General features: G+C 60.1%; 94 protein-coding genes, 2 tRNA genes and 1 other RNA gene (1 of these 97 running past the window's edge). 36 read left to right on the plus strand and 61 right to left on the minus strand.

Annotation, left to right across the window (positions count from 1 at the left end; all coding sequences use genetic code 11):
* Positions 1 to 172 precede the first annotated feature (172 nt).
* The 9 genes from msrQ to mrcB form a co-directional block, all read right to left on the minus strand.
* Positions 173 to 787 carry a protein-methionine-sulfoxide reductase heme-binding subunit MsrQ gene (gene msrQ / locus LOY26_RS22790; RefSeq protein WP_258714124.1) on the minus strand — a complete coding sequence of 205 codons (615 nt, stop codon included), beginning with the start codon at positions 785 to 787 and terminating at the stop codon, positions 173 to 175.
* The gene (gene msrP / locus LOY26_RS22795; RefSeq protein ID WP_186652583.1) at positions 787 to 1,800 is read right to left on the minus strand and encodes a protein-methionine-sulfoxide reductase catalytic subunit MsrP; all 1,014 of its coding nucleotides are present in this window, start codon (positions 1,798 to 1,800) and stop codon (positions 787 to 789) included. The genes msrQ and msrP overlap by 1 nt, the downstream gene beginning before the upstream one ends.
* Positions 1,801 to 1,879: 79 nt before the next feature.
* Positions 1,880 to 2,731, minus strand: coding sequence for a CDP-diacylglycerol--serine O-phosphatidyltransferase (pssA, locus tag LOY26_RS22800; RefSeq protein WP_027594991.1), 852 nt, complete (start codon positions 2,729 to 2,731; stop codon positions 1,880 to 1,882).
* Between the two features lie 149 nt (positions 2,732 to 2,880).
* Complete coding sequence (gene ilvC / locus LOY26_RS22805; protein WP_033701544.1) at positions 2,881 to 3,897, minus strand: ketol-acid reductoisomerase; 1,017 nt, start codon at positions 3,895 to 3,897, stop codon at positions 2,881 to 2,883.
* Between the two features lie 55 nt (positions 3,898 to 3,952).
* The gene (ilvN, locus tag LOY26_RS22810; RefSeq protein ID WP_003250040.1) at positions 3,953 to 4,444 is read right to left on the minus strand and encodes an acetolactate synthase small subunit; all 492 of its coding nucleotides are present in this window, start codon (positions 4,442 to 4,444) and stop codon (positions 3,953 to 3,955) included.
* Between the two features lies 1 nt (position 4,445).
* Positions 4,446 to 6,170, minus strand: a complete 1,725-nt coding sequence (locus LOY26_RS22815; RefSeq protein WP_033702567.1) for an acetolactate synthase 3 large subunit — start codon at positions 6,168 to 6,170, stop codon at positions 4,446 to 4,448.
* A 414-nt stretch (positions 6,171 to 6,584) separates the two neighbouring features.
* Entirely contained in the window at positions 6,585 to 6,911 is a 327-nt protein-coding gene (locus tag LOY26_RS22820; RefSeq protein ID WP_186652584.1) for a YqcC family protein, read from the minus strand.
* On the minus strand, positions 6,911 to 7,699 hold the full coding sequence (locus tag LOY26_RS22825; RefSeq protein ID WP_186652585.1) for a tetratricopeptide repeat protein: 789 nt from the start codon (positions 7,697 to 7,699) through the stop codon (positions 6,911 to 6,913). Before LOY26_RS22825 ends, LOY26_RS22820 begins: the two co-directional genes overlap by 1 nt.
* A 15-nt stretch (positions 7,700 to 7,714) precedes the next feature.
* Positions 7,715 to 10,036, minus strand: a complete 2,322-nt coding sequence (mrcB, locus tag LOY26_RS22830; protein ID WP_033701549.1) for a penicillin-binding protein 1B — start codon at positions 10,034 to 10,036, stop codon at positions 7,715 to 7,717.
* 116 nt (positions 10,037 to 10,152) lie between these two features.
* On the opposite strand from mrcB, the gene LOY26_RS22835 reads away from it, so the two are divergent.
* Both LOY26_RS22835 and LOY26_RS22840 read left to right on the plus strand, forming a co-directional pair.
* On the plus strand, positions 10,153 to 11,715 hold the full coding sequence (locus LOY26_RS22835; protein WP_033701550.1) for a bifunctional aminoglycoside phosphotransferase/ATP-binding protein: 1,563 nt from the start codon (positions 10,153 to 10,155) through the stop codon (positions 11,713 to 11,715).
* Between the two features lie 215 nt (positions 11,716 to 11,930).
* Positions 11,931 to 12,209, plus strand: a complete 279-nt coding sequence (locus LOY26_RS22840; protein ID WP_047583985.1) for a TfoX/Sxy family protein — start codon at positions 11,931 to 11,933, stop codon at positions 12,207 to 12,209.
* A 178-nt stretch (positions 12,210 to 12,387) separates the two neighbouring features.
* Here the strand turns inward: LOY26_RS22840 and LOY26_RS22845 are convergent, their stop codons facing one another.
* The 4 genes from LOY26_RS22845 to LOY26_RS22860 are packed head-to-tail and all read right to left on the minus strand — an operon-like array spanning position 12,388 to position 15,970.
* Entirely contained in the window at positions 12,388 to 13,272 is an 885-nt protein-coding gene (locus LOY26_RS22845; protein WP_258714126.1) for a ChaN family lipoprotein, read from the minus strand.
* 12 nt (positions 13,273 to 13,284) lie between these two features.
* Positions 13,285 to 14,052 carry a heme ABC transporter ATP-binding protein gene (locus LOY26_RS22850; protein ID WP_186652588.1) on the minus strand — a complete coding sequence of 256 codons (768 nt, stop codon included), beginning with the start codon at positions 14,050 to 14,052 and terminating at the stop codon, positions 13,285 to 13,287.
* Positions 14,052 to 15,035 (minus strand): iron ABC transporter permease, encoded by a 984-nt coding sequence (locus tag LOY26_RS22855; RefSeq protein ID WP_162181160.1) that lies wholly within the window; start codon positions 15,033 to 15,035, stop codon positions 14,052 to 14,054. The genes LOY26_RS22850 and LOY26_RS22855 overlap by 1 nt, the downstream gene beginning before the upstream one ends.
* Before the next feature lie 50 nt (positions 15,036 to 15,085).
* Positions 15,086 to 15,970, minus strand: a complete 885-nt coding sequence (locus tag LOY26_RS22860; protein ID WP_258714127.1) for a hemin ABC transporter substrate-binding protein — start codon at positions 15,968 to 15,970, stop codon at positions 15,086 to 15,088.
* A gap of 149 nt (positions 15,971 to 16,119) precedes the next feature.
* Between LOY26_RS22860 and LOY26_RS22865 the strand changes: the two genes are divergently transcribed.
* Positions 16,120 to 16,437, plus strand: coding sequence for a Rieske (2Fe-2S) protein (locus LOY26_RS22865; RefSeq protein WP_258714128.1), 318 nt, complete (start codon positions 16,120 to 16,122; stop codon positions 16,435 to 16,437).
* Here the strand turns inward: LOY26_RS22865 and sfsA are convergent.
* Positions 16,427 to 17,140, minus strand: coding sequence for a DNA/RNA nuclease SfsA (gene sfsA / locus LOY26_RS22870; protein WP_258714129.1), 714 nt, complete (start codon positions 17,138 to 17,140; stop codon positions 16,427 to 16,429). The two genes, LOY26_RS22865 and sfsA, sit on opposite strands and share 11 nt — an antisense overlap.
* Complete coding sequence (locus LOY26_RS22875) at positions 17,140 to 18,312, minus strand: pyridoxal phosphate-dependent aminotransferase (protein ID WP_033701559.1); 1,173 nt, start codon at positions 18,310 to 18,312, stop codon at positions 17,140 to 17,142. The genes sfsA and LOY26_RS22875 overlap by 1 nt, the downstream gene beginning before the upstream one ends.
* Before the next feature lie 210 nt (positions 18,313 to 18,522).
* Here LOY26_RS22875 and dksA point away from each other — a divergent pair, with 210 nt between their 5' ends.
* The 13 genes from dksA to LOY26_RS22940 all read left to right on the plus strand — a co-directional run bounded on the left by dksA (position 18,523) and on the right by LOY26_RS22940 (position 37,242).
* Complete coding sequence (gene dksA, locus LOY26_RS22880; protein WP_095063786.1) at positions 18,523 to 18,969, plus strand: RNA polymerase-binding protein DksA; 447 nt, start codon at positions 18,523 to 18,525, stop codon at positions 18,967 to 18,969.
* 63 nt (positions 18,970 to 19,032) lie between these two features.
* Entirely contained in the window at positions 19,033 to 19,920 is an 888-nt protein-coding gene (gluQRS, locus tag LOY26_RS22885) for a tRNA glutamyl-Q(34) synthetase GluQRS (RefSeq protein ID WP_095063787.1), read from the plus strand.
* 301 nt (positions 19,921 to 20,221) lie between these two features.
* The gene (locus LOY26_RS22890) at positions 20,222 to 20,398 is read left to right on the plus strand and encodes a hypothetical protein (RefSeq protein WP_003250005.1); all 177 of its coding nucleotides are present in this window, start codon (positions 20,222 to 20,224) and stop codon (positions 20,396 to 20,398) included.
* A complete protein-coding gene (locus tag LOY26_RS22895; RefSeq protein WP_077068659.1) occupies positions 20,382 to 23,357 on the plus strand; it encodes a sensor histidine kinase in 2,976 nt (991 codons plus the stop codon). The genes LOY26_RS22890 and LOY26_RS22895 overlap by 17 nt, the downstream gene beginning before the upstream one ends.
* A gap of 4 nt (positions 23,358 to 23,361) precedes the next feature.
* Complete coding sequence (locus LOY26_RS22900) at positions 23,362 to 24,801, plus strand: sigma-54 dependent transcriptional regulator (RefSeq protein ID WP_047583820.1); 1,440 nt, start codon at positions 23,362 to 23,364, stop codon at positions 24,799 to 24,801.
* Between the two features lie 798 nt (positions 24,802 to 25,599).
* Complete coding sequence (locus tag LOY26_RS22905; RefSeq protein WP_033701566.1) at positions 25,600 to 26,988, plus strand: polynucleotide adenylyltransferase PcnB; 1,389 nt, start codon at positions 25,600 to 25,602, stop codon at positions 26,986 to 26,988.
* Positions 26,985 to 27,464 (plus strand): 2-amino-4-hydroxy-6-hydroxymethyldihydropteridine diphosphokinase, encoded by a 480-nt coding sequence (gene folK, locus LOY26_RS22910; RefSeq protein ID WP_186652592.1) that lies wholly within the window; start codon positions 26,985 to 26,987, stop codon positions 27,462 to 27,464. Before LOY26_RS22905 ends, folK begins: the two co-directional genes overlap by 4 nt.
* Positions 27,465 to 27,710: 246 nt before the next feature.
* Complete coding sequence (panB, locus tag LOY26_RS22915) at positions 27,711 to 28,511, plus strand: 3-methyl-2-oxobutanoate hydroxymethyltransferase (RefSeq protein WP_033701569.1); 801 nt, start codon at positions 27,711 to 27,713, stop codon at positions 28,509 to 28,511.
* The gene (panC, locus tag LOY26_RS22920; protein WP_186652593.1) at positions 28,508 to 29,371 is read left to right on the plus strand and encodes a pantoate--beta-alanine ligase; all 864 of its coding nucleotides are present in this window, start codon (positions 28,508 to 28,510) and stop codon (positions 29,369 to 29,371) included. The genes panB and panC overlap by 4 nt, the downstream gene beginning before the upstream one ends.
* Before the next feature lie 196 nt (positions 29,372 to 29,567).
* Positions 29,568 to 31,232, plus strand: coding sequence for a glucose-6-phosphate isomerase (gene pgi, locus LOY26_RS22925; RefSeq protein ID WP_186652594.1), 1,665 nt, complete (start codon positions 29,568 to 29,570; stop codon positions 31,230 to 31,232).
* Positions 31,233 to 31,386: 154 nt separating this feature from the next.
* Positions 31,387 to 33,321 (plus strand): acetate--CoA ligase, encoded by a 1,935-nt coding sequence (gene acs / locus LOY26_RS22930; protein WP_258714130.1) that lies wholly within the window; start codon positions 31,387 to 31,389, stop codon positions 33,319 to 33,321.
* A gap of 42 nt (positions 33,322 to 33,363) precedes the next feature.
* Positions 33,364 to 34,233, plus strand: coding sequence for an oxygenase MpaB family protein (locus LOY26_RS22935; RefSeq protein WP_258714131.1), 870 nt, complete (start codon positions 33,364 to 33,366; stop codon positions 34,231 to 34,233).
* A 78-nt stretch (positions 34,234 to 34,311) separates the two neighbouring features.
* The gene (locus LOY26_RS22940) at positions 34,312 to 37,242 is read left to right on the plus strand and encodes a DUF748 domain-containing protein (protein WP_258714132.1); all 2,931 of its coding nucleotides are present in this window, start codon (positions 34,312 to 34,314) and stop codon (positions 37,240 to 37,242) included.
* A gap of 64 nt (positions 37,243 to 37,306) precedes the next feature.
* Here the strand turns inward: LOY26_RS22940 and LOY26_RS22945 are convergent, their stop codons facing one another.
* A complete protein-coding gene (locus LOY26_RS22945) occupies positions 37,307 to 37,720 on the minus strand; it encodes a VOC family protein (protein WP_047583816.1) in 414 nt (137 codons plus the stop codon).
* Between the two features lie 60 nt (positions 37,721 to 37,780).
* On the opposite strand from LOY26_RS22945, the gene LOY26_RS22950 reads away from it, so the two are divergent.
* Positions 37,781 to 38,083 (plus strand): putative quinol monooxygenase, encoded by a 303-nt coding sequence (locus LOY26_RS22950; RefSeq protein ID WP_186652597.1) that lies wholly within the window; start codon positions 37,781 to 37,783, stop codon positions 38,081 to 38,083.
* 81 nt (positions 38,084 to 38,164) lie between these two features.
* Here LOY26_RS22950 and LOY26_RS22955 read toward each other — a convergent pair whose 3' ends face one another.
* The 16 genes from LOY26_RS22955 to rlmE form a co-directional block, all read right to left on the minus strand.
* Positions 38,165 to 38,515 (minus strand): BON domain-containing protein, encoded by a 351-nt coding sequence (locus LOY26_RS22955; protein ID WP_186652598.1) that lies wholly within the window; start codon positions 38,513 to 38,515, stop codon positions 38,165 to 38,167.
* A gap of 262 nt (positions 38,516 to 38,777) precedes the next feature.
* The gene (gene pnp, locus LOY26_RS22960; protein ID WP_033701582.1) at positions 38,778 to 40,883 is read right to left on the minus strand and encodes a polyribonucleotide nucleotidyltransferase; all 2,106 of its coding nucleotides are present in this window, start codon (positions 40,881 to 40,883) and stop codon (positions 38,778 to 38,780) included.
* A 247-nt stretch (positions 40,884 to 41,130) separates the two neighbouring features.
* The gene (gene rpsO / locus LOY26_RS22965; protein ID WP_016489163.1) at positions 41,131 to 41,400 is read right to left on the minus strand and encodes a 30S ribosomal protein S15; all 270 of its coding nucleotides are present in this window, start codon (positions 41,398 to 41,400) and stop codon (positions 41,131 to 41,133) included.
* Positions 41,401 to 41,547: 147 nt separating this feature from the next.
* A complete protein-coding gene (gene truB / locus LOY26_RS22970; protein ID WP_033701583.1) occupies positions 41,548 to 42,465 on the minus strand; it encodes a tRNA pseudouridine(55) synthase TruB in 918 nt (305 codons plus the stop codon).
* Positions 42,466 to 42,468: 3 nt separating this feature from the next.
* Complete coding sequence (gene rbfA / locus LOY26_RS22975; protein ID WP_033701584.1) at positions 42,469 to 42,867, minus strand: 30S ribosome-binding factor RbfA; 399 nt, start codon at positions 42,865 to 42,867, stop codon at positions 42,469 to 42,471.
* A gap of 116 nt (positions 42,868 to 42,983) precedes the next feature.
* Positions 42,984 to 45,509 carry a translation initiation factor IF-2 gene (infB, locus tag LOY26_RS22980; RefSeq protein WP_033701587.1) on the minus strand — a complete coding sequence of 842 codons (2,526 nt, stop codon included), beginning with the start codon at positions 45,507 to 45,509 and terminating at the stop codon, positions 42,984 to 42,986.
* 27 nt (positions 45,510 to 45,536) lie between these two features.
* Positions 45,537 to 47,018: a transcription termination factor NusA gene (gene nusA, locus LOY26_RS22985; RefSeq protein WP_027595024.1), complete on the minus strand. Its 1,482-nt coding sequence runs from the start codon at positions 47,016 to 47,018 to the stop codon at positions 45,537 to 45,539.
* Between the two features lie 59 nt (positions 47,019 to 47,077).
* Positions 47,078 to 47,536 carry a ribosome maturation factor RimP gene (gene rimP / locus LOY26_RS22990; RefSeq protein ID WP_033702568.1) on the minus strand — a complete coding sequence of 153 codons (459 nt, stop codon included), beginning with the start codon at positions 47,534 to 47,536 and terminating at the stop codon, positions 47,078 to 47,080.
* 130 nt (positions 47,537 to 47,666) lie between these two features.
* Positions 47,667 to 47,743: transfer RNA gene (locus tag LOY26_RS22995), tRNA-Met, on the minus strand.
* Positions 47,744 to 47,842: 99 nt separating this feature from the next.
* Positions 47,843 to 47,928, minus strand: a tRNA-Leu gene (locus LOY26_RS23000).
* 21 nt (positions 47,929 to 47,949) lie between these two features.
* Entirely contained in the window at positions 47,950 to 48,345 is a 396-nt protein-coding gene (gene secG / locus LOY26_RS23005; protein WP_047583813.1) for a preprotein translocase subunit SecG, read from the minus strand.
* A 4-nt stretch (positions 48,346 to 48,349) separates the two neighbouring features.
* Positions 48,350 to 49,105, minus strand: coding sequence for a triose-phosphate isomerase (gene tpiA / locus LOY26_RS23010; protein ID WP_033701590.1), 756 nt, complete (start codon positions 49,103 to 49,105; stop codon positions 48,350 to 48,352).
* Between the two features lie 65 nt (positions 49,106 to 49,170).
* The gene (glmM, locus tag LOY26_RS23015; protein WP_186652599.1) at positions 49,171 to 50,511 is read right to left on the minus strand and encodes a phosphoglucosamine mutase; all 1,341 of its coding nucleotides are present in this window, start codon (positions 50,509 to 50,511) and stop codon (positions 49,171 to 49,173) included.
* 16 nt (positions 50,512 to 50,527) lie between these two features.
* Complete coding sequence (gene folP / locus LOY26_RS23020) at positions 50,528 to 51,379, minus strand: dihydropteroate synthase (RefSeq protein WP_186652600.1); 852 nt, start codon at positions 51,377 to 51,379, stop codon at positions 50,528 to 50,530.
* Positions 51,380 to 51,387: 8 nt separating this feature from the next.
* Positions 51,388 to 53,292: an ATP-dependent zinc metalloprotease FtsH gene (gene ftsH, locus LOY26_RS23025; RefSeq protein WP_186652601.1), complete on the minus strand. Its 1,905-nt coding sequence runs from the start codon at positions 53,290 to 53,292 to the stop codon at positions 51,388 to 51,390.
* Between the two features lie 203 nt (positions 53,293 to 53,495).
* The gene (rlmE, locus tag LOY26_RS23030; RefSeq protein WP_033701595.1) at positions 53,496 to 54,122 is read right to left on the minus strand and encodes a 23S rRNA (uridine(2552)-2'-O)-methyltransferase RlmE; all 627 of its coding nucleotides are present in this window, start codon (positions 54,120 to 54,122) and stop codon (positions 53,496 to 53,498) included.
* Between the two features lie 102 nt (positions 54,123 to 54,224).
* Between rlmE and LOY26_RS23035 the strand changes: the two genes are divergently transcribed.
* Entirely contained in the window at positions 54,225 to 54,533 is a 309-nt protein-coding gene (locus LOY26_RS23035) for a YhbY family RNA-binding protein (protein ID WP_033701598.1), read from the plus strand.
* 12 nt (positions 54,534 to 54,545) lie between these two features.
* On the opposite strand, the gene LOY26_RS23040 is transcribed toward LOY26_RS23035, so the two are convergent.
* The 8 genes from LOY26_RS23040 to grpE all read right to left on the minus strand — a co-directional run bounded on the left by LOY26_RS23040 (position 54,546) and on the right by grpE (position 65,003).
* On the minus strand, positions 54,546 to 54,995 hold the full coding sequence (locus LOY26_RS23040; protein ID WP_081874760.1) for an MFS transporter: 450 nt from the start codon (positions 54,993 to 54,995) through the stop codon (positions 54,546 to 54,548).
* The gene (gene greA, locus LOY26_RS23045) at positions 54,973 to 55,455 is read right to left on the minus strand and encodes a transcription elongation factor GreA (RefSeq protein WP_258714133.1); all 483 of its coding nucleotides are present in this window, start codon (positions 55,453 to 55,455) and stop codon (positions 54,973 to 54,975) included. The genes LOY26_RS23040 and greA overlap by 23 nt, the downstream gene beginning before the upstream one ends.
* Complete coding sequence (gene carB / locus LOY26_RS23050) at positions 55,452 to 58,673, minus strand: carbamoyl-phosphate synthase large subunit (protein ID WP_033701599.1); 3,222 nt, start codon at positions 58,671 to 58,673, stop codon at positions 55,452 to 55,454. The genes greA and carB overlap by 4 nt, the downstream gene beginning before the upstream one ends.
* A gap of 106 nt (positions 58,674 to 58,779) precedes the next feature.
* Positions 58,780 to 59,916 carry a glutamine-hydrolyzing carbamoyl-phosphate synthase small subunit gene (carA, locus tag LOY26_RS23055; RefSeq protein WP_033701601.1) on the minus strand — a complete coding sequence of 379 codons (1,137 nt, stop codon included), beginning with the start codon at positions 59,914 to 59,916 and terminating at the stop codon, positions 58,780 to 58,782.
* Positions 59,917 to 60,263: 347 nt separating this feature from the next.
* A complete protein-coding gene (gene dapB, locus LOY26_RS23060) occupies positions 60,264 to 61,070 on the minus strand; it encodes a 4-hydroxy-tetrahydrodipicolinate reductase (protein WP_033701604.1) in 807 nt (268 codons plus the stop codon).
* Positions 61,071 to 61,083: 13 nt separating this feature from the next.
* Complete coding sequence (dnaJ, locus tag LOY26_RS23065; protein ID WP_033701606.1) at positions 61,084 to 62,208, minus strand: molecular chaperone DnaJ; 1,125 nt, start codon at positions 62,206 to 62,208, stop codon at positions 61,084 to 61,086.
* Positions 62,209 to 62,420: 212 nt separating this feature from the next.
* A complete protein-coding gene (gene dnaK / locus LOY26_RS23070; protein ID WP_033701608.1) occupies positions 62,421 to 64,346 on the minus strand; it encodes a molecular chaperone DnaK in 1,926 nt (641 codons plus the stop codon).
* A gap of 102 nt (positions 64,347 to 64,448) precedes the next feature.
* A complete protein-coding gene (gene grpE, locus LOY26_RS23075; RefSeq protein ID WP_258714134.1) occupies positions 64,449 to 65,003 on the minus strand; it encodes a nucleotide exchange factor GrpE in 555 nt (184 codons plus the stop codon).
* A gap of 193 nt (positions 65,004 to 65,196) precedes the next feature.
* Between grpE and recN the strand changes: the two genes are divergently transcribed.
* Positions 65,197 to 66,870, plus strand: coding sequence for a DNA repair protein RecN (gene recN / locus LOY26_RS23080; protein ID WP_033701611.1), 1,674 nt, complete (start codon positions 65,197 to 65,199; stop codon positions 66,868 to 66,870).
* Positions 66,871 to 66,953: 83 nt separating this feature from the next.
* Here recN and fur read toward each other — a convergent pair whose 3' ends face one another.
* Entirely contained in the window at positions 66,954 to 67,358 is a 405-nt protein-coding gene (fur, locus tag LOY26_RS23085) for a ferric iron uptake transcriptional regulator (protein ID WP_019470441.1), read from the minus strand.
* 97 nt (positions 67,359 to 67,455) lie between these two features.
* On the opposite strand from fur, the gene bamE reads away from it, so the two are divergent.
* Positions 67,456 to 67,989 carry an outer membrane protein assembly factor BamE gene (bamE, locus tag LOY26_RS23090; protein ID WP_033701613.1) on the plus strand — a complete coding sequence of 178 codons (534 nt, stop codon included), beginning with the start codon at positions 67,456 to 67,458 and terminating at the stop codon, positions 67,987 to 67,989.
* A gap of 60 nt (positions 67,990 to 68,049) precedes the next feature.
* Here the strand turns inward: bamE and LOY26_RS23095 are convergent, their stop codons facing one another.
* Positions 68,050 to 68,484 carry a type II toxin-antitoxin system RatA family toxin gene (locus tag LOY26_RS23095; RefSeq protein ID WP_033701615.1) on the minus strand — a complete coding sequence of 145 codons (435 nt, stop codon included), beginning with the start codon at positions 68,482 to 68,484 and terminating at the stop codon, positions 68,050 to 68,052.
* Between the two features lie 163 nt (positions 68,485 to 68,647).
* On the opposite strand from LOY26_RS23095, the gene smpB reads away from it, so the two are divergent.
* A complete protein-coding gene (smpB, locus tag LOY26_RS23100) occupies positions 68,648 to 69,130 on the plus strand; it encodes an SsrA-binding protein SmpB (RefSeq protein ID WP_012312633.1) in 483 nt (160 codons plus the stop codon).
* 159 nt (positions 69,131 to 69,289) lie between these two features.
* Here the strand turns inward: smpB and LOY26_RS23105 are convergent, their stop codons facing one another.
* On the minus strand, positions 69,290 to 70,057 hold the full coding sequence (locus LOY26_RS23105; RefSeq protein WP_047583811.1) for an FCD domain-containing protein: 768 nt from the start codon (positions 70,055 to 70,057) through the stop codon (positions 69,290 to 69,292).
* A 256-nt stretch (positions 70,058 to 70,313) separates the two neighbouring features.
* On the opposite strand from LOY26_RS23105, the gene LOY26_RS23110 reads away from it, so the two are divergent.
* The 3 genes from LOY26_RS23110 (at position 70,314) to LOY26_RS23120 (ending at position 76,079) form a co-directional block, all read left to right on the plus strand.
* Positions 70,314 to 71,984, plus strand: a complete 1,671-nt coding sequence (locus tag LOY26_RS23110; protein WP_033701618.1) for a lactate permease LctP family transporter — start codon at positions 70,314 to 70,316, stop codon at positions 71,982 to 71,984.
* Positions 71,985 to 72,047: 63 nt separating this feature from the next.
* Positions 72,048 to 73,193, plus strand: a complete 1,146-nt coding sequence (lldD, locus tag LOY26_RS23115; protein ID WP_033701621.1) for an FMN-dependent L-lactate dehydrogenase LldD — start codon at positions 72,048 to 72,050, stop codon at positions 73,191 to 73,193.
* Between the two features lie 75 nt (positions 73,194 to 73,268).
* Entirely contained in the window at positions 73,269 to 76,079 is a 2,811-nt protein-coding gene (locus tag LOY26_RS23120; protein ID WP_258714135.1) for an FAD-binding and (Fe-S)-binding domain-containing protein, read from the plus strand.
* Between the two features lie 327 nt (positions 76,080 to 76,406).
* Here LOY26_RS23120 and LOY26_RS23125 read toward each other — a convergent pair whose 3' ends face one another.
* On the minus strand, positions 76,407 to 76,655 hold the full coding sequence (locus LOY26_RS23125; protein WP_258714136.1) for a hypothetical protein: 249 nt from the start codon (positions 76,653 to 76,655) through the stop codon (positions 76,407 to 76,409).
* A gap of 458 nt (positions 76,656 to 77,113) precedes the next feature.
* On the opposite strand from LOY26_RS23125, the gene LOY26_RS23130 reads away from it, so the two are divergent.
* The 5 genes from LOY26_RS23130 (at position 77,114) to LOY26_RS23150 (ending at position 81,539) form a co-directional block, all read left to right on the plus strand.
* Positions 77,114 to 77,404 (plus strand): hypothetical protein, encoded by a 291-nt coding sequence (locus tag LOY26_RS23130; RefSeq protein WP_033701626.1) that lies wholly within the window; start codon positions 77,114 to 77,116, stop codon positions 77,402 to 77,404.
* A 98-nt stretch (positions 77,405 to 77,502) separates the two neighbouring features.
* Positions 77,503 to 77,894: a transfer-messenger RNA gene (gene ssrA / locus LOY26_RS23135) on the plus strand.
* A gap of 187 nt (positions 77,895 to 78,081) precedes the next feature.
* Positions 78,082 to 79,338 (plus strand): integrase domain-containing protein, encoded by a 1,257-nt coding sequence (locus tag LOY26_RS23140; RefSeq protein ID WP_258714137.1) that lies wholly within the window; start codon positions 78,082 to 78,084, stop codon positions 79,336 to 79,338.
* A 948-nt stretch (positions 79,339 to 80,286) separates the two neighbouring features.
* Positions 80,287 to 81,267, plus strand: a complete 981-nt coding sequence (locus LOY26_RS23145; protein WP_258714925.1) for an integrase domain-containing protein — start codon at positions 80,287 to 80,289, stop codon at positions 81,265 to 81,267.
* Positions 81,264 to 81,539 carry a hypothetical protein gene (locus tag LOY26_RS23150; RefSeq protein ID WP_258714138.1) on the plus strand — a complete coding sequence of 92 codons (276 nt, stop codon included), beginning with the start codon at positions 81,264 to 81,266 and terminating at the stop codon, positions 81,537 to 81,539. Before LOY26_RS23145 ends, LOY26_RS23150 begins: the two co-directional genes overlap by 4 nt.
* 61 nt (positions 81,540 to 81,600) lie before the next feature.
* Here LOY26_RS23150 and LOY26_RS23155 read toward each other — a convergent pair whose 3' ends face one another.
* The 12 genes from LOY26_RS23155 to LOY26_RS23210 all read right to left on the minus strand — a co-directional run bounded on the left by LOY26_RS23155 (position 81,601) and on the right by LOY26_RS23210 (position 100,355).
* Positions 81,601 to 82,497, minus strand: coding sequence for a hypothetical protein (locus LOY26_RS23155; protein ID WP_258714139.1), 897 nt, complete (start codon positions 82,495 to 82,497; stop codon positions 81,601 to 81,603).
* Entirely contained in the window at positions 82,497 to 84,287 is a 1,791-nt protein-coding gene (locus LOY26_RS23160; RefSeq protein WP_258714140.1) for a DUF3696 domain-containing protein, read from the minus strand. Before LOY26_RS23160 ends, LOY26_RS23155 begins: the two co-directional genes overlap by 1 nt.
* 14 nt (positions 84,288 to 84,301) lie before the next feature.
* Positions 84,302 to 85,447 carry a restriction endonuclease subunit S gene (locus LOY26_RS23165; protein ID WP_258714141.1) on the minus strand — a complete coding sequence of 382 codons (1,146 nt, stop codon included), beginning with the start codon at positions 85,445 to 85,447 and terminating at the stop codon, positions 84,302 to 84,304.
* The gene (locus LOY26_RS23170; protein ID WP_258714142.1) at positions 85,444 to 87,027 is read right to left on the minus strand and encodes a class I SAM-dependent DNA methyltransferase; all 1,584 of its coding nucleotides are present in this window, start codon (positions 87,025 to 87,027) and stop codon (positions 85,444 to 85,446) included. Before LOY26_RS23170 ends, LOY26_RS23165 begins: the two co-directional genes overlap by 4 nt.
* Positions 87,027 to 88,877: a DNA recombination protein RmuC gene (gene rmuC / locus LOY26_RS23175; protein WP_258714143.1), complete on the minus strand. Its 1,851-nt coding sequence runs from the start codon at positions 88,875 to 88,877 to the stop codon at positions 87,027 to 87,029. The genes LOY26_RS23170 and rmuC overlap by 1 nt, the downstream gene beginning before the upstream one ends.
* Before the next feature lie 8 nt (positions 88,878 to 88,885).
* Complete coding sequence (locus LOY26_RS23180) at positions 88,886 to 92,266, minus strand: DEAD/DEAH box helicase family protein (protein WP_258714144.1); 3,381 nt, start codon at positions 92,264 to 92,266, stop codon at positions 88,886 to 88,888.
* Between the two features lie 51 nt (positions 92,267 to 92,317).
* The gene (locus LOY26_RS23185) at positions 92,318 to 93,799 is read right to left on the minus strand and encodes a sigma-54-dependent Fis family transcriptional regulator (protein WP_258714926.1); all 1,482 of its coding nucleotides are present in this window, start codon (positions 93,797 to 93,799) and stop codon (positions 92,318 to 92,320) included.
* Positions 93,800 to 94,163: 364 nt separating this feature from the next.
* Positions 94,164 to 95,291, minus strand: coding sequence for a hypothetical protein (locus tag LOY26_RS23190; RefSeq protein ID WP_258714145.1), 1,128 nt, complete (start codon positions 95,289 to 95,291; stop codon positions 94,164 to 94,166).
* A 160-nt stretch (positions 95,292 to 95,451) separates the two neighbouring features.
* Complete coding sequence (locus LOY26_RS23195; protein ID WP_258714146.1) at positions 95,452 to 96,531, minus strand: patatin-like phospholipase family protein; 1,080 nt, start codon at positions 96,529 to 96,531, stop codon at positions 95,452 to 95,454.
* A complete protein-coding gene (locus LOY26_RS23200) occupies positions 96,528 to 97,436 on the minus strand; it encodes a YjcZ-like family protein (protein ID WP_258714147.1) in 909 nt (302 codons plus the stop codon). Before LOY26_RS23200 ends, LOY26_RS23195 begins: the two co-directional genes overlap by 4 nt.
* Entirely contained in the window at positions 97,433 to 99,853 is a 2,421-nt protein-coding gene (locus LOY26_RS23205; RefSeq protein ID WP_258714148.1) for a dynamin family protein, read from the minus strand. The genes LOY26_RS23200 and LOY26_RS23205 overlap by 4 nt, the downstream gene beginning before the upstream one ends.
* 244 nt (positions 99,854 to 100,097) lie before the next feature.
* A complete protein-coding gene (locus tag LOY26_RS23210) occupies positions 100,098 to 100,355 on the minus strand; it encodes a hypothetical protein (protein ID WP_258714149.1) in 258 nt (85 codons plus the stop codon).
* Between the two features lie 120 nt (positions 100,356 to 100,475).
* Here LOY26_RS23210 and LOY26_RS23215 point away from each other — a divergent pair, with 120 nt between their 5' ends.
* From LOY26_RS23215 to tnpC, 3 genes are read left to right on the plus strand one after another with little or no spacing between them, the layout of a single operon-like run.
* The gene (locus LOY26_RS23215) at positions 100,476 to 101,339 is read left to right on the plus strand and encodes a WYL domain-containing protein (RefSeq protein ID WP_258714150.1); all 864 of its coding nucleotides are present in this window, start codon (positions 100,476 to 100,478) and stop codon (positions 101,337 to 101,339) included.
* A 44-nt stretch (positions 101,340 to 101,383) separates the two neighbouring features.
* Positions 101,384 to 101,743 carry an IS66 family insertion sequence element accessory protein TnpB gene (tnpB, locus tag LOY26_RS23220; RefSeq protein WP_009687920.1) on the plus strand — a complete coding sequence of 120 codons (360 nt, stop codon included), beginning with the start codon at positions 101,384 to 101,386 and terminating at the stop codon, positions 101,741 to 101,743.
* An 18-nt stretch (positions 101,744 to 101,761) separates the two neighbouring features.
* A complete protein-coding gene (gene tnpC / locus LOY26_RS23225) occupies positions 101,762 to 103,318 on the plus strand; it encodes an IS66 family transposase (RefSeq protein ID WP_258713692.1) in 1,557 nt (518 codons plus the stop codon).
* Positions 103,319 to 103,490: 172 nt separating this feature from the next.
* Here the strand turns inward: tnpC and LOY26_RS23230 are convergent, their stop codons facing one another.
* The 4 genes from LOY26_RS23230 to LOY26_RS23245 are packed head-to-tail and all read right to left on the minus strand — an operon-like array spanning position 103,491 to position 108,457.
* Positions 103,491 to 104,051 (minus strand): hypothetical protein, encoded by a 561-nt coding sequence (locus LOY26_RS23230; RefSeq protein ID WP_258714151.1) that lies wholly within the window; start codon positions 104,049 to 104,051, stop codon positions 103,491 to 103,493.
* Positions 104,048 to 104,557, minus strand: coding sequence for a hypothetical protein (locus LOY26_RS23235; protein WP_258714152.1), 510 nt, complete (start codon positions 104,555 to 104,557; stop codon positions 104,048 to 104,050). The genes LOY26_RS23230 and LOY26_RS23235 overlap by 4 nt, the downstream gene beginning before the upstream one ends.
* 42 nt (positions 104,558 to 104,599) lie before the next feature.
* On the minus strand, positions 104,600 to 106,192 hold the full coding sequence (locus LOY26_RS23240; protein ID WP_258714153.1) for a restriction endonuclease-like protein: 1,593 nt from the start codon (positions 106,190 to 106,192) through the stop codon (positions 104,600 to 104,602).
* A 3-nt stretch (positions 106,193 to 106,195) separates the two neighbouring features.
* Positions 106,196 to 108,457 carry an McrB family protein gene (locus LOY26_RS23245; RefSeq protein WP_258714154.1) on the minus strand — a complete coding sequence of 754 codons (2,262 nt, stop codon included), beginning with the start codon at positions 108,455 to 108,457 and terminating at the stop codon, positions 106,196 to 106,198.
* Between the two features lie 948 nt (positions 108,458 to 109,405).
* Here LOY26_RS23245 and LOY26_RS23250 point away from each other — a divergent pair.
* Together LOY26_RS23250 and LOY26_RS23255 are read left to right on the plus strand one after the other, a co-directional pair.
* Positions 109,406 to 111,256: a 3'-5' exonuclease gene (locus LOY26_RS23250; protein WP_258714155.1), complete on the plus strand. Its 1,851-nt coding sequence runs from the start codon at positions 109,406 to 109,408 to the stop codon at positions 111,254 to 111,256.
* A gap of 65 nt (positions 111,257 to 111,321) precedes the next feature.
* Positions 111,322 to 112,092, plus strand: coding sequence for a nuclease-related domain-containing protein (locus tag LOY26_RS23255; protein WP_258714156.1), 771 nt, complete (start codon positions 111,322 to 111,324; stop codon positions 112,090 to 112,092).
* Positions 112,093 to 112,173: 81 nt separating this feature from the next.
* Here the strand turns inward: LOY26_RS23255 and LOY26_RS23260 are convergent, their stop codons facing one another.
* On the minus strand, positions 112,174 to 114,324 hold the full coding sequence (locus LOY26_RS23260) for a YraN family protein (RefSeq protein ID WP_258714157.1): 2,151 nt from the start codon (positions 114,322 to 114,324) through the stop codon (positions 112,174 to 112,176).
* A gap of 204 nt (positions 114,325 to 114,528) precedes the next feature.
* On the opposite strand from LOY26_RS23260, the gene LOY26_RS23265 reads away from it, so the two are divergent.
* A complete protein-coding gene (locus LOY26_RS23265; RefSeq protein WP_095063805.1) occupies positions 114,529 to 115,047 on the plus strand; it encodes a type IV secretion protein IcmW in 519 nt (172 codons plus the stop codon).
* Positions 115,040 to 115,343, plus strand: partial view of a hypothetical protein gene (locus tag LOY26_RS23270; protein WP_095063806.1) — the beginning only. The gene runs 530 nt beyond the window's last position; the window shows 304 of its 834 coding nt (coding positions 1-304); its start codon is at positions 115,040 to 115,042; its stop codon lies beyond the right edge, outside the window. Before LOY26_RS23265 ends, LOY26_RS23270 begins: the two co-directional genes overlap by 8 nt.

Genomic DNA, 115,343 nt, shown 5'->3' on the forward strand with positions numbered 1-115,343 from the left:
CATTTGTTTCGGGCCAGTTATTCCAGAGGCATTGGCGCGCGACCCCTTGGTGTTCGCCTCAATATCGCGTCGTACGAACAAGGCGGTCGCGCGCAAATGGCACAGGCCTCACTGGTCCGAAACAAATGGAGCGACGGTTCGGCGCCCCCCCCCCCCACAACGAGCATAGCCCCTACGAAGCCACTCTCCCCCGCCGCCCCACCAACCGCGGCACGCGCCGCGCCACTGCGGGAATCCGCAATACCATCAGCAAACCACCAATGCCCGCATAGATAGCCCACTCCCGCAGGTCCGAGCGCACAATCCACAGAAAATGCAGCAACCCCAACCCCAGAATCACATACACCAGCTTGTGCAGCTTTTTCCAACGGGCGCCCAACCGCCGCTGGCTGTACCGATTGGAGGTGACCGCCAGGGCCAGCAAACCAAGAAAACCCAGCGCACCCACAAAAATGTAGGGCCGCTTGCGTAGCTCGACAGCCAACTGCCCCCAGTCCAACCCCAGAATAAAGAACAGATAACAAAGGATGTGCAGCACGATATAAGCAAAACACCACAACCCCAGCTGCCGGCGCACGACGATCCAGCCCGACCACCCGGTCAGCCGCTGCAACGGCGTCATGCACAACGTCACCAGCAAGAACGTCAGCGCACCCAAACCCAGCCGGTCCATCAGGATCTTGCCCGGGTCAGGCCCCAGCAGGCTCATCGCCGCTTCATACAACCACCAAAGCGGCAACGCGCACCCCACTATAAAGATGGCCAGGCGCAACCAGGGATAACGCATCAATAGTTCTTCCGCAGGTCGAGGCCGGTATACAGCGACGCCACCTCATCGGCGTAGCCATTGAACATCTGGGTCTGCCGCACATTGGGGCTGAACAGGCCACTGGGTAAACGGCGTTCACGCGCCTGGCTCCAACGCGGGTGATCGACTTCCGGGTTGACGTTGGCATAGAAGCCATACTCGTCTGGCGCCAGCCCCTCCCAGGTGGTTTGCGGCTGCTCGGCCACCAAGCTGATACGCACGATCGACTTGATGCTCTTGAACCCATACTTCCACGGCACCACCAGCCGCAGCGGCGCGCCATTCTGGTTAGCCAGCTCGCGGCCATACATGCCCACCGCCAGAATCGCCAAGGGGTGCATCGCCTCATCCAGGCGCAACCCTTCTCTATAAGGCCAGTCGATCAAGGCAAAGCCTGAGCGCTGCCCGGGCATATGCTCCGGGTCCTTCAACGTCTCGAATCGCACGTAGCGCGCTTTCGATGTCGGCTCTACCTGTTTGAGTACCTGCGCCAGCGGGAAGCCAAGCCAGGGGATGACCATTGACCAGGCCTCGACACAGCGCAACCGGTAGATGCGCTCTTCGAGCTGATACGGCTTGACGAAGTCTTCGAGGGCATAGCGCCCTGGCTTACCAACCTCGCCATCGACCACCACCGACCACGGCTCGGTCTTCAAGCTATCGCCATTGGCCGCTGGGTCGCCCTTGTCAGGCCCGAACTCATAGAAGTTGTTGTACTGGGTCGCATCTTTGAACGGGGTGATGGCCTCGCCCTTGACCGTTACCGCCTGCCATTGCGTGGCAGCAAGCTTGTCGCTGAACCAGCCTGGTGCGGCGCCCGCCTCGACATCAGCGTAACGGCTGGCCTCGGCCGCATGCGCCAGGCCTGGCAGTGCGCCCAGGGCTAGCCCTGCCAGCGAACCACCGAGCAAGCTGCGACGAGAGAGATAGAGACCTTCGGGGGTGATCTCCGATGCATTGCACTCGGACGACCTGGGTAGCTTGATGAGCATGGACGGCTCCACAGCACTGGATAACGGATGTACCAGTAAGACTATGGAGCCGGAGGGTTATGCCATCATTAAATCATTGTCACGACTTACGACGGCGAGACCGCAGCAGGAACTGGATCGGCCCAGACGCCGCGTAGGCAAGGAAGATCAGCAGCAGAATGCGGGGCGGGTCACTGAAGACCACCGCGAATACCAGCACCACAGCCAGGATAGCCACAAACGGCACGCGCCCTTTGAGGTCGAGCTCCTTGAAGCTGTTGTACTTGATGTTACTGACCATCAGCATGCCCGCAGCCGCAACCAGCAGCGCCACCAGGAACGACAGCTTGGAGCCCTGGATGCCGTAGTCACTGAAGGCCCACACGGTACCTGCAACCACCCCGGCAGCCGCGGGGCTGGCCAGGCCGATGAAGTAACGCTTGTCGGCGGTACCCACCTGGGTGTTGAAGCGCGCCAGCCGCAGAGCGGCGCCCGCCACATAGATGAAGGCGACCATCCAGCCGACCTTGCCCATGTCGCCCAGTGCCCAGCCAAAGGCCAGCAGCGCCGGGGCCACACCGAAGGCGACCATGTCCGACAGCGAATCGTACTCGGCGCCGAAGGCGCTCTGGGTGTTGGTCATGCGTGCTACACGGCCATCAAGGCCATCGAGCACCATGGCAACGAAGATAGCGATGGCGGCGAAGGCGAAGTACTTGCTTGCCTCGCGCGGGTCACCGGCGCTCAGCGCACTCTGCGCGCTCATCGAGTTGATGATGGAATAGAAGCCGGCGAACAGGTTGGCGGTGGTGAACAGGTTAGGCAGCAAATAAATGCCGCGATGCCGGACCTTGCGCCCTTCGGCGTCATGGCCTTCTTCAATGTGCTCATCGACAGGTAGCAGGCTTTCGGCGTCGGAGGGCTTGTTCGGCTCTTCGGGACGTTCGCTCATGTAGGGTACCTTGCAACAGGGTGGAATATGTTCGACACGGGCCTGCGAAACAGGTTCTGACGGCAGGCCACTGGTCTGCTTTATACCAGATGCCGGCTGCCTAAACGAAAAAACGCGGCCGAAGCCGCGTTTTTCATGTTGCGAGAAACTTAGTTCTTGGCTTTGTCGACGATCTTGTTCGCCGAGATCCAAGGCATCATCGAGCGCAGTTGCTCGCCGATGACTTCGATGCCGTGGGCAGCGTTGTTGCGGCGCTTGGCGGTCATCGATGGGTAGTTGGTGGCACCTTCGGAGATGAACATCTTCGCGTACTCGCCGTCCTGGATGCGCTTCAGAGCGTTGCGCATGGCCTTGCGGGATTCTTCGTTGATGACTTCTGGGCCGGTGACGTACTCACCGTACTCGGCGTTGTTCGAGATCGAGTAGTTCATGTTGGCGATGCCGCCTTCGTACATGAGGTCAACGATCAGCTTCAGCTCGTGCAGGCACTCGAAGTAAGCCATTTCTGGCGCGTAGCCCGCTTCGACCAGGGTTTCGAAGCCGGCTTTGACCAGCTCGACGGTACCGCCACACAGAACAGCCTGCTCACCGAACAGGTCGGTTTCAGTCTCGTCCTTGAAGGTGGTTTCGATGATGCCGGTACGGCCGCCACCGACGCCTGCAGCGTAGGACAGCGCAACGTTTTTGGCGTTGCCGGAAGCGTCCTGGTAGATAGCGATCAGGTCAGGGATGCCGCCGCCTTTGACGAACTCGGAACGCACGGTGTGGCCCGGGGCTTTCGGCGCGATCATGATCACGTCGAGGTCGGCACGCGGAACAACCTGGTTGTAGTGGATAGAGAAGCCGTGGGAGAAGGCCAGGGTGGCGCCTTTCTTGATGTTCGGCTCGATCTCGTTCTTGTACAGAGCGCCTTGGAACTCGTCCGGGGTCAGGATCATGACCAGGTCGGCAGCAGCGACAGCGGTAGCCACGTCGGCAACTTTCAGACCGTGGGCTTCGGCCTTGGCAACGGTGGCCGAGCCTTTACGCAGACCGACGGTAACGTCTACACCGGAGTCTTTCAGGTTGCACGCCTGGGCGTGGCCTTGGGAACCGTAACCGATGATGGCGACTTTTTTACCCTGGATGATGGAAAGGTCGCAGTCTTTATCGTAGAAAACTTTCATGAAAATACCCCTGGTTATATCTCGGCCCCTGCGGAGCCATCGCTAATTTTTGAATTTAGATGCTGAGCACTTTGTCGCCACGGGCAATGCCGGTGACGCCACTGCGCACGGTTTCGAGAATCGATGCGGTGCCGATGGCCTGGATGAAGCTGTCCAGTTTGTCGCTGGTGCCGCTCAGTTGCACGGTGTACACACTGGCGGTCACATCGACGATCTGGCCACGGAAGATATCCGTGGTGCGCTTGATTTCGGCGCGCTGGGCTCCGGTGGCCTTGACCTTGACCAGCATCAGTTCGCGCTCGATATGAGCACTTTCCGACAGGTCGACAAGCTTCACCACTTCGACGAGCTTGTTCAGGTTCTTGGTGATCTGCTCGATCACTTCGTCATGGCCAACGGTGGTCAGCGTCAGACGCGACAGGGTCGGGTCTTCGGTCGGCGCCACGGTCAGGCTTTCAATGTTGTAGTTACGCTGGGAGAACAGGCCAACGACGCGAGACAAGGCACCGGGTTCGTTTTCCAGCAGCAGGGAAATGATGTGCCGCATATCAGGTACGCTCCGTCTTGCTCAGCCACATGTCACGCATCGAGCCATCCTTGATCTGCATCGGATAGACGTGCTCGGTACGGTCAACCGCGATGTCGATGAACACCAGGCGGTCCTTCATCGCAAACGCCTCTTCCAGCTTCGGCTTGAGGTCCTTCAGGCTGGTGATGCGGATACCCACATGGCCATAGGCCTCGGCCAGCTTGATGAAGTCAGGCAGCGACTCGACATAGGAGTGCGAATGACGGCCGTTGTACGCCATGTCCTGCCACTGGCGGACCATGCCCAATACACCGTTGTTCAGGTTGACGATTTTTACCGGCAGGCCGTACTGCATGCAGGTAGACAGCTCCTGGATGTTCATCTGGATACTGCCTTCGCCAGTGACGCACGCCACGTCCTGATCCGGGAAGTTGAGCTTGACGCCCATGGCCGCCGGGAAACCGAAGCCCATGGTGCCCAGGCCACCGGAGTTGATCCAGCGGTTCGGCTTGTTGAAGCGGTAGTACTGCGCCGCGAACATCTGATGCTGGCCAACGTCGGAGGTGACGAAGGCATCGCCCTTGGTCACTTCGCACAGGGTTTCGATCACGGTCTGCGGCTTGATGACGCTGCCGTCCCCTTTGTTGTAAGGGAACAGGTCGCCATCGCCACGCCACTCGTCGATCTGCTTCCACCAGGCTTCTGCGGCGGCCTTGTCAGGCTGCTCGCCGATTTCCTTGAGGATGCCGAGCATCTCGTTCAAGACGCTGTCGACCGGGCCCACGATAGGCACGTCGGCCTTGATCATCTTCGAAATCGACGCCGGGTCGATGTCGATGTGGATGATCTTGGCATTCGGGCAGAACTTGGCCGGGCCGTTGACCACGCGGTCATCGAAGCGCGCGCCGACGGCGAAGATGACGTCGGCATTGTGCATGGCCATGTTGGCCGTGAAGCTGCCGTGCATGCCGAGCATGCCGACGAACTGACGGTCGGTACCCGGGTAGCTACCCAGACCCATGAGGGTATTGGTAACCGGCAGGTTCAGCGACTTGGCGATTTCGGTCAGGGCTTCGGAGCCACCGCCGAGGATCACGCCACCACCGGCATAGACGATGGGGCGCTTGGCAGCCAGCAGCATCTCGGCGGCCTTGCGGATCTGGCCGGAGTGGCCACGTACCGCCGGGCTGTAGGAGCGCAGCTTGACCTTCTTCGGATAGACGTACTCGAACTTCTCGGCCGGGTTGGTCATATCTTTTGGAATGTCGACCACGACCGGGCCGGGACGGCCGGATTGCGCCAGATAGAAGGCTTTTTTCAGAACTTCAGGGATCTCGGTGGCGTTCTTGATCATGAAGCTGTGCTTCACGATCGGCCGCGAGATACCGATCATGTCGGTTTCCTGGAAGGCATCGGTACCCACCATGGTGCTAGGCACCTGGCCGGAGAGGATGACCATCGGAATCGAATCCATGTAGGCGGTGGCAATGCCGGTGATGGCATTGGTCGCACCCGGGCCGGAGGTTACCAGCACCACACCGGCCTTGCCGGTGGCACGGGCGTAGCCGTCCGCCATATGGGTCGCAGCCTGTTCGTGACGAACCAGGATGTGTTCGACTTCCGGTTCCTTGAACAGGGCGTCGTAAACATGAAGAAGAGCACCGCCAGGGTACCCGTAGATGTGCTTAACGCCTTCGTCACGCAAGAAGCGGACGACCATCTCAGCGCCAGATAAAAGCTCCACGTTGTTCACCTCTAAAACGCCAGAATACCGTCCCTAGTGGACGGGTCTTAATAGGTTTACTGCCAAGCAGAGCACGAGCGAACGTCAGCACTGACTGAGCAAGTATTGGGAGCGCCCCAGAGTGTTGCGGGGTTTTCCCACCCAGCGCGAGGTAACGCGTTGCGGGGTGTTACAGGTCGGCGCGGGTGTGCGCCTCATGATCTGCTTAGCGGGTCTGCTTCTGGCAGTCCCTCTACAGCGGAAGTTGGATTCTTGTGATTTGGCGGCTACAAGTCAAGAAAAATTATTGCCAATTTTTCCTCAAGATGAATTCCTGCCACCACTAAAAAGGATAGCAGCAGCAGAATTAAGAAGATTTCCATAAAAAAGGGCCACAATCTGCGGCCCTTGAAGGAAAAAGAGAAGAAATCAGGCTCAAGCAGCGATCAATTGATCGAACTCTGCTAGCAGGCGCCGTAGCTCGCGACTCTGCTCCGGGCGATCGGTGAACACCGTTTCGGCCATTACCAGAATGCCCGACGCGTTAGGCAGCGGCTGGCCGAGCTCGATGATGATCTTCATGCGCGGCAGGAAGATCCATTGCAGCCACTGCTCCAGGCTCATGGTGTCGACCGCGAAGGGCACGGTGCTGGCCAGCGCTTCATCGCTGGGCGGCTCATCGTCCCACCAGCCCTGCACCTTCAGTTCACGCTCGATCAGCAGCAGGTGGTCGGCGATGTCCAGAATGCGTTGCTCGATCATTACGAGTTCACCCGTGCCTTCTGCCGCGCCAGCGCCGCACCGGCACTGTCACCTTGCTTCTCGCGGGCCTGGGCGATGGTGTTCCACAGTTCGGCCTGCAGGTCAGGGCGGCCATTGGCATAGGTCAGGGCTCGGCGGGCCAACTGCTCGGCCTGCGCGGCATCACCCTGGGCCAGGCGCACCTGGGCCAGGCGGAACAGCACCTGCGGTTCGCGCGGCGCGATACGCTGGGCACGCTCCAGGCTCGACGAAGCACCATTGAAGTCGCCACTGCCCTGTTGTTGCTGGGCAGTGGTCAACAGCGCCAGCACTGGCCCGTCGAGCTGTTCATCGGCAGACAGCCCACCGGCTGCGGCAGTGCTACGCGGAATACCGGTCGGCGCGCTGCTGGCTTTCGCCGTGCTGTTCATCGACGCGATGTCGAACGGTTCGTCGGCAATCGGGTTGGGGTTGGTGGTCATCGGCCCGGTGGAGACCGGGCCAGGGGTAATCGGCATGGCGCTGATCGGTGCCGCCCCATTGGCGGCCGGGAACGTCTGGATGCCCGAGGCACCGGCACCCTGCGGAATCATCACGGTCACGCCGGAGTCCTCAGGCAGCGTTTGCGCGTGTGAGGTGCCGCTGTTCATGCCAGCCGCCGAGCGGTTGGCCGTTACGCGTTCACTGTTGGACACGCGCGTGCTCGAGTCGACCACCGGGATATTGCCACGCTGGACGCTGGAGCAACCCTGAAGCACAACCAACGCCGTCAAGGCAGGAAACAGCCACTTATTCACTTCACACCTCATCAATGCAGCTCGCGCTTAATTCATCCAGCCTTTGACCCAGTCCATGACCGATTCTGCCGGATTCTGCTCACCGCCACAGGTTGCCCCGGCGGGCGGTTCGCTGCCGCGAATATACGGCATCTGCACCGCTCCCGGACAGCTGCCATCAGAACCTTGCCCGCTGTACGGGTCGATCCAGGCTTGCACGATGTTGTCCGGCTGCGGCATGTCCAGCGGCAACGGGTCGGCCTTCTTCATGAAGCTGGTCCAGACCTGCAGGGCGCCAGTGGCACCGGTGAACGGCGTCTTGCCGTTATCGTCGCGGCCCATCCACACCACCGCCAGCAGGTCCTGGCTGAAGCCGGAGAACCAGCTGTCACGCGAGTCGTTGCTGGTACCGGTCTTGCCGGCCAGGGTGAGCGAACGCGGCAACACGTTGTACACCGAACGGCCGGTACCTTCGCGCATCACCCGTTGCATGGCGTTCTGTACCAAGTAGATGGAACCCGGGTCGAAGGTTTGCTGAATCTGGAACGGGTAGCGCTTGAGCGGTTCGCCCTCGGCGGTCAGCACGCTGCGGATACCGCGCATCGGCGTGTTGAAACCACCATTGGCAATCGTCTGGTACATGGTCGCGACCTGCATCGGCGACATGCCACCGGCCCCCAGCAGCATCGCCGGGAAGGCTGGCCAATCGACATTCACGCCCAGCCGACCAATGGTCTTGATCACATTGGGCACGCCCACTTCCAGGCCGAGCTTGGCCGTCGACAGGTTGTAGGAGTTGGCCAGGCCCTGGTACAGATAAATGGTGCCATGGGGCCGGCGGTCATAGTTCTGCGGGCGCCAAACCTGGCCGTTGGCCCCTTTGACCGAGAACGGCTCGTCCTGTATCCAACTGGTCAGGGTGTATTTGCTGGGCTGCTCCAGGGCGGTCAGGTACACCGCCGGCTTGACCAGTGAACCGATCGGCCGCACTGCGTCGATGGCCCGGTTGAAGCCGGCAAAGCCCGACAGACGGCTGCCGATCAGCGCTTGGACTTCCCCGGTTTCCGGGTTGGTCACGACCATCGCCGACTCGACCTCGTCAGCCCCCTTGCGCCCGGCCAGGCGCTTGAAGGTCTCGTTCATCGAGGTTTCGGCCTTCATCTGCAGGATCGGGTCGAAGCTGGTGAAGATACGCAGGCCTTCTTCGGTCAAGTCTTCGTCGCGGTAGTCCTGGCGCAACTGGCGCTTGACCAGGTCGAGGAACGCCGGGAACGAGCTGTCTGCCAGGCTGCCGCGCTTGGTCACGCCCAGCGGCATCTTCTTCGCCGCCTCGATCACGTCCTTGCTCGCCACGCCCTGCTCGGCCAGCAGGTCGAGCACCAGGTTACGACGGGCCAGGGCGCGGTCAGGATAACGCCGCGGGTTGTAGTAGGACGGCCCCTTGACCATGCCCACCAGCAAGGCGATCTGGTGCAGCTTGAGCTCTGACAGCGGTTGGCTGAAGAAGAACTGGCTGGCCAGGCCGAAGCCATGCACCGCACGCTGGCCGTCTTGGCCGACGAATACCTCGTTGAGGTAGGCCTCGAGGATCTCGCGCTTGTCGTAATGCAGCTCCAGCAGCACGGCCATCATCGCTTCAGTCAGCTTGCGGCTGAGGCTGCGCTCGCTGGTGAGGTAGAAGTTCTTCACCAACTGCTGGGTCAGGGTACTGCCGCCCTGGCGCATGGCCCCGGACGAGGTGTTGACCCACACCGCACGGGCGATGGACTTGGGCGACACGCCAAAGTGGCTGTAGAAGTCGCGGTCCTCGGTTGCCACCAGGGTTTCGAGCAGGTACGGCGGCACCTGATCGATCTTGATCAGGATGCGGTCTTCGAGGTTTTTCGGGTAAATGCCGCCGATCATCAGCGGCTCCAGGCGTACCACATCGAGCTTGCCGTTGTTGGCGCCGGAAAGCCCGGCGACATAATCGCCAGAGAAGCGCACGCGCACGAACTGCGCCGGCTCCATCCCTTCGTAGAACTGGAAGCCACGGGTATTGAGGTCGACGGTATTACCGTTGACTGCCGCTGCGCCCGGGCCGTTGGCCGCGCTTTCACGGCGATAGCCAAGGGCGTCGAGTTCTGTGAGGAAGTCGTTCTTGCTCAGTTTTTGGCCGACGAACAGCTCCAACGGCCGGGCATACACCTTGGCCGGGATGGTCCAGCGCTTGCCGGAGAACTTTTCCTGGACGACAGCATCGAGGTAAACCGCGAAGCCGGCGATGATCACCAGGCCGACCAGGCTGAGCTTCAAAGCCCAGCCCAGCCAGGCGCGAGAGCGGCCGGTCGGGCGTTTCTGAGGGGTACGAGCGTTTCGAGTTCGAGTCATGGCGGCGGATTATACGCACTTTGTAAAGGCTGGGCAGGCGCCCCCGGCGGTATGCAGGGACGGCACCATTGACCATAATGGCGCATTCGAATTCCCTGCCCTCGGAAGGATTTCCCGTGAGCCAAGCTCTTATTACTGCGTTGCAGAACCCAGCCCTCTACCCTCACCCCGTGGATGGGTTCCAACTCATCGAGACGCATATCTCCTGGGTCCTGCTGACTGGCGAGTACGCCTACAAGGTCAAGAAGCCAATGAACTTCGGCTTCCTCGACTTCACCCGCCTGGATCAGCGCGCGCATTTCTGTAACGAAGAATTGCGCCTGAACCAGCGCCTGACCGAGGACCTGTACCTTGAAGTACTGCCGATCACCGGCAGTGCCGAAGCCCCGCAAATCGGCGGCGAGGGCGAGGCCATCGAGTACGCACTGAAGATGCGCCAGTTCCCCCAAGGGCAGATGCTCAGCACCTTGCAGGCCAACGGCGAGCTCAACGCCGAGCACATCGACCAGATGGCCCGGCAGGTTGCCGAATTCCACCTGCAGACGCCCAAGGTGCCGGCAGAGCAACCTTACGGCTCACCTGAAAGCGTGATGGCCCCGGTCGAGCAGAATTTCGAACAGATCCGCCCATTCCTCACTGACAAGGCCGACCTGCAGCAACTGGACAACCTCCAGGCCTGGGCACGTAGCAGCTTCGAGCGGCTCCAAGGCCTGTTCGCGGCCCGCAAGGCCAATGGCTTCACCCGTGAATGCCACGGTGACATCCACCTGGGCAACGCCACCGTGATCAACGGCAAGGTGGTGATCTTCGACTGCATCGAGTTCAACGAACCGTTCCGCATGACCGACGTCTGGGCCGACACCGGCTTCCTGGCCATGGACCTGGAAGACCGCGGCCTCAAGTGCCTGGCCCGGCGCTTCGTCAGCCAGTACCTGGAACTGACCGGCGATTATGAAGGCCTGGAAGTGCTGAACTTCTACAAGGCCTACCGCGCCTTGGTGCGCGCCAAGGTGGCGCTGTTCAGCATGCCGGCCGATGCCGATGGCGTGCAACGCGCCACGACCCTGCGCACCTACCGCAACTACGCCAACCTGGCGGAAAGCTACAGCGCCATCCCTTCGCGGCTGTTGGCCATCACCCATGGCGTCTCGGCAGTGGGCAAGAGCCACGTGGCGATGCGCCTGGTCGAGGCCCTGGGCGCGATCCGCGTGCGCTCCGATGTCGAGCGCAAGCGCCTGTTCGGCGAACAGCAGCAAGCAAACGTCGGCCAGCTGACTGCCGGCATCTATGACCAGGATGCCAGTGCCGCCACCTACCAGCGCCTGCACGAGGTAGCGGAGACGGTATTGCGCGCGGGCTTCCCGGTCGTGCTGGATGCCACCTACCTCAAGCGTGAACAGCGCCAGGCGGCGGCAGATGTCGCCAACCAGACGGGCGTCCCCTTCTTGATCCTCGATTGCCACGCACCGGAGGCGGTCATTGCCAGCTGGCTGGCCCAGCGCCAAGCCGCAAACAGCGACCCGTCGGACGCCACCCTGGAGGTGGTCAAGGCGCAACAGGCCAGCCGTGATGCGTTGAGCGAGGAAGAACTGCTGGTCAGCAAGCGCGTCGACACCCAGGAAGGTGCCAGCATGGACCAGGTGATCGAACAGGTGCGTCAGCGCTTGCCGGGCCTGTAATCCTCGCAGGGCCCCTGTGGTAGCGGGTAAACCCGCCCCATTGGGGCCCTGCCACACCAAAAGAGGCGGCTATTGAAAGCCAGAGGCCCCGTATTCAGGGCTGCTCGTCGCCACAGATGGCAAAAAGCCGCGCATTTTCCAAGCCCCGCTACACTCCTCTCTGACCTGCTCGCGATTTATCCCCAAGACCCGTTCAGCCATCGCAAGGAGGCTCGATGAACGATGAATTGCAGCATCTGAAGAATCTTGGCAAGACCTCTGCGCAGTGGTTGCACGCAGCCGGTATCCACAGTGCGTCGGATTTGCGCCGCCTGGGCGCGGTGGGTGCGTACCAGGCGGTAAAAACGCGAGGGTTCCGGGCCTCTAAAGTGCTGTTGTACGCCATAGAAGGCGCGTTGCTGGACATGCACTGGAATGATTTGCCGATCGAACGAAAGGAAGCGCTCAATCAACAACTGGATGAAAAAAGACCTCCGCAAAAAAATTCAAAATAAACCTGTGCAGGGGATTGACTCCGAAATGAGAATCGTTATGATTATCACAACTGGTCGCGAGACTGGTTGGATAAACTGAAAGCCCCTGGTTCGGACTCTCAGATTATCTCCTCATCAGGCTAATCACGGTTATTGACCCGGCTTTTTGCCGGGTCTTTTTTTTGCCTGCCGTTTGGCCTTACTGACGCAGTTGAGCGCAATAGTCCTGCTCAGGCACCGCCGCCGTGAACCAGACATAGTCGGCCATACCCGCCTCGACCTCTTCCCCCACCTCGGCCAACAGCACGACCGCGCTGCGCCCCTGCGCCCCGAGGTCGGCCAGATGCAACGGCACCCCCAGGTCCTTGCGTACGTGGTAAGCGCCCGCCAACAGCAAGGCGGGCTGCGGTGCCGCCATCAAGCGTTCGGCCATGCGCCGGTCACGTTGCTGCTGGACCGCAAGCATGGCTGGCAACTGGCTTTGCGGTAGCAGGCCGCAGTGCCCGATACGCACCTGCTCAAGCAGCGCGGCCTTCACCCCTGGGGCATTGGAACGCGCGCCCGACAACGCCGCCGGCTGGCGATAGGCTTGGCGCATCTGCGCGGGCGAAAGGTTGGCGGCCAACAGCGCAATGTTGCCCTGCAAAGCGTGCGTCACAATAGGCCCGTACAGCTGCCAGTCCCAGCCTTCCTCCCAGGCCAGTGCCTTTGGCAGGTCCGCAGGCAGCTGCTGCGCCTCAAGTGTGTCGACCAGCGGCTGCTGCTCGGGCTGCAGCATCTCCAGCAGCAGGCTGCCCTGGGGGCGCTGAGCCTGCAGGGCGCGCAACAGCCACAACTGCAACGCATGATGATCGGGGTTGTCATGCTTCTCCCCTACCAGCACACGTGGCGCGTCGGCCAACTGCCTGACCAGTTGCTCAGGGCTGATGAGCCGGCCGCTGGCCAGGTCCGTGATTTGCCCAAGCTGGGCGTGGGCACGCCCTTCGGGGCTCTGCCAGCCCGGTAACGGCGGCAGGCTGGCCTGGCACCCCGCCAACGCCAGCACCAGGCACAGCGCAAGACCGGACAGCAACGGATGGCGCATCGGCAATGCCTCCTAACGCGTGATGATCAGCGGGTGGCCGCGCTCGGGGTGCGCCTGCACCAGCACATCGATGCCGAACACCGCCTTCAGTGCCCCCGGCGTCAACACCTCCTGGGGTGATGCAAGGGCATGGCAGCGGCCCTGTTCGAGCAGCAGGATACGATCACAGTAGCGTGCCGCCAGGTTCAGGTCATGCAGGATCACCAGCACCGCAGCGCCGCGATCAGCGAAACGCCGCACCGCTTGCAGGGTCGTGTGCTGGTGCAGCGGGTCGAGCATCGAGGTCGGTTCGTCAAGCAGCAGTGTAGTGCCCTGCTCACCTGGCCACAGCTGGGCCAGCACGCGGGCCAGGTGTACCCGTTGCCGCTCACCGCCCGACAATGCCAGGTAGCTGCGCCCCAGCAGGTGCCAGGCATCCGCCGCACGCAAGGCCGCTTCGACGATCTCGGCGTCGCGCAGCTGGCCGCTGCCATGGGGCATCCGCCCCATGGCCACCACCTCTTCGACCCTGAACGAAAAGCCCAGGCTGGACACCTGCGGCAGCACCGCCAGGCGCTGTGCCCGCGCCTGCCCGGCCCAGTCAGTCAATGGCCTGCCCTGTAGCGTCACTCGCCCCTGGCCGGGGGCCAGTTCGCCACACAACACCCCCAACAGGCTGCTCTTGCCCGCGCCATTGGGGCCGAGCACACCCACGACCTGCCCCGGGGTCAGTTGCAGGTGGACGTCATGCAGCACTTCATTGCTGCCCCGCCGCAGGTGCAGGCCCTCGACTTGCAACATCAGCTACGCCCTCGAATCAGCAGGACCAGGAAGAACGGCGCACCGATAAGGGCGGTGACGATACCGATCGGCAGCTCGGCCGGCGCCAGCACCAGTCGCGCCACCAGGTCGGCGAACAGCATCAGCACACCGCCGGCCAGCAACGAGGCGGGCAACACCACCCGATGGTCGGGCCCTGCCAGCAATCGCACCAAGTGCGGCACCACCAACCCAATGAAGCCGATCAGCCCGGCGGCGGCCACCGCCGCACCCACCCCCAACGCGGTACAGAACACCAGTTCGCGCTTGAGCCGCTCCACCTCGATACCCAGGTGCCGCGCCTCCGATTCACCCAGCAGCAAGGCATTCAGCGCCCGCGCACGACGCGGCAACCACAGCGCCACGCCCCCGGCCACCATCAGCAGCGGCCACAACCGCTCGTAGCTGGCGCCATTGAGGCTGCCCAGGTTCCAGAAGGTCAAGGTGCGCAAGGTGGCATCATCGGCCAGGTAAGAGAACAAGCCCACTGCTGCGCCGCCCAATGCGGTCATCGCCACGCCGGCCAGCAACATCGTGGCGACATTGGTCTGGCCGTCACGCCGCCCCAGGCGATAGACCAGCGCGGTCACCCCCAGGCCACCGATAAAGGCACACAGCGACAACAGATAGGGCGCGAGCACATCGGGCATGCCGCCAAACCAGCTGCCACCGACGATGGCCACCGCAGCGCCCATCGCCGCCCCGGCAGCGACCCCCACCAGCCCCGGGTCGGCCAGCGGGTTGCGGAACAGCCCCTGCATGGCCACGCCGGACAGCGCCAGCACCGCCCCGACCGCCAGCCCCAGCAAGGTGCGCGGCAGGCGGATCTGGCCGAGGATCATCTCGGCCTGCTGCAGGTCATCACCCGCCACGGGCAGCCCCAACAAACGCAGGCCCGCGCGCAAGGTATCGAACAGCGGCAGGCTGACCGGCCCCAGGGCCAGGGACAACCACACCGCCAACAGGCACAACAGGCTCAGGCAGACGATCAGTGTGCGTGGCTGAACGCGCTGCTTCATTGCGCGAAGCTGGCCTTGGCTGCTGGGTAGAAGGCCCCAGCCAGCGTGCGCAGGGTCGCCGGCAAGCGTGGCCCAAGGCCGCCCACCAGCAGCGTCGGGTCGAGTGACACCAGGCGCTGCTCACGCACCGCACGGGAGGCCGCCAGCGCCGGGTTCTCCTTGAGCAACGCCTGCAGCGCCTGCTCATCGGCCAACGCACGGTCGGAAAACACCACCACGTCCGGGTCCAGCGCTGCCAGCGCTTCGCTGGAGAAGTTCTTGTAGCCTTGGTGCTCCGCCAGGTTGCGCGCCCCGGCCTGTCGCAGCAGCCAATCGCCCGCGGTGCCTTGGCCAGCGATCAACGGCTTGGCACCGGCATGGCCAACCAGCAGCAACACGCCGGGCGCCTTCTGGCCCGCCTGGGCCTGCTTGACCTCGGCCTGCAGCGCATCCAGCTGCTGGCGATAGCCTGTTGCCAGCGCAGTGGCTTGTTGCTCTGCACCAAGCAATTGCCCCAGGTGCCTGAGGTTTTCATCGACCGCGTCGAGTTCGGCCTTGCCCGAGAACAGTTCAACCCGCACGCCCGCCTTGCGGATCTGCGCCAGCACCGGTGGCGGCCCCATCTCTTCGGTACCCACCAACACATCAGGACGCAGGCTCAGAACGCCTTCGGCGGACAACTGCCGCTGATAGCCGACACTCGGTAGCGCCTTCAGCGACTCGGGGTGTTGGCTGGTGGTATCGACGCCAACCAGGTGCGCTTCGCCGCCCAGCGCACTGACCCATTCGCTAAGCGCGCCACCAGCGCTGACCCAACGCTGCGGCAGTTCGGCAGCCAGGGCCTGGGTAGACAGCACTAAACCTGCGCACAGGGCGATCAGGGCGACGGGGCGGCGCATCATCGGATTTCCTTCTGAAGGCGGGCCGCGCGCCTTGTGGCGGGCGGCGGAACTGCGCACCATAGACGGCTGGGCGCAGCGAATGCGGGCAATTTGATAATTATTCGCATTGAAGCGTCAAGCCATCACGTGTTTCACGAGTCTTCCTTGCCATGCACTTGCTTTGTACTTCCAGCTCATTGGCCGAGGGCCACAGCCGCGCCTTCAGCGTAGACGGCGTCGACCTGCTCGGCGTCCGCCGCCAGGGCCAGGTGTACCTTTATCGCAACCGCTGCCCACACCGGGGCATCCCCCTGAACTGGGCAACCGATGCGTTTCTCGATGACAGCGCCAGCCTGATTCACTGCGCCCATCATGGCGCCTTGTTTCTTATAGAGAACGGCGAATGCGTGGCTGGGCCTTGCGAGGGCGAGGTGCTGCAGGCCCTGGGCTGCCACGAAGACAGCCAGGGCATCTGGCTCACGGGTTGAGCAACACGGGCAATGGGCGGTTGATGACAATGCGTTCGGCATCCAGATGGGTGCCGTAGGCCAGCACCTCGACCCCTTCAGCCACGGCGGCGCGCAATGCCTGGGCATAGGCCGCGTCGATTTCCTCGGCTGGGCGCACCGCTCCGACCCCGGTCAGGTTCACACAATAAAGCTGCACGGCACGAACACCATTGCGGGCCAACGTCGCCAGCTCGCGCAGGTGCTTGGCGCCGCGCTGGGTGACGGCATCGGGGAATGCCGCAACGTCAGTGTAGGGGTAGCCCAGGGTCACGCTCTTGACCTCGACATAGGCCGGGCCGCTGTCGAACTCCAGGCGAAAATCGATGCGGCTGCCCTCTTCGCCATAGGCCACTTCGCGCCTGAGCGCCGTGAACCCGGCCAGCTCGCTGATCACACCGGCCCGCAACGCCTCTTCAACCAGTGCGTTGGCGCGCCCGGTGTTCACGCAGGCCAGCCGCCCCTGTGGCGTTTCGCTGATTTCCCAGGTGCCGGGCAGCTTGCGCTTGGGGTCGTTGGAGCGGCTGAACCATACCTGCCCGCCTTCGCGCATGCAGTTGAGCATGGAACCGGTGTTGGGGCAGTGAATGGTCAACTGCTCGCCACTGGCCAGTTCGATGTCCGCCAGAAACCGTTTGTAGCGACGCAGCAGGCGCCCCTGCTCGAGTGGAGGGAAGAATGCCATCAGCCTTGCCAACTGCGCAGGCCGCGAGCGATACGCTGCACCGCCTGTTCCAGGCGCGGCAGGCTCTGGGTGTAGGCAAACCGCACGTGATGCCCTGCCAGGTGGCGGCCAAAGTCCAGCCCAGGGGTGAACGCCACGTGCTCGGTTTCGAGGAAGTGCCGGCAGAAGGCGAAGGCATCGCCGCCGAAGGCGCTGATATCGGCATACAGATAGAAGGCCCCCTGGGGCTCCACGGCAATGCCGAAGCCCAGCTCGCGCAACGCCGGCAGCAGGTAGTCGCGACGGCGGGCGAACTCGGCACGGCGCGCTTCCAGAATCGCCAGGGTTTGCGGCTGGAAGCACGCCAGCGCAGCATGCTGGGCCATGCTCGGCGCACTGATGTACAGGTTTTGCGCGAGTTTCTCCAGGTCAGCCACCGCGCCAGGCGGCGCCACCAGCCAGCCCAAGCGCCAGCCGGTCATGCCGAAATACTTGGAAAAACTATTCAGCACAAAGGCTTCATCGTCCACTTCCAGCACACTGGGGGCATCCATACCGTAGGTCAGCCCGTGGTAAATCTCGTCCACCACCAGGTGGCCATGGCGTTCGCGGGTGGCGGCGGACAGGCTGGCCAGCTCGGCACGGTCCAGCACCGTTCCGGTCGGGTTGGCCGGCGAGGCGACCAGGGCGCCGACCGTGTCCTTGTCCCAGTAGCGCTCAACCAGGTCGGCTGTCAGTTGGTAATTGACCTCTGGCCCCACCGGCACCAACTGTGCGCCGCCTTCAACCAGGCGCAGGAAGTGGCGGTTGCAGGGGTAGCCCGGGTCGGCCAGCAACCAGTGCTTGCCGGGGTCGACCAACAGGCTGCTGGCCAGCAACAGCGCGCCAGAGCCGCCTGGGGTGATCAGAATGCGCTCGGGGTCGACACTCACCCCGTAACGCTGCCCATAGAAACCGGCGATCGCCTCACGCAGCGCCGGCAGGCCACGGGCGGCGGTATAGCGGGTGTGGCCCGCAGCCAATGCCGCCTGGCCGGCCTCGACGATGGGCGCAGCCGTGGTGAAGTCCGGTTCGCCGATTTCCAGGTGGATCACGTCGTGCCCGGCCGCCTGCAGCTCGTTGGCCCGCGCCAGCAGCGCCATGACGTGGAAGGGTTCGATGGCGCGGCTGCGCGCACTGTAGGGGTGGGCCATGACCTTCTCTCAATTGGGTCTAAACTGGAGATTCTACCTCTGCGCACTACCGAACGTGTGGCTCGCACCGCTGTCAATTATCTGGATCGGGCGGGGTAGCGCACCCCTGATCTATCTGGTAAGTTCGGCGGCTAGCAGTCGCAGGGCCGGTAGTTGCCGGAGATGGAGCAGCCTGCGCATTGGATCAGATGAGTAAGAGGCGGTCTATTCATGTCCACCCTAGAAAAGCAAAAATCGAATCAATCTCTTCATGGCGTCGATCCTTACGAGGTAAAAAAGGGTGAGGAGTACATGGGTAAGCCCATGCGAGATCACTTCACCAAAGTCCTCAACGCCTGGAAACAAGACCTCATGGAGGGTGTCGATAAAACCGTCGACCACATGAAGGAAGAAGCGGCCAACTTCGCTGACCCTGCAGACCGTGCAAGCCAAGAAGAAGAGTTTGCACTGGAACTGCGTAGTCGGGATCGCGAGCGCAAGCTGATCAAGAAGATTGATAAAACCCTGCAGTTGATCCAGGACGAAGAATACGGCTGGTGTGAATCCTGCGGCATCGAGATCGGCCTGCGCCGTCTGGAAGCCCGCCCAACCGCCGACCTGTGCTTCGACTGCAAGGAAATCGCGGAGAAAAAGGAAAAAACCGTCGGCAAAGGCTGATCCTTTTCCCATCCGAACGGGGCGCATCTTGCGCCCCGTTTCATTTTCAGACGCACGACAGCCATGAACGACTCCAGCTACATCGGGCGCTTCGCCCCTACCCCCAGCGGCTTTCTGCACTTCGGCTCGCTGGTGGCCGCCCTCGCCTCCTGGCTCGATGCCCGCGCCGTCAATGGCCGCTGGCTGCTGCGCATGGAAGACACCGACCCGCCCCGGGAAATGCCCGGCGCCCGCGATGCCATCCTGCAGACTCTGGAGCGCTACGGGTTGGCGTGGGACGGCGAGGTGGTGTTCCAGAGCCAGCGCCACGATGCCTATGCAGCCGTGGTCGACCGCCTGTTCAACATGGGCCTGGCCTACGCCTGCACCTGTTCGCGCAAACAGCTCGAAGGCCACAACGGCATTTACCCGGGGTTGTGCCGTAACGCCGGGCATGCCCGCGAAGGTGCGGCGATCCGCCTGCGGGTGCCGGAGTTGATCTACCGGTTCAGCGACCGGGTGCAGGGCACGTTCGAGCAGCATCTGGGCCGCGAGGTAGGCGACTTCGTCATCCAGCGCCGTGACGGGTTGTACGCCTATCAGTTGGCCGTGGTGCTGGACGATGCCTGGCAAGGTGTTACCGATATCGTGCGCGGGGCCGACCTGCTGGACAACACACCGCGCCAGCTGTACCTGCAAGAGCTGCTGGGGTTCTCGCAGCCGCGCTACCTGCATATTCCGCTGATCGTGCAGCCGGATGGGCACAAGCTGGGCAAGTCGTACCGTTCGCCACCCCTGCAGGCGGAGCATGCTACACCGCTGCTGTTGCGGGCATTGCGGGCGTTGGGGCAGGAAGCAGACCCCGATTTGCTGTTGGCTACGCCGGCTGAAGTGTTGGCGATAGCCCGCCAGCAGTGGCGGCCGGAGGCGATTGCGCAGCGGACCACAGTGCCTGAAGCTGATTTGCGCTGAGCCTCGGATCTGACCGGCCAATGCGGTCAGTGTAGGAGCGGCCTTGTGTCGCGAAGGGCTGCAAAGCAGCCCCGGTAATAGGTGCGGCAGAGCTGAAATCCTGGGGCCGCTACGCGCCCCATCGCGACACAAGGCCGCTCCTACAGGAATCGCGTGATGCTAAACACCGCGCATCTCACCAAAAACAAAAGCCCAATACTTTCAAAACCTTGGCTAACGCAATGGATTCCCGCTAGCATCCCCCCCGCCATTTGCGCCAATAATAAGTCCAAGCCCGCAGCGCCCAACCATCGAGGCCAGCATGTACATCTATCGTTTGGTCCTGCTTCTGGTCGTGGGGATCTACCTGTTCTCCCCGGCCATCATGGACTGGTGGATCGAACCAACCGGTGCCTGGTACCGCCCCTACCTGCTCTGGCTGATCCTGATCGTCGTCACCTTCATCCTGCAGAGCCAACGAGATGCCGATGAGCTTTAGCCTGACCCAGATGATCCTGATCAGCGCCGCGTACCTGATGGTACTGTTCGGCGTGGCCTGGATCAGCGAGCGCGGGCTGATTCCCCGTTCGATCATTCGCCACCCGCTGACCTACACCCTGTCTCTGGGCGTGTATGCCAGTGCCTGGGCCTTCTATGGCTCGGTCGGCCTGGCCTACCAGTACGGTTATGGCTTCCTGGCCTGCTACCTGGGGGTTTCCGGGGCCTTCCTGCTGGCGCCGGTGCTGCTCTACCCGATCCTCAAGATCACCCGCACCTATCAGCTATCGTCCCTGGCCGACCTGCTGGCGTTTCGCTTTCGCAGCACTTGGGCCGGCGCGCTGACCACCGTCATCATGCTGATTGGCGTATTGCCGTTGCTGGCCCTGCAGATCCAGGCGGTGGCCGATTCGATCAGCATCCTTACCGGCGAGCCGGTCAAGGCCAGGGTGGCCTTCGCCTTTTGTGCACTGATCACCCTGTTCACCATCTTCTTCGGCTCGCGGCACATCGCCACGCGCGAGAAGCACGAAGGGCTGGTGTTTGCCATTGCCTTCGAGTCGGTGATCAAACTGCTGGCCCTGGGCGGTATCGGGCTGTATGCCTTGTACGGTGTGTTCGGCGGCCCGCACGAGCTTGAAGTGTGGCTGCTGCAGAACCAGACCGCCCTGGCCGCACTGCACACACCGCTGCAGGAAGGGCCATGGCGCACCCTGCTGCTGGTGTTCTTCGCCTCGGCCATCGTCATGCCGCACATGTACCACATGGCCTTTACCGAAAACCTCAACCCGCGCTCGCTGGTCAGTGCCAGCTGGGGCCTGCCGCTGTTCCTGTTGCTGATGAGCCTGGCCGTGCCGCTGGTGCTATGGGCCGGCCTGCGCCTGGGCGCCAGCACCAACCCCGAGTACTTCACGCTGGGCCTTGGCATTGCTGCCAACAACGAGGCGCTGGCGCTGCTGGCGTATATAGGCGGCCTGTCAGCGGCCAGCGGGTTGATCATCGTCACCACCCTCGCGCTGTCGGGCATGGCCCTCAACCACCTGGTGCTGCCGCTGTACCAGCCGCCGGCCGAAGGCAACATCTACCGCTGGCTGAAATGGACACGCCGCGCGCTGATCGTCGCCATCATCACCGCCGGCTTCATGTTCTACCTGACCCAGAACAACCATCAGAGCCTGGCCAACCTGGGCATCGTCGCGTTTGTCGCCACCTTGCAGTTCCTGCCGGGCGTGCTGTCGGTACTGTATTGGCCGACCGCCAACCGCCGCGGCTTCATCGCCGGCTTGCTGGCCGGCACCCTGGTGTGGATGGTGACCATGCTGCTGCCGCTGTTGGGCAACCTGCAGGGCTTCTACATCCCGTTGCTGGACATGATCTATGTGCTCGACGACACCAGCTGGCACATGGCGGCCATCGCCTCGCTGGCGGCCAACGTCTTGCTGTTTACCCTGATCTCGCTGTTCACCAACGCCAGCAGCGAAGAGGTCAGCGCCGCCGAAGCGTGCGCGGTGGACAACGTGCGGCGCCCGCAGCGCCGTGAGCTGCATGCCGCCTCGCCGCAGGAGTTTGCCACCCAACTGGCCAAGCCATTGGGCGCCAAGGCCGCGCAGAAAGAAGTGGAACAAGCACTGCGCGACCTCTACCTGCCATTCGACGAGCGCCGCCCCTACGCGTTGCGCCGCCTGCGCGACCGCATCGAGGCCAACCTCTCGGGCCTGATGGGCCCGAGCGTGGCCCAGGACATGGTCGAGACCTTCCTGCCCTACAAGTCCGGCAACGAAAACTACGTCACCGAAGACATCCACTTCATCGAAAGCCGCCTGGAAGACTATCACTCACGCCTGACCGGCCTTGCCGCCGAGCTCGACGCCTTGCGCCGCTACCACCGCCAGACGCTGCAGGAACTGCCCATGGGCGTGTGCTCCCTGGCCAAGGACCAAGAGATCCTGATGTGGAACAAGGCCATGGAAGAGCTCACCGGCATCGCTGCCAAGCACGTGGTCGGGTCGCGCCTGGTGACCATCGGCGAGCCGTGGCGCGGCCTGCTGCAAGGCTTCATCGACCTGCCCGACGAACACTTGCACAAGCAACGCCTGGCCCTCGACGGCCAGCCCCGTTGGCTGAACCTGCACAAGGCCGCCATCGACGAGCCACTGGCACCGGGTAACAGCGGCCTGGTGCTGCTGGTCGAAGACCTGACCGAAACCCAGGCCCTGGAAGACAAGCTGGTGCACTCCGAGCGCCTGGCCAGCATCGGCCGCCTGGCGGCGGGCGTGGCCCACGAAATCGGCAACCCGATCACCGGCATCGCCTGCCTGGCGCAGAACCTGCGCGAGGAACGCGAGGGCGATGGCGAGATCACCGAGCTGTCGAGCCAGATTCTGGAGCAGACCAAACGGGTATCGCGCATTGTCCAGTCGTTGATGAGCTTCGCCCATGCCGGTGGCAGCCACCAGAACAGCGAAGAGCCGGTGTGCCTGGCCGAAGTGGCGCAGGATGCCATCGGCCTGCTGGCGTTGAACCGGCGCAACTTCGAAGTCCAGTTCTTCAACCTCTGCGACCCGGAACACTGGGCCGAAGGGGACCCCCAGCGCCTGGCCCAGGTGCTGATCAACCTGCTCTCCAATGCCCGCGACGCGTCGCCGCCCGGCAGTGCCGTGCGCGTGCGCAGCGAAATCAGCGAACACACCGTCGACCTGATCGTCGAAGACGAGGGCAGTGGCATCCCGAAGAACATCATGGACCGCCTGTTCGAACCCTTCTTCACCACCAAGGACCCGGGCGAAGGAACCGGACTGGGGCTCGCTCTGGTCTATTCCATCGTGGAAGAGCATTATGGGCAAATCACCATCGACAGCCCTGCCGATATCGAACGGCAACGTGGCACCCGGATCCGCGTGACCCTGCCCCGGCATGTCGTAGCGACGTCCCCTGAAATTCGAGACCGTCGAGAGAATTGAATCAATGCCGCATATTCTGATCGTCGAAGACGAAACCATCATCCGCTCGGCCTTGCGTCGCCTGCTCGAGCGGAACCAGTACCAAGTCAGCGAAGCCGGCTCGGTGCAGGAAGCCCAGGAACGCTTCAGCATTGCCACCTTCGACCTGATCGTCAGCGACCTGCGCCTGCCGGGCGCACCTGGCACCGAGCTGATCAAGCTCGGCCAGGGCACCCCGGTACTGATCATGACCAGTTACGCCAGCCTGCGCTCGGCGGTGGATTCGATGAAAATGGGCGCGGTGGACTACATCGCCAAGCCCTTCGACCACGACGAGATGCTACAAGCTGTGGCGCGCATCCTCCGTGACCGGCCAAGCGCGCCTGCTGCCGCACCGGCTACCGAGCCGCGCAGCAACGGCAAGGCCGCCGCTGCCGACAAGGGCAGCAATGCCTCGGCCAACGGCGAAATTGGCATCATCGGCTCGTGCCCGCCGATGCAGGACATGTACAGCAAGATCCGCAAGGTGGCGCCGACCGATTCCAATGTCCTGATCCAGGGCGAATCGGGCACCGGCAAGGAGCTGGTCGCCCGCGCCCTGCACAACCTGTCGCGGCGGGCCAAGGCACCGATGATCTCGGTGAACTGCGCGGCCATCCCCGAGACCCTGATCGAGTCCGAGTTGTTCGGCCACGAAAAAGGCGCCTTCACCGGCGCCAGCGCAGGGCGCGCTGGGCTGGTTGAAGCGGCGGACGGCGGCACCTTGTTCCTCGATGAGATCGGCGAATTGCCACTGGAAGCACAGGCTCGCCTGCTGCGCGTGCTGCAGGAAGGCGAAATCCGCCGGGTCGGCTCGGTGCAGTCGCAAAAGGTCGATGTGCGCCTGATTGCCGCGACTCACCGCGACCTGAAAAACCTGGCCAAGGCCGGCCAGTTCCGTGAAGACCTTTATTACCGCCTGCACGTGATCGCCCTGAAACTGCCCGCCCTGCGTGAGCGCGGCAGCGACGTCAACGAGATTGCCAGCGCCTTCCTGGCCCGCCAGAGCGCACGCATCGGCCGTGATGACCTGCACTTCTCTGCCGACGCCGAACAGGCCATTCGTCATTACAGCTGGCCGGGTAACGTGCGTGAGCTGGAAAACGCCGTCGAGCGCGCGGTGATTCTCAGCGAGAGCGCAGAAATTTCCGCCGACCTGCTGGGCATCGACATCGAGCTGAGCGACCTGGAAGACGACGACCTGCTCGACAACGCCCTGGGCGGCGCCAGCGCTGGCAATGCCAGCCATGAGCCGACCGAGGACCTGTCACTGGAGGACTACTTCCAGCACTTCGTCCTGGAGCACCAGGACCACATGACCGAGACAGAGCTTGCCCGCAAGCTTGGCGTCAGCCGCAAATGCCTGTGGGAACGCCGTCAGCGCCTGGGCATCCCGCGGCGCAAGAGTAACGCTACCAGCGAGTAATTCAACCTGCCCAGTGTTCGCCGCAGCAAGTGCGGCGCCTGGGAGATCGAGCGCCGCCCGCGCGGCGCTCGATCGCATAGGCGCTGAACAGGTTGTGGCGAACACACTTGGCCTTGGGCACACCCCAGGTAACACATCAGTTACCGCAAAAATCTGTTACCCAACCTTTCAGACGTAACAGTTGCCGAGGTGTACGGTAACGAAACCCCGCCATTTTCCGCCCACCAGAATCCTGCAAAAACCTGCAAACCCTTGATTTCATTGGGTTTCGAAAAGTTGGCACGGCACCTGCTATATGCTTAGTACAAAAACAATAACAAGCACTGCAACTCATAATAAGAACAAGACGAAACGGCTCACGCACAATAAAAACAAGACGGCGGAGGCGCAGCTAACTGATTCTTTTGGAGAGGATGCGTGTTTGGGGCTTGCCCCACGACCAGGCAGAGAACAACAAAAACTGCACTAAAAAGCAGCGCCTGAACTGGTTGGATCGACAGATCAACGTGACATCAGCGGCCAAAGCAATCCGTTTGCTCTTTACCCCTGGATTAGGGGTCGTCCACAAGCTTTGCGATTTGTGGGCAGGGCACTCAACAAAAACAAAAAGCCCAGCAAAAAAATAATAAGAGCACGCAACGACTTCTTGGGGAGCTTAGGCTCCCCTTGTCGTTTCTCCCTTCTGGCAGTCATCCTGCTACCCGCCTACACCATTCCTTGAGTAAATGCTAGAATCCCCGCCCATCATGCGGCCATTCTCCTATTCTTGGCCGAACATTCCTTCAAACAGTGCATCCCATGCTGAAGAAGCTGTTCCAGTCGTTCCGCCCTCCCGTACCGGGCCAGCACCACCGGCGCACCACGCCCGAGGTGATCAACAAGAGCCAACACTCGCTGCAACGCCACCAGTTCAGCCGCCACGCGGTGAACATCGTCGAGCGCCTGCAGAGTGCGGGCTACCAGGCTTACCTGGTCGGTGGCTGTGTCCGCGACCTGATGCTGGGCATCACGCCCAAAGACTTCGACGTCGCCACCAGCGCCACGCCCGAACAGGTCCGTGCCGAGTTCCGTAACGCGCGCATCATTGGTCGCCGCTTCAAGCTGGTCCACGTGCATTTCGGCCGTGAAATCATCGAAGTCGCCACCTTCCGCGCCCACCACTCGGAAGACGACCAAGGTGATAACCACCGTTCGTCGCACAATGCCAGTGGCCGCATCCTGCGTGACAACGTGTACGGCACCCTGGAAGAAGACGCGCAACGCCGCGACTTCACCATCAATGCCCTCTACTACGACCCCGTCAGCGAGCGCATCCTCGATTACGCCAACGGCGTGCACGATGTGCGCAACCGCCTGTTGCGCCTGATCGGTGACCCGACCCACCGCTACCAGGAAGACCCGGTGCGCATGCTGCGTGCCGTGCGTTTCGCCGCCAAGCTCGACTTCGGCATCGAGAAGCACACGGTGCAGCCGATCCGCGAGTTGGCCCCGCTGCTGCGCGAGATACCGCCTGCGCGCCTGTTCGAGGAAAGCCTGAAGCTGTTCCTCTCGGGCCAAGGTGCGATGGCCTTCGAAATGCTGGTCGACCTGCAGCTGTTCGAGCCGTTGTTCCCGGCCAGCGCGCAAGCCCTGGACGAACGCCCGAGCTACACCCACACCTTGATCAGCCAGGCGCTGACCAACACCGATCTGCGCGTCAAACAGGGCAAACCGGTCACGCCGGCCTTCCTCTTCGCCGCGCTGCTGTGGCCCGCCCTGCCGGCCCGTGTGCTGCACCTGCAAAACCAGGGTGTGCCACCGATCCCAGCCATGAACGGTGCGGCCCACGACCTGATCGCCGAACAGTGCGCACGCATTGCTATCCCGAAGCGGTTCACCCTGCCGATCCGCGAGATCTGGGACATGCAGGAACGCCTGCCACGTCGCAGCGGCAAGCGCGCCGACCAGCTGCTGGACAACCCGCGCTTCCGTGCCGGTTACGACTTCCTGCTGCTGCGTGAAAGCGCTGGCGAGGAAACCGATGACCTCGGCCAATGGTGGACTGACTACCAAGATGCCAACGACAGCCAGCGCCGCGACATGATCCGTGAGCTGGGCAGCCGCGACGAAGGTACCGGCGCCGGCCCGCGCAAGCGCAAACGCAGCCCCAGCAAGCGTAAACGCGGTGGCGACGAGGCGTTCGAGTGACAACGCGCGCCTACATCGGCCTGGGCAGCAACCTGGACGCGCCTGCAGAACAACTGCAGAACGCCTTCCAGGCGCTGGGCCAGGCCGAAGGCACCCGCCTGGTGGCGGCCTCGGGCCTGTTCACCAGCGACTCGCTGCTGCCTGGCCAGCCGCGCTACACCAACGCCGTGGCGGCGCTCGACACCTCGCTCGAGCCATTGGCCCTGCTCGACGCCCTGCAGGCCATCGAAAATGACCAGGGCCGCGTGCGCAAGGAGCGTTGGGGCCCTCGCACGCTCGACCTGGATATCCTGCTGTTTGGCGACCAGCTGATCGACGTGCCGCGCCTGCAGGTACCGCATTACCACATGCACGCCCGCGCCTTCGTGCTGTACCCCCTGGCCGAACTGGTGCCAGACGGCTTCTGCCTGCCCGATGGCCGCGAACTCGCCGAGCTCATCAGCGCCTGCCCGTTCGTCGGTCTCGAGCGCCTGTAATTCGGGCGCTCCAGGCGACGGTAACGCCAGTAACACCCTGTTCGTAACAATGCGGTAACAGGGTGATTGACTTCCCCCACCTCGCTCACGACTATAGGCGTCCCGTGTGGCACCCCTGTGCCGCATACCCGTATTTAGGCCCGGACGGACCTGCGAACATCACGCGCGATGATGTGCCGCTCCGGAAGATGACTACACGCGTTGTATGCAGTCGTTTTAACAGCGCCTGAACGAGGATTTTCCTACATGCCTGAAGTAACCCTGACCACCCTGCATGGCCTCAAGGCCAAGGGTGAAAAAATCACCATGCTGACCTGCTACGACGCGACCTTCGCCAAGGCCGCCAGCCAGGCCGGTGTCGAAGTGTTGCTGGTGGGCGACTCGCTGGGGATGGTCCTGCAAGGCCACGACAGCACACTGCCTGTGACCACGGCGGAAATGGCCTACCACACTGCCTGCGTCAAGCGTGGCAACGATGGCGCGCTGATTCTGGCCGACCTGCCGTTCATGGCGCACGCCACCCCCGAGCAGGCCTTCGCCAACTGCGCCACGCTGATGCAGGCCGGCGCCCACATGATCAAGCTCGAAGGCGCCGCCTGGCTGGCCGAGACCGTTCGCCTGCTGGCCGAGCGCGGTGTACCGGTGTGTGCGCACATGGGCCTGACGCCACAGACCGTCAACGTGCTGGGCGGTTACAAGGTGCAGGGCCGCCAGGAAGCCCAGGCGCGGCAGATGCGTGCCGACGCCATTGCCTTGGAACAGGCCGGCGCGGCCATGCTGCTGCTCGAATGCGTGCCTAGTGAACTGGCAGCGGAAATCACCCAGGCGGTGAGCATTCCGGTGATCGGCATCGGCGCCGGCAGCGCCACCGATGGCCAGGTGCTGGTACTGCACGACATGCTCGGCCTGTCGCTGAGTGGCCGGGTACCGAAGTTCGTGAAGAACTTCATGGCCGGCCAGCCGGACATCGACAGCGCCCTCGCCGCCTACGTGAAGGCGGTCAAGGACGTCAGCTTCCCCGCCAGCGAACATGGGTTCAGCGCATGAACACTGTCAAGACCGTCCGTGAACTGCGCGCCGCCGTTGGCCGCGCCCGCGGCGAAGGCAAGCGCATCGCGTTCGTGCCGACCATGGGCAACCTGCACAGCGGCCATGCCGCCCTGGTGACCAAGGCCGCCCAGCGAGCCGATTTCGTGGTTGCCAGCATCTTCGTCAACCCGCTGCAGTTCGGCGTCAATGAAGACCTCGACGCCTACCCGCGTACCCTGGCTGCCGACCAGGAGCGCTTGCTCCAGGCCGGCTGCAACCTGCTGTTTGCCCCGACTGTCGACGAGATGTACCCCGACGGCATGAGCGTGCAAACCCGGGTAAGCGTGCCCCAGCTCTCCGAAGGCCTGTGCGGCGCCAGCCGGCCAGGGCATTTCGAGGGTGTGGCGACGGTGGTCAGCAAGCTGTTCAACATGGTCCAGCCGGACCTCGCCGTGTTCGGCGAGAAGGACTTCCAGCAGTTGGCCGTGATCCGCGCCATGGTGCGCGACCTGAACATGCCCATCCAGATCATCGGTGAGCCTACCGTGCGCGCCGAGGACGGCCTGGCGCTGTCGTCGCGCAATGGTTACCTCACGCCCGAGCAACGTGTTACCGCGCCTGCGCTGTACCGCACCCTGCAGCACATCGGGGCGGCGCTTGGCCGTGGCCAGCGTGATTTTGCGGCACTGACCGCAGAAGGGCTGGCGCAACTGACCGCTGCGGGGTTGCGCCCGGACTACCTGGAAATTCGCCATGCCGTGAGCCTGCGCCCGGCGCTGATCGATGATCGGGACCTGGTGGTGATCGCGGCGGCTTACCTGGGTAACACCCGGTTGATCGACAACCTGTACCTGCACGTGGAAGACAAGACCGCCTGATCACGCGGTTTTCCGGGGGCGTTTTGCGCCCCTTTCGCGGCGCAAGGCCGCCCCCGCAACACACCGTGCAGATGCCCCGCGATATCCCGTCACGCCCCCCATTCCCCCCGCGCCGCCAATGCCTATAATGACTGCCTGCAACTGACAGCCAAGGCCAATGTCCAAGGCCTCACAACGCACCAAGGAACCCTCCGCAATGGCGTATTACCGTACACCCCATGATGTGACGGCCCTGCCCGCATGGCAGGCGCTCCAGCAACACCGCGACGCCATGCAAGACTTCAGCATGCGTGACGCCTTCGCCGCCGACCCCAAGCGCTTTGACCAGTTCTCGCTGAGCTGCTGCGGCTTGTTTCTCGACTACTCGAAGAACCTGATCAACGAACAAAGCCGTGACCTGCTGGTGAACCTGGCCAAAGAAGTCGGCCTGCAAGATGCCATCAAGTCGATGTTCAACGGCGAGATCATCAACGCCTCCGAAGGCCGCCCGGTGTTGCACACCGCCCTGCGCCGCCCGGTCGGCGACAAGCTCAGCGTCAACGGCGTCAACGTGATGCCCGAAGTGCACAAGGTGCTCAACCAGATCACTGAACTGGTGGGGCGCATCCACGACGGCCTGTGGCGCGGTTACAGCGAAAAACCGATCACCGACGTGGTCAACATCGGCATCGGTGGCTCGTTCCTCGGCCCCGAGCTGGTCTCCGAGGCACTGCTGCCCTACGCGCAACGTGGCGTGCGCTGCCACTACCTGGCGAACATCGATGGCAGCGAGTTCCACGAACTGTCGGCCAACCTGCGCGCCGAAACCACCCTGTTCATCGTTTCGTCGAAGTCGTTCAACACCCTCGAGACGCTGAAGAACGCCATGGCCGCGCGTACCTGGTACCTGGCCCAGGGCGGTTCGGAAGCCGAGCTGTATCGCCACTTCATCGCTGTTTCCAGCAACAAGGCCGCCGCCGTGGCCTTCGGCATTCGTGAAGAGAACATCTTCCCGATGTGGGACTGGGTGGGTGGGCGCTATTCGCTGTGGTCGGCCATCGGCCTGCCGATCGCCCTGGCCATCGGCACCGCCAACTTCAAGGAGCTGCTGTCTGGCGCCTACACCATGGACCAGCACTTCCAGACCGCGCCGTTCGAACAGAACATGCCAGTGCTGCTGGCCCTGCTGGGCGTGTGGTATGGCAACTTCTGGGGCGCGCGCAGCCATGCGATCCTGCCGTATGACCACTACCTGCGTAACATCACCAAGCACCTGCAACAGCTGGACATGGAGTCCAATGGCAAGCGCGTGCTGCAGGACGGCACACCGGTGAACACCGACACCGGCCCGGTAATCTGGGGTGGCGTTGGCTGCAACGGCCAGCATGCCTACCACCAGTTGCTGCACCAAGGCACCCAGCTGATTCCGGCTGACTTCATCGTGCCGGTGGTGAGCTTCAACCCGGTTGCCGACCACCACCAGTGGCTGTACGCCAACTGCCTGTCGCAGAGCCAGGCGCTGATGCTCGGCAAGACCCGTGACGAAGCCGAGACCGAACTGCGCGGCAAAGGCCTGAACGAAGCAGACATCGAGAAGCTGGCACCACACAAGGTGATCCCGGGCAACCGCCCGAGCAACACCCTGGTGGTCGAGCGCATCAGCCCGCGCCGCCTGGGCGCACTGGTGGCGATGTATGAGCACAAGGTCTTCGTGCAGAGCGTGATCTGGGGCATCAATGCCTTCGACCAGTGGGGCGTGGAGCTGGGCAAAGAGCTGGGCAAGGGTGTCTACCAGCGCCTTGTAGGCAGCCTGGAAGACAGCGCCGAAGACGGTTCGACCCAGGGCCTGATCAACTACTTCCGCGGCCGTCACCGCGGTTGATGCCAGCGGGGCCACCCGCCAGCTGAGATGACAGAAGGGCTCACCGCCAAGGTGGGCCCTTCGTCTTTCATGCCCAGGCGAACCCAGCCTGGCTACACTTGTCCATCGAATAGCCGTTGCAGTCCATCGCCCCGACAAGAGCAGGACAACCGCCATGTTCGATATACGCGACTACCCCCAGGCCCTGGCCGTCAGCCAATCGGCCGCCCTCACTGACGAAGAGTACCGCCGCCTCTACCAGCAATCGGTCGACGACCCCGATACGTTCTGGGCCGAGCAGGCCAAGCGCCTGGACTGGGTCAAGCCCTGGTCGAGCGTGCAGCAATGCGACCTGAAAACCGGCAAGGCCCGTTGGTTCGACGGCGGCCAGCTGAACGTCAGTTACAACTGCATCGACCGCCACCTGGCCACGCGCGGCGAACAGACCGCCTTGCTCTGGGAAGGCGACGACCCTAAAGACGCCAAGGCCATCAGCTACCGCGAATTGCACCGCCAGGTCTGCCGCCTTGCCAATGCCCTGAAAGCGCGTGGGGTGAAAAAGGGCGACCGGGTCTGCATCTACATGCCAATGATCCCTGAAGCGGCCTTTGCCATGCTCGCCTGCACGCGGCTGGGCGCTGTGCACTCGGTGGTGTTTGGGGGCTTTTCGCCCGATGCCCTGCGCGACCGCATCCTCGATGCCGATTGCCGCACCGTGATCACCGCCGATGAAGGCGTGCGCGGGGGCAAGCGCATCCCGCTGAAGCTGAACGTCGACAAGGCACTGGCCAACTGCCCCGATGTCAGCAGCGTATTCGTCGTGCGCCGCACCGGTGGCGACATCGCCTGGGATGAACGCCGCGACCTCTGGTATCACCAGGCAACCGAGCAGGCGAGTGGCGACTGCCCGCCCGAACCCATGGGCGCAGAAGACCCGCTGTTCATCCTCTACACCTCCGGCAGCACCGGCAAACCCAAAGGCGTGTTGCATACCACCGCAGGCTACCTGCTGCAGGCCACACTCACTTTCAAGGTGGTGTTCGACTACCGCGAGGGTGAGGTGTTCTGGTGCACGGCGGACGTGGGCTGGGTCACCGGCCACAGCTACATCGTCTATGGCCCGCTGGCCAATGGTGCGATTTCACTGATGTTCGAAGGCGTGCCCAATTACCCGGACACATCGCGCTTCTGGCAGGTGGTGGACAAGCACCAGGTGAACATCTTCTACACCGCGCCCACGGCCTTGCGCGCCCTCATGCGCGAAGGCTCCGGCCCGCTGCAGAGCACCTCGCGCCAGAGCCTGCGCCTGCTCGGCAGTGTTGGCGAGCCGATCAACCCGGAAGCGTGGGAATGGTATTTCGAAGAAGTCGGGCGCAAGCGCTGCCCGATCGTCGATACCTGGTGGCAGACTGAAACCGGCGGCATCATGCTCACCCCGTTGCCCAGCACGCAGCGGCTCAAGCCCGGCTGCGCCAGCCAGCCCATGTTCGGTGTGCAGCCAGTGCTGCTGGACGAAAAAGGCGCACTCATCGAAGGCCCCGGCGCCGGCCTGCTGGCCATCAAGGCCAGTTGGCCCGGGCAGATTCGCAGCGTCTATGGCGACCATCAGCGCATGGTCGAAACCTACTTCAAGCCCCTGCCCGGCTACTACTTCACCGGTGACGGCGCACGCCGCGATGCCGATGGCGACTACTGGATAACCGGGCGCATCGACGACGTTATCAACGTGTCCGGCCACCGCATCGGCACGGCCGAGGTGGAAAGCGCGCTGGTCCTGCACGACAGCGTCGCCGAAGCGGCAGTGGTCGGCTACCCCCATGACCTCAAGGGCCAGGGGGTGTACGCCTTTGTCACGACCATGAACGGCGTGGACCCGGACGACGCGCTCAAGGCCGAACTGCTGGCCTTGGTCAGCAAGGAAATCGGCAGCTTCGCCAAACCGGAACTGATCCAATGGGCGCCGGCGCTGCCCAAAACCCGCTCGGGCAAGATCATGCGGCGTATACTGCGCAAGATCGCCTGCAACGAGCTGGAAAACCTCGGCGATACCTCGACCCTGGCCGACCCGAGCGTGGTCCAGGGCTTGATCGACAAACGCCTCAACCAATAGCCGGCGGCACATGTTCATGGCCGCCCTGAACGACAGGTCGCCATGGAAGCCCTTCGCCGCCGCATCGAAACCCAGGTCATGAGCCTCACCGGGCTGGCCCTCGGCCAGCTCGACCTGGAATCGCCCAAGGGCGACCCTGGCCTGTTTGGCCCGCAAAGCATCAGTTGGCAGGTACACGGTGACTTCCCGAGCATGCTGGTCGGCGGCATCAGCGCCCTCATGCTGCAACTGCTGCACCCTCTGGCCCTGGCCGGGGTATGGGACCACTCGAACTTTCGCCAGGACCTGCTCGGCCGTTTGCGCCGCACCAGCCAGTTCATTTCCGGCACCACCTTTGGCTCGACCCGCGACGCCGACTGGCTGATCGAAAAGGTCCGCACCATTCACCTGCAAGTCACCGGTACCGCGCCGGATGGCCGCCCCTATGCGGCCAGCGACCCGGGCTTGCTGACCTGGGTGCACGTCGCCGAGGTGAGCAGTTTTCTCGCCGCCCACCTGCGTTACCGCAACCCGCACCTGCCGCGTGCCGAGCAGGATGCCTACTACAACGAGATTGCCCTGATCGCCGAACGCCTTGGCGCCCGTGATGTACCGCGCTCCTGCCAGCAAGTCGAAGACTACCTGCGGCAGATGCGCCCGCAGTTGCAGAGCGATGCGCGCAGCTTCCAGGTGGTCGACATCCTGCTTGCCGCACCGGCCCCCAGCCGCCTGGCGCAACCTGTCGGCAAGCTGATGCTGAACGCGGGCATCGACCTGCTGCCCGATTGGGCCCAGGCCATGCTGGGCCTGCAACAAGGCCCCTTGCAGCGCCGCATGATCCGCCTTGGCCTGCAACGCACGGCGCCGGTACTGCGCTGGGCCATGCGCGACGGCTCGGCGCATCGGGCAAAGCGCCGCATGGGCATCGAATGAGGCGAAATGGTCGCCTCAGCGGAACTGATTTAACGTGCCATACTCCAAGCACTCCTGCTTAGACAGACGAAGCGACACATGTACAAAGGATTGACTCGCGCCCTCGGCGCCATGCTGGCCCTCGTAGCCCTCTATAGCCTGCTCGGCTTTCTCATTCTTCCCGGTGTCGCCCTGCGCATCGCCAACCAGCAGTTGGCGCACTATGCCAGCGTGCCGGCGCACCTGCAGCGCATCGAGCTGAACCCCTTCAGCCTCGAACTGACGCTATGGGGCTTGCAGATCGGCGAGCCTGGCAAGGAACAAGTCGGTTTCGAGCGGCTGTACGCCAACCTCTCGCTCGACAGCCTGTGGAGCGGTGCCCTGCACCTGACCGCGGTGGAACTCGACAAACCGCGCAACGAAGTGCTGTTTGCCAAGGACGGGACGCTCAACCTCACCCAGTTGTTCAAGTTGCCCGCCAGTGAGGCCAAGCCGGACCAGCCGCCCAGCGACCCGTTCCCGCTTCGCATCGGCAGCATCAAGCTCACCGAAGGTTACCTGCACTTCGAGGATCAACGCCCGAGCGAGCCGATCGAATTCCTCTACGACAACATGAACCTGGAGCTGAAAAACCTCAGCACCCTGCCGGACGACAATGCCGACATGACGCTGGTGGCCAACGGCCCCAACGGTGGGCGCATCGACTGGAAAGGCACCCTTGGCCTGTCGCCGATCGCCTCCGAAGGCACGCTGAAGATCACCGACGGCAAGATGAAACTGTTCTGGCCGTATGTGCGTGATGCCGTGCCGCTGGTGCTCGAAGACGGCGTGATCAGCCTCGATACCCACTACAAGCTCAACCTGTCCAAGCAGACCGAGCTGTTGCTGGACAACACCTCGGTACGCATCGCGCCTTTCGCCATCAAGGCGCCAGATGGGCGCAAACTCGCGCGTCTGGCCAGCCTTGAGGTGAGTGAAACCTCCATCGACCTGGCCAAGCAACAGGTGATCGTCGGCAAGATTCGTAGCGAAAAACTCGAAACCTGGGCTGCGCTGGAAAAAGATGGCCAACTCGATTGGCAGAAGCTGTTCGCCAGCCAACCGGCCAAGCCCACCCCCAAGGAAAAGGCCGAACCCGCCGCTGCCGAGCCTGCGCCCGATGCGCAAACCGCCAACACGCCAAGCAAGCCCTGGCAGGTGCTGCTCAAGGACGTGCAGCTGCGCAACTACAGCGTGCACCTGGCAGACCGCAGCCAGAAGGAACCCGTGGCCCTGGACGTCGGCCCGCTGAATGTCGACCTGCAAGGCTTCGACAGCCTCAACCAGACGCCTTTCACGCTCAAGCTCGATACCGGTGTGGGCAAGCAAGGCAAGCTGCAGGCCGCTGGCCAGGTCAACCTGGCGCCGATCTGGGCCAAGCTGGATGTCAGCACACGTGACATCGACCTGCGTGTGGCCCAGGCCTACATCAGCCCGTTCATCCTCCTGGAGCTTCGCAGCGGCATGCTCGCCAGCGACCTGAAGGTCGACTTGAAAAGTACCGAGCCACTGGCCTTCAACGTCGCCGGCAAGGCCCAGGTCAACCAACTGCATACGCTCGACACCATCAAGGGCCGCGACTTCGTGAAGTGGCAGCAAGTGAACGTCGACGGCCTGTCGTATGTGCACGGTGATGCCCTGTCGATCGACAAGGTGACCCTGCTGCAGCCTTATGCGCGCTTCATCATCAACGAAGACCGCACCACCAACATCAACGACCTGCTGATCCCGCAACCGGCCGACGCGCCTGCGTCCAAGGCTGCCAAACCGGCCAGCAACGACAAGCCGTTGGGCATACACATCGGCCAGATCGACATCAACGACGGCTCGGCCAACTTCGCTGACCTGTCCCTCACGCCCAACTTCGCCACGGCCGTGCAACAGCTCAACGGCCAGGTCGGCACGATCGACAACCGTAAGCCGAACCCGGCCAAGGTGGACATCAAGGGCAAGGTCGACCGCTATGCGCCGGTTACCATCAAGGGTGCGCTCAACCCGTTCAACCCGCTGGCCAGCCTGGATATCGCCACCAGCTTCAAGCGGGTCGAACTGACCACGCTGACGCCCTACTCCGGCAAGTTCGCAGGCTTCCGTATCCGCAAGGGCCGGCTCAACCTTGACCTGCACTACCTGATTACCAACGGCCAGCTCAAGGCCGAGAACAAGGTGGTGGTCGAGCAATTGCAGCTGGGTGAGAAGGTCGACAGCCCGGATGCCGTGGACCTGCCGATCCGCCTGGCGGTTGCGCTGCTCAAGGATACCGAAGGCAAGATCTCCATCGAGTTGCCGGTGACGGGTGACCTCAACAACCCGCAGTTCAGCGTCATGCCGATTGTCTGGCAAACCCTGCGCAACCTGGTGTTGCGCGCGGCCCAGGCACCGTTCAAGTTCATTGGCGGGCTGATTGCTGGCGGGGGCTCGGAAGACCTCGGCAACGTGTCATTCGCCCCGGGCTCGAGTGAACTCAGTGGCGACGCCCAGTCGTCGCTGGACAAACTGGCCTCGGCCCTCAAGGAGCGCCCGGAGCTGCGCCTGGAAATCGAAGGCACCAGCGCGCAGACCAGCGACGGCCCGTTGATCGCCCAGCAGCGCCTGGACCGCGAGTACCAGGCCACCTGGTACAAGATCCTGCAGCGTCGTGGCGACAAGGTGCCTGCCAATGCCTCGATGCTGGTGGTCGACGACAGCGACAAGCCGGCGATGCTCGAAGGCATCTACCGCAATCGCCTGAAGCAGCAACCACCGGCTGAGTGGGAACAACTGGGGCGCGACGAGCGCACCGCCAAGCTGCGTGAAGCGGTGATCAAGTCCTGGGCCGAGAGCGCCCCCTTGCTGCGTACGCTCGGCCAGGAGCGGGCCAGCAGCATCAAGGACTACCTGGTGGACAAGGGCAAGCTGGAAGACGACCGGGTGTACTTCATCGATACCACCCTGGGTCAGGCTGAGAAGGATGGCCGGGTGATCACCCCGATGCACCTGGATGCCGAGTGATCAACCCCGGCCGCTTCGCGGGCTTGCCCCGCGAAGCGGCCGGTACCGGCAATAAAAGCTGCAATCAGGCCAACCGCTGGCCCGACACCGCCGGGTGATACAGCGGCTGTACCTTGTTACCTGCCGGGTCCAGCAAGTGGAAGCTGCGCGCGCCGTCCCCATGGTTGAACGGACGGTCGAGCAAGGTCACCCCGCGCGCCTTGAAGTACTGGTACCAGGCCTCCAGCTCTTCCACGCTGTCGACGATGAAGCCGTAGTGGTCGAGAGTCTGCAAACCATTGGCCGCCCCCGCCCCGCGCCCCAATGACAAATTGTCGTTACCGCAGGTCAGGTAGACCAAGTCTTCATTGGCCCGGTTGAGCACCTCCATACCAAGCACGTCGACGTAAAAGCGCTCGCACTCCTCAAGGTTAGGGACCAGCAAGGCAATATGGCGCAGGCCATTCAGACGGCCAGGGCGGGCAGGCAACTCGGACATTGGCGAAACTCCTTTTTTGTATACAATTCAGAACTGAATTTAAAACAAAAGGAGCGCCATGTGTATAGCCTGTTTATCAAGACACGCGTGAAGCCCGGCAGCGCCGAGGCTTTTCTGACCGCCATCAAGGCCAATGCCGCTGCTTCCGTGGCAACCGAGCCCGGTTGCCTGGTGTTCGACGTGTCTCAGGACCGCCTCGATCCCGACGTGATCTACCTCTACGAGATCTACCGTGACGATGCCGCCTACGAGGCACACACCCTGACAGCGCACTTTCGCGACAGTCGCCCGCTGGTCGAACCGCTGATCGTCGAGCAGGCGTGTTTCGAGAGCGACGTTATCGCCCGTAACCCGGTTTTTTGAGGCGCACAGTAAAAAGCCCCGGCAGTGATGCCAGGGCTTTCCTGAAAAGTGGCCAATTCCGTTTGGCCTATGGGACATTCCTTATTCGGACTTCAGGCCATCAGACATTACGCTTTTGACACCCTTGATGTTCTTGGTGATCCGTACCGCTTCTTCCTTCTGCGAATCGGTGACTTTCACATCCGAAGACAGCGACACCACACCTTGGCTAGTCTCGACTTTGATGTCGCTGCCTGGGATGCCTTTTTCAGTCAGCAGATCAGCTTTGACCTTGGTGGTGATCCAAGTATCAGAGCCTTCCTGTTTCGCATCGTCCACTGTATTGGCAGCCAACATGACTGGAGCCTGGGTGGCTTGGGCTGCAAATGCCGCGTTAGCCATGGTCAGGGTCAGAGCGGTAGCAGTAGCGGCAGCAATGGCGAACTTCTTCATGTGAGTCACTCCTGTTTTTCGAAAGGTCTGCGCCGTTATTCCTGGCTGCAGGTATGAAGGTAGTTGCACGTGCTGTGCCAGTTTTCCCGCTTCCATTTAACCTTTATAAATCAATGACTTATACATATTGGCGATTTGCATGAGTCGTGCAATTTGCAACCTGCGGGGTAAACCTGCGTGCAAGATGCAACTGTGCAAAAGGTTCCCTGCGGGCATAAAAAAAGAGCCCTGAAGGGCTCTTTTTTCATTGCGCGTCAGTCGCTTAGACGCCGGAGGCCTTGGCCGCGGCAACGTCTTTGATCGACAGCTTGATACGGCCGCGGTTGTCCACGTCCAGTACCAGTACTTCCACTTCCTGACCTTCTTTCAGAATGTCGGTGACCTTCTCGACGCGAGCATCGCTCAGCATGGAGATGTGCACCAGGCCATCCTTGCCAGGCAGGATGTTGACGAAGGCACCGAAATCAACGATGCGCTCGACCTTGCCGACATAGATCTTGCCGATTTCGGCCTCTGCAGTGATGCCCAGGATGCGCTGACGAGCTGCTTCAGCCGCTTCCTTGGTTTCGCCGAAGATCTTGATCGAGCCATCGTCTTCGATGTCGATCGAAGCCTTGGTCTCTTCGCAGATGGCGCGGATGGTGGCGCCGCCTTTACCGATGACGTCACGGATCTTGTCGGTGTCGATCTTCATCGCGATCATGGTCGGGGCGTTGGCCGACAGCTCGGTACGCGATTGACCAATGATCTGGTTCATCTGGCCGAGGATGTTCAGGCGCGCTTCCAGGGCTTGGCCCAGGGCGATTTCCATGATCTCTTCGGTGATGCCGTTGATCTTGATGTCCATCTGCAGTGCGGTAACACCCTTGGCGGTACCGGCAACCTTGAAGTCCATGTCGCCCAGGTGGTCTTCGTCACCCAGGATGTCGGTCAGAATGGCGAACTTCTCGCCTTCCTTGACCAGGCCCATGGCGATACCGGCCACTGGCGCCTTCATCGGTACACCGGCGTCCATCAGGGCCAGGGAAGCACCGCAGACCGAAGCCATGGAGCTCGAACCGTTGGACTCGGTGATTTCCGATACCACACGAATGGTGTACGGGAACACGTCGGCGGCAGGCAGCATGGCCTGTACCGAACGGCGGGCCAGACGGCCGTGGCCGATTTCACGACGGCCAGCACCGCCCATGCGGCCACACTCGCCCACCGAGAACGGCGGGAAGTTGTAGTGCAGCATGAAGGGGTCTTTCTTCTCGCCTTCGAGGGTGTCCAGCAGCTGGGCGTCACGCGCAGTACCCAGGGTCGCGACGACCAGGGCCTGGGTTTCACCACGGGTGAACAGTGCCGAACCGTGAGTCTTCGGCAGCACGCCGACTTCGATGCTCAGCGGGCGAACGGTCTTGGTGTCACGACCATCGATACGCGGCTTGCCGTTTACGATGTTTTCGCGAACGGTGCGGTATTCGATTTCGCCGAAGATTTCTTTGACTTCGGAAGCCGAAGGCTGGCCTTCTTCACCGGAGAACTTGGCGATCGCCTGATCACGCAGCTCGCCCAGGCGCGCGTAGCGGTCGGCCTTGACGGTGATGGTGTAGCCCTGCGAAACAGCCTCGCCGAACTCGGCGCGGATGGCGTTGAGCAGCTCGGTGTTGGCAACGGCGGGTTTCCAGTCCCAGGTCGGCTTGCCCGCTTCGGCGGCCAGCTCTTTGACAGCCTGGATAACGGACTGGAATTCGTCGTGGGCGAACAGTACGGCGCCCAGCATCTGGTCTTCGGTCAGTTCTTGGGCTTCCGATTCAACCATCAGTACGGCGTCGGAGGTACCGGCAACGACCATGTCCAGGCTCGAGGCAGCCAGTTGCTCATAGGTCGGGTTCAGCAGGTAGCCGGTGCTTTCGTGGAAGGCTACGCGGGCGGCGCCGATCGGGCCTTCGAACGGAATGCCGGAAATAGCCAGGGCAGCCGAGGTACCGATCATCGCAGCGATGTCCGGGTCGGTCTTCTTGCTGGTGGAAACCACGGTGCAGACGACCTGGACTTCGTTCATGAAGCCTTCAGGGAACAGCGGGCGGATCGGACGGTCGATCAGGCGCGAGGTCAGGGTCTCTTTCTCGGAAGGACGGCCTTCACGCTTGAAGAAGCCACCCGGGATCTTGCCGGCGGCGTAGGTCTTTTCCTGGTAGTGGACCGACAGCGGGAAGAAACCCTTGCCTGGATCGGCCTGCTTGGCACCTACCACAGTCACCAGCACGGTGACGTCGTTGTCGACGGTAACCAGCACTGCGCCGGTTGCCTGACGGGCAATGCGGCCCGTTTCGAGAGTAACGGTCGATTGACCGAACTGGAATGTCTTGATTACCGGGTTCACGGTTTCCTACCTTTTCAGTGGCTCTGGGGGGAACTGGTTTCTTGCGAATTCTTGGGCAGAACGGGGAATCGGCCCCATTGACCGTCCAGATACAACACGAGGCTGGGAGCCTGGCCGAAGTGCGGAAAACCGCTCAACGTAACCAGGCTGCCAACCTCGGAGATACGCATGGCGTGCCCAAAGACAACGCTGCCAGGCAGCGTTGCCAATGCATGAGACGCCATGCACACCACTGACCAGGCCGCTATTAGCGACGCAGGCCCAGGCGACCGATCAGGGCGCTGTAACGAGTGGTGTCTTTACCCTTCAGGTAGTCCAGCAGCTTACGACGCTGGTTAACCATACGGATCAGGCCACGACGCGAGTGGTGGTCTTTACCGTTGGCCTTGAAGTGGCCTTGCAGCTTGTTGATGTTCGCGGTCAGCAGAGCAACCTGAACTTCCGGGCTACCAGTGTCGCCAGCAGCTTGCTGGTAGTCGGTAACGATTTGAGCTTTTTCTTCAACGCTGAGGGCCATTTGGCTTCTCCTGATAACGGATCCCGCGAGCGGGGTCCAATAGGCCAGGGACAAATCCCTGTATTAATAAGAAAGGTGTGACCGTGCCTACTGACAGCCACCCTTGATCCCGTAGGGCCCGGCAGAAGCCAGACCCTGCGGTTTCGGTCATTCCGACCGAATCAGCCGACGTGGCGCAATGCGCCCGTCTTCGCTCACTTCACCGATACCGATGAAGCGCGCATTGTGATCCTGTACGCGGACCATGCCAAACTGCGGTGCATCCGGCGCACGTACTGCCTGGCCATGCAGCCAGTAGAACGCACTGTGCTCGGACAAACTCACCATTGGCCAGTCCTGCAGCCCGCTGTCGGAAGGCATCAGGAAGCGATCGAGCGCTTCGTTGCCACCTTCGGCATGGGCCTGTTCGAGTTCCTCGAGGGTCACCGTCTGTGCCAGCTCGAAGGGCCCGGCCTGGGTCCTGCGCAGCTCGGCGACATAAGCGCCACAGCCAAGGGCTTCGCCGATATCCTCCACCAGGGTGCGGATATAGGTGCCTTTGCTGCATCCTACCGTCAACCGTGCACGGGTGCCTTCGCACTCGAGCAACTCCAAGCGGTTAATAGTAACAGAACGCGCCTCGCGCTCCACTACCTCTCCAGCACGAGCCAGTTTGTACAGTGGCTGGCCGTCACGCTTGAGCGCCGAGTACATCGGCGGTATCTGGCTGATCGGGCCACGAAAACGGGGCAGCAGCGCCTCGATGTCGGCACGACCAACGGTCACTTCACGGGTCTGCAGGACCTCGCCTTCAGCATCGGCAGTATTGGTAGTCTGCCCCATCTGCATGACGGTTTCGTAGCCCTTGTCGGAATCGAGCAGGTACTGCGAAAACTTGGTCGCTTCGCCGAAGCACAGTGGCAGCACGCCGGTTGCCAGCGGGTCGAGGCTGCCAGTGTGGCCGGCCTTCTCCGCGTTGAGCAACCAGCGCACTTTCTGCAGTGCCGCGTTGGAGGTGAAGCCCAGTGGCTTGTCCAGCAGGATGATGCCGCTGACGTTGCGGCGGATACGTTTGACCTGGGCCACCGCTTACTCCTTGGTGTCCAGCTCGTCGGTAGCCTTGTGCAGGCGGTCTTCAGCCACTGCACGCTCGATCAGCGCCGACAGGTGTACACCGCGGCTGACGCTTTCATCGAAGTGGAAATGCAGCTGGGGCACGCTGCGCAGTTGCATCGAACGCCCCAGGTGCAGGCGCAGGAAGCTGGCGGCGCTGTTCAGTGCCTTGAGCGACTGCTTCACGGCATCTGGCGTTTCCTCGCCCATGACGGTGATGAACACCTTGGCATGGCCCAGGTCGCGGCTGACATCCACGGCGGTGATGGTCACCAGGCCGACACGTGGATCCTTGACTTCGCGGCGGATCAGCTCAGCCAGCTCGCGCTGCATCTGATCACCGATACGTTGGGTACGGCTATATTCTTTGGCCATTCTTGCTACCTGTAACTTAAAGCGGCAAACGCCCGGTCAAGCTGATGCCTGACCGGGCGCTACCTGTAAAGGCGCCGCCAACCGCCCTGTAGCGGGGGCTTGCGGCAAGCTCGCCCTTAGAGGGTACGAGCCACCTGGACTTTCTCGAAGACTTCGATCTTGTCGCCGACCTTGACGTCGTTGTAGCTCTTGACGCCAATACCGCACTCCATGCCCGAACGTACTTCGGCAGCGTCGTCCTTGAAGCGACGCAGCGATTCCAGCTCGCCTTCGAAGATCACAACGTCCTCGCGCAGAACGCGGATCGGACGGTTGCGGTACACGGTACCTTCGATGACCATACAGCCAGCGATGGCGCCGAACTTCGGCGAACGGAACACGTCACGCACTTCGGCGACACCCAGGATGTTCTCGCGAACATCGCTGCCGAGCATGCCGGTCAGGGCCTTCTTGACGTCTTCGATGATGTCGTAGATCACGTTGTAGTAACGCATATCCAGACCTTCCTGCTCGACGATCTTGCGCGCACCGGCATCGGCACGCACGTTGAAGCCGAACAGCACCGCGTTGGACGCCAGCGCCAGGTTGGCGTCGCTCTCGGTGATACCACCCACACCGCCGCCAATCACGCGAACCTGTACTTCCTCGTTGCCCAGGCCGCCGAGCGAGCCGTTCAACGCTTCCAGGGAACCACGTACATCGGTCTTGAGGACGATGTTGAGGGTTTTCTTCTCTTCCTGACCCATGGTCTCGAAGATGTTTTCCAGCTTGCCAGCGTGAGCACGGGCCAGCTTGACCTCGCGGTACTTGCCTTGACGGAACAGGGCAACTTCGCGGGCTTTCTTCTCGTCAGCAACCACCGACAGCTCGTCACCGGCTTCCGGGGTACCGTCCAGGCCAAGGATCTCGACCGGGATCGACGGGCCAGCTTCCTTCACAGGCTTGCCGTTCTCGTCGAGCATGGCACGTACACGGCCATAGTTGGAGCCGCACAGGACCATGTCGCCCTGACGCAGGGTACCGTCCTGAACCAGGATGGTCGCCACTGGGCCACGGCCCTTGTCCAGGCGCGATTCGACGACGACACCACGACCAGGTGCGGTCGGGGTAGCGCTCAGTTCGAGGATCTCGGCCTGCAGCAGAACGGCTTCGAGCAGCTCGTCCACACCGGTACCCATCTTCGCCGAAACCTTGACGAAAGGCGTGTCACCACCCCATTCCTCGGAGGTCACGCCTTCGACGGACAGCTCGTTGCGGATGCGATCGAGGTCGGCACCAGGCTTGTCGATCTTGTTCACGGCAACAACCAGTGGGACGCCAGCTGCCTTGGCATGCTGAACGGCTTCACGGGTTTGCGGCATCACGCCGTCGTCCGCCGCCACCACCAGGATGACGATGTCGGTCGCCTTGGCACCACGAGCACGCATCTGAGTGAACGCAGCGTGGCCCGGGGTATCGAGGAAGGTGACCATGCCGCGGTCGGTTTCCACGTGGTAGGCGCCGATGTGCTGGGTGATACCGCCGGCTTCGCCAGCAGCAACCTTGGCACGACGGATGTAGTCGAGCAGCGAGGTCTTACCGTGGTCAACGTGGCCCATGACGGTAACGACCGGGGCGCGCGATTCGGTTTTGCCTTCGAACTTCAGCGATTCGGCCAGGGAGTCTTCCAGGGCAGTATCGCTGACCAGGGTGACCTTGTGGCCCAGCTCTTCTGCGATCAGCTGAGCGGTTTCCTGGTCGAGCACCTGGTTGATGGTAACCGGGGTGCCCATCTTGAACATGAACTTGACCACTTCAGCGCCCTTGACGGACATCTGGTTGGCCAGTTCCGAGACCGTGATGGTCTCACCGATGGTCACGTCACGGATGACGGGGCCGGTCGGGCTCTGGAAGCCGTGCTGGTTACGCTTCTTCAGCTTGCCCTTGCCGCCACGACCACGACGAGCGCCATCGCTCTCTTCTTCGGTGGTACGCGGAGCAGCGCGTGGAGTCGGTGCTTTTTCCTTCTCCTTGACCTTGACCTTGATCGACACGCGAGGCGCCTCGCCACGACGACGGTCGTCATCACGAGTGCGGCTTTCGTTGCGACGGGTCTCGTCCTTCTTGCGCTCGGCAGCACGCGCAGCGGCATCTTCCGAGGCAGGCGCGTCAGCGACTACCGGTGCCGGCGCAGGTGCGGCGGCAGCGGCAGCCGGCTTGGCAGCTGGGGCCGCAGGGGCGGCATCAGCAGCCTGACGGCGGGCCTGATCTTCGTTGCGCTGGCGAACGTCGGCGTCAACCTTGTCGCGCGCAGCGTTTTCCGCCGCACGGCGCTCATCCTGCTCGCGTTTCTGCTCAGCCTGGATTTCTTCCGGGCTGCGCTGCACGAATACTTTCTTCTTGCGTACTTCTACGCTGATACTTTTGCTACCGGCGACACGCAGGGTGCTGGTGGTTTTGCGCTGCAAGGTAATCTTGCGCGGCTCTTCCGCCTTGCTCTTGTGGCTGCTTTTCAAATGAGTCAGCAGAGTCTGCTTCTCATTGTCGGTCACTACCTGACCGGCGTCGGTGTGCGGCAGACCTGCCTCACGCATCTGCTGCAGCAGGCGCTCTACCGGTGCCTCGACCTCTTGGGCCAGTTCTTTCACCGTGACTTGCGTCATGCACTTCTCTCCTCAGGCCGCGCCTAATTACTCGAACCAGTGGGCTCGGGCGGCCATGATCAACTTGCCGGCACGCTCTTCGTCGATGCCGTCGATGTCGAGCAGATCGTCGATCGACTGCTCGGCCAGGTCTTCGCGGTTAACCACGCCGCGCACCGCCAGTTCCGCCGCCAGGTCCTTGTCCATGCCCTCAAGGGAGAGCAGGTCTTCGGCCGGATGGGCGTCTGCCAGTTTTTCTTCGGTAGCGATGGCCTTGGTCAACAAACGGTCCTTGGCTCGAGCGCGGAGCTCATTGACGATATCTTCGTCAAAGCCATCGATGTTGAGCATTTCTTCCAACGGTACGTAGGCAATTTCTTCGAGGCTGGTAAAGCCTTCGTCGACCAGCACTTGGGCCAGCTCCTCGTCGACTTCCAGTTCATCGATGAAGTTGCGCAGGATGTCACCGGTTTCTGCTTGCTGCTTGGCCTGGATGTCCTTTTCGGTCATCACGTTCAAGGTCCAGCCGGTCAACTGACTGGCCAAACGAACGTTCTGACCGCCACGGCCAATGGCCTGGGCAAGGTTGTCTTCGGCGACGGCGATGTCCATGGCATGGGCATCCTCGTCAACGATAATCGCCGCGACTTCAGCCGGCGACATGGCGTTGATGACGAACTGCGCCGGGTTATCGTCCCACAGGACGATATCCACACGCTCACCACCCAACTCTCCGGATACGGCTTGGACACGCGAACCGCGCATGCCGATACAGGCACCTTGCGGGTCGATGCGCTTGTCCTTGGAGCGGACGGCGATCTTGGCTCGCGAACCCGGATCACGGGAGGCAGCCATGACTTCAATGAGGCCCTCGGCAATTTCCGGCACTTCAATGCGGAAAAGCTCGATCAGCATCTGTGGCGCAGTGCGCGACAGGATCAGCTGGGGGCCACGGTTTTCAGTGCGGATTTCCTTGAGCAGCGCACGCAGGCGCACGCCAACCCGGAAAGTCTCGCGGGGAATGATGTCTTCGCGAGCCAGCAAGGCCTCGGCGTTGTTGCCCAGGTCAACGATGACGTTGTCGCGGGTAACCTTCTTGACGGTACCGGAGATGATCTCGCCCACGCGTTCGCGGTAGGCATCGACCACCTGGGCGCGCTCGGCCTCACGGACCTTCTGCACGATGACCTGCTTGGCGGTCTGGGCGGCGATACGACCGAACTCGATAGACTCGATCTTCTCCTCGATCACGTCACCGACCTTGGCTTCAGGGTGGGTCTCGTGGATCTTGCTCAACCAGGTCTCGATTGCCGGATCATCAAGATCGGCTTCATCGACCACAGTCCAGCGACGGAAGGTCTCGTAGCTACCGGTGTGGCGGTTGATTTCCACACGCAGGTCGACTTCGTCCTCAAAACGTTTTTTGGTTGCAGTGGCCAGGGCCACTTCCAGCGCTTCGAAAATGACGCCGGGCGGTACACCCTTTTCGTTGGATACCGATTCAACAACCAGCAGTACTTCTTTGCTCATCGTACGCCTCGCCTTGCGCAAGCCATTGGGCCCGGATAGTCCGCCGGGCCCGGCACGTCTCAGTCAAAACTGGGAATAATATTGGCCTTGTCGATCGAGTCGATCGGCAACAGGAACTCCTGGTCGTCCACCTGGACCACCACATCCTGCTCCTCCACACCGCGGAGAAGGCCCTGGAAGTTACGACGACCCTCGAAGGGTGAGCGCAGCTTGATCTTCACTTGTTCGCCGGCATGCGAGGCAAACTGTTCAAGCGTGAACAGCGGGCGTTCCATGCCAGGAGAAGAAACCTCTAGGGTATATTCAGAGCTGATCGGATCTTCCACATCGAGGACGCTGCTGACCTGACGGCTGACTTCAGCGCAGTCGTCCACCAGAATGCCGCCTTCCTTATCGATGTAGACACGTAGTACCGAATGCTTGCCCTGGGAGACGAATTCGATCCCCCAGCATTCGAAGCCCAGCCCCGTGACCACCGGGGCCAACAAGGCCTGCAACTGTTCTAGCTTGCTCGACACCTGAACCCCCTCGTGCATGCTGTGCAAATAAAAAATGGGCGAAGCGCCCATCCCTGAAAGCGCCGTTGGACAACGACGCCGAAAACTGTTCGGCTAGCAAAAAGCCCCTGAAAAGGGGCTCCGCTAAAGCTGGTTGCGGGGGCTGGATTTGAACCAACGACCTTCGGGTTATGAGCCCGACGAGCTACCAAGCTGCTCCACCCCGCGACAAAGCTGGGGCGAAAGTATAAGACCGAACCCCGTACGGGGTCAATCCGACCTCCACCTACAAGAAAGCCCGCATAAAGCGGGCTCTCTTGCTTCAATTGGTACCGAGAAGGGGACTCGAACCCCTACACCCTATGGGCACAACCACCTCAAGGTTGCGTGTCTACCAATTCCACCACCTCGGCAATACTACTTCTTGAAACCCGTTACTTCTGCTCTTCTGCCGGAGGAGGTACATCACCCGTACTCGGAGTGGCTTCGCTCTTCTGCTGTTGGAGCACCGGTACATCATCATTCACTGCCGGCTTTTGCTCTTTCACTTCCAACACTGCTGGATCTGGAAGGCCCGCCTGGGTCAGCTTGTGAGCTTGTTCCTTGGCGAAGTATCCTAACCCAAGTGCTGTCAAAAAGAAAGTGGCAGCGAGTATTGCAGTGAATTTACTTAGGAAGGTTGCAGAGCCTTGGCTTCCGAACACAGTATTTGAGGCACCTGCGCCGAAAGATGCACCTGCTTCCGCACCCTTACCCTGTTGCAACAGAACCAGCACTACTAGCGACAGCGCTGCCAACAGATGAAAAACAACGATGACTGTTTCCAGCATTTGTTCAGTTTCCTGCGGCGCGACAAATTGCACCGAATTCGTCTGCGTTCAGGGACGCTCCACCAATGAGCCCCCCATCGATATCCGGCATGCCGAACAGTTCGGCCGCATTGGCCGCCTTCACGCTGCCGCCGTAGAGCAGCTGCACCTTCGCAGCCACTTCAGCATCTTCTGCCGCCAACTGGCCGCGGATGGCAGCATGCACATCCTGAGCCTGTTGGGGCGTGGCCGTAAGGCCAGTGCCGATGGCCCATACAGGCTCATAAGCAATTACTGCATTGGCAAAAGCCTTAACACCGAACGCTTCGATGATACTGCTTAGTTGACGCCCGACAACTTCGAGCGTCTTGCCCGCCTCGCGCTCTTCAAGGGTTTCCCCAATACACAGCACGGGCTTCAAACCTTTGGCCTGTGCGGCTGCAAACTTGCGATTCAGCACTTCATCACTCTCGCCGATGACCTGGCGACGCTCCGAATGCCCAACCAACACCAACTTGCAGCCCACTTCGGCCAGCTGTTCCGGGCAAACTTCCCCGGTCAGCGCACCCTGTTCGGGTTGTACAGCAGAATTCTGTGCGCCGACAGTTATTTCTTTACCTGCCAGGCCATCGATCACTTGATTGATGAACAAGGCCGGTGGAAATACCGCGACTTCCACTCCGCTCGGCAGGGCAAGATTGCTCAAGCCCTCGGTCAGCTCAGCGACGCTGGCGCGGGTACCGTGCATCTTCCAGTTACCAGCTACCATAGGGCGACGCATGCTTTACCTCGTCGGTCAAAGTGGGCGCAGATCTTACCCAACCAGATCTGCGCTGGCAAGCGCCTTCAGACACAAACTTCGCTGACCAGTTTCGCCAGGGCTTCGGCATGGCCGCGAACCTGACTTTCGTCGTCGCCTTCGACCATGACCCGCACCAACGGCTCGGTACCGGACTTGCGCAGCAGCACGCGACCGCGACCGGCCATCGCCTCGGTGACCTTGGCACTGGCTTCCTGCACCGCAGGGTGCTCCAGAGGGTCGACCTTGCTTGCCCCATAGCGCACGTTGATCAGTACCTGAGGGCACTTGCGCAGGGCCTGACGGGCCTGGGCCAGTGTCTCCCCGCGACGCTTGAGGGCCATCAGCACCTGCAGCGCGGCGATGATCGCATCACCGGTGGTGGTGTGGTTGCAGCACACGACATGCCCGGAGTTTTCACCCCCGACCAACCACTCGCGCTCGATCAGTTCGGCCATGACGTAACGGTCGCCAACCTTGGCCCGCACGAACGGGATATCCAGCTCCTTGAGCGCAAGCTCAAGGCCGAGGTTGCTCATCAGCGTCCCCACTACCCCGCCTTGCAGCTTGCCGCGGTCATGCAGGTCACGGGCGATGATGAACAGCAACTCGTCGCCGTCGACGATGGCACCCGTGTGATCGACCATCAGCACCCGGTCACCGTCGCCATCGAAGGCGATACCGAGGTCGGCATGGCCCACCAGCACGGCGGCCTGCAGCGACTCGATATGGGTAGAGCCACAGCCTTCGTTGATGTTCAAGCCATCAGGCTGAGCATTCAGAATGGTCACGTCGGCACCCAGTTCGCGGAACACGCTTGGCGCGACCTTGTACGTGGCGCCATGGGCGCAATCGACCACCAGCTTGAGGCCGTCGAAGCTGGTGCTCGAAGGCACGCTGCTCTTGCAGAACTCGATGTAGCGGCCAGCCGCATCGTTGATGCGCGAGACCTTGCCCAGCTTGCCCGACTCGACCACCGTCATCGGCTGATCGAGCAACTCTTCGATCATCAACTCGACTTCGTCAGGCAGCTTGGTGCCCTGGCCAGAGAAGAACTTGATGCCGTTGTCGTCGTGCGGGTTGTGCGACGCGCTGATGACAATGCCGGCTTCAGCGTGGAAGGTACGCGTGAGGTAGGCGATGGCCGGGGTCGGCATCGGCCCGAGCAGCATCACATCGGCACCGGCCGCAGAAAGCCCGGCCTCGAGCGCAGATTCGAACATGTAACCGGAAATACGCGTGTCCTTGCCCACCAGCACACGGCAATGGCCCTGCTTGCGGAAAGCCATGCCAGCCGCCCAGCCGAGCTTCAGCATGAAGTCCGGCGTGATCGGGAATTCGCCGACGCGGCCACGAATGCCGTCGGTACCAAAGTATTTTCTGCTCATAGCGACTCCAATGTTCTTATTCGGCGTGTTGAACCGCAGCGATCATGCGTACCACATCGACAGTTTCGGCCACATCATGGACGCGAAGGATGCTCGCCCCCTTGGTCATGGCCAACGCTGCCAGCGCCAGGCTGCCGTACAAACGCTCGCCGACCGGACGATCCAGCGTCAGGCCGATCATGCTCTTTCGTGAAACACCCACCAGCAGTGGGCGCCCAAGGCGATAGAGCGCTTCCATGTGCTTGAACAGGCTCAGGTTGTGCGCCAGTGTCTTGGCGAAACCGAAGCCTGGGTCAAGAATGATTCTGTTTGCATCGATGCCCGCCGCAGCGCAAGCGGCCATCCGTTGTTCAAGATATCGCGTAACGTCCGCTGTCACATCATCGTAATGCGGGTCGTCCTGCATATTGCCCGGCTCACCGCGCATGTGCATCAGGCACACCGGCAGGCCGGTATCGGCCGCCGCGTCCAGGGCACCATCGCGCTCCAGCGCGCGTACGTCGTTGATCAGCCCAGCCCCCAGCCGCGCAGACTCGCGGATGACCGCAGGCGTGGAGGTATCAACCGAAATGACCACATCCAGGCGGCTATTGATTGCCTCGACCATCGGCGCCACGCGCTCGATTTCTTCGATCACGGACACGGCACGCGCCCCAGGGCGCGTCGACTCGCCACCGATGTCGATCAGCGTGGCGCCTGCGGCGACCATCGCTTCGGCATGCCGCAGCGCAGCGTCGCGCTGGCTGAAGCGCCCGCCGTCGGAGAAGGAGTCGGGGGTGATATTGAGGATACCCATGACATGGGTACGCGACAAATCAAGAACCCGGTTGCCGCAAGGCAACCGGGTCGGGTACTGCACTGAACTCATAGATGCCCTTAGTGTTGAGCCGCTGGGCCGCCAATCGGCGATTCCGGGCGATCATCCTGGGCTGCCGGGGTACCCGAAGCCGAGTCACCATCCCAATCGCGAGGCTCGCGCGGGGCACGACCATTCATGATGTCGTCGATCTGGTCGGCATCGATGGTCTCGTACTTCATCAGCGCTTCAGCCATTGCATCGAGCTTGTCACGGTTGTCGGTGAGCAACTGCTTGGCCGTGGCGTAGCACTGGTCGATGATGCTGCGCACTTCCGAGTCGATCAGCTTGGCGGTTTCACCCGACACGCTGGCGTGCTGGCTGCCGGCGCTACGACCGAGGAACACCTCGCCTTCTTCTTCGGCATACATCAACGGGCCGAGCTTCTCGGAAAGGCCCCACTTGGTGACCATGTTCCGGGCAATCTGGCTGGCACGCATGATGTCGTTGGAGGCACCGGTGGTGACGCCGTCGAAGCCCAGGGTCATTTCTTCGGCGATACGGCCGCCGTACAGCGAGCAGATCTGGCTGATCAGCGCACGCTTGGACAGGCTGTAACGGTCTTCTTCAGGCAGGAACATGGTCACACCCAGGGCACGACCACGCGGGATGATCGAAACCTTGTAGACCGGGTCATGCTCAGGCACCAGACGACCGACGATGGCGTGACCGGCTTCGTGGTAGGCGGTGTTCTGTTTTTCTTTCTCGGACATGACCATGGTCTTGCGCTCGGCGCCCATCATGATCTTGTCTTTGGCCAGCTCGAACTCTTTCATTTCGACCAGGCGCTTGTTGGAGCGAGCAGCGAACAACGATGCTTCGTTGACCAGGTTGGCCAGGTCGGCACCGGAGAAGCCTGGGGTACCACGGGCAATGACCGCCGGATTGACGTTCTCGCCGATCGGCACCTTGCGCATGTGCACCTTGAGGATCTGCTCACGGCCGCGGATGTCCGGCAGGCCAACCACCACCTGGCGGTCGAAACGACCAGGACGCAGCAGTGCCGGGTCGAGGACGTCCGGACGGTTGGTCGCGGCGATGACGATGATGCCATCGTTCATCTCGAAGCCATCCATCTCTACCAGCAGCTGGTTGAGGGTTTGTTCGCGCTCATCATGACCACCGCCCATACCGGCGCCACGGTGGCGACCCACGGCGTCGATTTCGTCGATGAAGATGATGCACGGGGCGTGCTTCTTGGCCTGCTCGAACATGTCGCGCACACGGCTGGCACCGACACCGACGAACATTTCAACGAAGTCCGAACCGGAAATGGTGAAGAACGGCACTTTCGCCTCACCGGCAATGGCCTTGGCCAGCAGGGTCTTACCGGTACCCGGTGGGCCGACCATCAACACGCCGCGAGGAATACGGCCGCCGAGGCGCTGGAACTTGCCCGGGTCACGCAGGAATTCGACCAGCTCGCCGACTTCTTCCTTGGCTTCGTCGCAACCCGCGACGTCTGCCAGGGTGGTCTTGACCTGGTCTTCGGACAGCAGGCGCGCCTTGCTCTTGCCGAAACTCATCGGCCCGCCCTTGCCGCCTGCACCACCTTGCATCTGGCGCATGAAGAACATGAATACCGCGATGATCACCAGGATCGGGAAGCTGGCTACCAGCAACTGAGTCCAGATGCTCTGCTGCTCGGGCTGCTTGCCTTCGACGACCACGTGGTTGTCGACCAGGTCGCCGATCAGGCCATTGTCGGTAATGGCCGGGCGCACGGTCTTGAAGCTGTCGCCGTCAGCGCGCTTGCCGGTAATGATGTAGCCGTCGACGGTCACACGCTCGACTTTCCCGTCCTTGACCTGCTGGATGAAGTCGGAGTAGTTGAGGGTCTGCGGCTCGTTAGGGCTTGAGAAGTTGTTCATCACTGTCACCAGGACAGCTGCGATGATCAACCACAGGATCAGATTCTTTGCCATGTCGTTCAATTCGCTACCCTCTGAGGCCGGCGCACGACGCAGCCGTGCCTCGCATGATATTCATCGCCCTAACTTACTACATTACCTACGCATCCGCAGGCACCGTCTGTAACCCTTTGTGAAACCTAGACTACACGAAGTTCGGACGATCCTGACGGGCTGGCCGATTGGAATTAACTATCAGCCACCCCGTAGCACGCCTTTCACACGCCTTTGAAACCTTTACCCAGCAGGTACTGCTCACGCGAGCGATCCCGCGAAGACGACGGCTTGCGCATCTGCACCTTGTCGAACTTGGTGCGAACGTCCTTCAAGTACATGTCGAAGCCTTCGCCCTGGAAAATCTTGATCAGGAAGTCACCACCAGGCTTCAGCACGCGGGTTGCCAGGTCAAGCGCCAACTCACAAAGGAACATGGCGCGCGGCATGTCCACTTCAGGCGTACCACTCATATTGGGGGCCATGTCGGAAATCACAAGGTCTACATGCGAATCGCCGACCGCTTCCAGAATCTGCTGCAGCACTTCATCGTGGGTGAAGTCACCCTGAATGAAGGTCACGTCCGGGATCGAGTCCATTTCCAGGATATCGGAGGCAATCAGACGGCCCTGGCCACCAATCAGACGACTGGTCACCTGCGACCAGCCTCCTGGGGCTGCGCCGAGGTCGATCACACTCATGCCCGGGCGGATCAACCGGTCCTTTTCCTGGATCTCAAGCAGTTTGTAGCTTGCACGCGAACGGTAGCCATCCTTCTGCGCTTGTTTGACGAAAGGGTCGTTAAAATGCTCACGCAGCCAGTTAGCGCTGCTTTTGGAACGTTGTACCACGGGGCACCTCGATGATATGCGTCGTGATTGACTGGGCGGAGCCGGGGGCCCTCGGGTAAAATGCCTGTCAATTTTACAGAATCAGACGGAAAGGGTCAGATTATGCCGCTCAATAACGAGCAGAAGAAGCAATACAAGTCCATTGGTCATGACCTGAAGCCGGTCCTGATCGTTGCTGGCAATGGTGTTAACGAAGGCGTTGCCGCCGAACTGGAACGCGCACTCGCCGATCATGAACTGATCAAGGTCGAGATTCGCTCCGAAGATCGCGAAGAACGCGCTGCCGCCATTGCCGAGTTGTGCAAGGTCGGCCGTGCTGAACTGGTGCAGACCATCGGCAAGAAAGCGCTGATCTACCGCAAGAACCCACAGCCGAACAAGCAGCTGTCGAACGTCCACCGCTTCAAGTAATAGCGGCTCCGATCAGTGGCGCGCCTTGCGCGCCCTGACCGGTACTGGCTGGGCCACCAGTACGATGCCGGAAAAACCCAGCACCAGGAAACAGAACATCTGCCAGCGCTCGCCCACGGATATACCGTAGCGCAAGGTGTAATACCCCACGCAGGCACCAAAGCCGAGCAACAGCATCTGGCCACGGAACTGTCGCCACCAGGCCGCCAGGCCATCCACCCTCGCCAATACCGCCAGCTGGGTCAACAAGCCAAGCAAGGCCACGCCAATCAACCAGCGGTCGATCTGCCCGGCAATATCCTGCACCAGCAGGGGCGCCAGGCCACTGACCTTGAGCGCGGGCACCAGCCCCACATGAAACACCCACAAGCCGCCGACCCAGAAAACCTGGGCCAGCTGCCAGAGGATCCCTTCAAGGGATGGCGCCCGCAGGCGCCGGTCAGATGTGCTGGACTTCGACAATCTCGTACTCGACCGTGCCACTTGGCGTCTTGATGACGACGATATCACCTTCTTCCTTGCCGATGATGGCACGGGCAATCGGCGCGCCTGCCGACAGCTTGCCCAGCTTGATGTTGGCTTCGTCTTCACCCACGATCTGGTACTTCACGCGCTCGTCGGTTTCGGTATTGGCCAGCTCGACGGTAGTGCCGAAAATGACCTTGCCGGTGTGCGGGATAGAGGTCACATCGATCACCACCGAGTTCTGCAGGCGGCCTTCGATATCGCGGATACGCGCCTCGACCATGCCCTGCTCCTCACGGGCGGCATGGTATTCGGCGTTTTCCTTGAGGTCACCCAGCTCGCGTGCTTCACCGATAGCCTGGCTCAGGCGCGGGCGCTCGGTCTTGCTCAGGAACAGGTGCTCCTCTTCCAGGGCGCGAGCGCCCTGGACGGTCATCGGGTATTTGATAATGCTCATGCTTTGAGTCCTGCATGCAGATCCTGCAAGCGACGAACGGTCTTCTCGGGACCAAACTTCAGCGCTTCGCAGATGGCTTCACCGGCCGCAATGGTGGTGGTGCAGTAAATCTTGTGCTGCAGCGCATTGCGACGAATCGAGTAGGAATCAGCGATCGACTGACGGCCTTCGGTGGTGTTGATGATCAGCGACACTTCGTCGTTCTTGATCATGTCGACCACGTGCGGGCGACCTTCGGTCACTTTGTTCACACGGCGCACTTTCAGGCCTGCCGCCTCGATAACCTTGGCGGTGCCGGCAGTGGCAACCACTTCGAAGCCCAGGGCGATCAGGTCGCGGGCAACGCCAGCCACTTGTGGCTTGTCGTCGTCACGCACGCTGATGAACGCGGTACCGCCGGTTGGCAGCACTTCGCTGGCACCCATCTGAGCCTTGGCGAACGCTTCACCGAAGCTGTCACCGACGCCCATGACTTCACCGGTCGATTTCATCTCAGGGCCGAGGATCGGGTCAACCCCTGGGAACTTGGCGAACGGGAAGACGGCTTCCTTGACGCTGTAGAAGTTCGGGATGATTTCTTTGGTGAAACCGATCTCTTTCAGGGTTTTACCCGCCATCACGCGGGCGGCAATCATGGCCAGCGAGGTGCCGATGCACTTGGAGACGAACGGCACGGTACGCGAAGCGCGCGGGTTGACTTCGATCACGTAGATCTTGTCGCCCTGCAGGGCCAGCTGAACGTTCATCAGGCCGACAACGCCCAGCTCCAGGGCCATTTTCTTGACCTGTTCGCGGACTTCGTCCTGCACGTGAGCCGGCAGCGAGTACGGTGGCAGCGAGCACGCCGAGTCACCGGAGTGAACGCCGGCCTGTTCGATGTGCTGCATGATCGCGCCGATCACCACGTCGGTGCCGTCGCAGACCGCATCCACGTCCATCTCGATGGCGCAGTTGAGGAAGTGGTCGAGCAGCACCGGGCTGTCGTTGGACACCTGCACGGCTTCACGCAGGTAGCGCTTGAGCTCGTCCAGCTCGTAGACGATCTCCATGGCGCGGCCACCCAGTACGTACGACGGGCGCACGACCAGTGGGTAACCGATACCGCCAGCGGCACGGATGGCCTCGTCTTCGCTGCGCACGGTCGCGTTTGGCGGCTGCAGCAGGTTCAGGCGCTGAACCATCTGCTGGAAGCGCTCGCGGTCTTCGGCGCGGTCGATGGCGTCCGGGCTGGTACCGATGATCGGTACGCCGGCTTCTTCCAGGGCGCGTGCCAGTTTCAGCGGGGTCTGGCCGCCGTAGTGAACGATCACGCCCTTCGGCTTCTCGACACGGCAGACTTCCAGCACGTCTTCCAGGGTCAGCGGCTCGAAGTACAGACGGTCGGAGGTGTCGTAGTCGGTGGAGACGGTTTCCGGGTTGCAGTTGACCATGATGGTCTCGTAACCGTCTTCACGCAGCGCCAGGGCCGCGTGCACGCAGCAGTAGTCGAACTCGATGCCTTGGCCGATACGGTTAGGGCCGCCACCCAGGATCATGATCTTGTCGCGGGTCGACGGGTTGGCCTCGCACTCTTCCTCGTAGGTCGAATACAGGTAGGCGGTGTCGGTGGCGAACTCGGCAGCGCAGGTGTCGACGCGCTTGTAGACCGGGAACACTTCCAGCTTGTGACGGTGACGACGCAGGTTCTTGTCGGTAATGCCGAGCAGCACAGCCAGGCGCTGGTCCGAGAAGCCTTTGCGCTTGAGGCGCAGCATCATGCCTTTATCGATGGCCGACAGGGCCAGGGTCTTGACCTTCTCTTCTTCCTTGATCAGGTCTTCCATCTGAACCAGGAACCACATGTCGATGCCGGTCAAGGCGAAGATCTCTTCGCAGGTCATGCCCGAACGCATGGCGTCGGCCACATACCAGATACGCTCGGCGCCCGGCACGGTCAGCTCGCGCTTGAGGATGCTGGCCGCTTCGGCGCTGGCCAGATCAACTTTCGGGTCCAGACCGCAAACACCGACTTCCAGGCCGCGCAGGGCTTTCTGCAGGGATTCCTGGAAGGTGCGGCCGATGGCCATGACTTCACCCACGGATTTCATCTGGGTGGTCAGGCGGGCGTCGGCTTTCGGGAATTTCTCGAAGGCGAAACGTGGCAGCTTGGTGACGACGTAGTCGATCGACGGTTCGAACGACGCCGGGGTACGGCCGCCGGTGATGTCGTTCTGCAGCTCATCGAGGGTGTAGCCGACAGCCAGCTTGGCGGCGATCTTGGCGATCGGGAAGCCGGTGGCCTTGGAAGCCAGGGCCGACGAACGCGATACACGCGGGTTCATCTCGATCACGACCATGCGGCCGGTGTCTGGGCAGATACCGAACTGCACGTTGGAACCGCCGGTTTCGACACCGATTTCACGCAGCACCGCCAGCGAGGCGTTGCGCATGATCTGGTATTCCTTGTCGGTCAGGGTCTGTGCTGGGGCAACGGTGATCGAGTCGCCGGTGTGCACGCCCATCGGGTCGAAGTTCTCGATCGAGCAGACGATGATGCAGTTGTCCTTCTTGTCGCGGACCACCTCCATCTCGTATTCCTTCCAGCCGATCAGCGATTCGTCGATCAGCAGCTCTTTGGTCGGCGACAAGTCCAGACCACGGGCGCAGATTTCTTCGAACTCTTCACGGTTGTAGGCGATACCACCACCGGTGCCGCCCATGGTGAAGGACGGACGGATGATGCATGGGAAGCCGAGCTTCTCGAGGACCGCATTGGCCTCCTCCATGCTGTGGGCGATACCGGAACGCGGGCATTCCAGGCCGATGTCTTTCATCGCCTTGTCGAAGCGCGAACGGTCTTCTGCCTTGTCGATGGTGTCGGCGTTGGCGCCGATCATCTCTACGCCGAACTTTTCCAGAACGCCGTGGCGCTCCAGGTCCAGGGCGCAGTTCAGTGCGGTTTGGCCGCCCATGGTCGGCAGGACGGCGTCAGGGCGCTCCTGCTCGATGATCTTGGCCACCGACTGCCATTTGATCGGCTCGATGTAGGTGGCGTCGGCCATGGCCGGGTCGGTCATGATGGTGGCCGGGTTGGAGTTCACCAGGATGACGCGATAGCCTTCCTCGCGCAGGGCTTTGCAAGCCTGGGCGCCGGAGTAGTCGAATTCACAGGCCTGGCCGATCACGATCGGGCCAGCGCCGAGAATCAGGATGCTTTTGATGTCTGTACGTTTTGGCATGGTTGTCACTCAAATCCGCGGGTCAGTCGGCAAGCCGTCTTGAACAATCTGGGTCAGGCGCTTCCGGGCGCGGCGCGAGCCGGCCCGGGGCCTTGATGCAGGATGCTCAGCGGCGCTTGGCCATGGCATCGATGAAACGATCGAACAGTGGCGCGACGTCAGTCGGGCCTGGGCTCGCTTCAGGGTGACCCTGGAAGCTGAACGCGCTCTTGTCGGTGCGCTCGATGCCCTGCAGGGTACCGTCGAACAGCGACTTGTGGATGGCGCGGACGTTGCCCGGCAGCGTGGCTTCGTCAACGGCGAAACCGTGGTTCTGGCTGGTGATCATGACCACGCCGGTGTCCAGGTCCTGGACCGGGTGGTTGGCACCGTGGTGGCCGTGGCCCATCTTGACGGTCTTGGCGCCGGAGGCCAGGGCCAGCAGCTGGTGGCCGAGGCAGATACCGAATACCGGGATCTCGGTTTCAAGGACTTCCTTGATGGCCTGGATGGCGTAGTCGCAAGGCTCCGGATCACCAGGGCCGTTGGACAGGAACACGCCATCAGGGTTGAGTGCGAGCACTTCGCTGGCCGGGGTCTGGGCAGGCACCACGGTCACGCGGCAGCCACGAGCAACCAGCATGCGCAGGATGTTCAGCTTGACGCCGTAGTCGAAGGCGACCACGTGGTAAGGCAGCTCGGAAGCTTCCAGGGTCGGGTGGCTGTCGGTTTTCAGTTCCCACACGCTGGAGCGCCACTCGTAACGCTCTTTGGTGGAAACGACCTTGGCCAGGTCCATGCCCTTGAGGCCCGGGAAGGCGCGGGCAGCGGCGATGGCGGCTTCTTCGCTGATGTTGTCACCGGCGAGGATGCAGCCGTTCTGCGCACCCTTTTCACGCAGGATACGGGTCAGGCGACGGGTGTCGATGCCGGCGATGGCAACGACGTTGTTGGCCTTGAGGTAGTCAGGCAGCGACTGGGTGTTACGCCAGTTGCTGGCCAGCAGCGGCAGGTCACGGATGACCAGGCCGGCAGACCAGACACGGTTCGACTCGGCGTCTTCCGGGGTGGTACCGGTGTTGCCGATGTGCGGATAGGTCAGGGTAACGATTTGCTGGGCGTAGGAAGGGTCTGTAAGGATTTCCTGGTAGCCGGTCATAGCGGTGTTGAACACCACCTCACCAACGGTCTGACCGTCGGCACCGATGGCTTCACCGCGAAAAATACTGCCGTCGGCAAGGGCGAGTATGGCTGGCTTTGTCAAGAAGACCTCCCGTAAATCAAGCATGAAAGGGCGATCGCAGGTTGCAAAAAAGCGGAGTGACGTATGGACACGTCACCCCGCTTTCATGTGCTGAATTCAATTCGCTGCGCGCTTTTAGTGGACACACTAAAGCTGTAGCTTACAGAAAAGTGCGTTTTCGGTCTACCGTATATGTGTCTCTAAAACACATGATTGCGACAGGCTGACCTCGCTGGCATTGGAAACCTGTAGGAGCGGCCTTGCGTCGCGAAAGGACTGCGCAGCAGTCCCGGGATTCCAGCCGCGCCGCTACACCCCCCGGGCCCGCTCTGCGACCCTCTTACGACACCAGGCCGCTCCCACACAGATCAGTGCAGCCCCAGCACGTCCTGCATGTCGTACAGCCCCGGCTCACGCCCATCCAGCCACAGCGCAGCACGCACCGCACCCTTGGCGAAGGTCATGCGGCTCGAGGCCTTGTGGGTGATCTCCACCCGCTCGCCTTCGGCAGCGAACAGCACGGTGTGGTCACCCACCACGTCACCGGCACGCACGGTAGCGAAGCCGATGGTCTGGCGATCACGCGCACCAGTCTGGCCTTCGCGGCCATACACGGCCACTTCCTTCAGGTCACGCCCCAACGCCTGAGCCACCACTTCACCCATGCGCAGCGCAGTACCTGATGGCGCATCGACCTTGTGCCGGTGGTGCGCCTCGAGGATCTCGATGTCGACCTCGTCGCCCAGCACGCGCGCTGCGGTGTCCAGCAGCTTCAGGCACAGGTTGACGCCAACGCTGAAGTTGGCGGCAAAGACGATCGGGATATCCTTGCCCGCTTCGACCAGCAACGCTTTCTCTTCCGGCGTAAAGCCAGTAGTGCCAATGACCATGGCCTTGCCCGCCTTGCGGCAGAACGCGAGGTTCTTCAGGGTCACTGAAGGGTGCGTGAAGTCGATCAGCACGTCGAACTCGTCCACAACCTTGACCAAGTCGTCGGAGATCGGCACGCCAATACGACCCAAGGCCGCCAACTCCCCTGCATCAGCCCCTACCAGGCTGCTGTCAGGGCGATGGATCGCCGCCGTCAAACCCGCCTGAGGCGCTTGGTGCTGCACAGCTTCGACAAGGGTCTTGCCCATCCGCCCTGCCGCGCCCATTACCGCAATACGTCGCATAACCTGTTCCTTGTCAGAGATCGCCGAAGAAGCGCTTCACGCCATCGAACCAGCCATTGGCCTTGGGCGAATGGGAGCTGTCGCCTTCCAGCGAATCACGCAGCTCTTCGAGCAGCTCGCGCTGGCGACGGCTGAGGTTGACCGGGGTTTCCACCGCCACGCGGCACAGCAGGTCACCTGCCCCACCACCGCGAACCGGTGCCACACCTTTGCCGCGCAGACGGAACTGCTTGCCGGTCTGGGTGCCTTCCGGGATCTTCAGCTTCACCCGGCCATCGAGGGTCGGCACTTCCAGCTCGCCACCCAGGGCAGCGTCGGTGTAGCTGATTGGCACTTCGCAGTACAGGTGCTTGCCATCGCGCTGGAAGATCTCGTGCTCACGCACGTTGATGACCACGTACAGGTCGCCAGTCGGGCCACCATGGGTACCGGCCTCGCCCTCGCCCGACAGGCGAATGCGGTCACCGGTATCGACACCGGCCGGCACCTTGACCGACAGCGTCTTGTATTCCTCGACACGGCCTTCGCCGTGGCACGCGCCGCAAGGGTCGGTGATGATCTTGCCCTGGCCATGGCAGCGCGGGCAGGTCTGCTGCACCGAGAAGAAGCCTTGCTGCATGCGCACCTGGCCGATACCGCCGCAGGTCGGGCAGGTCGACGGGGTCGAGCCCTTCTTCGCGCCGGAACCATCACAAGGGTTGCAGTTGACCAGGGTAGGAACGCGGATACTGACCGTGGTGCCACGCACCGCTTCTTCCAGGTTCAGCTCCAGGGTGTAACGCAGGTCGCTGCCACGCTGGGCGCCACCGCGCGAGCCGCCACGGCCGCCACCGAAGAAATCACTGAACACATCGCCGAAGATGTCGGAGAAGTTGGCACCACCGAAGCCGGCACCACCGCCACCCATGCTAGGGTCGACGCCGGCGTGACCATACTGGTCATAGGCCGCGCGCTTGCTGGCATCGGACAGCACTTCGTAGGCCTCGTTGGCCTCCTTGAACTGCTCTTCCGACTCCTTGTCGCCCGGGTTGCGGTCGGGGTGGTACTTCATCGCCAAGCGGCGATAGGCCTTTTTGAGATCACCTTCGTTGGCGCCACGCTCGACACCCAGGACCTCATAATAATCACGCTTTGCCATAGGTCATTTGCACTCTTGAGGGCGTTCGACAGAGCGCTGCGCATAGGCGCATGGGCGCTGTGCCGTAAGCACCTGCCGCGCGAATGCGTCCTGACAGATGCTGTAAAAATTCGCGTATTCCAGACACACCAACGCGGGAGCAAGCCCCCGCGCGGCGACATCCTACCAGCTCACCGCCAAACGGCGGTGAGCTGGCCGACAACATGCAAAAATTACTTCTTGTCGTCGCCTTTTACTTCTTCGAACTCGGCGTCAACCACGTCATCGTGCTTGGCTTCCGGTTCGGCCTGCTGCGCGCCGCCCTGAGGCTGTTCGGCTTGCTGCTCGGCGTACATCTTCTGAGCCACTGGCGCGGAGACCTTGGACAGCTCTTCGACCTTGGCTTCGATCGCGGCCTTGTCGTCGCCTTTGACAGCGGCTTCCAGGGCAACGACTGCCGCTTCGATGGCGGTTTTCTCTTCAGCGGTGACCTTGTCACCTGCATCAGCGACCATCTTGCGGGTCGAGTGAACCAGTGCATCACCCTGGTTACGGGCAGCGGCCAGCTCTTCGAACTTGCGGTCTTCCTCGGCGTTGGCCTCGGCGTCACGCACCATGCGCTCGATTTCGTCATCGGACAGGCCGGAGTTGGCCTTGATCACGATCGACTGGGTCTTGCCGGTGGCCTTGTCTTTCGCGCCGACGTGCAGGATGCCGTTGGCGTCGATGTCGAAGGTCACTTCGATCTGTGGAACACCGCGTGGTGCTGGCGGGATCTCGGCCAGGTCGAACTTGCCCAGCGACTTGTTGCTCGAAGCCTGCTTACGCTCACCTTGCAGCACGTGAATGGTCACGGCGCTCTGGTTGTCGTCGGCAGTCGAGAACACCTGCGACTTCTTGGTCGGGATGGTGGTGTTCTTCTCGATCAGCGCAGTCATCACGCCACCCATGGTTTCGATACCCAGGGTCAGCGGGCTGACGTCCAGCAGCAGTACGTCTTTCACGTCACCGGCCAGAACAGCACCCTGGATAGCGGCGCCCATGGCGACGGCTTCGTCCGGGTTGACGTCCTTGCGGGCTTCCTTGCCGAAGAAGTCGGCAACGGTTTTCTGTACCAGCGGCATACGGGTCTGGCCGCCGACCAGGATCACGTCGTCGATCTTGCTGGCGTCGATGCCGGCATCTTTCAGCGCGATGCGGCAAGGCTCGATGGTGCGCTGCACCAGGCCTTCAACCAGCGACTCCAGCTTGGCGCGGGAGATTTTCACGTTCAAGTGCTTAGGACCGGTGGCATCTGCAGTGATGTACGGCAGGTTGACGTCGGTCTGCTGCGCGGACGACAGCTCGATCTTGGCCTTTTCAGCGGCTTCTTTCAGGCGCTGCATGGCCAGCGGGTCGCCCTTCAGGTTCATGCCGGACTCTTTCTTGAACTCCTCGACGAGGTAGTCAATCAGCAGCATGTCGAAGTCTTCGCCACCCAGGAAGGTGTCGCCGTTGGTAGCCAGTACTTCAAACTGGTGCTCACCGTCGACTTCGGCGATTTCGATGACCGAAACGTCGAAGGTACCGCCACCCAGGTCATAAACGATGACAGTGTGGTCGCCCTTGGCTTTGTCCATGCCATAGGCCAGTGCCGCAGCGGTCGGTTCGTTGATGATGCGCTTTACGTCCAGGCCCGCGATGCGGCCGGCGTCTTTGGTGGCCTGACGCTGGCTGTCGTTGAAGTAGGCCGGCACGGTGATGACCGCTTCGGTGACAGGCTCGCCGAGGTAGTCTTCGGCGGTCTTCTTCATCTTTTTCAGGACTTCGGCGCTGATTTGCGGCGGCGCCATTTTCTGGCCGTTGACTTCGACCCAGGCGTCACCGTTGTCGGCCTTGGCGATTTTGTACGGCACCAGCTCGATGTCTTTTTGCACCACTTGCTCTTCGAAGCGACGGCCAATCAGGCGCTTCACGGCGAACAGGGTGTTGTGCGGGTTGGTGACAGCCTGACGCTTGGCAGACTGGCCTACCAGGATTTCGCCATCGTTGGCATAGGCCACGATCGAAGGGGTAGTACGCGCACCTTCGGCGTTTTCGATGACCTTGACGTTACCGTTTTCCAGGATGGAGACGCACGAGTTGGTGGTCCCCAGGTCGATACCGATGATTTTACCCATGTTAACTCTCCCGAAACTTGAATTTGGTTAGCAGCGACTACTTTGGCCAACTGCGGTAATACTTGAAGGCTTGACACCTAGATGGGGTTGCCCCGACAGATTTCAAGCCTTTTCATTGATCGAAGGCTGAGCGGCGCTCGGCGCCTTGCTGACCACCACCATGGCGGGGCGCAGCAGGCGGCCGTTGAGCAGGTAGCCTTTCTGGAACACCTTGAGCACGCTGTTAGGCTCGACCTCGGCACTTTCTTCCATGGCCATGGCCTGGTGGTGCTCGGCATTGAACGGTTCGCCGTGCGGGTCGACAACCTCGAGGTTGTAGCGCTTGAGGGTATCGTGGAACATCTTCAGGGTCAGCTCGATGCCTTCACGCATCGGCTTGATGCTTTCGTCGTCGGCATTGGACAGTTCCAGGCCGCGCTCCAGGCTGTCGATCACCGGCAGCAGGTCGCCAGCGAATTTTTCCAAGGCGAACTTGTGCGCCTTCTCGACATCCTGCTCGGCGCGACGGCGCACGTTCTGCAAGTCGGCAACGGCGCGCAGCGACTGATCCTTGGCGGCGGCCAGCTGTTCCTCGAGCTCCAGAACACGGGCGCCGACATCTGCTGCACCAGTCTCTTCGACGTTAAGGTCTTTCTCATTCAGCTGTTCGTCAGCCATTGGGTCTCTCCTGCGCAGATTTCTGGATTGCGAGCCAGGCTCGCCTTTGTTGTCGGCTATATGGGGCCGGAAAAACCAGCTTCAAGGGGCAACATGGTTTTCCCGGGCGGATGAGAATGTGCGAGCGGGCATTGTCAGGGTAGAAAAAAGTACTGTATAAATAACCAGACCTGAACCTTCGGGAGCCGCCCCCATGCTGCTGCACCTGTCCATTCACAACTACGCCATCGTCGAGCACCTTGACCTCGAACTTGCCCGCGGCATGTCCGTCATCACCGGCGAAACCGGCGCAGGCAAATCGATCATGCTCGACGCCCTCGGCCTGGCCCTCGGCGACCGTGCGGACAGCGGCGTGGTGCGCCCCGGCGCAGACAAGGCAGACATCCTCGCCACCTTCGACCTGGCAGATATCCCCGAAGCGCGCACCTGGCTTGCCGAGCGCGACCTGGACAACGACGGCCCGTGCATCCTGCGCCGGGTGATCACCGCCGAAGGCCGCAGCCGCGGCTACATCAATGGCACGCCCTGCCCGCTGGGCGACTTGAAGTCGCTCGGCGAGCTGTTGATCGACATCCACAGCCAGCACGAGCACCAGTCGCTACTCAAGACCGACACCCATCGGCGCCTGCTGGACGAGTACGCCGGCGCCATCGACTTGGCCCGCCAGGTGCAACTGGCTGCCAAACGCTGGAACCAGACCCGCCTGGAGCTCGAGCGCCTGTCCAATTCAGGTGACGAGCAGCGCGCCCGCCACCAGCTGCTCAGCTATCAGCTGGAAGAGCTGGACAACCTCGGCCTGGGCGAAAACGAGCTGGAGCAGCTGGAGCAGGAACACAAGAACCTGACCAATGCCGAGGCCCTGTTCGGCATCTGCCGCCAGGTCATCGACCAGTGCAGCGAGAGCGACTCGGGCAATGTGCTCAGCGCCCTCACCGCCAGCCTCAACCGGCTGGGCGCCGCCAGCAACTCACCGAAGGCCTTGGGCGAGGCCGCCAACCTGATCGCCAGTGCGCAGATTCAGGTCGAAGAAGCCGTGGGCGAGCTCAACCGCTTCCTCGATCACTTCGACGCCGACCCAATGCGCCTGCAGGCCCTGGAAGAACGCCTCGACACTATCTATACCCTGGCCCGTAAGCACCGCGTGCACCCCACCGAACTGCCCCACTTGCAGCAACGGTTGATGGAAGAGCTGGAAGGCCTGAACGCCAGCGACGAGTCGATCGAGCGCCTGGGCGAAGAACTGGCGGCCTATGCCCAGCATTACAAGGAACGGGCGCGCGAACTGAGCGCCTTGCGCCAGCAGGCCGCCCAGCAACTGGCGGTGGCTGTGGAACTGGAGGTCCAGCGCCTGGGCATGCCAGGCGGGCGTTTCTGTATCGAACTGATCCCTAACGAGGGCAACGACCTGTCGCCCCACGGCCTGGAGCAGATCGAACTGCTGGTAAGCGCCAACCCGGGGCAACCGCTCAAAGGCCTGGCGAAAGTGGCCTCGGGTGGTGAGCTGTCACGCATCAGCCTGGCCATCCAGGTTATTACCGCACAGACCTCACGCATCCCTACCCTGGTCTTCGACGAAGTGGACGTCGGCATCGGCGGCCCCACCGCCGAAATCGTCGGCCAACTGCTGCGCCGGCTGGGTGAGCGCGGCCAGGTACTGACCGTAACCCACTTGCCGCAGGTTGCAGCGCAAGGGCACCACCACCTGTTCGTGCACAAGGTGCGCCACAGCGACACCACCCACACGGCGGTGGCCAGCCTGGGCAAACGCGAACGGGTCGAGGAAGTGGCGCGCATGCTCGGCGGCATCGACCTCACCAAGGAATCCCTGGCGCATGCGCGCAAGATGGTGGTCAGCGGCAAGGCGTGAGCCGTGCCCCCGGCATTTTCCTGCAGCACAAAGCACAAAGGCGACCCGAAGGTCGCCTTTGCTATTTATAACGATCGAAATCGTTACTTTTTCTTACGCACATACAGGACCAGATTGTGGTCCACCAGCTCGAAGCCATGCTCGGCCACGATCTCGCGCTGACGCTTCTCGATTTCAGCGTCCATGAACTCGATGACTTCGCTGGTTTCCACGTTGACCATGTGGTCGTGGTGACCGCCATCCGCCAGCTCGAAGACTGCGTGGCCGCCGTCGAAGTTGTGGCGAACCACCAGACCCGCCGCTTCGAACTGGGTCAGCACGCGGTAGACGGTGGCCAGGCCAACGTCCTCACCAGCTTCCATCAAGGCCTTGTACACATCCTCGGCACTCATGTGACGCTGCTCGGTAGAGTCGAGCATCTGAAGGATCTTTACTCGAGGCAGGGTAACCTTGAGACCGGCTTTGCGTAATTCGCTATTTTCAACCATGGTCAGCTTTCTCGCCGATGCTGCTTCGCAGCTTCTCTTAATACGGGTATGATCGGGGTTTACGTTGTCCAGCCAAGATAGTGGAAGTCGCCCACCGATGCAAAACACCAAGCTCTTGCTAACCAGCCTCACCCTAGTGGGACTGCTCGCACTCGCCGGTTGCTCGTTTCCCGGGGTTTACAAAATCGACATCCAGCAGGGCAATGTCGTCACGCAGGACATGATAGACCAATTACGCCCGGGAATGACCCGACGGCAAGTAAGGTTTATCATGGGCAACCCCCTGATTCAGGATACGTTCAACACCAACCGTTGGGACTACCTGTACAGCCTGCAACCTGGTGGCGGAAAACGCCAGCAAGAGCGCATGAGCATTTTCTTCAACGAGGGCGACCAACTGGTCAGCCTGTCGGGCGACTTCATGCCAGGGGTGAGCCGCGACCAGGAAATCCTCGGCGGCAGCAGCGACACCACTGTCAGCCCTGCGGCTCAGCCAGAGCAGGCTACGCCTCAGCCTGAAGAGAAACCGGCCAAGCCGGGTTCGGTGGAAGAATCCATCCAGCGCGAAATCGACACCATCGAGGCCACGCCGGTCCCGACGCCAGCACCGCTGGAAACCTCCCCGCAATAAACGCGGGTGGCATTAAAAAGCCCGGGCCTAGGCCCGGGCTTTTTCGTTTGCGGCCAGCACTCAGCTATTCAGCTGCTTGGCACGCTGGCAGAAGGCATCGACCAGGGTGTTGGCAGCCTGATTGAACAGCGGCCCCAATGTGGCGCGCACCAAGGGGCCGGCATAGTCGAAGGACAGGTCCAGGCTGATTTTGCAGGCCTTCTCGCCCAACGGCTTGAACACCCACACACCATGCAGCTGGGAGAACGGCCCCTCCTCCAGGTTCATTTCGATGGATTGGCCCGGCACCAGCACATTGCGCGTGACGAAATGCTGGCTCATGCCGCCCTTGGCCACTTCTAGCTTGGCCCGCATGTGCGTGTCGCTGGCCTCGATCACGGTAGCGGCAGAGCACCACGGCAGGAACTGCGGGTAGCTGGCCACGTCATTGACCAGATCATAGAGCGCCTGGGCGGGATACGGCAGCAGGGCGGAGCGTTGAATATGGGTAGTCATCCAGGCGTCACTTCCAAGGCTGGGTGGCGGCGCTTCGCAGCGTGCCGAAAACAGGTTCTGTACCTACGACAGGGCCTGTATTGTCCGGTATTCATTGCGGTGGCTCAAGCACACCGAAATCCCATAGCCGACGACGCATCGAGTTGCCTATAATGCCGCCCCTATGGCTAAACAAAAGAAACATCCGACCGGGACCATCGCGCAAAACAAGAAAGCGCGACACGATTACTTCATCGAACACAAGTTCGAGGCCGGGCTGGTCCTGTCCGGTTGGGAAGTAAAGAGCCTGCGGGCCGGCAAGGCGCACCTGACCGACAGCTACGTGCTGCTCAAGGATGGCGAAGCCTGGCTGTTCGGCAGCCACATCACCCCGCTGACCACGGCCAGCACCCACGTCATCGCCGACCCCATCCGCTCGCGCAAGCTGCTGCTGAACAAGCGCGAGCTGGAGCGTGTGGAAGCGGCGGTGGCGCAGAAGGGCTACACCTGTGTGGCCTTGGCGCTGTACTGGAGCAAGCACCTGATCAAGTGCGAGATCGCGCTTGGCAAGGGCAAGAAGGAATTCGACAAGCGTGACACCGTGCGCGAACGCGATTCCAACCGCGAGCTGCAGCGTGCCGTGCGGAACAAGGGCAAGGAAGACTAGATTCCGCCCTTGCGCGCTTGCTGTAGGAGCGGCCTTGCGTCGCGAAAGGGCCGCAAAGCGGCCCCGGATATAAGCGGCGACGCACAAATCCGGGGCCTGCTACGCAGTCCTTTCGCGACGCAAGGCCGCGCCTACAAGAGGCACATCAGCATTGGCCGCTTAACGTCCGCTGCGTCGCTCTGCCCGCGCCACGCGCTGCGCCTCTTCGTGCGCCTCTTCCAGCACCTCCTGCACATACAGAATGTGCCGGCTGGAAACCTCCCGCGCCTCCTCCGCCCTGCCCTCGACAATCGCCAGGTACAGCTCCCGGTGCTGACTGATCAGCATGTCCCGGGTTTCGGTCCGCTGTTGGTACATGCCGCCGATATTGGTCACCACGTTGCGCTTGAGCAGGTCGAACAAGCCGCGGATGGTATGCAGCAAGACCGCGTTATGGCTGGCCTCGGCAATCGCCAGGTGAAAGCGCGCATCCGCTGCGCCTTCCTCTGCCCGCGTCACCTGGTCAACCCGGGTATAGCAGTCCTGCAGCGCGTCGAAGGCCGCCTTCAGCCGTGCACGGTCCGGCTCGGTGGCGCGCTGGGCCGCGTAATACGCGCAGGACGCCTCCAAGGTATGGCGAAACTCAAGCAGGTCGCGCTGCGCCTCGGGGCTGTGCTCCAGCAACTGCAACAGCGGGTCGCTGAACGTCGAGCCCAGTGACTCGGCGACGTAATTGCCACCGCCCTGGCGGCTGATCAGCAGCCCCTTGGCCACCAGTTTCTGGATGGCCTCACGCAGTGACGGGCGCGACACACCGAACTGCTCGGCCAGAACGCGCTCGGCCGGCAGCCGCTGGCCCGAGGTCAGCGTGCCTTCGAGAATCATCCCTTCCAACCGATCGACGATGTCGTCGGACAGGCGCCGTTGGCGGACCTGATCAAAAACCATCACATGCTCTCCACAAACCCCCGGCAAATATCAGGGGGGCGCCTATTCTCGCCGATCCGCGCTGCACACACACCCATCACCCGGTGTTTTTCCAAGCTCATCAGACGCCCGCTCATCGGCACGTGACGAAAGTTTTGTGTCGGACAAATTGACACACCCACGACAGCGCTTTTAACCTAGCGCCCAGACATTGTAAATTGGTCTTACCAATTATCCAATGCCAGTGCTGACCAACAACAATTAGGGGCCACCCCATATGCAAACCTGGCAACAACTCTATAGCCCGCTTGGTAGTCTCGGCCTGTCCGCACTGGCGGCGGTCATCCCTATCGTGTTCTTCTTCCTTGCCCTGGCCGTGTTCCGCCTCAAAGGCCACGTCGCCGGCAGCATCACCCTCGGGTTGTCGATACTGGTGGCGATCTTCGCCTTCCAGATGCCTGTCGACATGGCCTTGGCCGCCGCGGGTTACGGCTTCCTCTACGGCCTCTGGCCGATTGCCTGGATCATCGTTGCCGCGGTGTTCCTGTACAAACTCACGGTCAAGAGCGGCCAGTTCGAAGTCATCCGCAGCTCGGTGCTGTCGATCACCGACGACCAGCGCCTGCAAGTGCTGCTGATCGGCTTCTGCTTCGGTGCCTTCCTGGAAGGCGCGGCCGGCTTCGGCGCACCGGTGGCCATCACCGCCGCCTTGCTGGTGGGCCTGGGCTTCAACCCGCTGTACGCCGCCGGCCTGTGCCTGATCGCCAACACCGCACCGGTCGCCTTCGGCGCGCTGGGCATCCCGATCATCGTCGCCGGCCAGGTGACGGGCATCGACGCCTTCCACATCGGCGCCATGACCGGCCGCCAGCTGCCGCTGCTGTCGCTGTTCGTGCCGTTCTGGCTGGTGTTCATGATGGACGGCGTGCGCGGCGTGAAGGAGACCTGGCCTGCAGCCCTGGTCGCCGGCCTGAGCTTTGCCGTGACCCAGTACTTCACCTCGAACTTCATCGGCCCAGAGCTGCCCGACATCACCTCGGCCCTGGCCAGCCTGATCTGCCTGACCCTGTTCCTGAAAGTCTGGCAGCCCAAGCGCTCGTTCGCGCAAGCCAAGGGCAGCGTCGGCGCCGCGGTCGTGCAATCAAGCGGCAGCCAGCCGAGCCCGTACAGCTTCGGCGAGATCTTCAAGGCCTGGTCGCCGTTCCTGATCCTCACCGTGCTGGTCACCATCTGGACCCTGAAACCGTTCAAGGCCGCGTTCGCGCCGGGCGGTGCGATGTACAACTTCGTGTTCAACTTCGCCATCCCGCACCTTGACCAGCTGGTGATCAAGACCGCGCCGATCGTTGCCGCGCCGACCGCCATGCCAGCGGTGTTCAAGCTCGACCCGATCTCCGCCACCGGCACCGCGATCTTCCTCTCGGCGCTGATCTCCATGGCGGTGCTGAAGATCAACTTCAAAACTGGTCTGACCACTTTCAAAGAGACGTTCTGGGAGCTGCGCTGGCCGATCCTGTCGATTGGTATGGTGCTGGCCTTCGCCTTCGTCACCAACTACTCGGGCATGTCCTCGACCATGGCCTTGGTACTGGCTGGCACCGGCGCCGCGTTCCCGTTCTTCTCGCCGTTCCTCGGCTGGCTGGGCGTGTTCCTGACCGGCTCGGACACCTCGTCCAACGCCCTGTTCAGCTCGCTGCAAGCCACCACCGCGCACCAGATCGGGGTCAACGACACCCTGCTGGTGGCCGCCAACACCAGCGGCGGCGTGACCGGCAAGATGATCTCGCCACAATCCATTGCCGTGGCCTGCGCCGCCACCGGCCTGGTGGGCAAGGAGTCCGACCTGTTCCGCTTCACCGTCAAGCACAGCCTGTTCTTCGCCACCATCGTGGGCCTGATCACCTTGGTCCAGGCTTACTGGCTGACCGGCATGCTGGTTCATCACTAAAGTGAAAGGGGCCGGGCGCCAAGGCGCGCCCGGCGTTCCCCTCAAGCAACGCTGCGAGAATCCATGATCATTTCCGCCTCTACCGACTATCGCGCCGCGGCCCAACGCAAGCTGCCCCCCTTCCTCTTCCACTACGCCGACGGCGGCGCCTACGCCGAGCACACGCTGCGCCACAACGTCTCGGACCTGGCCAGCATCGCCCTGCGCCAGCGCGTGTTGAAGAACATGTCCGAGCTCAGCCTGGAAACCCAGCTGTTCGACGAAACCCTGAGCATGCCCGTGGCCCTGGCCCCGGTCGGCCTGACCGGCATGTACGCCCGCCGTGGCGAAGTGCAGGCGGCACGCGCCGCAGCAGCCCATGGCATCCCGTTCACCATGTCCACCGTGTCGGTGTGCCCGATCGAAGAAGTGGCCCCGGCCATCAACCGGCCGATGTGGTTCCAGCTGTATGTGCTCAAGGACCGCGGCTTCATGCGCAATGCCCTGGAGCGGGCCAAGGCCGCCGGGGTCAAGACCCTGGTGTTCACCGTCGACATGCCGGTACCCGGCGCCCGCTACCGCGATGCCCACTCCGGCATGAGCGGGCGCAACGGCCCCATGCGCCGCGTGCTGCAAGCCATGACCCACCCCGAGTGGGCCTGGGACGTCGGCGTGATGGGCCGCCCGCACGACCTCGGCAACATCTCCAAATACCGTGGCAACCCCACCGGCCTTGCCGACTACATCGGCTGGCTGGGCAACAACTTCGACCCGTCGATCTCCTGGAAAGACCTGGAGTGGATTCGCGACTTCTGGGAAGGCCCGATGATCATCAAGGGCATCCTCGATGCCGACGACGCCCGTGACGCGGTCAAGTTCGGCGCCGACGGCATCGTCGTGTCCAACCATGGCGGCCGCCAGCTCGACGGCGTGCTGTCCAGCGCCCGCGCCCTGCCGGCGATTGCCGATGCGGTCAAGGGCGAGCTGAAGATTCTCGCCGACTCCGGCATCCGCAGCGGCCTCGACGTGGTGCGCATGATCGCCATGGGCGCCGACACTGTGCTGATCGGCCGTGCCTTCCTCTGGGCGCTGGCCGTGCATGGCGAGGCCGGGGTGAAGAACCTGCTCGAACTGTTCGAGAAGGAAATGCGCGTGGCCATGGTGCTCACCGGCGCCAAGTCGATCAGCGAGATCACCCGCGACTCGCTGGTCCGCGAACTGGGCGCCTGAACGCCTGCACGAAACACCGCCTGATTGACCGGGGCATGCGGCGCACCAGACGCCGCGGCCCCGCGAGGAGATTGCATGAGCCTGCCCGCCGCGTTCCTGCGTGATGCCGAGCGCCTGATACCCGCCGAACGCCGTTTCGACGACCCCACCTCCACCCTGGCCTTTGGCACCGATGCCAGCTTTTATCGGCTGATCCCCAAGCTGGTGGTGCGCGTCGAGTCCGAGGACGAAGTGGTCGGCCTGCTGCAACTGGCCCAGCGCGAGCGCGTGCCGGTGACCTTCCGCGCGGCCGGCACCAGCTTGTCTGGGCAGGCCATCAGCGACTCGGTGCTGATTGTGCTCGGCGACAACTGGAACGGCCGCGAAATCCGCGGCCAGGGCGAGCAGATCCGCCTGCAGCCCGGCGTGATCGGCGCCCAGGCCAACGCCTGGCTGGCACCGTTCGGGCGCAAGATCGGCCCGGACCCCGCCTCGATCAACGCCTGCAAGATCGGCGGCATCGTCGCCAACAACGCCAGCGGCATGTGCTGCGGCACCGCGCAAAACACCTACCACACCCTGGCCGGCCTGCGCCTGGTGCTGGCCGACGGCACCCGCCTGGACAGCGAAGACCCGGCCAGCGTCAGCGCCTTCGAGCACAGCCACGCCGACCTGCTCGAAGCACTGGCGCGCCTGGGCCGCGAAACCCGCGCCAACACCGAACTGGCCGACCGCATCCGCCACAAGTACCGGCTGAAGAACACTACCGGGCTGTCCCTCAATGCCCTGGTGGACTACGACCAGCCGCTCGACATCCTGCAGCACCTGCTGGTTGGGTCTGAAGGCACGCTGGGCTTCATCAGCGCCGTCACCTACAACACCGTGCCCGACCACCCGCACAAAGCCAGCGCCTTGCTGGTCTTCCCCAGCGTCGAAAGCTGCTGCCGCGCGGTCACCCTGCTCAAGCGCCAGCCGGTGTCTGCCGTAGAGCTGCTCGACCGGCGCAGCCTGCGTTCGGTGCAGAACATGCCCGGCATGCCGCTGTGGGTAAAAGGCCTGTCAGACAATGCCTGCGCGCTGCTGATCGAGTCCCGCGCGGCCAGCCAGACGCTGCTGCATGAGCAACTGCAGCAGGTGATGGCGTCGATTGCCGAGTTCCCGCTGGAGCAGAAAGTCGAGTTCAGCGAAGACCCAGCGGTGTACAACCAGCTGTGGAAAATCCGCAAAGACACCTTCCCCGCCGTCGGCGCCGTGCGCCAGACCGGCACCACGGTGATCATCGAAGACGTGACCTTCCCCATCGAGCAACTGGCCGAGGGCGTCAACCGCCTGATCCAGCTGTTCGACAAGCACCACTACGACGAAGCGATCATTTTCGGCCATGCCCTGGAGGGCAACCTGCACTTCGTCTTCACCCAAGGCTTCAACAGCGCCGAGGAAGTGAAGCGTTACCAAGCCTTCATGGACGACGTGGCCCAGCTGGTGGCCGTGGAGTTCGGTGGCTCGCTGAAGGCCGAGCACGGCACCGGCCGCAACATGGCGCCGTTCGTGGAGCTGGAGTGGGGCCATGACGCGTACCAGTTGATGTGGGCGCTGAAGCGCCTGCTCGACTCCAACGGCATCCTCAACCCCGATGTGGTGCTGAGCGAAGACCGCGATATCCACCTGAAAAACCTCAAGCCGCTGCCGGCCGCCGATGAAATCGTCGACAAGTGCATCGAGTGTGGCTTCTGCGAACCGGTGTGCCCGTCCAAGGGGCTGACCCTGAGCCCGCGCCAGCGCATCGTCATGTGGCGTGATATCCAGGCCAAGAAACGCGCCGGCATCGATACCCGAGCGCTGCTCAAGACCTACCAATACCAAGGCCTCGACACCTGCGCCGCCACCGGCCTGTGCGCCCAGCGCTGCCCGGTCGGCATCAACACCGGCGAGCTGGTGAAGAAGCTGCGCAGCCAGGCCGCCGAGCACGACAAGGCCGCCGACTGGCTGGCCGACCACTTCCACACGGCACTGAGCGGTGCCCGCCTGACCCTGACCGCCGCCAACACCGCCCGCAAGCTGCTCGGCGCCCCGCGCCTGGGCCGTTTGAGCACAGCGTTGAGCAAAGCCAGCAAAGGCCGGCTGCCGCAGTGGACCCCAGCCATGCCACAGCCCCTGCGCAGCATCGACTTTGGCCCGGCGAGCCATGATGCCCGGCCACGGGTGGTGTACCTGGCGGCTTGCGTGTCACGCGTGATGGGGCCGGCCTATGCGGACCGGGAGCAAAGCTCATTGCTGGACAAGACCCGCGGGCTGCTGGAGAAGGCCGGTTACCAAGTGGTGTTTCCGGAGAACGCCGACAGCCTGTGCTGTGGGCAGCCGTTTGCGTCCAAGGGGTACCCGGAGCAGGCTGAGCACAAGCGCCAGGAGTTGATCAACGCCCTGCTGCATGCCAGCCGCGGAGGGCTTGACCCGATCTACTGCGACACCAGCCCGTGTACCTTGCGCCTGGTGCAGGACCTGGGGGAAACCCGCCTGGACCTGTACGACCCGGTGCGCTTCATTCGTAGCCATCTGCTGGACAGGCTGGAGTTCACCCCGCAGGAAGAGCCGGTGGCGGTGCATGTGACCTGCAGCACCCAGCACTTGGGGGAAAGCCAGGCGCTGATAGACCTGGCGCGGCGGTGCAGCAAGCAGGTGGTGATACCGGAAGGGATTCACTGTTGTGGGTTTGCCGGGGACAAGGGGTTTACCACGCCGGAGCTCAATGCACATTCGCTGCGGAGCTTGAAGGATGCGGTGCAGTATTGCAGTGAAGGGATTTCTACCAGCCGCACCTGTGAGATTGGGTTGTCCAGCCATAGTGGCATTGATTATCACGGGTTGGTTTACCTGGTGGATCGGGTGACGCGGGCGCGTAGTATCTGAAGCATGAGATGGCGTTATGGCTGACAGGTGTTCGCCAATGCATGTTCAGCGCCTATGAGATCGAGCGCCGCCCGCGCGGCGCATCGCGACGCAAGGCCGCTCCTACATTTGTTTCGGGCCAGTGAGGTCTGTGCCATTGGCGCGCGACCGCCTTGTTTGTACGACGCGATATCGAGGCGGGCACCAAGGGGTCGCGCGCCAATGCCTCTGGAATAACTGGCCCGAAACAAATGTAGGAGCGGCCTTGCGTCGCGATGCGCCGCGCGGGCGGCGCTCGATCTCATGGGCGCCAAAAATACCATGACAAGCACTAGGCCCCCAAAGCCCTCAAGCCTCGCGTGCCAGCACCAACTCAGCCAACGCCCTGCTCATCTGCACGTTATGCACCGAATTCACCAGCATACCGATACCCGGCTCACCGGCATTACCGCAGATGTATTCGTCCAAGGTGTCTTCAATACCGCGCATCAGCTGAATGGCGTACAACAGCGCCTCAGGTGAAGGCACCTTATTGTCGATGGTGTAGAACGAACGTGAAGACGTTTGGCTGGGTGGGTCAGGAACAATCTTCTTCATAAATCTTTCTCCCGTTTGTGTGCATGAAGCTCCGCCCATTCCCTCTCACAGGAATGGGTGGCAGCTGTACGCGGGGTGAGAGACCGGCCAAACAGGAGGAAACCGGCCAGGCACAAGGCCTGCCCGCGCACAGCTACCATGACGGTAAATCTCTTGAATGGAGCGGGCTCTCACACCCGATCGCCAAACCATGGCGACCCAGGGAAACTAGCCCCTGCGCTCATCATCGACAACAGAGAAACGGCTGCGGCGCCGGTAGGATAATTCCTAAACCAATTCCACCTGAAGCATTTGGTTTCAAGTTCCGAATTCCCCTACAGCCCCGCCGCCCAAAGCGACGCAATCACGCCTAGCCACCCCATCATATCGCCCCCGCCCCCAACCCGATTGAACCCTCGCCAAATCCGCACAGTCCACCTTACAGGCCCACCTTCCAGAGGCCTCAGAAGGAGTCACCCATGAAAGGTACCGCGCTTTCGGCCCTCTTCGCGGCCGCTACCCTCCTGGCCTCGCCAGTGTTCGCCGCAGAGGACCTCTGCACCGCCAACCTGCAGAAAATCGACGACAGCATGGCCACCGCCGGCGCCACCTCCGAGGGCTTGGATAAAGCCCTCACCGAGCACGTCGACAAAGCCAAAGCCGCACAGGCCTCGGGCGACACCAAGGAATGCATTGCCATTACCAGCAAAGTCTTGGAACGCCTGGAAAAAACCGAGAAAGGCAGCGGCTCGGGCGGCGGCGGTGCCTGAGCCTGAAGCGGGCGGCGGAACCTGCTGTCGACGCCGCCCGCTTTAGCGCGTATACTCAGTCCACGTGCCGAAAGGTACGGTCAGCTAGAGCTGAGTGTGGGGCCGATTAGGATTCGACGCCGGTAGCGAAACTCTAGGTGCATGCCGAGTTGGTAACAGAACTCGTAAATCCACTGTTGCAACTTTCTATAGTTGCCAATGACGAAAACTACGAGGGTTACGCTCTCGCTGCGTAAGCAGCTGAGCCCGCTCTCCTGGTAGCTTCGGCTCCAGCAATCATCAGGGGATGCCTGTAAACCCGAAATGATTGTCATACAGAACAGGATCGTCGTGTAGCACGTTGGGGGCAAAGCGACTAAAACTTACCCAACTCATCCAAAGCACCCTGCCCGTCGGGCGGCTGCGGATTAAATCAGTAGACACGGCTAAGCATGTAGTACCGACAGCGGAGTACTGGCGGACGGGGGTTCAAATCCCCCCGGCTCCACCAAATGATCAAAAAAAGACGTCCACGGACGTCTTTTTTTGTGCCTGCGATCCAGTAAATACGCGGCCTCCAGCGCTTTTGCGGTCTTTGAAGAGTTTTTGAGTTCCGGCCGTTCGGGTATTCCAGACGGTATTCCAGCTCATCCGGTGCTAATCTTTGGAATACCGAATCAGTGCCTGAGGACAATCTCATGCCTGCTCAAAACCTCCGCCTCTCCGATCGACAACTCAAGGGAGTCAAACCCGCGTCCAAGGATTACGTCCTCACGGACGGTGACGGTTTGCAGCTCCGGGTACGCAGCAACGGCTCGTTGCTGTGGAATTTCAACTACCGCGAACCCGTGACCAAGAAGCGCATCAACATCGGCTTCGGGACCTACCCCGAACTGTCACTGGCGAATGCACGAAAGATGGCAGTCGAAGCGCGCGAGCTACTCGCACAGGGCATTGATCCGAAGGTGCAGCGCAATACGCTGAATGAAGCCAAGCGCGCAGAAACGGAGCACACCTTCGAGAACGTCGCCACCGCCTGGTTCGAGCTCAAGAAGGACTCGGTCACTCCGGCCTACGCCGAGGACATTTGGCGGTCGCTCACGCTGCATGTATTCCCCGACTTGAGGACGACACCACTCGCAAAAATCACCGCGCCGATGGTGATCGCGTTGCTCCGCCCCATCGAAGCGAAAGGCAGCCTGGAGACAGTCAAGCGTCTCAGCCAGCGGCTAAACGAGATCATGACCTACGGCGTAAACTCCGGCCTGATCTTCGCCAACCCGCTCAGTGGGATCAGGGCAGTATTCAAGAAGCCCAGAAAAGAGAACATGGCTGCGCTTCCGCCCGAAGAGCTCCCCGAGCTCATGCTGGAGATCGCCAACGCCAGTATCAAACGCACGACCCGTTGCCTGATCGAATGGCAGCTGCACACGATGACTCGCCCCGCCGAGGCGGCAACTACTCGCTGGGCAGACATCGACTTTGAAAGGCGTGTCTGGACTATCCCGCCGGAGCGGATGAAAAAGCGCCGCCCTCACAGCATCCCGTTGAGTGATCACGCTGTAGCACTGTTGGAGTCAATGAAGACCCACAGCGGCCATCGCGAATACGTCTTCCCGGCAGACAGAAATCCGCGCACACACGCCAATAGCCAGACCGCCAACATGGCGTTGAAACGCATGGGCTTCCAAGATCGATTGGTCAGCCACGGCATGCGTTCGATGGCCAGCACCATCTTGAATGAACATGGCTGGGACCCGGAACTCATTGAGGTCGCACTGGCGCATGTCGACAAGGATGAGGTGCGCAGCGCCTACAACCGAGCAGACTACATCGAACGCAGGCGACCGATGATGGCCTGGTGGAGTGAGTACATCCAGAAGGCCGCCACCGGCAGCCTGCTCGCCTCAGCGTACGGCCAAGTCAGAGACCAGAACGTGGTGCCGATACGCTAGCGCTATGCAGGCGCATCAACGGCAGCAACAACAATTGAGCGTTCAAGATTCAGGGAAAGCAGCCTCGTTTATCCGCTTGTCAGCGCGGGTCCATCCAAACAGGGCTGCAAAGCCGCCCTGTTTGGATGGACCTCACTTTGAAGAGCTAACAGCCACAACGTTGTCCAGGATTTACCACGGAATTCCACCGATGGATAACCGCTTTTCACGTCCTCAAGAGCACTGAATTTCGGCCCTTGACCGGGTTTATCCACAGGCGTAGAACTGGCCGTGCAAGCGCTGTCGATGACAGCACCCCAGGTGGCCTGAACCTTAAAGGTCACGCCGCTCTCGCGGTGGTTCTCCCCAAGGGCGATTCGCATCAGGCAGCTCGCCTGGTCACCTCCCCGGTGATGGATGCTCTTACACATATGGCCCTCGTGCGCCAGATACACCTTACCTCGCTGCCCTGCAGCAACCTATCCGCTTGGCCGAATATTGCGCCAACCTGTGCCCGTCTCTTTCTTCGGGAAAGAGACGGGCACTTCTACCACTGCTGCAGCCCTGATCGCACATGGCTTCGCGGCAATCCCCCTCGTGACAATCGGCGTGACAAACGCCGATGTCACCAGCAACAGCCATGTAGATGATGGTGCCGCAGACCAAGGAATGGACTGCCCCTGACTGACAGTCAGGCATGCCCCGGTCATCGCATTGCTGCTTGCACATAGCTCAGGATCTCGCGGCACTGGTCTCGTCAGCCAATGCAGCCTCCACCCGCCCACCGGTAACGGTGTTCAGGAGGCCAGATCATGAGATGCCCTTGCTCCCGGACGTAAGGAGCCGCCAGTCCCGCGTAGAGGACATTCCCCACAGGTCGCAGGGGCCTTGATCCCTGATAACACTCAACATTCTTGGCGGGATGACGTGGGGCGAGGACCGGAGAAAGCAGAAGATGAGGTGACCAATATGGCATTGGTGGGTAGACGCGATGGCCGCAATTTCGGCTACGGCCGACAGTTGAGCTACGCGGGGCCGCAAGCGCTGAAAGACATGTTCGGCGGAGGTCACTACGGCACGGTCAAGGCGCACTGTGATCGGTGGCAGGCATTCGTGAAGTGGTGCCGCTCCGAACATGGGCCCAGTATCAATGATGCGCGGCAAATTGATCGGAAGGTATTGGCGGACTATGCGGCGTATCTGCGCGACATGGTTAAGCGCGGTGACCTCGCTGTCAGCACCGCGCAAAATCGGCTATCCAGCGTTAACAGGACCATGGCGGCGCTTCGCGGTGATCAGTATGTAAAATTGCCCAGTCCGAGCAAGGAACTGGGTATGCAGCGCACGGGAGTTCGACAGTCGGTGCCGCAGGGCCAAGACCCCGATGCGGTTAAGCAGATCGTCGATGCGCTTTGCAGCAGTCATCAGCAGCGGGCCGCCGCAATCGTTCTGTTGGCACGAGCCACCGGCATGCGTTTGCGTGAGGCCATCTTGGCTGACCTGCAACGGTTGAGCCGTGAGGCTAAAGATCTAGGCAGGATTAACATTCAGGACGGTACCAAAGGCGGTCGCGCCGGCGCCTCTGCACCTCGTTGGATTACGGTGGATGACCATATTCTTGATGCGCTTGGGTTTGCACGGAAGGTGTCACCTGCGGGTAGTCGCAACCTAATTGCGCCACACGAAAGCTACCTACATCTTATGCAAGAAATCATCAGGCCTGCTCGGGACATCCTGCATGCACACAATCTCAAAGGCTTCCATGAGCTACGAGCGGCATACGGATGTGAGCGCTATGAGCAAATCACCCAACACCGCGCGCCTATCAACGGCGGCCAATGTTGCCAGGTAGATAGGAACCTTGATCGTGAGGCTCGGAAGCAAATCAGCTATGAGTTGGGGCACGGTCGAATCGACGTGGTCGCGGCTTACATTGGAGGACGGACATGAGCAAGCCATTCGATATGGAGGTGTTCCTGGCTGGCGTGCTGACTGGCTCGCACGCAACCCGGCAACGACATGTGCGACAGGCGAGGATCATCCAAGCCGAAATAGCAAAACGCTGGAAGCGAACCACACCCTGGACTTGGCAAAGAAAGCATTTGGCCTGGTTTCTCGGTCACCACCTTACGCCGAAAAGTCAGGCAACGCGCTATTACTACGTTCTGACAGCACGATTACTCATTCGTCGCCTAGAAAAGCCATGGATATTCAATGGCTAAAAAGAGTAGCCGTGCTCAGGACACAGCCCCAATTCAGCTCCCTCTTGACATCGGAATCACTTCACGACAGAACAATAGACTCTGCGTTAGCCAGGCCATCGTCAGACTCCAGATAGTGACTTCTCAGCTCAGCCACCCGGCGCTCATCCAAGCAGACAACATCGGTCAAGTGCTCGCGCTGTGCATGATCCGGGGGCTCAACAAAACCTCGATCAAAGCGCAAACCAGCACGCGGGCTGAATATATAACGCGCATGAAAGTCTTGATCCAAAGCAGCATCAGATAATAGATGAATACTTATACAAACCCCTTGCCCCAGTAGAGCCTCAAGCATCCTTTCATAATCGGCAGCAATAAGGTCAAGGCGACGGTCGTCCGTGCTTTTTGCGGTAAAGATAATCAGCTCAACTAGTCGATGCTCCTGCTGGCGACAAATATCAAACATCGCCTTCAACACCCTGCAACACTTGGGCATGGCCTGAAAATACGGGTCGACTAGAACAATTCGATCAGAACTCAGCAACACATACCGCGCAGCCTCGGCCAAAGCTTGAGCATTACGCTTAACCTGCACATCACGACGATTTTCGAACAGCGCCTCTTCAACCTCGGCTAAACAATGAAATCGCTCTGCATCGTGCTTATCCCGCACCAAGATTGCTGACAGACGTTCGCGTACACCATCTTGTTTGGCATTGGCGATCCAGTCGTCACCATCAAACGGCAGCCCCAAGCGTACAAACCGGTCGTTCTGGGCTTGGCGCAGCTTCTCGACGATACGCGCCCGCTCCACATCCCCCACGCCGCGACGCTCACATGCCTCAATCACCAAACGGGGCCAGGGCTTAGGAAAGCGTGCAATCAACAACCCCTTGCTGTAGCCGAACTTCTCCAGTGCGTACTTCAAGTCTTGCCAGTTATCGATAGCGTCCGGCTCAATGGCGAATATGGCGTGCATCAGAACAACTCCTCGCCACGCTCAGCAAAGAAGCCCTTGGGCCAACGGCTGGTGAACTCGCCATAGCGATCAATTTCGATACGCGTGGCCTTTACCCCGCCTGCTGCCGTATCGAGATAAATAATCGACACATCCTCAGGTGCCAGCGGCTTCAGGCCATCAGGCAGCTCGCCTTCTGTGCTTTCGCGAATGCGCCTAAGTATCCGCAAAATCAGATGTTCACTATGGGTCTCGATCAGGAAGCTACATTGGCGATTGGCCTGGGTGAGCAAATCACCTATGTCCACCTGAATTCGTGGATGCACATGCAGCTCTGGCTGCTCGCAGGTCACAAGCCCCTGGCGCGCCTCCACAGCCGCCACTATCAGCGGAAACAGCTGTGAAATCCCCACACCAACCTCGGAGAAGGCTACTTCGCACTGCCGCGCGTCATCCCACAGCGCCCATTGATTGCGCACCTGCTCAATAACGGCACCCTTAGGGGCAGCGCTATCAGGCGCGAGCTCCTGCAGAAGCGCTTTCAGCTTCTCCATGTCTATAGGCGCTTTCTGATCTGACGGATTACCTTCCTCATCAGCACCGCTGAAGCTGATTTCAAGCTTATCGCCATGCGCATCGAGCATAGCGCGCAACTCGCCTAGACTGTCGTCACCACCGGAATACACCACCTTGCTCACCACCGACTTTGCACGCAGTGAATAGCCAAGGCCGAGATGCCCCATCCACTGGTTAATCTCGGCCAGCAAGGCGGGCGCTTTGTGCTGGCGGCTGAGCGCACTAACTACGTCCCAAGCAGCCGCGCCGCTGTACCAGTCTTTCTGCTCGGGATAAGGATTAGGCTGGCGCAAGGCATCGGGCACCATGCGCAGCGGGCCGATGCACAAACTCTGATTAAGCAGTGTCAGCAGGTTATCTAACGGAGCTACCAATACATCCGAGAGAATTTCATGCAAACGTGTGGTGATACGCGGGTCGTCGTGTTCGACAGTGGTTTCCAATCGCTTACCCAGCAGGGGTAAGGCGCCAGCGAAGCCTTCAAAACCCAGCTCGGCATGGGCAAAGGTCATTTCAGACAAGTGCCTGGATTCGCGGCGACTGACCTGCCGGGTGGGGCGCTGAGCATTCAATAGCTCATGCAAGACGCTTACAAAGCCTTCGGCTTCGCGCTCCGGAGCTTCGTCCAAATCAAGTTCGGTCAACAGAGCGGGATGCTGGTAATTTAGCCAGGCCAGCACCGGCTGCTTCATCCCCGCATCGCTGTTAAGTTCAGCGATCAGCGTATCGTCCAGCCACAGCTTGTAACAAGCCACATAGGCGGTTTCGGCTGATTTAGACCAAGCGATATGCAACTCCACAGCAAAGCGAACGGCATCTGCGGTTGGGCTGTCGACAGTTAGGCCAAAATCCTCGTTGATCAGCTCATACAGCTGGTTGTAACTACCACCGATGCTGTCGTCTTTCGCGACATGAAGCTTGATGACAATGCGCTTATTCAGATCACCATCATTCACCAGGCTGGCAAAGCCGCCAATGTGTTTCTCGCCCAACACATCAATGCGCTGCGGGTCGCAGTGGCCTTTAGCCAGAATTTGTTGCAGATAAAACAGCGCCTGAAGCACCGAGCTTTTGCCGACGCTATTAGGGCCAAACATCAAGGTTATCGGCGCCAACGGGATAGCTTGAGTGGCCTGAAAGGAACGAAAGTTAGTGAGGGCGATTTCTATAATGCGCATTGTTATACTCCAGCTCAGCCCATAACCGACAAATGGCTTGACGGACTTAAGGCGCATGGGAATTTCCTTATCTACAGCTGGCCAGCAAAGGCTTTTTGAGATAACGCACTGAAGTTCAACACAGCCAATTGATATGCAGACTCTTGAATGCTCATAAGCGATTTGCCTTTCCAGTAAGCAGCTGAAAACTCTATTTGCTTTTGTATATCCGGCACTGGAATCTCAATCGCATAAAGCTCTTTCGTGCGAATTCCTTTAACCGTACTACCGGAAGATCGAGCATAAATTAAGTCCTGAACAAAAGGATGCAGCAACAAGAACAGGAGATATTCATGCGTCACCCTCCCTTTAGATCGTAGAGCCACCAAACGCTGGCCAATTGCAACTTTCTCATACTCACCTAGCAAGGCAACATTTCCGAGCGGTGCTTCAGTAGTAAAAAGAACATCGTTCTTTCTAGGAAAGCCTCTCGTCATCCATGCATCATAATTTTCTTCGGGAATGTACTCTCTCGGCTCATCATCGACATACCCACCTTTGACGTTTTTCGCTGTTATCAAAGGAACTCCACACTCAGACTTTTCGGGAGTCTTACCTCTGTAATCAATGTAATCAACCAACTCCAGCAGCTTGTATTTTTGCGATCGTGCATACCCAGAAGATGTAACAAGCTCGCCGAACATATTCAGAAACACAGCGCGAAGGAAGTCGTCGGCGAGCTGGATGGCTTGCTGGCGCTTGTGGCGGATGGCGTCGGCATTGTCGAGGATGCCGGCGATACGTTTTTGTTCGGGCAGGGGTGGCAGGGGGATTTCCCACTCAGCTATATGCGTTCGATTTACCTGCTTAAACGTTGAGCCAGTTCCCTTTGACGCTAACTCATGCTTATGGGTGCAGATAAAATGCCAAAGATAGGAGGCGTCAAGCCTATCTTTAATAACTCTTAGCCCCGCCACTCCCCGCCCAAGGCAGTAATCTCTATCACTCCAATTCAAATCGCCAATTGTTGCACGAATACAAAGTATCAAATCACCGAACTGGGAAATCTTACCTGCCTCAGTTGTAAATTTTTTAGGGATAGGAGTTTTCTCACCGAAATCTCCAGCGCCAGCCAGTAGTGGAACGCCCTCACCAGTTTCGTTATATGAGGAGCCATCTGGCGCCTGCCCCATGATGACGTTACAAACATCTGTCAATTTAACTAGAGGCCAACTCACAGCATCCCCTCCAACTCATCCAGATCCGCCAGAATTTCCTGCTCCAGCCCTTTCAGCCGTTGAAGAATAACCTTCGGATCTTCGTACTGCTCCTGCTGGTACTCCACTTCCTTGTAGCGATTGATGGAGAGGTCGTACTTGTTGGCGGCGATATCCTCGGCCGGCACGACAAAGGCCTTTTTGCGCTTGTCACCGAACAGGGTATTGATAGTGCTGGCACTGATATTGCCGTCGATCATCTGCCGGTATTTGTGCCATTGGGCGATGGCGTCGGGCAGGTCGTTGCTGCCCTCGCATTTCAACTCGGTACGCTTGTCATCCAGCGAGTAGCCGTCAGCTTGCAGGTCGTAGAACCACACGCGCTCTGTGGTGCCGCCCTTGGTGAATATCAGAATGGCAGTACTGACGCCGGCATAGGGTTTGAATACCCCGCTGGGCAGACTGACTATGCCTTCGAGCTGGTTGTTGTCCAGCAGCTCCTGGCGCAATTGCTGGTGGGCCTTGCTTGAGCCGAACAGCACGCCGTCCGGCACGATCACGGCGGCGCGGCCACCGAGCTTGAGCGAGCGAAGGATATGGGCGACGAACAGCAGCTCGGTCTTTTTGGTTTTCACCAGGCCGAGCACGTCGGGGTTGGTGTTGGTTTCGTCCAGGCTGCCTTTGAAGGGCGGGTTGGCCAGCACTACGTCGAAGAAGTCCTGTTCCTGACGCGGGTAGTGCTCCTTGATGGATTTGCTCAGGGAGTCCTGGTAGCGGATGTTCGCGCCGTTCACGCCGTGGAGCATCATGTTCATGCTGGAGACGCGCAGCATGGTGGTGTCGAAGTCGAAACCCCAAAACATCTGGCTGTTGAGGTGCCGGCGGTAGGGTTCGAGCAAGTCTCCGGAATAATGAAAGTTGCCGTCTTCATCGGTGAAGGTGCCTTCCGGGCTGGAATACACGCGGTTGAGGTATTCCATGGTGCGGGCCAGGAAGCCGGCAGTGCCGCAGGCCGGGTCGCAGATCACCTCGGTCGGCTGCGGCGCGATCAGTTCGATCATCGCGTCGATGATATGGCGTGGCGTGCGGAACTGACCGTTGATACCGGCGGTGGTCAGCTTGCTGAGCAAGTATTCGTAGATGTCGCCCTTTACGTCACTCTGGGTCAGCGGCAGCTCGTTGACCATCTCCAGGGCTGAGGTGAGTACGGACTCGTTCTTGATCTCCAGATCGGCGTCCTGCATATATTCGCTGATATGGCCGAGGCCTTCGCGCTCACCGCCCTCGCCTTCGGCGCTGCCGAGTTGGGCGAAAAACGGATAGACCTTTTTCTTGAGGTGACTGTGCAGTTCCTTCCCGCTCATGTTGCGAAAGTTCTTCCAGCGCAGCAGTTGGCCTTCCGGGGTATTGGGGAAGAGACGATCGAAGGCCTTGCCGGTGCGGTTAGCTTTGCGCTCGGCCACGTCTTCCTGCATGTCGAGCATGCGGGCGAACATCAGGTAGCTGATCTGTTCGATCACGGTCAGCGGGTTGGTGATACCGCCAGTCCAGAATTTTTCCCAGAGCTTGTCGATATCGTTGCGTATCTTGCCGGTGAGCATCAGGCGTTCTCGTAGTCGGTTTCAGTGTCGGATTCAGCGAGCAGGTCTTGATCTTCGGTGGTGTCAGCGAGAGCCTCAATGTTCTGCTCGGCAGGGATAAAGTCGATTTCCAGCGCAGCTTTGTCGGCGAAATAGGCAGGTAACTGGGCTTTGATGGCAGGCGCCAGGTTCTTGAATTCGCCCACCTGTTTGACCAGGTTGCCCTTGCCGCTGACCAGCTGGCCTTCGGCCTTAACATATGCTTCGGTGGCGCTTTCCAAGCCCTTTTTGATTTTCTCAAAGCTGGCCAGGAAGGTGTTGAGCTTTTTGAACACGCCCTCTGCCCGACTGGCCAGCGCGGCGGTGTGTTTGTTCTGATCCTCATAGCGCCAGAGCTGGCGCACGATATTAAGGCTGGTGAGCAGCGTGGTAGGTGTGGCCACCAGCACGTTGTTCTCGATGGCCTGCTGGAACAGGGTTTCGTCTGCCTTGAGCGCCTCGACGAAGGCCGACTCAATGGGGATGAACATGAATACCATGTCCGGAGAATTAAGCCCCGGCAGTTTGTAATAGTCGCGGTCAGCCAGTTCCTTGATGCGGCTGGCCACGGCCTGCACATGCTCTTTCAGGGCCTGCTTACGCTCTAAATCGTCTTCGGCGTTCACATAGCGGGTATAGGCGTTAAGCGAAACCTTAGCGTCGATGATCAGGTGCCTGGCCTGAGGCAGGTACACCACGGCGTCGGGGCGCTGGCGCCCCTCCTCCGTGGTGATGCTGACTTCGCGCAGATAGTCCTTGCCCAACTGCAGGCCTGAGCGGTCGAGTACGTTCTCCAGCACCAGTTCGCCCCAGTTGCCCTGCAGCTTCTTTTGGCCACGCAGCGCGGTGGACAGCTCATGGGCTTCGGCGGTGATCTGCTGATTCAGCGTTTTCAGCTGCTCCAGCTCTTTACGCAGCTCACCCTGTTGGGTGGTTTCGCGGTGGTGGATCTCCTGCACTTCACGCTTGAAGGTGTCGATGGACTGCTGGAACGGCGTCATCACGGCGCTCAAGCTGAGCTTGCTGCTTTCCTGCAGGGCCTGGGCTTTCGCTTCGAGAATCTCATTGGACAGCAACTTGAACTGCTCGCTCAGGCTGGCTTTCTGCCGTTCGAAGTTGGCCTGCTCACGGGCATGGCTGGCCTCGCGTTCATCCAGTTCGGCCCTAAGTTTGGTTTCCTGGCGCTTGATCTCTGCCTGGTCGCCCTGCAGCGTTTCAATCTTTTCGCCTGCGGTCTTCATCTGCTCCTTCAGCTCTGCCAGCTGTGTCCGAGCATCCGTGTTGGCAGCCTCAAAGCCTTTGGCTTTTTTGCCCTCTTCGGCCAGTGCTGACTTGAGACCACTGACCGATTCACGCTCTTGCTGAAGCAAGGTATTCGCCTGCTCCAGACGACTCTGGTAGTCCTCAACTTTTGCGTTAAGGCTCCGAATTTCAGTCAACGCCGTTTCATGCTGAATGACCGCTTCATGATGTTGTTTGGCAGACTGCTCCAGCTTGGCCTCCAGGGTTGCATGACGACCCTTAGCTTCCTGCTGTTCCTGAGTCAGCCGCGTCACGCTGTCGAACGCGCCCTGCAGCTTGGTTTTCAGGGTGCTCTCGGCGACCTGGAGCTCATGCACTCGTGCTTCCGAGGCCTTGAGCTGCTCACTCAACGCGGCGCTGTCGGCCACTGCTGTCGTTTGAGCCAGTTGGGCCTGCTCAAGCTCGGCCGCTAGCTGACTGAGTTGCCGGCCCTGACGCAGTGCTGCCGCAAAATAACCCAGCAACGCGCAAGCCAGTGCGAGTACAACTGTGATGACGATGATATCGGTGGTCCATTGACTGGCTTGCATGTGCACTCCTAGTGACTGGTAGGCGAGTTGTCCCCGCGCAAGAAGGGCTTGAGCACGGCCACTAGCACGCCCACATCAGCGGGGGCAAACACACCGTCGATGCCTTCGTGGGAAATGCTGGAAAACGGTGCGTCGTAGAGCTTTTCGATGACGATGCTGCCGTGCTGGGCAATGTAGCTTTTCAGCAGGTTCATGAAGCGCACCTGCTGGGCCGTGAGGCTGGGATGGGTATGCAGGAACTGGGCAAAATGCTGCTCAATGGCCTGTACATCCAGACCTATCAGCTCGCGCACAGTCAACTGCAGCTCGCTGGCAGTACGGCCATAGAACTCGTTCAGCACTTGCAGGCTGATGCCTGGGTGAGTGGTGAGGATGGTCGAGGTGAGCGAGTTCAGCTCCTGCTCGGCAATAGGCTCGCCCTTGTGGATTTTCTGCAGGGTCGGGTTGGCAGCCAGCATGCCGTCGAGGATGTCTTTGAGGCGGTGCCGGTAGATCATGGCCTCGTTGGCCCCTGGGATCTTGATCTGACGTTCAGCCACCTGCACGCCGCCATCGGCGGTGCGAGTTCCCGGCGTGCTGTAGAGCACTCCCTCACCGGACTTGCGATATTTCATGATGCCGCGCAGCTCCCGCCGAGCTCGTTCCAGCTTGCCCACATTGGCGTTGAGCCAGAAGTCCGCGCTACGCACCTCTGCGATCAAGGCATCCTTCTGGCGCACGGCCTGAATATTGATGGCGAGCTTGTCGATCTCTTCCAACAAGGTGATCTTGCCATCCTCGAAACAACTGGCGTTTTCCACCAGGCAGCGCTCGATGGCGGCGATAAGTTTGTCGAGCGCAGTGGCATGTTTGTCGCGCAGCACACGAGCCGACATCAGCGGGGCAATGGTATTTTGCAGCAAATGCTGGGTCTTGGCGTCGAACTTTTGCAGCTGGTCGCCCTGCTGCAATTGGTGCACAGCCCGCAGCTCGCGCTTGACGGCAACACTGCTCTCCGGCAGGTCATTGATGTCGGCACGCAGCAGTTCAATGGCGGTATCAAAGGCGGCGGCATGGTTCTGTTTGAGAGCCGCCTGCGCCAGCTCCAGACGCGCTTCGAAGGTGGTTTGCAGGAGCGACTTGCCGCTCTTGTCATCTGGTTCTTCGTACTCCTGCTCGAAGAAGTCGAAGTTGCCGTAGTGATCGAAGATGAGGAACTCGCTTTTGTGCTTGCCCTGACCAAACAGATTGGGGCGCAGGCGTGTGCCGCGACCGATCATCTGCCAGAACTTCACCCAGGACTTCACCGGCTTAGCGAATACCAGGTTAACCACTTCGGGCACATCAATGCCGGTGTCGAGCATGTCTACCGAGATGGCGATGCGGAAGTCGTTCTCTGGTTTTTTGAATTCTTTGATCAACGTACCCACGTGCGGGATTTGGTTGTGGATGACCTTGCAGACCTTGCTGCCATACTGAGGGTAGAGCTTGCAGAAGAGTTTTTCCAAGTGCTCAGCATGGTCCTGACGCTGGGCAAAGACGATGGTCTTGCCGACCAGTGACCCCGTCTCATCCTTGATGCCGTTGTCGATCAAGTTTTCCAGAATCAGGCGGTCGGTGTCTTCGCTGAAGATCTTGCGACCGATGTCCTTGCCGGCGATGGTGGTGCGCTTGGCCTCCTCCTCCCCGAGGTCCTCTTCAAGCTGACGTTGCTGTTCTTCGTTCAGGTCGTTGTAGTGAATGCCGTCGCGTAGGAAATCGGTGGTAAGGTCCTTAACGCGGAACGGCACCAGGTACGGCGGATCGTTGTTAATGGCTGCATCGAGACCGAACTCGAAGGTCGGGTCGGTCGTCTCGCAGTCGAACATGTCGAAGGTATTGCGGCTGATGAACTTTACCGGGGTGGCGGTTAGGCCTACCTGCAAGGCATCAAAGTAGTCGAACAGGTCGCGGTACTTGTTGTAGATGCTACGGTGGCTTTCGTCAGCAATGATCAGGTCGAAGAAGCCCACATCAAGCTGGGCGAAGCGGCTCATCATGCCCGGGTAGGTGGCGATGTAGACACGTGCGGTCTGATCGACCTTGTTTGTTTCACCAATTACGCAGCGCGGCTCGCTGGGCAGGTTATGTCTGAAAGCATCATCAGCCTGCACACGCAGCTCCTTGCGGTCACACAGGAACAGTACGCGTTTGGCCCAACCAGTGCGCAGTAGCAGCTCGGCCAAGGCGATGGACACGCGGGTCTTACCAGTGCCGGTGGCCTGAATGATCAGCGCGCGACGACGCTGCTGCTGGAAGTTAGCGGCAACCGTCTTGATCGCTTCGATCTGATAAGGGCGGTCAGCGATATTCAGATCCGGGTTATGACGCTCCAGCTCCGCTTTGCGGTATTGGCGCTGATAGATCAGGTATTCGAGGCTGTCTTTGCTGTAGAGGCCGTACACCGGACGGTAGGTGTTGTATTGCGCGTCGTCCCAGATGAAGGTCTCGTAGCCGTTGCTGTAGAAAATCACCGGGCGCTGCATGCCCATGCGCTCGAAGCCATCGGCATACATCCGGGCCTGTTCGCGTCCGGCCTGCAGACTGACATTGCCGGATTTCTTGGCCTCGATCACAGCCAGCGGTTGGCCGTTGTCACCCCATAGCACGTAGTCAGCACGGCCCTTGCCAGAGACGTTATCGGGAAAGTCGACGTCCACTTCCTGGCCTACCTGCGAGGGATTACTGATATCCCAGCCCGCCTGAACCAGCATGGCATCGATCAGCAGAGCCCGGGTCTTGGCTTCGTTCCACTGCAGGCTGTCGGCAACTTTCTGACTCTGCTGCTGACGGCTCTGCTGATCCGGCTTAGCAGGCGGCTCCAGCTTATCAAGATTGCGGGTGCGCTCCTGCTCCAGCTTATCCATGACTCGCTGTAGCTCTTCCTGCTGCTGAGTGAGCTCCCTCTCGTAGCTGGAGACAGTCTTCTGCAGGCTGGCAAGAGTCGCAGTCGGGTCCTGCACCTCGGCAAAAGGCGAAATATCAGCCTGTGCGGTTCCGTAGTACTTGATGGCCATGTACATGGCCAGTTGATGGGCGGTCTTCAGTGCCAACTGCGCATTGCGTAGTTCACCTTCCGCACCGTGAGCGGTGTCATTGCCCTGGATACGCAGGAAGTTGATCTGGTGAACCAGGGGCTTGCTGACGCAATCCGTGAACACCGAGTTTTTAACCAGTTCGTAAAAGGTTGACTGCGGCATACGCGGCAGCAGTTCTTCCTTGTAGATGCCTTTGGTCAGCTCCTCGGCAAAACTGCGCAAGCGCGTCAGGGCGCTGCCCGGATCAATATGAATCACGGCCTCGGCCAGGCCAGCTAGGTTTGCCAGCAACTCGTTGCCGGGACGAAGGAACTCGAAGTTGACTGATTTCATATAGGCGATTCTGTCCATAACCATCCTCTAAGCGAGGATCGTGCCAAGTTTCTATTCGACGTCGTACTTGCTCATCCAGTTTGTCAGCGTTTGCTGGCTTTTCAGCCCCAGCAGGCTGGCTGCACGGGTCTTATTGTGCCCGGTCACTTTCAGGGCCTGACGCAGATACCGCCTTGCGGTATCTGCGATTATCCCTTGTAAATCAATAGGTTGATAAAACTTCTCAAGCTGTTCAGCATGCCCATCTTGAGGCATCTGGAAAAGCGCCTGCTCTATATCTCCAGCCTCAATCAAATCGCCCCGGCACCACAGCGCTGCACGTAAAAGGGCCGATTGCAACTCACGAACATTACCGCGCCAAGGATGGCGAAGAATAAGGTTCTTTGCCTCTGCGGAAATTTTCTTACCACCTAGAGTGCCATCTTGCTTGGCCGTCTCCCCCAGCAAGGCGTCAGCCAGGAGCAACAAATCACCCTCTCGCTCGCGTAATGGTGGCAAGTGCAAAACGCCAACTGCAACTCGATAGAACAGATCCTCACGGAACCGCCGTTCCGCCACCGACTGCATGAGATTGCGGTGGGTAGCCGTAATCAGACGTACATTGACCTGCACCTCCTGACTACTGCCCACTGGCGTAATCACTCCATCCTGCAACACCCTCAGCAAACGCACCTGGGCGTCCGCAGTCAGTTCGCCGAACTCATCAAGGAACAGGGTTCCGCCATCCGCCTGCTGGAACACCCCGGCACGACTCTCCACCGCGCCGGTGAAAGCCCCTTTACGATGGCCAAACAAGGTAGAGTCGATCAGCTCAGGTGGAATAGCCCCGCAGTTAAGCGCAATGAAAGGCGCTGACGAACGCGGACCAGCGTTATGGATGGCTCTGGCAAACAACTCTTTACCAGTACCTGTCTCTCCATAGAGCAACACTGGGACCTGCTTCTGAGCCAGCACCTGTGCCTGCGATTTGAGCAGCAGCATGCGCTCGCTTTGCGTGATGATGCTGGCGAAAGCGGCATCAACCGGCGCCCGACTGTCGGCGAGGCGCAACAGCTTGTCGGCACTGATGGAGTTGGCGGCTGGCACATACTCGGCCGCAATCTCAAATGGCACATCAACCTGCTGCACCCCCTGCTCCAGCGAGGACTGATAGAAAGTCACTGGGTAGCGGGTCTTGCCCAAGAGAATCCACACAGCCTGCATGGCCGGAGTACCGGGGCTGAGCAGAATGGAAAGCTGATTGACATAAAGGTGCAAGCGAGTCAGGTGAGCATTGGCAGCTTGGTAGATATCCCCGAAATGTACAGGGCTCGTCAGTGACTCATAACTGACGATGATCGGGACACTGACCTGCTCACGGAGCCAGGCGACATAAGGCTCGACCAGCTCAGCCGGATAAGACGAAAGCAGTTCTGCACGATCAAAAGATTGCGCTCTTAGCGTCGCCAGTACAGGCCCTGCTTCACGACCTGACAACGCCTTCAGATCGTTCCCTCCGACCCAGCAGAGCAACACCTTCTGCTTTGTAGACACGCCTTCCAATCCCCTAGGTCCTCTCGCGTCCAAATGCGCGTCTTGGTGGCATTGTGCCCTGTGGCAAAGATGCCGGATAGTAAATCATCTGGTTAGCTTCAATCGCGCTGACGCGCTGGCTGTGAAAGGTGTGAAGATCATGCTGAGAACTGCTCAACGTTACCGACTAGGCAATGCATAACGCGGAGTATGTGCTGCAGCGCTATCAGATCGATCCGAAGTACCTCGATCAAACCCTGAGGTGCAGCAGGTTGTGATTGGGAGGCTGAGTGGCTCGCGGTAGGGATGGTAGCTACCTGCCGTCCCCCGAACTGATCCGTATGTGCGGAACTGACGGCAAGCCTGCAGACGATGAAAGGCCGATCTACGCGTGCATAACACGCAACAAGTATTCAACAATTTTCCCGCCCGATGCGTTGCTATCATCTTTCGAATCCTGCTTTGCTCGGTTCACTTCATCTGAAAAATATACCTCTTTCAGTCCCGGTAGATTCTGTCGGCGTAAACGCGCGGGCATACATGGCGCAGTAAATGCCAGAAGCAAGCAAAGGATAACTTTCTCGCGAAGGGCTCCGCGTGGGCGATGGTCTCCAGACCTCGCCATAGCCTCAAACAATTTATACATGAAGCACGACAGATGAAAAATGTCGTCTTCCCCCACCAAGGCCTGCGGATGAACGCCTATATTCACGTAGCAGGTGTAACGTATCTGGCTGTCGACTGGCGGCAGCACGGGCCGAGGCCATATCAGTTCGCTCGCGGCTTCGAGCACATCGGGCTGTACGCCAGGCACAGTAAAGGTGAATCCTTCGCGCTCGCGTGCTTCCTCCCCTGAAGGCTGGCTGCGATGCAATACGATAGTGGGGGCTTTTTCTTTGCGCGGCGAATCATCTCGTAGCTCCACATCAACGCAAAAGCCGCGCAACTCCAAATCAACCAGGGCGTTGAGAATGATTTCAACCAGCTGCTGTCGGAAGTCCCTGTTCAGCTTGCCCTGGTGGTCGAAAATTGCGCCTTGTATTTCTTTGACATCCCAAAGGATACGGTGCAAGTCAGGGGTCACAAGGCTGTACCAATCGCGCAACCGCCCGGCATCCTCGGATACACTTTCGCAAAGCGCGACACGTTGCCGAAGCGTAGCCAATTCAGCTTGCAGCTTTGCAATTTCGGCCTGGGCAGCCTTTAGTGAGTTCTGTGCCTGCTTGTCACGTGCTTTCAAAGCTTTGGCGAGGCCATCACCGTCAGTAAGGTTCGAGAACCGGGTTTGCCCTGCAACGTCCCCATGGAAACGGGCCACCGGCACGCGCTCAATCGGCCCAAGCAACTGATCATGCCAAGCAGCAAAAGTTAGATTTTGTGCAGCGCCAGCGGGAACGCTGCCTTTAATCGCACGGTCTAGAACGCTTTCTTCGACCCCAGAAAAATCAGCCAGAACACCATATTTGATCAGCACATTCAGTTGCGCTTCTCTAACTTTTCTCTCCAGCCCCACACTCGCGCTCCTTTGCGTCAGCCTTACTTACCAGCAGATTGGGCAAAGCATGCCCGCAGCACCGGCAAAGCGCCAGCATTCGAACATCGGGAGGAAGAGTCGATAGACAGATAGCCTTGAATAGCGAGAGGCTCGGCATACCACCCTTCCCCCGCGACGCTCACCTCAATCGTGCCATAGCGTCTGCAAGCACTTGATCAGCATTAGTGGACTCACGCTCAATGTTAACCAGCGCCGCTTCCGAAGTGCGTAACTCATTGCGCGCGCTCTGTGCATTCAGCACGCGGCCAACACACTGAAGCGTGTCCTGATAACCCTGCTCTATCCACGATGGAATTTTCTCGCCATCAAATCCTAGCAAGTCGCGAGCCCCCGCCAAAGGCCCATTCGCACGGGCCAAACTCTTGCTCGGGCGAATCTCCAAAATGGTGGCGTCTGGGAATCGCTGCCTGCTCCAAACTGATCCATCACTTAGATGCGTGACGATAACCAGGTTGCAACCCGCCTCTAACAAGGGCGTAATCGGCGTATTGCCTTGCATGGTTTGCCAGCCACCCTGCCCTCCATCTGACCAGCTTCGCCCATCATGGCGACGTGATTTGAATAGCAACGGAAGCGCCGCCGAGGCCAGCAATATGCGTTTCTGTTCCTCCTCATTTTCAATCGACTGGACATGGAAAAACTGTGAATGTGGCGTGTCACCAAAGCCAAGCTCAGCATAGAGAGCACGCACTATATCCTCGAGCCCTCCCAAGCTCTCGTAGAGAGAAACGTACAGTGGCAGGCCACGCTGCAGATCCTTGCTGACCAAGAACTCATCCATCAGTTGCTGCAACGGCTTGTCATCTAGAAAACCGTCTTCCCAGCCATTCAGCCACTCGGGAAATTCGACACCAAAGCGCTGGGCCAGTCTCTTGGCGCCATGAGCTGCGGCAAGAATGGCAGGCGCGCCGTTCATGCGTAACCCTGCAGCTGCCAGCAATGACACATAGCCCGGCATTTTCAAACTCAAAGGGGAGCTTTTACTCAAACGCCCCCACAATTCTTCCAGACGCGCCATGGCAACATCCAGCGAAGGCGCTGACGCAAGAATACCGCCATTGAGTGCTCCGATACTTGCACCTGAAACCGCATCAATACGAGTACCCAGCTCGTGCAAGGCTTTCAGCACACCAACTTGGTATGCACCTTTCGCTCCTCCACCCGACAGCACCAAGCCCACTTTCAAGGATGCACTCATACTGAGGTCTCCAAGAACAATTCACTGACCAACCCTTCAGTCATACGCCGGGCAGAACCCAGCAGAGGCACTTGGAGTGGTAACTCGTCAGGCACCTGCGAAACTGCATAAGTCATTGGCGAACGATCAGGACACGACCAATCACCCAGATAAGCAAGCGTCTCTTCGCTTACATTCCATGGTACGTCAGGCGAAGGCCTCGCCAGCCAGCGATTTCGGGTAGGGATGCGCTCCCCTTGCCCCACCTGAGCGTCTCGACTCAGCTGTATGATCGCCCGGTTGGCGAGGTCCTCTAGCAGTTGCTGACGCTCAGTACCAGAAATGGTTAGACAATGATCCCCGAATGCCCCCCAGCGCAACTCTTCCAGCACCGCATAACAGCGACCAGTAAGGCTAAGACCAGCGAACCGACCCGCGCCCCACTTGCCCATAACACTCTCGAGGTGTAACTGGGCACGTTGCGTAGAATCGATTCTCGCAACATTTTGCTCTAAAGCACTGCATCGATCGCCAAGGTGCTGCGAAAGTCGCTCCAACGCATAGCGGGTATCAGCTGAATAGTTAGCGACCGTAGCTAGATCCTGCTTCATTCCACTCACCCGCCTCTGCACCTGATAGATCGCACGGTTGCTCTTGGCCAACGATTGAGTCAAGTCGACTAGCCACTCCAGTGCCCCTTCGACGCCATCGGTGAGACTTGCATTGATTTCCGCTTGGTTCTGGGATGTTTTGCCAGTAAACCCATCGTAAAGGCGGTCGAACATCCCGGTCCGAGTCGAAATATGCCTCTGGCGCTCGCGCACCACATCGATACCGTTGGCGAAGTCCACCACGAACTTTTCCGGCAGACAGGTAAACAGACGGGTCATTTCGCCAATCAACTCATCGTTTTGCGCTTCATTCATGCTGGCACCCCAGCCGGGCTCACATCTCGCAGCAGCTCTTCGCTGTCGCGCTTGATCGGCATGACCTCGCGTTTGTAACTAGAGAGCAAACCAGCCAATGCAATTTGCTCGTCCTGGCTGCGCTCCTGATCACGAATACTCTGTTGCAAGTCGCTTCGGATGCTTTCGATGCTGCCTTTTAGTTGCTCGAAGAACGCGTGAAGTCCTTCATTGAGCGGCTGAGCGATGGTGTCAGCAGCGGAGGTCTCCAGGTCTTTGAACAGATGCTCGATTGATGCGTCGATGGCTTTGCGGACCTTGTTGATATCGACTGCGTAATAACCCTGCTTAACCGTGTACTCTTCCCAGCCCCAGTCAGAGGTACCGAACCAGCTACAAATGGTGCCCCATGCCCCTTTGCTGCGGCGAGAGCGCGTGACGTTACGGTGCTTGCTATCCACCGAATCGCGCAGAATCTCGCCAGCGGTGTACTTGAGAGTCAGCGGGGTTGTGTCAGGGATCTTCACATCGATGGAAAAACCGCTGCGATTGAGCCGCTCATTCAGGCCCGCGATAAGTTTGTTGGCTTCGGCTTCGATATCAACTGCGAAAGTGATGCGGAAATCCTTGAGGATTTCACCCATACGCCTTACCAGTTCGACTTCACCATCGCTAATGATGCTATGCACCCCATCTTCGATTTTTTTCAGCAGCGCTTCAGCCTCAGACTGCTTAGCGAAATTGATCACCGGACTTTCTTCGTCGAACTCAAAATCGAAACCGTTGCGCGCGCGACGAGCCCGTTCGCCACCCAACCAAGTGCTAAACGCTCCTTTGAGGAGCCCTGCCATGGTCGGTGCTAGCTGCTCTTGCATTCGGGCGACGGCTTGTTGCTGCTCTTGCCGCTTTCCCGCTTTGAATCCTTCGCCGACCTCATGCTTGATAGCCTCCGCCAATTCGCTGAAGGTCATGCTCATCTCGCACTTGATTTCCGCCAGCGCGTTCTGCGAAGACTCTTCGCTGTCATGTTCCAGGCGATCAATCATTGCAATGTCATCGCGCAGCGACCCAATCTGCTCCTGAAGTTCTTCAGCGCTCTTGGCCAGCGCGGTATCACGCACTTCCAGGAAGCGTGCAAGGCGGGTCGCCGTGTCAACCAGTTTCGACGCAGCAGAGGACAACGCCATAACGGCTGCTTGCCGGTGGGCCTTGAAGATCACTTTCTCCAGCGGCTCGGCGAAATTTGATCTTTTCCAAAGGCTACTGGCACCGCGCTGGACAAGCTCGGCGTCTTGCAATGCATCTTCCCAATCCATGCCCAGCACCAACTGGCCGAAGTCTTCGACCCATGCATTTTGGCCTCTCTTAGCCTCAGGGAGCATGCCGTGGTTGGCAATTTCCTGTTGGGCACGGCTGGCCAAATATCCCCAGCGCGAAGAGACTGGATAGACATCTGATGCATCGAGCCTGCTATTCATCAACGACTCGGCCACGAAGGTGCGTGTTTGGTCAGCGCTGTCGCCGTTGCGGTCTCTTTGGTCGAACTTATTCACCAATGCAAACAGTCGCCCTTCGGCAATATCGGCAATCTCATCCAGCTCCTTTCGCACCTGCTCATCGGCGTCAGACTTGAGCTGTGTGAAGTCCATGACAGCCAGCACAGCCGAAGCCTTCTTCAACTGTTCCTTGAGCATTTTGCGAAGATGCTGCTGACCCGCCTCATTGGGGCCGGGTGTATCGAGCAAGGCCAATTTGCCCTGACCCGCCGCCTGGCCGAGATGAGAAAATTCGATGCGGATGACAGGGTAATCGTCGATACTGGAGTAGCTACCAAAAGGGAAATCCAGCCCCAAAAACGCCGCAAGCCGTACCAAATCGTTCAGGCTTTTGAGGAACCAGAAGATATTTTCCGACCCTTCATATAGCGCTTTGAAACTTCCCCGCTGATCAATCAGCCTCAGCAGGTCAAGCATGTCATCGGTACGCTCCAGATTCTGCAGCGCTGCGTCACCTCGGTCAGATGAGATTACTTTACCAAGCTGCACAATGAGGTCGTTGATCGGCTTGCAGTTTTTCAGCTCCAACACTGGCTCGACTTGGCCAGGGGTGTGCTCGATCAGAGTCGGCAAAGCAGTCATCGGCCGGTTGCGGTTTGGCAGCACTTCATGCCCCACGATGGCATTGATTGTGGTCGATTTGCCGGCCTTCATGGTGCCGACCACGGCCAAGACCATCTTCAATTCGCGGACTTTGGCTAGCTCGCCTTCGAGGTAATCAATCTCTTTCGTGACATTCGCTTTACTGAAGGTCTGATGCTCATCATCCTGATCATCAGACAGCACGCCCCCGCCTTCCTGCAGGTGATGCAGCAGGCCTAGCTCCAAGCTGAGAAGCCTACGAGCCTCATCACGTAGCAGATCTATCGATTGTTCCTGCATCAAAAACTCCTTGCGCGAGGCGCCATTGGCCCCTAGTCATCCGTAAAACGCATACCGCAGACAAGCGGCCTATGATCGTCACGCCGATAATATCAAAATGAAGGCAATCTACTGTTAACTCAAAATACGATTGCCAGTGGAGCAAACAAAGAACGGCATAACCCTGGCCACGCCAGTCCAGACATGGCGACAGCCCGCTATGCAAACGCCCTGAACGGTACGCTACTCAACCCATTGCCGCTGATCACTCCTCAACTGGCAGCAACGCCTCCAGCAACTCCAACTTGCGGCGCAACTGCACCACATGCTCTCGCTCCGCCCGCAACGCTGACCGTAATTCGCGATTCTCCATCTCCCAGATCTGCAACCACCGCAGATCCCTCTGGCAGTGCTCCACCGTCTTACCAAGCTCACCGAGCTTTAACCCCTGCTGAATCAGCACCAGCAGGATGATCCCCATCGCCACCAATGCGCCTGTCGCAACCACTTCCGACATAGTCATGCTCATGTCCTTTGCTGCCCCCGAAGTATTTCGAAGACCCGCGAAAGATATGTAATTAAAAACTACACGTCCATTATGTAGACTTATACAGGTAAAGTAATCGCGCACATTGGAGAGGGTATGAAACGCAAGCAATCCATCGAACAGGTTCGCTGGGATCTGGCACTTCGCTATCGCTTGATCGAGACCGTTGCCTGGTGGGAAGGCCGGTTGACCACGGGCCACCTGATACAGAGCTTTGGCATCAGTCGCCAGCAGGCCTCCAAGGACATCAATACCTACATCACCGAGCATGCGCCCAAAAACTTGACATATGACAAGCAGCTAAAGGGCTACGTGCCAAGCAAGCACTTCAAGCCGCTGTTCATCGACGACAGCGCCAGCGCTTATCTGCACCTGCTTTATCAGAACAATGAACGGGCGCCACACATCGACGGGCTGGCATTGGCCTATGCGCACACCCGGGTACTGGAAGTGCCTGATCGCCCGATCCGGCCGGAAGTCCTGCGCCCCTTGCTCAAAGCCTGTCGCGAAGGCCTGCGGCTGGAAACTGAGTACGTGTCCTTCAACACTCCGAACGTAGAGGTGCGCCTGATTGCTCCGCACACGCTGGTCTACACCGGCATGCGCTGGCACGTGCGGGCGTATTGCGAGAAGAACGGTCAGTATCGGGATTTCGTGCTCAGCCGCCTGCGTGGCCAGCCGGACTTGCTCGGCCAATCGCCGAACACGCGCGAGCAGGATGAAGACTGGAATGTCGAGGTACCGGTCATCTTCGAGCCTGATGGGCGATTGAACGCGGCACAGAAAGCGATCATCGAGACCGACTTCGGCATGACGGAGGGGCAATTGGTGGTGCCCAGCCGCAGAGCATTGGTGAAGTATGTGTTGCAGCGGTACCAGATTGATCACCGCAACATGGCGATACTTCCCGAGGCCCAACGTGTCCGCTCCATGAAGCCCACATTCCAAGCGACTACCTGAAGCCCGATGCTGCGCTCCCGATTTCTTTCTGGAGCCAGTCCGCCATGATGCGTCCCGACAGCAAAGTCGAAAAAGTTTACCTCTACCCCAAGCCTGTGGATTTTCGAAAATCCATCGACGGCCTCACCGCCCTGGTCGAGCTGGACATCAAAGTCGCCGTGTTCGACCCCGTACTTTTCGTCTTCCTCAATAAAGCCCGTAACCGCATCAAGGTGTTGTACTGGGAGCGCAACGGCTTCTGCCTTTGGCTCAAGCGCCTCGAAGCCGAACGTTTCAAAACTTCCCCCGACGCCACCGACGAAGCCATCGTCCTGACCGTCCAGGAACTTAACTGGTTACTCGACGGCTTCGACCTCTGGCGCAACCGTCCACATCAGGTTCTGACACCCCGTTTCGTTGCCTGACCCGGTATAATCCGGGGCATGATTTCCTTGCCCGACAACCTTCCAGACGATCCCGTACTACTCAAGCAGATGTTGCTTGAGGCCTACGAAGCACGCTTGCGCGAGCAGGAAGTCAACGAAGCCTATGCCACCCACATCGTCGACCTGAAAGAACAGATCAAGCTGCTGCGTGATCGCCTGTTCAACCGCAAATCCGAGCAGACGGTCGATCCCAATACGCCGCAACTGGCAATGTTCAACGAGCCGGAAAGCGAGCCGTTGCTGGCCGTGGTTGAGGATGCGGACGAAGAAGTCGTTGCCCCAGTCAAACGTCGTGGCAAGCGCAAACCGTTGTCGGCTGAGCTGCCACGTGTCGAAGTCATCCACGACTTGCCCGAGCACGAGCTGACCTGCGCCTGCGGTTGCCGCAAACATGTGGTTGGCGAGGAAACCAGCGAGCAGCTCGATATCGTGCCGATGCAGATCCGCGTGCTCAAACATGTGCGCAAGGTCTACGGCTGCCGTGGTTGTGAAGCGGCGCCGGTCACCGCCGACAAACCGGCACAGCTGATCGAAAAGAGCATGGCCAGCCCCAGCGTGCTGGCCATGCTGTTGACCACCAAGTATGTCGATGGTCTGCCGCTACACCGTTTTGAAAGCGTACTGTCCCGGCATGGCATCGAAATCCCCCGGCAAACCTTGGCCCGCTGGGTAATCCAGTGCAGCGAACACTTCCAGCCGCTGCTGAACCTGATGCGTGAGCGGTTGTTGGAAAGCCCGGTGATTCACTGCGATGAAACGCGGGTGCAGGTGCTCAAGGAACCGGATCGCGACCCGACCAGCCAGTCCTGGATGTGGGTACAGGCCAGCGGCTTACCTGATCGACAAGTCGTATTGTTCGACTACACCACCAGCCGTGCGCAGGAGGTACCGTTGCGCCTGCTGGAGGGCTATCGCGGTTATGTCATGACCGATGATTACGCCGGTTACAACGCGTTGGCATTACAGCCCGGTGTCGAACGGTTGGCGTGCATGGTTCATGCACGACGCAAGTTTGTCGAGGCGCAAAAGGTGCAGCCCAAAGGCAAGACGGGACGTGCCGATGTGGCGCTGGCGATGATCAACAAGCTGTATGGCATCGAGCGTGAACTCAAGGATGTCAGCGATGACCAGCGGTTCATCGGTCGCCAGGAACGAAGCCTGCCGATCCTCGGCCAGTTGAAAAGCTGGCTGGACAAGACGCAGTCCCAAGTCACACCGCAAAGCGTGCTGGGTAAGGCGGTGCAGTATCTGGCGAACAACTGGAGCCGGCTGGAACGCTATGTCGAGGCCGGCCATTTGCCGATCGACAATAACCTGGCAGAGCGTGCGATAAAGCCGTTTGTCATCGGGCGCAAGGCCTGGTTGTTCAGCGACACGCCCAAGGGTGCTGCGGCTAGTGCACAGATCTACAGCTTGGTCGAGACCGCGAAGGCCAACGGCCAAGAGCCCTATACGTGGCTGCGCCACGTACTGGAGCGGTTGCCGCATGCCTCGTCGGTAGAGGACTACGAAGCGCTGCTGCCGTGGAACTGCTCACCGGAGATGCAACGGTAAATCGAAGCTCCATCTGGCGGTAGGTGGGGTTCATGGATCGCACTCGGCCCAACAACTGGTGGTGAGCAATCTCCAGGAGCTGCAGCCGTGGTTGATGAAGTACTAACACTTAGCTGTTGGCTTGGATGCATTCAACTGCGGCTGTAGCTGCTCGTCGGTGTTGCACGGGTAGCTACCTCTGCAAAAGCCCATTAACTAGCCGATAGCCATCAGGTACCGTGATTCTCCCGACTTCGACTGCTTCAATCAGTCCAAAGGCCCTATCCACGCTAATGACATCTTTCTCGATCACTTCTCGGAGTGACGAAATAAATGCGGACTTATCCTCTTTCGATACCCCGACGGCGCGCTCCTTAGCTTCCATTTCAATCAATCGCTCCTGATATAGCACTAGCAATTCACGCTTGCGCCCCTCGGACATCGCACCGTTACGAATCCAGCGTGAGACCCCGTAGGCCAAGGCACCACCGGCTGCCGCAGCACCCATTGACCAACCGATAGGCGTCGCTGCGACAGCAGTGACGCCTACCCAGCTGGCGGCAGTTGTGAGGACTGGGATGCTGGTCACACCGGCGATGCTCGCCACCGTGCCAGCGGCAGCGGCGCCGAGCCCTAGACCGAGTGTGCTGATGCCCACTTCGCCCAGAATACGCACACGGTCGTGGGGCGCCCGCTCGAGCTCGACGATAACCTTGAGCAGCTGCTTTTTGCTGACCTTCGATGGCCGATTCACGAAGTTTTCACCGATGTCAGCTCTGTCATCACGGCCTGGAGAGTCTCGATGAACACTTCGAAGTAAGCCTGAGCGATCTCGATCAAATTCTGCGGAAGCTCCAGCAACCTCACAGCGCCAGCTGCCTCGTACTTATCGTGCTGATGACCAGTGACTACGAACGTCAGGCCAAGCAAAGTACCTAAGGGTGCCAGTAACGAACCGAGCAACGGTATTGCAGCAACCAGCGAAGCAATAGCAGCCCCTAAAAGGCTGCCAATGGCCAAACTCTTGTGCACTGTTATGAAATCGCGCAGTTTCATTACGATTAGCTTGCCGATGGAAACCACCTTGTCACCAATGCGCTTGGTCACGTTAACCAGGTCTTTGATCCGTATGGAAACTTCTGGCGGTAAACCGTATTCCCTTAGCCAGATATAGAGATCGCTGCTGGTCATGGAATCACTCTCGGCCTGCATAAGTGCCAACTCTAGCTCGGCTTCAGCTTTAGAAATAATTGGTTTCATCGTATTTCCCTTATCAGTATCGCGTCAGCTTCAGGCCTAGAGCTAAAGAGTGGCTGCTATAGGAAGCTCTGAAGATGCTGAATCCGGGCAGCCCCTTACAAAGGGTTTTAGCACCGCCTGCAATCCGTTCTGTTCAACGCTAAGCACTGCGACGCCAACACCATTGGCTTTCTGATAAGCCGCCGTCTCCAACATAGGCGCACCTCCAGCACGAGGCACTAGCAGTATAGATACATCCGGTTTTTTCCCCTTCCAGCGCAGGCAATCCCGGTACAAATGCGCAGACTCCATGCCATCCAACACCCATTCGCGCGCTACTCGGTACTTGGCGTCCATTACAATGAACAAGCTCTCCACTGAGCTTTCCACGGTTACGACGATGTCGGGCTTGCGCTCACCGGAAATGCTTGAAAAGCCGTTGTTAGCTGGCTGGTCGAACGCTGGGCAACGTAGCTGTAGAAGTACCTCGGCCTGCGTATCGATATCTCGCCCCGTAAATCGTATGTGATCCAGGCTTGCGCCGTGCCAAGAAGCTCGCCATTGCAGACCGGGATAGATCGACTTCACCAACCTCACAACTTGGAGGTAGCACCAACGCTCGTAAATTTCCCATGTCGGGCTTATCCACAAACGCTCTCCATCTCTACTGCCGTCGATACCAGGGCGCAGCACATACCAACCGTGACGATAAGCCCGAGCGTAAGCAGGGTGAGCGGAAATCGCGTTGAGCCCGGCTGCCGAAATTCGAGGCTGACGCAGAGAGCGGAACGGTTCCCTACGTTGAATTTTTCGTAAGTCACAGTGCAGGCCTTCGAGGAATTCAATCCGCCGACCAAGCCGAGGCGCCAACGCGGATCGGGCCCCGGTGTCCCTCTCCCCATCAACTATCTTTTGCAAGGCAGTAATGACGTGACGACTGCGTCGTAGAACTTCCCCAAGGACAACAGCCAGCGCTTGGTTGGCCGGGTTATCCAGGTCCTCGAACACTGTCGGCACATCAAAGTGCGGCACATCGCCATTGGCACTGGCTCGCTCGAGATTGTAGAGCAACGCCGTCGCTGCAGGGTCTTGCAAGGCCCGACGCAGAGTCTGTTGATCAATACGACGTAACTGGTGCGCTGGCCGTAAAGTGCGCTGTCGGTGCAACCTTGTCAGAGGTTTTCGCAAAACCTCGACGAGGGCCGACAAAAAAACCGGACCATAACGCTTCAAACGAGCATATTCGAGATGCGGGTTGCTGGCTCGGCCCTCACGACCGAGCTCCAATTGCGCGTATTCGCCTCCCAATAGCAAACGTGTGTCGAAGGCAAGGAGTTCGTCGAGCATTGCGGCAAACGAAACCTCGCCGAGCTTGTTCTGGTCTGGCGCTACATCTAAGTGATAGGTTGCGGTGACCTTGCCACTGGCATCGACCAACTCAGCGACGACTCTTCCTGCGTAGAAACCCGGCTCCCATCGCCACGCATCGAATGCCTCATGGCGTAAGATCTTCAACGGCTCATCATCAACAAAAAAACGCGCCTCGGGGATAATCTCGAAATAATAGGTACCACGCTCCATAAACCCAGAAACCAGCGTTTCAGGAGCGACCTCGAACGAGCAGCCTTGATTGTCGATGCATCGGATAATCGACATTTCTCAGCGCCAGAACCGGGCGGAACCGAGAGAACGTAAGTCATCCTGCAATTCGGCAACTTTGGTTGCCGAATCCTCCAGCTTCATATCCCGCAGCAGAGTTCGGCTGTCTGCGAAAGCTGCCTGTACCCGAGGCGTGTCTTCGCCACGCAGTTTAGGAAGGACTTTAGCGTAGACGGCTTGGTCCAGCGCTTCGTCGAAGTCAATCACACCGCCGCGCTCAGCCTGCTCAACGTAGCCAATGACATCGTGAATGGTGCGCCAGCCAAAGTGAAGGCGTGCAGGGCGCAACGCTTTGACTAGCCCTCTGAGCGTGTCACGCACCTTGGTGATCTGTACCTCAGACAACACACTGGTCTTCCATCCCGGGAACGCGTCGACGTCAATGTCCCAGAACTCAATGACCGCCGCCCGATCAAGTACCTTGTCGCTCAGGCCATGCGTTGTTTCATCCATATTCACAGTGCCAATAATCACCAGATTGCTCGGGTATGTGATGGTCGCTGGTACACCGTTGATATCATTTTCCTGGGCGTGAAGCTCAATGTGGCCACCTGTTTCCATTGCGGAAAGCAGTGGCGCCAAATACTGCTCAGGGTGGGACAGGTTCATTTCATCCAGCACGACCGTGTAGGGGCGCTCAGTGTCAGCATTTGCTTTGAGCAGGAAATCGATAAAGGCCGTGCGCACATAGCTTTCGCTATCCAGCGGATTAACGTAACCCAGCAAGCAGGAAGGGTCATGCCAGCCTGGCTGGACCGGGACGGTGAGCAATCCCTCCGAAGGGTTGGTTTGCCCTTCGTGCAGCGCAAGCGCATATCCTCTCGCCAATACTGTTTTACCGGCACCGCTAAGCCCCGTGAGCACAGCGAAGTGACGACGTGGATGGCTCCAAAGTCCGGCGTCCAAGCGTGCAACCAGTCCAATAGGGAAAGAGATAGTTTCGGGAAAACTGTGCTGGATGGTTTTCAACGAGGGCCGCTCGAATGGCGTCGTCCCACTAGCGGATGGCATTACACTGGCTGAAACAACCCCAGCCTCCGGCGGGAGCGATTCAGGTTCCCAGTAAATTTGCGCTGCCCAAGTTTTGCCGAGCTCGGTCAGGTGCAACAGCTTATCCGCTCTGGTTTCGACCAATTGCAGGGAACGTAGCCAAAACGTCAGGCTGGTCAGCGCTCGATCACTCGTCCACCCTGAATTAACCTTCCTCAAAGTTTCATTCATCGTACTGACAGCGATCGGGCCGCTGCGCAATGCATAGAGCATATGATCGAACCCAAGCACGCGCGTGAGCAACCAGTCCGATACCTCATCAGGCTCGCCTGTTTCCAACAACCCTTCACCTCGCGGAGTCAGGTTGATCTCATCGCCATGGGCGCGCAGTACACCCCATTCAGCAATCAGCGAATTGAGTTGGGTTCGGATGGTCGACGTGGCGTGACTTGGGTTGATTGAGCGCATGTGCTCAAGCAAGTCCTCTCGTTTGCACCCCTCTTTGGCAAACTCGATGATGGCTCTTACTGTCGCAACCCCACCTCCGATGGCCAGCATGCCGCGGCGGCGACGTTCAGCGGGCAAAGGGTTCAGGCGCTCCTCGCCTGTACTCGGATCAGCGATTTCTGTCGCTTCGGCTTCTTGCTCCTGTATGTATTTCATGTAGAGCAACCAAGGCAGGGTCATGCGCTCCAGAGCCGGCGTGCTCAGTCCCTCGACTCGCTCACCCAATACTTCCTCCAGGCGCAAAAGCACAAGCTGATGCAGAGAAAGATCACGCTCTCCTCCCACACCTAACAATGACGCCAGTGTTCGCAATTTCGGGTAGTGGGCAATCGTGGTCAGTTCCGTAGGGAACAGCGCAGCGAATAGACGATATTTTTTTAGCCGAGGATTACGCTGGACAAGAGGTGGGGCGACTAGCTGATTTAAATCGTGCCAGCTTTTCTTGAGAGCCTGCCCACGTAGAGGAGCGTCGACAGTTTCAAGCGAAGTGCGGACACCCCAAAGGAGTTTGGCAACATCGGGATTGGTGATTACTTCGGACACATTGACGGTACCCATACCCGTCGTAGTGATCACCTCACTCTCCCAGAGCTGCTCCTGAAACGCAGGGCTACAAAACTCGGCCTGACTGGTGTCTTGCACCATCCGAAGAAACTTCGACAGATTAGTCAGCCAGTTTTGATACCAAGGCAATTCACGATGGTGAACCAACACCGCTTCGCAGGCTGCCTTGAGAGTTGCGTCATCCTTCAGATCTACCGCCAAAATCCTTGCTCCTATAATTTTGTTCGAGCGACCGTGCCCATTGTCATTTTCTGCTAAGAGCAGGCATACCGAGTTGAAGCACCACGCCGGCTCAAGGAGCATCGACCTACATCAACCATCAAACCGCCTGGGTCTAGCTTGCTGGCCTGAAGCCCAGCATGGCGGTGAGAGCTGGCAAGCTGGCGGCATGCAACGCAACGAACGTCTCTACTTCGGGATGTGCCAGGAACCCACCACGCTTCACGCCAGCCGCCTGCGGACAATATCGAATGGCCATACCCTAAGCAAAATGACAGACCCCGTCCATGTTGTCTGTATCATACAGGTAAACAATTGGAGCAGGTTTGAGTGCCTTGGCCAGACGGTTTCTAGCGCCAGCGGCAATTAGCCCATTGAACTGTAAAGTTTTAAGACGCACATCATGCATGGCGTGGCACTTGGAACAGCAGCGTCAATCAAGATCAACTGCACGACTGCGCCAACCTGATCGGCAAGCTGGTTCCGGCCATCATTCTGCTGACGCTAGATAACCCGGACACATTGCGGGGTGATGCATGCTATCCCGTAGTCGTTTAGCTCAGTAACCGCGATTGGACCAAGGGCGCCCTACAGTGGGAGACTGAACTAGTTATCGGCAGGCTAAGAATTATTTTCATAGTATTCCAATCGGTATTCCAGATTAAAACACGAACCGGAATTCCCACGACTAATCAACATGTTACTGTCTTAATTCAGATCACCCCGGCCCTATCACCTGATATTTGGTGAAAACAATTCAAGCCGCCTTGGCTTAACGCTTACCCCGCAGCCCTCCCCTCACGGTCCACCATCGCAGTCAGTGAATCCTGCAGCGCCGCTGCCCCAAAACGCCCCTCCTCCTTTTGGATTTGCACCTCGCAGCATTAAATCCTACTGTGCACGGCGTTTTTGGATATGGACGATAAGGATATGGCCCAACTCTTCCCGGCACTCAGTGCCTGTCGCTTCGACGCTCCCGGCGAAAAACGCCTGGCGGAGCGACTCGAGAAAAAGCTCTCAAACGACTGGCTATGCTGGTTCAACGTGCCAGTAGGCCCAAAAGGTCTGCAACCTGACTTTGTCCTGTTGCACCCGAAAATCGGGCTATTGGTGCTCGAAGTCAAAGACTGGAAAACGACTTCGCTGATCTCGATAACGGCCAGCGATGTGAAGAAATATGATGATGGTCAGGAAAAAACCGTTATCAATCCCCTGGCGCAGGCCCGCAAGAATGCCTTTGAAACGGTTCAGGCATTGGAGAAAGACAGCGCGCTGACCCAAGGTGCTGAGGCTTACCGGCCCGGCAAGCTGATCATGCCGTACAGCTGGGGGGTGGTGCTCACCGAAATCACTCGCAAAGAGTTCGAGGCAAGACAGCTTGGTGCCGCGATGGAGGGCACGCGGGTCATCTGCAAGGACGAGATGTACGAAACCGCCGACAGCAGCGTATTCGAACAGCAAGTTTGCAAGATGCTGGTCCATCAGTTTCCCGTGCATCTTGTACCAGAACAGATCGACCGAGTGCGCTATCACCTTTTCCCCGAAATCCGCTTGAGCCCTGCCCCCGCCCAGTTCGGGTTGTTCAGTGAACAAGACGCGCCCCTTCCCTGCCTGCTGAAAGTGATGGACCTTCAGCAAGAGCAGTTGGCGCGCTCAATGGGCGATGGCCATCGGGTGATCCACGGTGTGGCAGGTAGCGGTAAAACCATGATCCTGGTCTATCGCTGCTTGTACCTGGCTCGCGCAGCCACTAAACCGGTGCTGGTCTTGTGCTTCAACAAAACACTTGCCGCGCGTTTGAACCAGGTGCTGCAACAGCACCGCCAGGAGCACAAGGTAACCGTCGTAGGCTTTCACGCCTGGTGCCACAGTTTGCTGACCCAAGCAAAACTCGCCATCCCCGAAATGAAAGGGGCGAAGTTTATTCAAGCACTGGAAGAAGAGGTGCTTCGGCAAATGGAAAGCGGCGCCCTCGCGCCCGAACAGTACGGTGCCATCCTGATTGATGAAGGGCATGACTTCAAACCCGAGTGGTTCCGCTTAGTCGTCCATCAGGTGGATCGTGAGCGCGAGGACCTATTGGTACTGTATGACGACGCCCAAGCGATCTATCGCGGCAAGGCGTCGAGCACAAAATTGGCGTTTAGTTTTGCCAGCGTAGGCATCAAGGCTTCTGGCCGTACCACGGTGCTGCGTATCAGTTATCGCAACACGCTGGAAGTGCTGTCGGTTGCCCATGCATTCTCCAAGGAGTTGCTAAGCGCACGCGACGCCGAAGACGACCATGTACCTGTGCTTGCACCCCAAAGTGCAGGTCGCCGGGGTGAGATGCCACAGCTTCTAAGCCTTGCTGGGCCTGCACAAGAGGCGCAATGCCTGGTTACTAGGCTGAGGGCAGAACATGAAAACGGCAGAGCCTGGGACGACATGGCGGTCATTTACCGGCATACCGAGCAGGCCTTCTGGGTTGAAGAGGCGCTAAAGGCGGCAGGTATCCCCTACACCACCGCACGTGTGAGCTCTCAGCGCACAAAGCTTTACGCCCACCCTTCGGTAAAAATCGTCAGCATGCACTCCAGCAAAGGGCTGGAGTTTGGTTTTGTGATGATCCCGCGCCTGCATGAAATGCCAGCCAAGGGCGAAGATGAAGCTGACGAGATGCGTTTGCTATACGTGGCGATGACGCGCGCAGTCGATCGCCTGGTAATGAGCCATCAAGGTGAGTCGGGCTTCACCGAACGTCTCGGGGAAGCAATCGCTCAAGTAAAAGCCAGCCTTTAGGTCAACGGCTGTTCGTACAGCGGTTTGGAATAGCCGCTGTCACCCATATTTTTGGAAGGTAAGAAATGGACTTCACACCCATCATCGCCCAGCACTGGATCCCCCTGAGCTGGTTCATCCCCCTCGTCATCTTGCTTTTCGCACTCAAGTCTCCAGGTGTAAAGGGCTACCTCGGCGAGCTGCTTGTACGCTACTTCGCCTACCTGTACCTGAACGAGCAAACCTATCGCCGCCTGCACAACATCACCCTGGACACCCCGGACGGCACCACCCAGATCGACCACGTTTTCGTCTCGGTGTACGGTATTTTCGTGCTGGAAACGAAGAATATGAACGGCTGGATCTTCGGCAGCGAAAAGCAGCCCCAGTGGACGCAGAAGCTCTACAAGCGCACCTTCAAATTCCAGAACCCGCTGCGGCAGAACTACAAGCACCTCAAAGCACTGGAAACGACCTTGGGCGTGAATGCCGAGCACCTGCACTCGGTGATCACCTTCGTCGGTGACAGCACGTTCAAAACGCAGATGCCTGCAAACGTTACCCAAGGCAGCAAGTTCATTCGCTACATCAAATCGTTTAATCAGCCGGTTTTCACCGAGGCCGATGTGAACGCCATGCTGCAAACCCTGCAAACCGGCCGCCGTGCCCCTACCCGCGCTACCCACCGCGAGCATGTGCAAAACCTGAAACGCCGCAGCGACCCGACAGCCGAGCGGCAATGCCCTAAATGTGGCAATGCGCTGCTGGTTCGGACCGCCAAATCAGGGGCGAAGGCAGGGCAGCAGTTTTGGGGTTGTTCGGCATTCCCCAAATGCCGAACGATGCAGCGTTTTTAGCCCGAAATACGACGATTGAAGGTCTGGTAGACAGGGCGTTTATATAGGGCAGTGAGTACAAAGGTCATGACTGCCCAAGCGCTAGCAGAAACCCCGCCACAGCTCATCAGACTCGACAACAGCCACAAATCGATCCGCCGTAAACCCCTCAGGGAACAATGAATCGCGACCACTTTCATCAAGCTGATCCAACGGTTTAAGAAGCTGCTTCTCGTCGCGCAAAATGACTTCCAGCGCCTCACGTGATACCACTCTGAACCCATCGACTGCCTGCCCATCGAGTTCAATGGACGTATCAACGATCCAGGCCCGCAGATCCACCTCGGGATGCTGCGCGTCATAGCCCAGCCTGGTACGCAGACCTAGATCAGCCACCAACGCCTTAGCCACCGCAATCCGCTTACGCTGTAGTTGCCAAGCGGCTTTGCGCAAGGTGTTGGTGCGATGCAGCCAAACCTCATGCCGGGTTGAACGGATATAACCCGACTTGACCTCGATGAGCAGCAACACACCATCCTGATGGCAGATCAAGTCCACTTCACCGGCATCGTCTTCTTCTGTCACGGGAGGCCGATAGCCCACCTCTACGGCAAAGCCTCGTCGCCGTAGGCTCTCGGCCAGCGCCAGCTCTACACGCTGGGTTTCTGCCTGTGCATCGGCTCTGCGGGCGTTCACGCGTCGCAAATTATTGATGGCGGCGGTCACGTTGTTCTGCTCCGAGACCACCCAAGGAAACTGAAAACTGAAGCGGCCAACTTTGTAGAAGGGTTGCTCAGCCAGGCGTGGCACAGGCTTCCCAGGATGCTGTTTCAACTGCTGTGCAAGCGCTTTGAGGTCGCTAGTCCAGAACCTGAGAATTGCCTTGGCGGAATCGGCGCTGCCTTGCGGGTATTCCTTGCTGACCGTCCAGCCTTTGATCCTGCGGACTTTTGCTTCCTCTTCGGACCATGTCAGGGGGAATCTGTTTTCCCCTGATCGCATGCCGCTCATAGCCAATCGACCAAGCGCATGGGCGAGCACGCCGGACTCGCGAAGGTAATACTGGTAGGGCTGGATAAAATGCTTCTGGAAGAACACCGAGGTCAACTCACTCGCCAGCAACACAGAGTGAAGCTGAACTTCAGCACCATCATCGAGCGTAAGCTTGTCACCCAGGCCGTAGATCTGCTGCAGTTGCAGCTCACTGCGTATTGCCTTGATGTAGGCCAGCTGGTTCAGCTCATGGTTCTCGGGCGAGCCGATAATTTCAGTGGCTATGCTGGAAGTACTGAATGCCTCCACGGCACGGTTTATCCAGTAGTGCCAAAGCAGGTCGTTCTTGCGCCCGGTACGTTGCCACCGCTCTGTCTCCGCCTCCGACTCATTGTAGATAACGGGCTCACCCGGCTTTAACTGGTAACGACATTCAGGATTGAAGCAGAACCAGTCGATTGAAGCCTCGTAGTCGATTCGCTCGTGCGTTGCCGCAATCATTACGCTCAGTGAGTTGAGGTTTTCACGGCACCTCACTGAGTCTGGGGTAAACGCCCCAGGGAAAATGATCGGTGACAGATGCCGTTTCAGTGACTGCCCGATCCGCGCCTCGTTCAGACGAAAATCCTCTTCCGAACAAGCCCTGAGTTTGTTCAAGATAATGCGGCTGTAGACCTGCCACTGCTGACCAGAACGATCAGCGGGGGCATCTTCGGAGAACGCTTGATAAGCCAGCACACTGAGGTAGGAAAGCAATTCCAGCAGGGACAAATGCTCAAGCTGTTTTTCAGCGTTGCTGATCAGCTCATCAAAGGGCTTGAGCTGATCGAGCAAACGGTCACAGACCCCGAAGAATTCCTGCCACTCATCCCCCGTGAGTGCCGTACGAAGCGCAAGCCATAGCGGTGAATCAGTACGCTCGAACACCTTCGCGTAACGAATTGACCATCTGAGGGTATCTGGCGCATGGCTGGCCAGCTCCAGCAGCAGGTCGACACTGGCTGCATTATCAAAATGCAGCAGGCGGCTCAGCGCCAAGCTGGCCAGTTCGGAGTGTGCAACTGCATCCGCATCACGCCAAAACGGTGCTGAAGCCAAACCCGTCGCGCGGTCAAGTGCCGAGTGATTCTTACCTGAAGGGCGCTGATCCAGAAAATGCTGCAGGGATTCATCGAGAGCCCTCCCCTTACCGAGTACAGGCTGCTTCCTTTCATAAACCAACTGGTAATACTGCCGGCACCGCAATTCCTTTTCTGACATCCCAAGCCTCCATACCTACGCCATCTTCCTAGCCAGAGCGTGACCCACAGAACGCCTTACGTTCAGCTGAACGCGCAATGCGACCCAGCACTCAGACCTACTACATCCTTTTGTCAAAAAGTTGATACGCCAGTCTTTTTGATAGAGAATTAGAAACAGGATGCATTTTAGCGTATTTCAGTATGCTTTAAGCGAGTGCAGGGAATGGACGAAGACAGAACCTCAGATGCGGCCGTGCCGCCCATCGACCAGCTTGATCTCACGGCACACGGCGTTTTGGGCCACTTCGCCGCGTCGTCGCGCAATGTCCAGCTGCTGAATTTTCTGATGGCCATGGACCGCGTGGACCGCTGGGCCGTGGACTTTGACGAAGACGCTCCCGGGCAACAGTTCGAAATCCAGCTGCTGATGCAAGAAATCCAAACCTTCGTGGAGGCCTATGCGCGCGTGCTGCATCGGCTTCCGCAGCCATTCGCCGAGCTGCTGGCACACCTCACTTCGTCGCGCTGCATGTACCTGGTGCGGTATGTCGCGCAACGCAATGAAGCTTTCACCGGGGCGCTGGCCGCGCTGTTAGGCAGCGACTCAGCGCAGTCGATGGACCTGGCGGCGTTTCGGCGTCGGCTGGATGCCTTCAGCAAGACGCACCTGCTCAGCGAGATTTTCTGCGGGGAGCGGCTGCGCGAGATATCACAGATCATGGGGAGTTACGCAGATGTATAAGGGACGCTTGAACCCTGTCGCACAGGCGATAGGCAAATCTGTGGGCAAGCGCGCGGTGCTGGGCGGGGTGCTGGGCGCCTGGCTGGTGCTGGCCGGGCCGGCTTTCGGGGCAACCAGCAGCCTGGGCGCGACGTCGAGCAGCCTGATCTCGCAGCAGGATTCGGTCGTCGCCGATGCCATCAAGGCCGATGCCGAGGACTGCGCCGAGGGCACCAAGGAAGGCACCATTGGTGCCTCCATCGGCGATGCGCTGAAGATCCATACCGAGCTGGCGTCGGCCACACCCAATGTCGAGT

The sequence above is a fragment of the Pseudomonas sp. B21-047 genome (assembly GCF_024748775.1).
GTDB lineage: Bacteria > Pseudomonadota > Gammaproteobacteria > Pseudomonadales > Pseudomonadaceae > Aquipseudomonas > Aquipseudomonas capeferrum.

Bases quoted from the DNA above. Each gene is read 5' to 3' on its own strand.
- bamE (WP_033701613.1), top strand. From the start codon at position 67,456: ATGCAAAACACCAAGCTCTTGCTAACCAGCCTCACCCTAGTGGGACTG.
- secG (WP_047583813.1), bottom strand. From the start codon at position 48,345: ATGCTGGAAACAGTCATCGTTGTTTTTCATCTGTTGGCAGCGCTGTCG.
- LOY26_RS23110 (WP_033701618.1), top strand. From the start codon at position 70,314: ATGCAAACCTGGCAACAACTCTATAGCCCGCTTGGTAGTCTCGGCCTG.
- infB (WP_033701587.1), bottom strand. From the start codon at position 45,509: ATGACGCAAGTCACGGTGAAAGAACTGGCCCAAGAGGTCGAGGCACCG.
- panC (WP_186652593.1), top strand. From the start codon at position 28,508: ATGAACACTGTCAAGACCGTCCGTGAACTGCGCGCCGCCGTTGGCCGC.
- LOY26_RS22905 (WP_033701566.1), top strand. From the start codon at position 25,600: ATGCTGAAGAAGCTGTTCCAGTCGTTCCGCCCTCCCGTACCGGGCCAG.
- LOY26_RS23120 (WP_258714135.1), top strand. From the start codon at position 73,269: ATGAGCCTGCCCGCCGCGTTCCTGCGTGATGCCGAGCGCCTGATACCC.
- grpE (WP_258714134.1), bottom strand. From the start codon at position 65,003: ATGGCTGACGAACAGCTGAATGAGAAAGACCTTAACGTCGAAGAGACT.
- ilvN (WP_003250040.1), bottom strand. From the start codon at position 4,444: ATGCGGCACATCATTTCCCTGCTGCTGGAAAACGAACCCGGTGCCTTG.
- LOY26_RS22955 (WP_186652598.1), bottom strand. From the start codon at position 38,515: ATGAAGAAGTTCGCCATTGCTGCCGCTACTGCTACCGCTCTGACCCTG.
- LOY26_RS22900 (WP_047583820.1), top strand. From the start codon at position 23,362: ATGCCGCATATTCTGATCGTCGAAGACGAAACCATCATCCGCTCGGCC.
- rbfA (WP_033701584.1), bottom strand. From the start codon at position 42,867: ATGGCCAAAGAATATAGCCGTACCCAACGTATCGGTGATCAGATGCAG.
- pgi (WP_186652594.1), top strand. From the start codon at position 29,568: ATGGCGTATTACCGTACACCCCATGATGTGACGGCCCTGCCCGCATGG.
- tnpB (WP_009687920.1), top strand. From the start codon at position 101,384: ATGATGCGTCCCGACAGCAAAGTCGAAAAAGTTTACCTCTACCCCAAG.
- dnaJ (WP_033701606.1), bottom strand. From the start codon at position 62,208: ATGGCAAAGCGTGATTATTATGAGGTCCTGGGTGTCGAGCGTGGCGCC.
- LOY26_RS22875 (WP_033701559.1), bottom strand. From the start codon at position 18,312: ATGGCCCACCCCTACAGTGCGCGCAGCCGCGCCATCGAACCCTTCCAC.
- LOY26_RS23150 (WP_258714138.1), top strand. From the start codon at position 81,264: ATGAGCAAGCCATTCGATATGGAGGTGTTCCTGGCTGGCGTGCTGACT.
- LOY26_RS22890 (WP_003250005.1), top strand. From the start codon at position 20,222: ATGTACATCTATCGTTTGGTCCTGCTTCTGGTCGTGGGGATCTACCTG.
- dksA (WP_095063786.1), top strand. From the start codon at position 18,523: ATGTCCACCCTAGAAAAGCAAAAATCGAATCAATCTCTTCATGGCGTC.
- sfsA (WP_258714129.1), bottom strand. From the start codon at position 17,140: ATGGCATTCTTCCCTCCACTCGAGCAGGGGCGCCTGCTGCGTCGCTAC.
- LOY26_RS23125 (WP_258714136.1), bottom strand. From the start codon at position 76,655: ATGAAGAAGATTGTTCCTGACCCACCCAGCCAAACGTCTTCACGTTCG.
- carB (WP_033701599.1), bottom strand. From the start codon at position 58,673: ATGCCAAAACGTACAGACATCAAAAGCATCCTGATTCTCGGCGCTGGC.
- nusA (WP_027595024.1), bottom strand. From the start codon at position 47,018: ATGAGCAAAGAAGTACTGCTGGTTGTTGAATCGGTATCCAACGAAAAG.
- LOY26_RS23240 (WP_258714153.1), bottom strand. From the start codon at position 106,192: ATGTCGATTATCCGATGCATCGACAATCAAGGCTGCTCGTTCGAGGTC.
- LOY26_RS23160 (WP_258714140.1), bottom strand. From the start codon at position 84,287: ATGCGCCTTAAGTCCGTCAAGCCATTTGTCGGTTATGGGCTGAGCTGG.
- msrP (WP_186652583.1), bottom strand. From the start codon at position 1,800: ATGCTCATCAAGCTACCCAGGTCGTCCGAGTGCAATGCATCGGAGATC.
- mrcB (WP_033701549.1), bottom strand. From the start codon at position 10,036: ATGACTCGAACTCGAAACGCTCGTACCCCTCAGAAACGCCCGACCGGC.
- LOY26_RS23145 (WP_258714925.1), top strand. From the start codon at position 80,287: ATGGCATTGGTGGGTAGACGCGATGGCCGCAATTTCGGCTACGGCCGA.
- dapB (WP_033701604.1), bottom strand. From the start codon at position 61,070: ATGCGACGTATTGCGGTAATGGGCGCGGCAGGGCGGATGGGCAAGACC.
- rmuC (WP_258714143.1), bottom strand. From the start codon at position 88,877: ATGCAAGCCAGTCAATGGACCACCGATATCATCGTCATCACAGTTGTA.
- LOY26_RS22945 (WP_047583816.1), bottom strand. From the start codon at position 37,720: ATGTCCGAGTTGCCTGCCCGCCCTGGCCGTCTGAATGGCCTGCGCCAT.
- LOY26_RS23180 (WP_258714144.1), bottom strand. From the start codon at position 92,266: ATGAAATCAGTCAACTTCGAGTTCCTTCGTCCCGGCAACGAGTTGCTG.
- LOY26_RS23205 (WP_258714148.1), bottom strand. From the start codon at position 99,853: ATGCAGGAACAATCGATAGATCTGCTACGTGATGAGGCTCGTAGGCTT.
- LOY26_RS23095 (WP_033701615.1), bottom strand. From the start codon at position 68,484: ATGACTACCCATATTCAACGCTCCGCCCTGCTGCCGTATCCCGCCCAG.
- lldD (WP_033701621.1), top strand. From the start codon at position 72,048: ATGATCATTTCCGCCTCTACCGACTATCGCGCCGCGGCCCAACGCAAG.
- tpiA (WP_033701590.1), bottom strand. From the start codon at position 49,105: ATGCGTCGCCCTATGGTAGCTGGTAACTGGAAGATGCACGGTACCCGC.
- LOY26_RS23235 (WP_258714152.1), bottom strand. From the start codon at position 104,557: ATGAAACCAATTATTTCTAAAGCTGAAGCCGAGCTAGAGTTGGCACTT.
- LOY26_RS23105 (WP_047583811.1), bottom strand. From the start codon at position 70,057: ATGGTTTTTGATCAGGTCCGCCAACGGCGCCTGTCCGACGACATCGTC.
- msrQ (WP_258714124.1), bottom strand. From the start codon at position 787: ATGCGTTATCCCTGGTTGCGCCTGGCCATCTTTATAGTGGGGTGCGCG.
- LOY26_RS23035 (WP_033701598.1), top strand. From the start codon at position 54,225: ATGCCGCTCAATAACGAGCAGAAGAAGCAATACAAGTCCATTGGTCAT.
- LOY26_RS22895 (WP_077068659.1), top strand. From the start codon at position 20,382: ATGCCGATGAGCTTTAGCCTGACCCAGATGATCCTGATCAGCGCCGCG.
- gluQRS (WP_095063787.1), top strand. From the start codon at position 19,033: ATGAACGACTCCAGCTACATCGGGCGCTTCGCCCCTACCCCCAGCGGC.
- tnpC (WP_258713692.1), top strand. From the start codon at position 101,762: ATGATTTCCTTGCCCGACAACCTTCCAGACGATCCCGTACTACTCAAG.
- folP (WP_186652600.1), bottom strand. From the start codon at position 51,379: ATGAGTTCAGTGCAGTACCCGACCCGGTTGCCTTGCGGCAACCGGGTT.
- LOY26_RS23200 (WP_258714147.1), bottom strand. From the start codon at position 97,436: ATGAATGAAGCGCAAAACGATGAGTTGATTGGCGAAATGACCCGTCTG.
- rpsO (WP_016489163.1), bottom strand. From the start codon at position 41,400: ATGGCCCTCAGCGTTGAAGAAAAAGCTCAAATCGTTACCGACTACCAG.
- ilvC (WP_033701544.1), bottom strand. From the start codon at position 3,897: ATGAAAGTTTTCTACGATAAAGACTGCGACCTTTCCATCATCCAGGGT.
- fur (WP_019470441.1), bottom strand. From the start codon at position 67,358: ATGGTTGAAAATAGCGAATTACGCAAAGCCGGTCTCAAGGTTACCCTG.
- LOY26_RS23215 (WP_258714150.1), top strand. From the start codon at position 100,476: ATGAAACGCAAGCAATCCATCGAACAGGTTCGCTGGGATCTGGCACTT.
- LOY26_RS23255 (WP_258714156.1), top strand. From the start codon at position 111,322: ATGGACTTCACACCCATCATCGCCCAGCACTGGATCCCCCTGAGCTGG.
- panB (WP_033701569.1), top strand. From the start codon at position 27,711: ATGCCTGAAGTAACCCTGACCACCCTGCATGGCCTCAAGGCCAAGGGT.
- ftsH (WP_186652601.1), bottom strand. From the start codon at position 53,292: ATGGCAAAGAATCTGATCCTGTGGTTGATCATCGCAGCTGTCCTGGTG.
- LOY26_RS23130 (WP_033701626.1), top strand. From the start codon at position 77,114: ATGAAAGGTACCGCGCTTTCGGCCCTCTTCGCGGCCGCTACCCTCCTG.
- LOY26_RS23250 (WP_258714155.1), top strand. From the start codon at position 109,406: ATGGCCCAACTCTTCCCGGCACTCAGTGCCTGTCGCTTCGACGCTCCC.
- LOY26_RS23260 (WP_258714157.1), bottom strand. From the start codon at position 114,324: ATGTCAGAAAAGGAATTGCGGTGCCGGCAGTATTACCAGTTGGTTTAT.
- greA (WP_258714133.1), bottom strand. From the start codon at position 55,455: ATGAGCATTATCAAATACCCGATGACCGTCCAGGGCGCTCGCGCCCTG.
- LOY26_RS22850 (WP_186652588.1), bottom strand. From the start codon at position 14,052: ATGTTGCAAGTCGAGGGCCTGCACCTGCGGCGGGGCAGCAATGAAGTG.
- LOY26_RS22840 (WP_047583985.1), top strand. From the start codon at position 11,931: ATGAACGATGAATTGCAGCATCTGAAGAATCTTGGCAAGACCTCTGCG.
- dnaK (WP_033701608.1), bottom strand. From the start codon at position 64,346: ATGGGTAAAATCATCGGTATCGACCTGGGGACCACCAACTCGTGCGTC.
- recN (WP_033701611.1), top strand. From the start codon at position 65,197: ATGCTGCTGCACCTGTCCATTCACAACTACGCCATCGTCGAGCACCTT.
- LOY26_RS22845 (WP_258714126.1), bottom strand. From the start codon at position 13,272: ATGCGCCATCCGTTGCTGTCCGGTCTTGCGCTGTGCCTGGTGCTGGCG.
- LOY26_RS23155 (WP_258714139.1), bottom strand. From the start codon at position 82,497: ATGCACGCCATATTCGCCATTGAGCCGGACGCTATCGATAACTGGCAA.
- LOY26_RS22865 (WP_258714128.1), top strand. From the start codon at position 16,120: ATGCACTTGCTTTGTACTTCCAGCTCATTGGCCGAGGGCCACAGCCGC.
- LOY26_RS22935 (WP_258714131.1), top strand. From the start codon at position 33,364: ATGGAAGCCCTTCGCCGCCGCATCGAAACCCAGGTCATGAGCCTCACC.
- LOY26_RS23140 (WP_258714137.1), top strand. From the start codon at position 78,082: ATGCCTGCTCAAAACCTCCGCCTCTCCGATCGACAACTCAAGGGAGTC.
- LOY26_RS22825 (WP_186652585.1), bottom strand. From the start codon at position 7,699: ATGAGGTGTGAAGTGAATAAGTGGCTGTTTCCTGCCTTGACGGCGTTG.
- LOY26_RS23210 (WP_258714149.1), bottom strand. From the start codon at position 100,355: ATGACTATGTCGGAAGTGGTTGCGACAGGCGCATTGGTGGCGATGGGG.
- LOY26_RS22940 (WP_258714132.1), top strand. From the start codon at position 34,312: ATGTACAAAGGATTGACTCGCGCCCTCGGCGCCATGCTGGCCCTCGTA.
- LOY26_RS23170 (WP_258714142.1), bottom strand. From the start codon at position 87,027: ATGCTCACCGGCAAGATACGCAACGATATCGACAAGCTCTGGGAAAAA.
- smpB (WP_012312633.1), top strand. From the start codon at position 68,648: ATGGCTAAACAAAAGAAACATCCGACCGGGACCATCGCGCAAAACAAG.
- LOY26_RS22820 (WP_186652584.1), bottom strand. From the start codon at position 6,911: ATGATCGAGCAACGCATTCTGGACATCGCCGACCACCTGCTGCTGATC.
- LOY26_RS23265 (WP_095063805.1), top strand. From the start codon at position 114,529: ATGGACGAAGACAGAACCTCAGATGCGGCCGTGCCGCCCATCGACCAG.
- acs (WP_258714130.1), top strand. From the start codon at position 31,387: ATGTTCGATATACGCGACTACCCCCAGGCCCTGGCCGTCAGCCAATCG.
- pssA (WP_027594991.1), bottom strand. From the start codon at position 2,731: ATGAGCGAACGTCCCGAAGAGCCGAACAAGCCCTCCGACGCCGAAAGC.
- LOY26_RS23195 (WP_258714146.1), bottom strand. From the start codon at position 96,531: ATGAGTGCATCCTTGAAAGTGGGCTTGGTGCTGTCGGGTGGAGGAGCG.
- glmM (WP_186652599.1), bottom strand. From the start codon at position 50,511: ATGAGCAGAAAATACTTTGGTACCGACGGCATTCGTGGCCGCGTCGGC.
- LOY26_RS22860 (WP_258714127.1), bottom strand. From the start codon at position 15,970: ATGATGCGCCGCCCCGTCGCCCTGATCGCCCTGTGCGCAGGTTTAGTG.